Source organism: Thermanaeromonas sp. C210 (assembly GCF_013167955.1).
GTDB lineage: Bacteria > Bacillota > DSM-521 > Neomoorellales > Neomoorellaceae > UBA12545.
The window spans coordinates 115343-230685 of record NZ_BLWF01000003.1 but is presented as its reverse complement, the minus strand read 5'-3'; the positions used below and the strand labels follow the sequence as shown (position 1 = coordinate 230685).

Genomic DNA, 115343 nt, shown 5'->3' with positions numbered 1-115343 from the left:
CCAACCGAATTTTTCTAATAGCCTTTTGCGCCCCACTCCGGCCCGCGGCGTATGCCCGACAGGATTTGGCGTACCAGGGCTACATTCTTCTGAATATCCGGATCGTTACTGCCGTAGTTTTGCGCCAGTTCCACGGGATCCGGATAGTCTGGTTTCACGAAAAAAGAATGCCTTGCATACCAGCTTACCTCCCGCAGCTTTAGCCGTACCGTGCCGTAATAAGCCGGTTTGCCGTAGCCCAGGCTCAGACGCATCGCTCCGTCTAGCCCAAGAGCAAAACAGAGCAAAGCTAATTCATCCCTGTCCAGGTTCTGAAAAGTTATCTCGCCCTGAAAGCAACTACCGGGCATCACCATTTCGCACGGCTGGTTTCCCGTGCGCGGCACTCCCTGGAGGTAGAACTTGCGTCCACGAAAGGATGGCGGCGGCAGCCGTCCTTTAAGACGCTTTTTCCAATTGAGCCACTCCTCCTTGGTACAGTCTGGACAGTGGAGGGGACCATTGCAGGGAACCTCCAAGTAAAACCGGCAGTAGTACAGGCGCTCGTTGCCGCCCCCCTTGTTCTCCTCTCGGGGATAATCTTTAAAGGGTTGTTCCAGCGCCGGCAGTCTTGCTACGGTCAGCTCAACTTCTCCTGCGGGCCTAAATTCACCAAACATTACCCTCCCACGGTAACCCTTGTCGTTTCCTGTAAAACCAAAAAGCCGGCAGGTAATGCAGGCAGCCTCTTCGGTACACTGAGTTCGCACTCCCGGAGGGAAGGCATTATCCAGCCTGGCAACGCTTCTGGCCGGCGACTGTGCCAGGCAACTACGCGCAACCGCCTCGGCAAGACTTCGCACCGCTCCTTTTAAAGAGGACCCAGGAATCACGGGGGTTTCGCCCCGCCGCAAAAAAGTTTGAACCGGTTGCCCGCCTATGAGGCGGAGGGAACCGCTACCGATGTGCAAAGGAGTTACAACCTCCAGCTCCAGCACCAGCTTCCCCGTCCAGCGGCGGCCATCCAGGCGATTGTGGGGCACGATCTCCCGCCGGTCTTCCGGCCGGACCGGCAACAGGGGGACGAAGGTATAGGGTTTATCGCGCAACAAAGTTCCCCTAGCCACCACTACTCACCTTCTCCCGCTTCCGCCGCGCGTCATTCTGTTTGCGCTGCAACTTTTCCAGTTCCTGGGCCAAATCGACATCGAGGTTAACAAGCCACGCAAGACCTTCGGCGTAAGACTCCCAGCAGTACTCCTTCCTACCAAACCGGCAATGGGTTACCTCTACGGCATCATCCTCCTCGTAACCGCGTATGGTCTTTCCGGGAGGAGTGCGGCGATAGTCCCGCACTACCGCCCGGACGTTTTCCACCCCCACTCTACCGTAACCCCTGGTGGTGCTGCCGCCGAGCAATATGTATCCCTCGTCCAGGTCCTGGAGCAACAGTCCGAGGAGTTTCAGCTGCCATAGGGCGAAATTGGTGAGGGTTATTTCTGCTCCGAAAGTGCCTTCCTCTACCGCTTCCGGGGTAAACAAAGCCTTTCCCTGGGTAGCTCCGGTAATGCGGTTGATGGCAACGTGGGTGCGCACATTAAGCTTAATAGGTTCACCCTCCACCGGAAAGGCGTCAGAACAGAACAGCCTGCCCGCCAGATAGGTCTGGCCGAAAAGCTGGGTAAGGGGGTCTGAAGCGTAATATATCTCCGAGCCCGACCTGTTCTTCATTTGCTTCTCCAGCTCCTGTTGCCCCTCGAACAGATCGGGGATATCCATACCCTCCGGCGCCAGGGCTCGCACAATCTGCTCCGCCCGGCTGCGCAGGACTCCTTTCAGGCTCGACCCGGGGATATAGGGAACCTCTTCCCCGTTGCGCCAGGCACGGATAAAGCGCATATCCGGTAAAAGCGGGTCCAAACCCGGCTCGTCCGGACCCTTTATTAGAAGGGGCCCCTTTGTGCGGAGCCAGAAGGAAATCCGCGCTTCGTTGCGCAAATTCTTAAACACCGCTTTCACCCCCCGCAGGGATACCTGATTCCCGGCAAGCTTCTTCCAGGTCCTTTGCAGGTATCCCCTCCCAGCCTCGAGACAAAAAGTCGCCTAAATTGGCCCGGGTGACCGTGGCCACCGTGACCTCCTTCAGGCACACCCTGCCCAGGCCGCGCCCCGTACCGCCTCCGAGGGGAAGCTCCCCTCGCGTAAACGGAAGCAGCGTGAGGAGTATATCCCGCCATTCCTTTTCAGCTGCATTTTCCACAACAGCTTCGAAGTGGAAGGCGGTTCCTGCCGGCACGGCCTCCACCTCGTACTTACGGGATGAGTAAGCCGTGCGTGTATCCCGGTTAATGGCCACCCCAGGCCGGACTTCGCAGAAGCCCGGCCAGCTGGCCTCGACCAAAAGGAGATCCCGGACCCTTAACCGGCCGGCAAAATGGGGACTGCCGAAAATGCGGCAGGCCGGGCACAGCCCCTTGTAGATGGCTTCAGCCAAAGCCCGGCGATTATCTCTGTATTTCCGCTTGAGCTCCTTTATTGGTTCTCCAGACAGGCAGGGGTCAGCCAGGGGATCGCAGCAACCCCTGTCGCCGTTATCCAGCTGGTCTAAAACCTGCTCGGCAAAAGCACGCCATACTCCTTTGAAGGAGGAACCCGGGATAAAGGGGCGCCCAAAAGAGTCCCGTATAACGGGATTGTCGATGGCCGTGGGATCGGGGGCCTCTCCCCCGCTGCCGATGCGCAGGGGGGTCAGTACCACCAGGCGTCCGGTGATCCGGCGACGGTTGTAAAAAATATCGTAAAGAGGACCGGCTCCTACCGCCAACGCGCTCACCTCCGTCCTTCCCCGGATTGAGCTCTTAAATATTCCAGGTACTTAACCCTCCAGGCCAGGTAGCCGAAAAACTGAGCCAGGCAAAGAAGAGAGAATCTCTTATCTTCCGGACGCTTCTGTCGTGCCATATCTACTATTTCTTTTAGCTCCCGCTTCAGCCTTTCACCAAAAGGCTCACCCTCAATCCTTTTGCTCCAGGACACTTCTTTATTGTCACGCCCCATCTGGTAATCGATAAAGGCCTCGATCTCCAGGGGAGTGGCCGCCATTTGGGCCAGCGCCACCAGGTTGCGGATCTGTTTGTCTCCCATTTCACTAGGCTTGGACTTGCTGCCCTCCAGAAAGTTCACAGCCCTTTGGGCCAGTTGTTCTTTGAGCTCGTTTAACGCCTTTCTCCTTTCCCGGTCAATACTTATATCCTCCACCAAGAGTTCATTTGCCTTCACCGGTAACCCCTCCTGTACTCAAGTGGAATTCGTCGCAGATGCTCACCGCCCCGTAGCCGTCTTCCGTTCTCTGCCCCAGACCCTGCTCCTCCAGGAGCTTGAGGGACTGAAGCAATTCACCCTCAAGAAATCCCTTTATGCGACACAGAAAAACGCTTCCCGCCGATACATATAGCGAAGCATTGCGGCGTCCGTAGAGGCGTTCTGCCGTACAGTAACCGCCGTAAACCTCGAAATCCGCGACAACCCTGATCACCGCGCCTATACGCCCTGCCAGGGGAGTTCCGTCAGGCAGCAGGGATTGTAGCAGCTCCCGCTGCAAAGTTTCCGTAGGAACCCGTTCCCCGGCCGCCCTCAGTTTTCGTGCTGGCAGGGTATCGGCCAGCAGAGTAAGGGATAGGTAAAAGGATTCCCCGGCCTCCTTATCCTCTGGAAGACCCGGCAGCCCGCGGGCCTTCTCCTGAAACCGCCTAATGCGCTCCTGCAGAGCGCCCGTATTGGAGACAACCGCCTCCTCAATGCGGACTTGAACCCGGCCCAACCCGACGCTGGTTTTCGCTCCCAGACGAAGGGTAAACTCCGAGGGTACACCAACCGCCGGACCAGGCACGGCAAGAGAGCCGCGAAAAGTCTGCCCTGCACTTAGAACGCGCAAAGCATAAAGCTGTTTCTCCTGGGCCACCTGACGGAAAGGATCTACTTCCAGGCGCGTGAGCAGGCGACGGTTTACCCCCACCAGACCATTCTGGCTATCAAGATAACCTGCTGCGCGTTCAGCAGGGCTCCCACATTCAGGGCAACGAGGCATTCCGGTCTTGAACAGGGTATCGAAGACAGGGTGCCGTTCGTCGAATTTACACCGGTAGGATGTTAGAGGCGCTACCTTTGCCCCCTCTTTGTACAGGTGGCTGAAACGGAGATCTCCGAAACAGGAACACAGACCGCGCCACGAACAGCCAGCGCATAGGGGGCCGTCTGTAAACTCTACCCAGTTCGACAGCACGCTGCCCGTCTCATAGGGACAGTCTTCCCTTATAGCCCGGGCCAGAGCGGCCCGTAGCACTCCACCTGGAATAAAATCACGGGAGGGGAGAAAGTAAGCCGAGGGTTCGCGCCTGTCGCCAACCAGTGTCGCGCTGTCCAGGGTCAGGGTTACTAAATACCGCATCTTTTCTCTGCCTCCACTACCTCCGCCTGGAACCACCCGAGACCCCGGCTCTTTCCCCAACCGAGGGCGTAATTATAGGCAAAGGCGTCCCTTATCACCGCCACCACTCGCTCCATATCCTTCTCCGGCACCACCCCGCTGATCCGGCCGTGATATACCGTTCCCTTCGCGCCAGCCGTCTCCAGCGTATAGAGGGCGCCCTCACGGGCCACCCTGCGGTAGCGGTCCATTCCAATCCCGGAGCGCAAGCTGATCCAGGGTCCGCCATCCTCTGGCTCGGGCCAGGCATCGTCGAAATAAAGGCTTCCCCTTCTATTTCCCGGACGACCGAAGATCAAGCAGACAGGACAGGTACACTCCAGAATTTCCCGGCAGACTCCTTCTGCCCCGTATATCCCAGCCCCCGCCAAAGCCCTCGCCGCCGCCCGCAGCCTTCCCTTAATGGTGGAGCCGGGGATAACGGGAACCCCGCCTTCCCGGTAGAGGTAGCTGTCCAGAAACCCCGCTCCTCCGGTACCATTCCCCACGTGCACTGGAGTCAAGAGTCTCAGACGGTAGCAAATACAAAGGGCCGTTTTCTTCAACGGCTTTCACCTCCCGCCCCAACGTAATTCCAGAGTTCCACTACATCCAGCCAGGGGCAATAATAACGGCCTTCGCGCTCAAAAAACATGGCGGGATCACTGTCCAGGCCCGTTAAAGGATACCAGCAATCTCGCAGTGTTTCGCGCTGCTCCTCGCTAAGGCGAGAGAACTGGTAGTTAAAGTAGAGTTCCGCCACCTGCTGACCATAATGTTCCACTACCAGTCGCAACCCGTAAAACCAGCTCCTACCGGGTGCCTGTCGCGCCGCCCGGAGCCGGCGTACCGCCTCCATGAAACTCAGGGCTTCAGTAAAAGTATAGGGCCGCAAGGTGAGATTCACATTGCCTTGGCGAAAAGTTTTCGAACGGTAAGTGGCGATGTTATCCTCATAGCCACCATGAGAGGTGAGGACGGCTACGTCTAAGGTGCCTTCCCTCAATTCCCTTTTCCCCTTATATGCGTCTTCATAAACCCGCTTTTTTGCTTCTTTTAAGAGCGCCTTCGCCAGCTCGAAAAGATAGCGCACCGGCGTTTTGGCACCGGCAATAACCACACCGAGGGAGAGGGTGGGTGCGGGTTTATCTTCCGACAAGTTTTTAAACAGCCTGTCGAAACTCTTGCCAAGGGCGGTAGCCACGGGCAACGCAGCCTGCGCCGGGACAAGGGTCAAGATATCGTCTCCCCCCAGGGCTATTATTTCTACCGCCCGGTTATTCAGAAGCTCCTGATATTCTTTTAGTACCGTAAAAGTCGCCGTATAGGCGGCATTTTCGGTGAACTGGCTGAGACAGCGAAGCTGGCCCAGGGAATCGCACTGGCTAAACAGGCTTCCGAAGCTATTGCCATCCGCGTAGATCACCGCGATCTCATTATTGAAGTCAGCAATATCATCAATTTCCTGAGCTGAAGGAAGGCTTGCTTCCTCGCCGCGCGCCCGCCAGAAACGGTGGTAATCTTCGGCGAAGACCGTCTTTCCGGCTTTTTGCCCGGCGATTTGCTTACGCAGGCACGAAGCGCAGAGAGGCCGTTCCTCGTCCTGATACGGCCAAACCCTTAAGGCGGGACGAAGACCGCACGATGCGCACCATTCCCCGGCCCCGGCCTTCGGTAAGGTCAGAGGCGCAATGGTCGGAAATTCCTCGCTATACAGATTTAAATCTCCCTCGGTTGTGTCCCACGCGGGGACCAGCGCGTTCCGGCGGACGGTAATCTCATCGCTCAGACGCTGACGCAACTGGCGGAAGCAGGCGAGGTCAGCTACATGCGCTCTACAGGATACGCCGACTGCGCGGGCGGTAAGGCATACCTCTCGGTGCAACCGCTCGATTTCCCCTGCAACCGTCTCCCCTCTACCGGCCGGCACCACTGCCATGACGTGGCCGCCGCCGGCATAGACCAGGGATTCTGCAGTCAAGCCGGGGAGGATACTAAACATCCGGTAGTAACGCTTACGGTTTATGTCGTCCAGGAGCACGCTGGCACCGCGTATCTCGCCGATGCGATTCGTTTCCAAGTAGTAGTCCTTAACCTTAAAGGCACCGCCTTCAACTATTTCCAGGGGCGGTAATTCCCCCAAAAGGGCGCCTGCTTTCCCTGAAGATAACTCCTGGGGGCAGCCTGCTAGCAGGGAGGACGCCTCGTAGGCCTTTAGCAGTTCCTCGGGTATCGGCACCAAAAACGGTGGGCCTTCTTGCGTCCCGTAAACGTTGCTGCCGTCGAGAAGAGAAGTGAGGCGGAGCTTGGGCCATTCTTCCGGCAGTAACCGGTCACCTACGAGGGCATAAAATAGGCCTGTACGCAGGATAAGGAAATCAGCCAACCGTATACAAGGTTTGTTTCCCCTGCTCAGCCAGTCAACCGGAGGCCCTGTTTCAGACGCCCGGCAACCGCCGGGCCCCGGATAGGGCAACTCGGGCCACAGAGCCGCTAATGGAATCTTCAAACCAGTTACATCTTGAACAGTATCCTCTTTTTTATCGAAGTGAAAGCCTTCATCTTCCAGATATTGTTTACGACAGAAAACATCCCGTTGAGAGAGAAAAAAAGACAGTTGTTCGGCGGCGAAAGCCGGGCCCTTCCCTCTCACCAAACTCTCCACCCAGGCCAACCCGGACCGCGTAATTTCAGCGGCCTTCTCCCTCTCGAGGTAATAGCGGCTACCGGTCACCGGATGAACCCAGCAAAAGGCGTTTAAGGGCGGTCTTTCCGTTTTCGCCGGTTCTCCCAGAGGGTCACAGACTTCCTTCAGCCAGTCGATGAACATCAAGTTTTTATCACCTCCCCATATTTCCACGTTAAAAATATTTGCTCATTTATTTGCTAGTGGGCATACGCTGGCGCTTTGCCCGAGCGTTTTCCCGCACCGCCTGCAGGTTAAGGATCTCGGCCACCTCGAAGCGGGGCGGTACGCTGTTGGCCACCGGGCGCAGACGTACCACCGCCGGAAAATAGCCGCACCTTCCGTGTAACTCGGCCAGGAGCGCCACCGCGCTGAAGTTCAGAGATGGCGGGTTAATAAGAATGGGCAACGTCTGCCACTCCTCCGGTGTGAGACCGGCCCGGTCGGCCATGGCCGCTACCTGAGGAACTAAGGGCTGCTGGGGATCGATCTGGGCGTCGATTTCGATGACCCGGTCCATCCTTTTTTGGGTAAGGTCCTCCAGTTGCTGCAACTGCTCCGCGGTAAAGGGATGGGAAAAGTTGAGAAGAACCAAGTTTTTTAGCCTCCCAGTTCTCTTGTCACCGTCTGTATCAGCTTTTCCATGTCTTCTTCCGACAACTCTCCTTTTTGCGCCGAGGGAAGTTCGATTACCGTGATCCCATGCGCCCTGGCCAGCTCGAGGTTGTTGGACCCATATTCACGGTCCAAAATGAGAAACTTTTTGGTATAGGTTCCCAGGAAACGCGGCTCGGCGGCAGTGTTTAGCTGGTCAATGCCTTCCTTACTTAGAGCCTTGTTCCCGCTTTTCACTTCGGCGATGCCCACACGATTACCGCAGCGCAGCACGAGATCAATTTCAAGTGCGTTCGTGGGCTTCACGGAGGTCTTTATTTAGTCAACCTTTTGCTGTAACACCCCGGCCACCCTTTTTTCAAAATCATTCTTGAATTCACCTTCTGTATATTCTCCAAGGTGTACTCTCAAGTAAAGGTCAATGTTAAGCACCGGCGGTACCTCGTCCACCCTTTCGAGCACCGGAGCGCCATCAAAAAAGCGGTAATGGTATACTACGCTTTTCTTCCCCTCGCTCTGTACGTAAAGAAAAGGGCTAGAAAACTGCTCCGCCAGGCGGTAAGCCGCCAAGGCCATGGGCTTAGTGCCACCTGTAAGGTTGAAAACAATTTTATCCGGAGGCCAGTTTTTCTCCTTGATAACCCTCTTGAGCTTGCTCTCGACATCTGCCATATCGTAGGGGGCAACGTATACAGGCTCATCCTCAACCGAAATACCGCTTTCTTGGCTACGCTTTTTGAGGACCGAGCGCAATCGTTCACTAACACCTTTAGTGCGCTCTGTACAAACCAAAACTACATGCTCGGGCCTTGCGTGCAGCACTGCCAGCAGGTTCGGCACCGGCTGTTCACCGACAAGAGAAATCATCACTGTTCCGCGCACGGCATCTCTTCCTCCCTGCATTTTCTCTCCTTGTCCATCTCCGCCTGCGAAATTGCCAAAGTTTAAACTCCCACCTCACCCTTCCAATTCCGTCAGAGCGAAATAGGGCGCGAATTCGGCGATCAGCACGTTGCGGTCCACGTTGCCCTCCGGGTAGTCAAGCCATTCCCTGAGCTTTTCATAAACGCTACAGAGCTGGTTGGCTACGGTCTGTTCCCTTTTGCCCAGGGCTTTGGCGATACTGGCGTTATCAAGGCCTCGACAGGCCAACCGGACCACTTCCCGCTCCGCCGCCGTGAGCCAGTGACGGATAAACTCCCGCTGTCGCCTGCGCCGGGCGCTCCGATTTATCCTTTCGTACCACGCTACCACCTCCTCGGGGTCGTCCAATTCTGCTACCGCGCGCATCAAGGTACCTGTCTCAGCCCAACGCACCACGGGCACCGGGACAAGCCAAACCCTCTCGCCGGATGACAGGTGCAACCTGGGTTCTGCGCCCGGATGCCAACCCTCAGTGACCAGGTGCCAGGCGCAATCTTCGGGGCCGAAGAGTAGTTGGGCCACCACCATGGCCATAATACCCATCACCTTACGGCCGCCGGAAAGGCACAGGTGGATAACCCGCTCCTCCTGTCTGGCACGGCGTACGACCTCGTAAAGGGTCCGCAAAAGAGAGCGCAAGTCGTCCGGGCCGTAGAAATCCTCCATCCGGCCTCCGGGCGAGGTTACAGGAACGGTAAGGAGTCCGATGCCCGGGTAAACGTCAGCAGCAAACTCGCGGGCTATAATATCTAGGGCCCGGCGTACACCGGGATTCTCGGTATAAACTACTACAACTTCGTCAACCCGCCTGCCCTTAGACAACAGGTAATCCAGGGTGATGGTCACCACCTGGGGCTCCAAACCCAGGGTGGCAATGAGACTCTCGCCGCTTCGTTTCTGTTTTACGGGTAATGCTTGTATTTTCATTTTTCTTTCATCGTGCACCGTCAAATTGCACTATACAAGAAATCCCTCTACTACATAACTACGGTAATGAATTACTAAATTCCTCGGAGAGAATAAATTCGACACGGATCTACCTAATTCCTCCTTGGGAGGCAAAATTTTTCAAATTGTACGGGTGGCCCGGTGCAAGAGTAAAGCCCCGGAATTTCCGGGGCTTTACTTAAATATCGCCGCCGTGGTCGGCATATACGATCTTTACGTTGGCCTTGAACTCCGTCAGCTTACCGTTCTTAACGTTGGCCGTAAGGTTGCATATTTCTACACCTGAAATGTTCGGTATCTCCTTGGCAGCTTCCGCCACCGCCGCCTGGACAGCATCTTTCCAGTTGGACGGCGATTCTCCTACCAGTTCTGCTACCTTTACGGGCATGGCTTTCCCCCTCTCTTCTGGCTTCCTTCCTCTTTATTATTTCCTTACCCTGTCGTAAGTATGTTTTAGCCAGCTTGGGCGAGGGCAAAAGTATTTCCTATTTAAATATAAAAGAGGTAGACTGCAGCTGCCAGGAGTCCAGCGATATACACCAGGATATAGAGCAACATCCAGTTGCTAGGTGTCGACAGGCTGCCACAAGGTCCCAGGAAATCCTGCAAGTTGGTGATGCCCATACTCATATCAGCAGGGGCCATCCGGCCTACCAGGGTATGCACCAGCCGGCGGTAAACGACATCCGCCGGCAAAAGGAGGCTGCTGATCACGCCGATATAGATAGATGGAAGTGGTACTTTCCAGCATGACCCAATTTGCTCGATCATGCCCCCTACCATGGATACGACATAGAGGGCGAAGACCAGGATGCCGTTTCCCAGGGTGGGCAGCCATACTGTACCCAGCACGGTTACCGCCAGCAGGACCAGGGGCTCCAGGATAAAAAGGGCCAGGGCCATCCCCAGGCCAGGGACCACCCCGAGCTGCCAGTATACCAGCCCTGCCAGGGCGAGGAAAAACAGAGCCGCGTAAATCATCAACATGGCCGCCTGGCCGGCAAACTTGCCCAAAAGCAAGGCTGGCCGGGACAGGGGCCGTACGGCCAGGGTATAAAGGGTGCCTTCCAGGCCCGCCCGCAAAAAGACGCCCCCATGTTTTCTTAAATAACTATTGAGCTGTTCGACATTGGAGGTGATGGCGATCTGAAGGCCTTCTTCCAACCAGATGCCCCCCCTCTCCCGCCCGGCCAGGGAGGGCGGCAATTTCAATTTAAGGCCCGTCAGGCTTTCTATCTGGTCATCTGGTCCTGGTCGGGGTTGACCTTAACCACCTGCCTGGGCTTCTGGACTGCCACCCGGCCAAAATTCTTAATGTCTACCTCTCCCGCTTCACCGTTTAACAGCTTCAGTTTTACTATACATCAGCCTGCTAACTTAATCAGAAGGTGCAGTAATCAACAGATCCGTGGTAAAGGACTCCCAGCTAGAAGATCTAAAAGCTTAGCACCTCCAAGGGATGTAGAGAGATAGACGTTACCATTACCAGGCTTCACCTCACCTATAATACAAGCATTTCTTCCCAGTTCATGCCCTTGCATTACCGCTACAGCTTTTCCTGCTTCCTCCGGGCTGATAATACTCATAAATTTCCCCTCGTTTGCAAGATAAAGGGGATCCAGCCCCAACATCTCGGCTACCCCCTTTACCCTGGCATCTATTGGGATACAATTTTCATCCAGCCAAATATCTAACCCGCAGGCTGAGGCAATTTCTTTAGCTGCTGTTGCGAGGCCGCCCCGGGTAAGATCCCGCATCATCTTAATTCCCCGAACTTCCTTTAAAAGCAAGTTAATTATACCATTCAGCGGGGCACAATCGCTCATGACCTGCTCTGCAGAATCGAAACCATACCGCTTACCAAGTACTGCTATACCGTGTTGGCCAAGACTGCCATTGATCAAAACTTTATCACCGGGTTTAATCCGGTGGTACCCCAAATCTATTCCTTGGGGGATAAAACCTACTCCGGTAGTATTAATAAAAATTTTATCCAGGTGCCCCTTTTCAACTACCTTCGTATCCCCAGCGATAATTTCCACGCCAGCCAAATTACAGGCCGCCGCCATAGAGCGCACAATACGTTCCAAATCAATGAGCGACAAACCTTCTTCTAAAATAAAAGAAGCCGTAAGATACTGGGGCTGTGCACCGCTAACGGCCAGATCATTGACCGTACCATAAACTGCCAGTTTTCCCACATCACCCCCCGGGAAGAAAAGGGGGTCAACCACAAAGGAATCAGTAGTAACAGCCAATTTCCCTTCACTTACTGAAAAAACTGCCGCATCGCTGAGGTTTTTTAATATGCTGCCTCCGAAATAGCGAAGAAAAAGGGTATTAATGAGTTCGTGGGTGAGGGCACCCCCGTCACCGTGAGCCAGTAAAATAATATCCTTGCCGTCCCCTTCCACCTTAGTTGCCACCCCCAATAGGCAAGGATCGTTCAAATCGGTAGTAAGCCGCACAAGCCCCTTCACTGGAAACCATGCAAGGGCCTACAGGGTGAACCGGCGTGCAGGCCTTGCCAAAGAACCGGCAATCCGGAGGTAAAAGTTTCCCTCGCAAAACTTCTCCACAAGCACAATCTAACGAGTGGCGTGGCGGAAGCAGTTCTATATTTAGTTTAAATCGGGCATCAAAATCGCGAAAGGTTTCCCGCAGAAAAAGCCCGCTTTTAGGAATAACTCCCAGACCCCGCCAGGAAACATCGACCACCTCAAAACACTCCGCTATCCGCTCTCGGGCGTACGGGTTGCCCTTTTCCCGTACCACCCTCGTATACTTGTTCACAACCTGTGCCTCGCCACGTAGCAGTTGAGACAAAAGCTCGTGCAGGGCAATCATGATATCCAGGGGCTCAAAACCACTAATTACCGCTGGTAAGCCATACTCTTGAGCGATAAAATCAAAAGCCCCCCTGCCAGTAACGGCACCAACATGTCCTGGTAAAATGAATCCGTCAAGTTTTAGTTCAGGGTCACTAAGAACCGCCCGGACAGCAGGGGGAATAAGTTTATGGGCTGAGAAAATACTAAAGTTTTTAACCCCCCTGGTCCGGGCTTGGGCAAGGCTGAAAGCGACTACAGGGATGGTTGTTTCGAAACCAATTCCTAAAAATACCACCTCTTTTTGCGGGTTAGCCTCAGCAAAGGCTACCGCATCCAGCGGCGAGTAAAATACCCGCACATCGGCACCGCCAGCGCGTTCCCTCTCCAGGGAGGATTGGCTGCCGGGCACGCGCATCAGATCCCCAAAGGTCCCCACCGTAACCTCAGGTAAGCGTGCAAGATTTAGCATCATATCGATTTCCTCATAATCTGTTACACAAACAGGACATCCCGGACCACTTCTCAGTTCCAGACGGCCCGCCAACAGGCTACGCAATCCCATCCTGGAGATAGATACTGTGTGCGTTCCGCATACTTCCATAAAAACTGCGGGGCGCCCAAGACGTTCAGCCACCTGGTCTGCCAGCCCCAAGACCTTACGGGCGAGTTTTCTGCTCAACTCCCCCTCACGGAATCTATCCACGGCTAGCATCATTTAATTGTTCCTCCCACATTTTCACCGTCTCTTCAGCTTCTTTTAAATCAATCTTTTCTATGGCAAATCCCGCATGCACCAGAACATAATCGCCCACATTTACCTGACCCAGTAAAGCTACAGATATCTCCCTGCGGACACCGTGAATATCAATTATCGCCGTATTATGCGTCTCATTTAACTTAATTACTTTCCCCACAATAGCTAAGCACATTGTTGCCACCTCCGGCAGGCGATCACTGCCTGACCCAGGGATAGACCTCCATCATTCGCCGGCACGTGCCGGTGGACCAACAGATGATAACCCTCGCTAGGCAAGATCTCCTTAGCAAGGCTAAAAAGGTACCTGTTTTGCCAGACTCCGCCGCTTAGAGCTACAGTCCTCATACCTGTTCTTTTAGCAACCGCGCGAACAGCCTCACATACCATGGCCAGGACTGTATTATGAAAACGGGTGGCTATAATTTCCTTTGCCACCCCATTCTCTAAATCGGCCACCACACCAGCAATAACACCACCGGGATGGATAACTTTTCCCTCAATAGAAAATGAATAGGGTGCTAATTTTTTCCCTTTTTCTGGCTCCAGGACTATCTCACCTAGTTCAATAGCAGCCTGTCCCTCATAACTATTATAATAACAAAGGCCAAGAAGGGCTGATACCGCGTCAAAAAGACGACCGCAACTCGAGCTTAGCGGTGAATTAAAACCTGTTAAGATAAGGCGTTTGACAACTTGGAGTTCTTGTCCTCTGTCTTGAAAAAGGCGTGCAACAATGGATTCACCTCTTGAAGAAAGGTACTTCATTAAATAAGCTACTGCTGTTCGCCAAGGGTAACGGATCGCCTGCTCGCCCCCAGGTAACGGTACATACGCCAGGTGATACTCCCTGGTAAAATCAGCGTAGTCTCCAGTGAGTATCTCAAAACCCCAAAGGTGTCCGTCCGTTCCGTAACCTGTTCCATCAAGGATTACACCTATAACCTTCTCTTCCACTCCGTTATCAGCCAGGCAAGAAATCATGTGGGCATGGTGATGTTGAACGGCAAAACGCGCCTTTGCAGGTATTTGTGCTGCTAGACGGGAGGAACGGTATCCAGGATGCAGGTCATAACCAATTACTTCTGGCTCGGAACCAAGAAGGCTTTTTAAGTTCTTTAAGCTTAAAAAAAAGTGTTCCTCGGTTTCCTTACTACTCAATTCACCTATGTGCTGGCTAACAAAGGCCAGGTTGCCTTTTAAAAGGCAAAAAGTATTCTTCATATCCCCACCCATACCCAACACAACAGGGCTGGAACTGACGGGAACCATAATCGGTGAGGGGACATACCCCCGCGAGCGACGCCAGATTTGTACCACGCCGTTAATCACCGCCGCTACGGAATCATCGCAGCGGTTGACAATCTCGCGATTGTGCCAGAGAAAATAGTCGGCAAGGCCCTTAAGCTCCTCCAGGGCCCTCCCGTTGTCTTTGGCCAGGGGTAAACCGTTACAGTTGCCGCTGGTCATCACTAAAATCTCCAAGGGGCCGTTTATAAGCATCAAATGCAGTGGTGTATAGGGTAACATTATACCCAAGGTTTTCATCCGCGGAGCCAATTCTTCTGGTAAGCTACAGCTCGGACGTTTGGTAAGAATAACAATGGGGGCTTGAGGAGAGGTCAGCAGTTTTTCTTCCTCCGGACCAACAAAGCAATATTTCTTGGCCGTCTCCAGACAGCACATTACTGCCAGGGGTTTGGCTTCACGGCCTTTGCGTTGGCGGAGGGTGTTTAGTGCTACCCTACTCTTTGCATCGCAAACCAAGTGAAAGCCTCCCAGCCCTTTGACAGCTAAAATTTTGCCTTCTTGCAACAATTTCCAACAAAGTTCCAACCAGTGGCCATTTATCTTGCGACCGTACCTGTCTACCAATTCCACTTGGGGTCCGCAGGAAGGACAGGCTGCCGGCTGGGCATGGAATCTCCTGTTACCCGGGTCGTGGTATTCCTGGGCACAGTCCGGACACATGGGAAATGAGGCCATAGAAGTATTCGCCCGGTCATAAGGGACACCCCGTACAATGGTAAATCGCGGTCCACAATTGGTACAGTTGGTAAAAGGATAGCCATAATGCCTATCTTGGGGATCTAATACTTCCCGGGCACAATCAGAACAGAGGGCTACATCCGGAGGAATCAGCGCTTCTTTCCTTGCCCCTTCTCTACTCGGCAGAATAGCAAAGGAACTATACCCGCATGGCTCCAATACCTCCCATTCCAAGGCACTTAACCTCGACAAAGGAGGCTGATTTTCCTTTAAATAGGCCAGGAAAGCGCGTACCGCCTCCTGCTGCCCTTCGGCCTCTATGGTTACTCCCCCGGCGGTATTTGAGACAGCGCCTTTAAGACCATGCAGGCGGGCCGCTTGATAAACAAAGGGGCGAAACCCTACCCCCTGAACAATCCCTTTAACGATTATCCGGTAGCGGACAAGCTTTTTTTCTTCTGCACAGCATCTTTCAGCCATAAACACCAGGCCTCCAGACCCTCACCGGTTTGGGCTGAGGTTACAAAAATCTTCACAGCAGGATTGGCTTCCTTAATCTCTTCTTCGACAGCCTGCAAATCAAAGTTAGTGTGCGGTAAGAGATCTGCCTTTGTAACTACTACTGCCTGGGCTTCACGAAATACCAAGGGATACTTGGCCGGCTTATCGCTGCCTTCAGTGACGCTCAACAGCGCCACCTTGTAATCCTCACCCAAGTCAAATTCGGCCGGACATACCAGGTTGCCTACATTTTCGATAAATATAAGGTCCAGGGCTGACAGGTCAATCTCTTGCAACGCTCTGTAGACCATACTGGCATCCAGGTGACACGCCCCTTCAGTATTGATCTGGACAACTTGTACGCCCTGCCCGGCAATACGCTCGGCATCGAGGGTGGTGTAGATATCACCTTCAATCACCCCGACGCTAAATTCCCTTTTTAATGAGGCTATGGTCCTTTCTAAGAGTGCGGTTTTACCCGCACCAGGAGAACCTATCAGATTGACGGTTAGTATTGGGGATAGACGCTTGCGGTTTTGCCCGGCTATATCTTGATTGGCCTGGAGAATTTTTTGAGCCATTATTACCCTCACTAACATTCCCCCTTTCCTTTCTTAAGGGAAGCTCACGGAAGCATTTAGGGTCAGAGTTCATTCGCCCTCATAAAAATCAATATAAAGCTCCCTTCCTTGGTCTATAGAAACCCTCCTCGACCCGCAGGAAGGGCACATAATACACCAATTATCCAGAACTACTTCCGCCAGGCAATCTTGGCAATGTCCCCGCCCAGGCCTTTCCTCTATCTCCAATTGGGCTCCCTCAAACAACGGTCCTTCTTTAAGCGCGTAAAAAGAAAACTCCAGGGCAGACGGTAAAACCGAGGTCATGGCCCCTATCACCAGCTTAACTTTCCGTATGCGCTTTATACCTTTCTGTTGGGCATCGTGTTCCAATAGCTTTAATAACTCAGTTGTAAGGGACAGTTCATGCATCCTATCCCTCTCCTTAATCACCCGAGGTACGCAAAATCAAGTTTTCTCCGTCTAGAACCTCACGGCCACGCGGCAGGCCTTGGCCCCGCGCAACATGCAGGCCTCTTCGCGCCAGGACAGCGGCCTACCGTTATATCGCAGCCCTATGCCCTCGATCAGACCCTTTAGCAGCGGGCAGAGCCTCCTCTCGCTACGGTAGACGACCACCACCTCGCTGTTCCGGTCCTCGTAATCGAACCGCGGGGGTGTGGCTCCTGGCAGGGTTTTGGTGGTCTGGACGTGGACGGAGTCCATCTTCATGAGGAAATCTTTGGCATCCTTGGCATTCCTAAAATGCGCCGCATAGGTCTTCTGCACTAAGGGTGATTCCGCCACGAAGTAGCGGCCGAAATCGGCCAGCACCTCCTCCGGCTTCTTGCCGGAAAGCTCGGCCAGCGCCCCCACGGCCGCCGCCACTTTCTCATCGGGATAGTCTGAAGTGGCGAGCGGCGTTATCAGCCCGGTCGCCCTCCTAAAGGCTTCCCTTCCCTCGTCGCCGTGCCGGTTCCCGGCGTACTCCTGGAGCACAGAAAAGATAATACCTTTCATTTTCGCAAACCTCCTTCCTGAAGTTTTGCCAAAATTTTTTGGGGCTACGCCCTGGCGGCCTTGTGCTTTGCCTCTACAGGGCGTTGTCCACCAAGGTAGGGAAAATCGAGCTTTCCGGCTTGTAACTTTTGATACACGATCTCTACTGCTCGCCTTACTTCAGGAGACACCGGCCAACCAAAGGCAACTACTGCAGGCTGGATACCAATAAAATAGACTTCCGACACCAGTTCCTTCAAAGCTGAGATGAAGAATGACAAAGGTAACCTATGCGTGGACAAAATAAACTCGCAGGCAATGTCACTTTCAGAAAGGAGGCGTATGCTCCCGGGCGGCAGGTTCATCTCACAGGCATCAACCAGTACTACCACCTGCGGTTTTAACTCCCGTACCTGGTGCAGGTAATTCTCGGGCGCCGACCCGCCGTCAGTAACCTGCCACCCTGGTATACGCTTTTGTTCTAAAAGCCGGGCCAAAAGCGGCCCGGCTCCGTCATCGCCCATCAGCTCGTTGCCCACTGTAATCACTAGCCCCTTCACTTAGCCTCACCACCAGATATATAGCTGGTTCTTTTTTTATGGATTGGAGAAGCTGTAGCAGGCAGTCGGCCCATTTCTTCTCCTCCGGAAGGAAGCTGGTAGAAGCTTGGGCCAGTGCCGCTACTAATGGGGAAACATGGTCTCTATTTATCTCTAGTTCTCCCCACTTGGCCAGGCCTTCCAGCTTGCTCCTGGCTTTCCCCTGGGGCAGTTTACTGATCCATTTAAAATAGTCTTCCTCTTCCATAACCATAACGGGCGACAAACAATCGACCACTCCTATATGGTGACCGATGGCCAGGGCATAATACTCTAGCTGCTTAACCTCGGGCGGGGCGTCTTTTTCATCCACAAACCTCTTGCACAGCTTAAAGAATTTTACCTTACCCGGCATTATGGCCTACCCTCTCCATATAAATCTTGTGCAAGCTCAAAAAAATTTCGGCCAGTCGCGGATCTTTTTCTTGCTTTACCAGCTCTTTAATTTTCCGGTCTACCGCCAGCGGGTCTTTTTCCCTCACGAACTCGAGATATTGCGCGGCTATGCGCCGGCCATGCAGGTAACCGCTCAAACGGCGGGCCTCCCGCTCGATGTCTTTAGCCAGGTCGGGGCAAACCCCTTCATATTTCGGAGTAACCCGGGTGACCTCCGTTTCTACCAACTGCTCTCCTTTAATCTTTTGCTGGAGCAAATCCAGGGCCATAGCCAGGCCGTACAAGGTCGCTGCCGGAGTGGGAGGACAGCCGGGAATATATACATCTACCGGGAAAAGGCTATCAGCCCCTCCCCACACACAGTAACAGTCGTGAAAGATACCACCGCTACAGCCACACGCGCCGTAAGCTACCACGATTTTGGGGTCGGGTGCCGCTTTATACGCCCGTATAGCCGGAAGCCGCATAGCCCTGGTCATGGGTCCGGTGAAGAGAAGAACATCGGCATGCCGTGGGGAGGCTACCACTTTGATCCCGAACCTTTCCGGGTCATAAACAGGTGAGATAGCGGCGAAAATTTCAATCTCACACCCGTTGCACCCACCACAGTCTACCCGGTACACATAGACGGAGCGTTTTATAACGTTTTTAAGCTTGGCCTTTAGCTCTGCCAGTTTTACTTCCTGGTCCATATTTTACTTGCTCCCTCCTAGAACCTTGCCCTCGCCCCAAGGGCTTTAGCTCCACTCCCCGCGATCTTCCGACGCCGGCACTTCGGGCATACTTTAAGGAGTTGCTCCCAGCCTTCATGGCCGCTCTCCAGCAATCTTGCCTGTTTCAGGATGGCCAGAACGTATTCCAGCTCGCGAGAGGGTCCAAAGTATTCCCCACAGGAGATGCACTTACAGAGCTGGACCTCAGCCCGGCAGTAAAGATCCTCCTTTCTGGCGGCGGCCAATTCAAATTCTGCCGAAAGGGCGATGGCGCCCGTAGGGCATACTTCCTCACAGCGGCCGCAGAAAATGCAGCGGCCGTAGTTTATATTCCAGGACTTAATCCCCCGCTCTAAATCGCAGTCCATGGTAATGGCATTGGGCGGGCAAGCAGTAGCACAGGCCCCGCACGCTATACACCGGCTAAAGTTATAAACCGGTTTTCCGCGAAAGCCAGGTGCCACCTCTACTGGTTTAAAGGGATACTCAACAGTAGCTTGCCCGACCTGCAGCGTTTTTTTAAGCAATTTTAGCACCCAGAGATCCCCCTTCCTTTTGTTTCGCTTATAGCCGGGCTAAACTTTTAGCGGCGAGTATTTTCTTTCCCGGCAGTATCTTTCCAGTTCCTTGTATTCAATAGTCTTCGCCTTCTTTTTACGCACATCGACCACCGTAACCCTTTCCGCACAGGAGTAGCAGGGGTCGATGCTGGCCACAATTAGCGGCGCGTCAGACACCGTATTGCCGCGAAACATATACCGCAGGGCTGGCCAGTTATTATAGGTAGAAGCTCGCGGCCTCCACCGATACACCTTCTGGTCGTTTCCTGTCATTACCCAGTGGACATTTTCTCCCCTGGGAGCTTCCACATATCCCAGGGCGTAGGTTCCCGGTTTATAGGTAAACCCCTCCACGAGGACCGGGCCGGGAGGCATTTCTATCAAACACCACTCAATAATTTTTAAGGACTCATATAGCTCTTCTGCCCGTACCAGTTCCCTGGAAAGAACGTCGCACCCATCTTTGGAAATGACGTCCCAGGATACCCGGTCGTAGGCCCCATAAGGGTGGTCCGCCCGCGTATCCCGGACATATCCGGAACCTCGCATATTAGGGCCCACCGGGCTAAAGTCCCGGGCTACTTTGGGGTCCAGGCGGCCTACTCCTTGGGTTCGCGAGATAAAGTTGGGAGTATTTAGCAGCATATCGATGAGTTCATCCAGTTCAGACCGGATCTGGGAAATTAATCGCAAGACCCGGTCTTTCTCCTCTTTTAAAATATCCCGCCGCACTCCTCCAATAAGGTTAATGCCGTAGGTTTTCCGGCCTCCGGTGAGAATTTCGGCCATTTGCATAGCCTTCTCCCGTACCCGGAAGAAATGCATGAACCCCGAATCGAAACCCACCAGGTGGGCCGCCAGCCCTAGATTTAAGAGGTGGCTGTGCACCCTCTCCACCTCGAGCAGGATGGTGCGGGTATATTGGGCCCGCGGCGGTACCTCAATCCCGTTGGCCGTTTCCACCGCCGCAGCATACGCCACACTATGGGCGTAACCGCAGATGCCACAGATCCGCTCGGCCAAGAAAGTAACCTGGTCGTAGTCCATGCGGTTTTCAGCCAGTTTCTCCAGGCCCCGGTGCACGTAGAAAAGGCGGTAGTCAGCGTCCACTATATACTCGCCATCCACAAAGAGGCGGAAGTGCCCGGGCTCGTCGGAAGTAATATGCAGTGGACCTAGGGGTACCTCGACAATACCCTCTCCTTCTACTTCGATAAACTCATAGTTTTCTTCTTCTGCTACCGGGTCAGGGCGTAACCGGTAATCCATATCCTTCCGCAGGGGATACAGGTTTTCCGGCCAGTCATCGGGCAATACCAGTCTCCGCGCATCCGGGAGGCCCACCGGCTCCAGCCCCAGCATATCCCGCACCTCCCGTTCGTACCATACAGCCGCCGGTACCCGCGGGGTTACCGAGGGGAATTGGGGTTTATGGGAAGGAACCAGGGCCTTCACCGTCAGCCAGAAGTTTTTATGGGGATCCCTTTCTTCCTCGATAGATAAAACGTAGTATACCGCAAAGTGTCCGTTCAAGCTGCGCTCATCATTTCCGACCACATTAGAGAGCCACCCACCCTGCCCATAATACACTTCTTCCACCACTTCTGGGAGGGAGTTAAGTTCCACCGTCAGGGTTACTTGATCCGGCGTTTGCCAGCTTTCTTCCAGGATAACCGCTCCAAACTTAGAGCGCAGGGCCTTCACATATTTTTTCCTGTCCTGTTCGGATTTCGTTTCCTTTGGCATACTTATGTCGACCTCCCTTTGTTTCTAGCTTAACAAGATCAAAGCGAGGTACTGGGAAATCAGCGTCATGATCATAAGAAGGACGAGAACAAATTTGATGGCCCCGGGCGGTTCAGCAGCACGGGCCACTACCTCCGAAGGTGTGCCCAAGACGTTGGCTCCCATCCACTTAAGGAACCAGATGAAACTTCCTACAGACTCTATAAGCGTAACGATAATTAGGATAAGGATCAGCGGATGGTGCTTACCAATTTCGAAACCGCCAGTTATGATCATAAATTTGCTGAAAAAACCATTGAAAGGAGGAACGCCTGTAATGGCCATGGCAGCCGCAATATAACCCAATCCAACTACCGGAACTTTATTTAGAATCCCCTTGAGCATCGAGAGCTGGCGTGTAGCGGTTGTATAGGACAGCGCACCGGCAACCAAGAAGAACAGGCCCTTAGCAAAAGCGTGGTTAAAGATGTGGGCCACCGCACCATTTAAGGCCATCTTGGAACCGTAGATATAAAGGGAGAGGGCCAGGAAAATGTAAGAGAGTTGGGTGATCGTAGAGTAGGCTAGCAGTCGCTTCATATCATCCTGCGGGAAATACATGATAAAACCGTATATCATGGTGACTGTGGCCATGATCGCCCCGATCTCGCCGATCACCTGGGGAACCGACCCCGCTGCCAGGACGGTTCGGGCAAAGATGTATACGCCAACCTTAACCATGGAAGCGGCATGCAAATAGGCGCTTACCGGGGTCGGCGCCACCATCGCCCGGGGCAGCCAAGGATGAAAAGGAAGCTGGGCGGACTTGCCCCAGCAGGCGATTAAGATCCCGATAAAGGCCAGGGTTTTCCCGGCGTCCGTTAATTTGTTAAGGGCGGTCACCGAGAAGCTGCCGGTGTTTACATAGAGATAGGCCGTAGCCACATAGAGTCCCAGCGCGGCGGTGTGAGTGAGGGCAATCGCCCACAGTGCGGACCTGCGGGATTTTTGATCGCCATAAAATCCGATCAAACCCCACGAGCAGAGACCGGTCATTTCAAAGAAGAACAGAAGCCCCAGCAGCGTGGAAGAAAAGACCACGCCTGCCATAGAGCCGATAAAAAGCAGCATGAGGGCATAAAACCTGGGAATCCCTTCTTTGATTGGATGCTCTCTGTTGTCAGGGCTCATATACCCGGCCGAGTAGGTGCAGATGAGCCAGCCGATGAAAACTACCAAGAAGTTAACTAAAACGCTTAGGGTATCTATAGTTATACCATAATAGGTGATACCGCCTACAGTCACCAGTTCCCGGGTAAAACTTGTGCGGTCGGCAGCAAAAGCGAGCAGCAGAAGCAAACCGCTGACAAAAGCCAGGAAGGAGAAAAACTGAGCCACCTTTTTCACGTGTCGCTCCGGTAAAAATGGCACAAGGGAACTTCCCCATACTGGCAGCAAAATGCTTCCCAGCGCATACCAAACCATCTATATCGCCCCTCCCAGGACAACGCTCACTGCGCTCTGCAGCAATCCATTTAACGGAGCAGGTAGATATATCCCCAGCCCGGCCATGAGCAGAAACAGGATCCCCAGAGGCAACAAGGTCAGCCAGCTGAGATCACCCCGGGGTAGATCTTCCGGAGGGGAACCGAGGACCGTTTCACTTATCAGGATAAAAAAGGCGACAAAGACGATGACCAGCAAGATAAGAAAGAGTATCATCGGCCAGAAATATCCAGCTTGCAGGCCCGCCGTCAGGGTCATAAACTCGCTTATGAAGACGCTAAAAGGCGGTGAACCGACCACAGCCAGAAGCCCGGTTGCAAAAATAAAGGCAGTAGCGGGGGCTACCTTGAACATACCTCTAATCTTCTGGGAGTCCCTGGTACCATACTTGAGAGTCACATTGCCCACCGTGCAAAACAGAAGGGATTTAGTAATACTATGGTTTACGGCGTGAAAGAGCGCGGCAAGTATTCCCAGCGGCCCTCCTGCGCCCAGGCCGGTGGCGATGATGCCTACATGCTCAACACTACTGTAAGCCAGCTTCCTTTGGATATCGTTCTGCACCAGGATGAAGAAAGCCGAGACACCCACAGACAAAAGGCCAAAAATGAGGAGCAGGGTCTGCGTGAACTCCTGGCCGACGGCCTGCAAGGCAATGGTATAATATTTTACTATCGCAAATAGCGCACACTTCATCAGTACACCCGACAGCAAGGCACTAACCGGGCTTGGAGATTCGCTATAAGTATCAGGTAGCCATGTGTGCATAGGAACCAGGCCCACCTTGGTCCCGAAACCGATCAAAATGAACACAAAGGCCAGTTTCATCACCTGCGGGTCGAGACCCCGGGCCATCCTTACTAACTCGGTCCATAGCATCGCCCTGTGAGCATCCTGTACCACGGCAAAGGCGTTGGAGTAGGTCAGGATGGTCCCGTACAGGGCAAAGGCCAGGCCAACGCTGCAGATCAGGACGTACTTCCAGGCAGCTTCCGCCGAAGTCTTATATTTATAGAACCCGACCAGGAAGGCTGAACCTAACGTGGTTGCCTCCACTGCCACCCACATAAGGGCAATATTATTGGATAGGGCAGAGAGAACCATGGTGAACAAAAGTATATGGTAAAAACCGTAATAAGAGCAGACGCCCCTCTCATCTACTTCACCACGTTCTAGATCGTATCGCATATATCCTATAGAGTAAAAGCCGTTCAGAAACCCCAGTACCCCGATAATAAGAATAAGGACCGCCGTCAGGCTATCGGCGTAGAGCATTTCTCCAAGGGCGAATAACCTTTGTCCGTTAAGTACGTACTGCACCAGCAGCAGGGAGAGAAAAGCCACTATACCGATCCCGGCAAAGTGCACGACCTCTACTACACGCCGGGACCTTATCCCGAAGGCCAAAAGGGCCGTCCCCAGCGGTACCGCAGGCAAGTAGAATAAAATATTCTCCCCCACTCCTATCACCTAACCCTTTAGTAGTGTGAGCTTATCGGTGTCCAGGGTGCCGAAATCTTGGAAGAGGCGCCTGGCAATAATTGTCATGATCAGGACGGCAAAAATAGCGTCAGTCAGGATACCGATTTCCACGGTTTCAGGGGCATTGTAGGCCATGATGGCCAGGGTCAAATGCGACCCGTTCTCCATGAGGCAATAGCCCAATATCTGCTTGAGCGCATTTTTTCTAGCCAGTATACAGAGCAAGCCCAGTAGAAAATGAGCTATAGAAACAGCGAGTGCAACCTTCAACTTCAGTAAGGCTTGCATATGAAAAGGTTCTACTACCGCGAAGGATAAAGCCACCAGGCACACAGCTAGAAAAACAGACGAACTTGTCTCCGGTGCCCGCCCTTCCTCCTGGATACCTACCTTTTTGAGGGTCCTTATGATGAGATAGGGCACCAGGAAGGTCTTAGTGACGAGGGCAGTAAGGGACCAGATGTACAGCGGTTCTGCTTCCATAAATACGGCCAGGGATAGAAAAATCGCCACCAGGACCAGGGACTGGAGGCTGTACATGTACGCCGCCGTCCGGAGCTTCCGGGTTTCTACCACCAGCATGGAGGTCAGGATGAGCAGCACAGCCAGGGCGTTGACTATACTAGTGCCGGACACTATTCTTACCCCTCCCATATCTATTAAACATTGGCCAGATAGAAAACGAAGGACAGCAAGGCTATTCCGAAGGCCACCCAGGTTACTGCGGGGGTCTTAAAAAGGAGCAATCTGGCCATACCGTTTTCCAGTAGCGCCGCGACCACGTAAAAGCCGGCCACCTTCAGCAAGAAAGTAGCCACGGATACCAGAAGGGAGGAAGCGCTAACCACCGCCGCGCTCCCAAAGGGGAAGAAGACGGCCAAGAATAAGGCGATGGCCACAACTTGTTTCATATACAAGCTCCACTTGAGGATGGCCAGGGAGCGCCCCGAATATTCCGTAAGGGGTCCCTCCTGAATCTCCTGTTCGGCTTCCGCTAGATCAAAGGGGAGCTTACCGGTTTCAACAAAGGTGGCGATAGCAAAGGCGGCCATGCCCAACCAGACCGCCGGGCTATAATAGGATATCTCACCGGCCGCTACCTTCTGGCTGATGGTTCCTAGATCGGTCGACCCGGCGAGAAGGGCCACCACGAACAGCACCAGGATAATAGTAGGCTCCACTAGAACGGCCAGGGCCATCTCCCGGCTGGCCCCTATCCCGGCGAACCCGCTCCCCGAATCCAGACCGGCAAGGGCAAAGAAGAAACGGAACACAGCGAACAGGTAGACGACAGCTATGAGATCAGCAGCCATCCCCAGGGGTGACTGCAGGATTAAAATCGGGATTATCATAGCCATGAGCAGGGTAGTGGCCATCACTATATAAGGGGTAAACCGGAAGACCCAGCTAGCCTGGGCAGGTACCACCTCTTGCCTCTTTATGAGTTTAAAGATGTCCCGGTAGTTCTGTAAAATGCCGGGGCCTTTCCTGGAATGTAGCTTCGCCCTTAAAGTGCGGGAAAAGCCCGTAAAAAAAGGCGCTACTACCAGGACTAACAAAGCCTGCACCAGGCCGATGAGGAGTAACTTATTACCGGCCATCTTTTTCTCCTCCTATCTGACCGTGGCTATCAGCAAAGCTACAAGGGTTACAATGATATAAACGCAGTACAGCCGGACATTGCCCATCTGGAGGGCCTGTACCCGTTTGCCGAGATGGACCGTACCACGGGCCAGGGGACCGTAGATGTAATCTTCCCACATGGACTCCATGCGGGCCACGTAGGCCATTGCTCCCTTGCCATACGACGCAATGGCGTAGCCCGGCCCCTCCATGGCAGTCCTAAGCCAATAGGCAGAGCGGAAAAGCACGCGCAACGGCTGGGCAAAGGCAGAAGAGGCGTACACCATCCGGGGCGAATACTTATACCCGCATGCCCACGGCTCAGAGTCCATACGCCGCCCGGCCTGCATCCCGCCTTGAAGCGCAACAATTAACAGGGGTAGGGTTACCAGCCCCACGAGGAGAAGGGCCAGGAGAGGTGGGGAAAGTATGGCCTGCGAGCCGCTGGCCGGAAATACCAGCAGGCCGTCACTTACCCGTACTGGAGAGGCGCCCAGCAACGCCGAGCTCACATTCGCAATATAGGGAGCAACGACCGGTGCGCCCAGCCCGAGGATAATACAGCCAGCCGCCAGAATGGCCATCCCGGCAAGCATCGGCACCGGCACTTCCCTGGCCTCTTGGGCGCGAACGCTGCGCGAAGTACCGGCAAAGGTAACCCCATAGGCTTTTACAAAGCACATCGCCGCTAGCGCCCCCGTCAGGGCCAGCATGACCGCAAAAAGGGGTGACAGCACTTTGACCGCCAGGATGCCGCCGGTGCCCGCCATAAACAGTGATTGGTAGATAAACCATTCACTGACAAAGCCGTTGAGAGGAGGGATAGCTGAGATGCCTAAAGCACCGGCCAGAAAAGTGAATCCCGTCCACGGCATTTGCCTGGCTAACCCGCCCATCTCCTCCATGTTTTTCGTGTGGAGGCGATAGATTACTGAACCTGCGCCGAGGAACAGAAGGCCCTTGAAAACGGCATGGTTTATGAGGTGATAGAGCCCCGCCAGTAGGCCGAGCACTCCTAGAACGGGCTGCCCACTGGCAACACCCATCATGCCCACACCGGCACCCATCAGGATGATTCCCACGTTCTCGATACTGGAATAAGCCAACAGCCGCTTGAGATCATTTTCACTTATAGCGTAAAGGACACCTAGAACAGCCGAAATTGCCCCGAAGGCCAGGACCGTAAGCCCCCACCACCAGACGGAAGAACCCAGGAAATCCACACCAACCCTGAGGATGCCGTAGATAGCGGTTTTAATCATCACACCCGACAGGAGGGCGGAAACGTTGGAAGGAGCCGCAGGGTGAGCCCGTGGTAACCAGATGTGGAGGGGAATAATACCGGCCTTGGCCCCGAAGCCGAAGAAGGCCAGTAGAAAGGCCAAATTCTTGGTCACCGGCGAAAGGTTCGCGCTACGGAAGGAGGCGAAATCAAAGCTACCCGTGTAAAGAAAGAATATAAAAAATGAAAGCATAATCATGGCTGTCCCCGCGTGGGCCACCAGGAAATAGAGAAAACCCGCCTGGACAGCCTCTTGGTTTTCTTGTTCAAAACTAACCAAAAAATAAGAAGCCAGGGTCATTAGCTCCCAAAAAATAAGAAAATAGAAGGCGTTGCCGCTGGTAACTACCAGGACCATGGAGGCAAGGAAAAGGTTATTCAAAAAGCCCAGTACTCCGGCACCCCTCCCGATATACTCTTCCTGGTAAGAAAGGGAGTAAATAGCTGTAGCGGCCGCCAGCAGCGAAATGACCAGCACCATAAAGGCGGAAAAGATATCGGCCTGGAAAATCAAGCGCGCAAAAGGTATGACCCCCACCGCTTCCATGGTGAAGCCTGTTCCACGAGCGAAGACCGGGATGGCCGAAGCCATCCCGGCGATTGCTGCCGCAAAGGCGCTTATTCCTGAAGCATAGTTGGCCATTTTACCGGCTCTATTCAGCGCCAGGGAGGCAACTGCTCCGGCGATATATAGGAGAATGGAGAGCAGAAATAGCTGCTGAACGATCATTTAGCCTTACCTCCCGCCCCTCAAAATAGACCTACATCAGTAGCAAGAGCCTTTCTTTTGGGCTTTTTTCAACTTGGAGCCGGTAGGGCGGAAGGGGTTCTTCCCCACCCGCCCTTACCCGAAAACCGCTATTTCAGTGAAGCGATGGCCTCCAGGCGCCGTTCGGCCTCAAACTCCTCCACAGTCTTAAAGACCAGGGCCCCGGTGGGGCAGGCTCGAACGCAGGCCGGTACGCCCTCTTCATCCAGGCACTCTCGATCGCATTTTATGGCCTTGCCTTCGCCCCGGCCCACTGCACCGAAGGGGCAGGCCATGGCACACATCCAGCAACCGATGCACTGGGGCAAGTCAACCACGTTAACGCCGTCCTCCCGGCTGTGCATGGCACCTGTCATACAGACAGCCACGCAAGGGGCATCTTCACATTGCCGGCAAACGGCCGGGGCTTTCACCCGGCCTACCTGATCCACGTAGAGGCGCTTCTGCGGCCTTTCGCCCCCCAAAACAGCTCCAAACAGATCGCGGGCCGCGGTGTGGCTCACGGCGCAGGCCAGCTCACAGGAATGGCAGCCCATACACCGTTCATAACGGATAAAAATCTCCTTCCGCATCATCGCCGCCCACCTCCGGGAACGCTGAGCCCCAGACCAGCCCGGCGCTCATCGATGGCCGCCAGGAGCTTTTGGGCTGCGGACTCGGGATCGGGATCCACGATGAAGTAACCACCGGTCAAATCCTTTACTTTCTCCGTCAGCACCTTGGTGACCAGGGAGCTGCCTACGACAGGCAACATGACCCCGACGTGGGTGGGCAAACCTATGGCCACAGCGTAAGTACCGATGGAGATAGCCTTCTCCGCCACCGCCTCAGCAGCCGAAGCCACCACCGGGAGCTGATCCGTGTCTACGCCCAGCCGGTCGGCCACCGCCACGGCCAAGGCCACCGCCCGCGAGTTGTCTACGCAGGCGCCCACATGCAGCACCGCCGGCAGAGGCCCACCCAGGCCGTTGGCCTCGCCGATGGCTGTCAGGACCGTCTTCAAGCCTTCTCCGCAGAGATCGCCCACGTTGGCCGGATCCATGAACCCGTGGCGCATGAGCGCACCCGCCCCGCATCCGGTAGCCAGGACCAGCACGTTCTCTTTAAGAAGCCTACGAGCTATGGCGGTGAAGTTCTGATCCTGCGGGACCTTGACGTTATTGCACCCTGCGAAGAGGCAGACTCCTCGTATATTGCCGGAGGCGATATGGTCGATCAGGGGCTTTAAAGGATCCTGGGCGTTTAGCTTGGCCAGGGCTTTCACGATGGCTTCCACGGAGAAGCCTGCCACTACCTTGGTCTTATATTGCGGTATGTCTACCGGCTTGCCCCGGCGACGGGAGAAGGTCTCGATGGCCAGGCGGATGATCTCCCTGGCGTTCTCCCCGGCTGTCTCCTCCGAGAAATCAATATGGATGGCACCGGGGATCTTGGTGATCTCCATGGTAGTGATGAGCTTAGTGCCCATGCATTCCGCCACCGTAGCTATGGAGGGCATGATGCACTGGTAATCCACCACCACGGCATCCAGCGCGCCGGTTACCAGGGCCATCTCCTGGCTCACCGAATGGGTGCAGGCCGGAATGCCGTGCCGCATCATTACTTCATTGCCGGTACAGCAGATACCCACCACATTAATACCGGAAGCACCGGCTGCCTTGGCCTCGGACTCCATCTCCTTGGCCACTGCCACGATCACATCGGAAAGGACCGGGTTGTGGCCGTGGACCGCCACGTTGACAGCATCGGCCTTCAACACACCCATATTGGCCTCGGTCACCACTGGCTGGGGAGTGCCGAAGAGGATGTCGGACAGGTCAGTGCCCATATAGCAGCCGGCCAGGTCCGCCAAGCCGCAGCGCAGACCGCCCACAAGAAGGTTCATGGGGTCCGCGTCCGCGCCGTAATGGGTACGGTGCATGATATCGGATATCTCGTAGTCTATGCCCTTGGGGAGCAAACCTCGTTCCGAAAAGAGTTTGGCACGCTTCTTAGTCACCGTGGTGGCTACCCACATGACCGGCGTCTCTTTCTCGTGGAAATCAGCCAGGGCTGCCTCCGCTACGTCCAAAGCGATCTCGGCGATACTCCTCCCCTCGGTGGGGATGCCGAGGCGCGCAGCCACAGAGCGCAGCTTGGCTTTGTCTTTAATGGTGTAGTCCCGCGCCTTGCCCTTGGCCGCCATCTTCAGGGTGTGGGCTAAGTGTCTGGCGTGGCCGGAGTGGGACGCCGCCCCGGACGCTATGGCCCGATCGAGGCCCCGGGCTACCAGCACGTCAGCGGTGGCCCCGCAGATACCGGTCTTAGGCTCGCCGCCGAAGGGATCAATGCGGCAGGGGCCCTGCAGGCAGTGCCGGCAGCACAGCCCGGTTTCACCAAAACCGCACTGGGGAAGCATAGCTTGGTAGCGGTCCCAGACCGTCTCCACCTTCAGGCGCCTGGCCTTTTCTAGCATCTCGCAAACAGCCTGATCTAAAGAAGCCATACAAGACTTAGCCATCAGCATCGACCTCCTTGAAAGATATGCGGCAACGCCGCAAGCTTTTAAACATTAGTGCTGGTTTCAAGTTAAAGCCAGACATCCTATCTGGCCTTCCCACTCGCTTATGTCGTATAAAGCCTTACCCCTAACATCCATCTTTCCGAGTTCTAGGTTAATTTTCGCCTCTGTCCGCCCAAGAAGCGGAGGGTTTTTGTTATTACATATCATTAGTTAACCCGACCTCCTTGCCAAGCCTTTAGATATGCTGTACCCTGGTATGAAAGCCAGGATATTTAAAGTTGGCTTAGCAACCTAGTAGCCAGCTCGGCGATACCTGCTACCGTAAAAGACTGCTCACTGCTCAAACCGGCAGCCTGGTCTAAAATTTCCGTTTGGAAGGGGATCAGACCAATAACATCGCCTGGGGGCAGATGGCTAAGGATAAATTCTTCATTCCTGGGTTGACGCAATTTATTGCCCACAAATTTTATTCGTGCAATACCAAGTTCTGCGGCCAGTTTTTGGACGACCCGGGCAGTTTGGATACTCACCAGGGTGGGTTCGGTAACAATAAGCATAAGATCTACCCCCCGGGCCGTACCCCGGGTAAGGTGTTCAATGCCGGCACCCATATCTAAAACCACCATTTCCCGGCGTTTTAAGACGAGGGAATTAACCATAGCATTTAAGACGGCATTTTCCCGGCAATAGCACGTAGAACCCCCCGGTTTGATGGCCCCCATTTTCAAAAAAAGGATATTACCGCTTCTGATGGTGTAATCCTCCAGCAGGCTATCTACTTCCGGGTTTAAAGAAAAGAAGGCGCCGCTACCGCCGGTGCGTTCGACAATCAACTCTCGCATATCAACAATAGGTTTCAGGGTACCAAGCCTTTCCTCGGGAAGCCCCAGGACCATCCCCAGGCTGGTATCAGGGTCGGCATCGACGGCATATACCTGGTAACCCCGCTGGGCAAAGCACCTGATTAAACCTGCGGCGATGGTTGTTTTGCCGACGCCACCCTTCCCGGAAATAGCTAGCTTCACTGGCATGCCTCCTCTGTTCAACTTCTCTTAGTTATCGTTTATCTTCATTAGCAAAAAGCGTGCCAAAAGAAAAAGGCCGCTAGAGCCAAGCGGCCTAAAGATCCGCTATATCAATTTAGGTTTACACGTTAAAAAGAGTTGACATTATTTTTTAAGCAGACCATAACGGGACATTTTAGCATAAAGGGCTTGACGGGAGAGGCCTAAGGCCTTGGCGGCCCGCGTTTTCTCTCCTCCAAAAGATTCCAAGGCCTGGATAATGGCCTCTTTTTCCGCTTCTCTTCGTACTTTATCAAGGGGGGAAAGCTCCCTTACCCCTTTCTTTTTTCCTAGACCACCTATGGCAAGGTGATGGGGATGGATTTCCTGGGTTTCAGCCAAGATGGCAGCCCTCTCCAGGGCATTTTCCAATTCCCGGACATTACCTGGCCAAGAATAGCTTAAGAGGCATTCCACAGCAGCGGAAGTAAGCCGTAATTTTTTCCCATATTCTTTGTTTAGCCTTCGCAAAATGCACTCTACTAGGAGAGGTATATCTTCCGGCCGCTCTCGAAGAGGCGGGAGTACTAGCTTAACCACATTTAAGCGGTAAAAGAGATCTTCCCGGAAACGCCCTTCCTGTACCATTTTTTCTAAATCCCTGTTGGTAGCGGCTATCACCCGCACATCTATTTTTCTGGTCTGGGTGCTCCCCAGCCGTTCAATCTCTTTATCTTGCAATACCCTTAGAAGTTTGGCTTGCATATTAAGGGGCATATCCCCGATTTCGTCCAGAAAGATGGTCCCGCCTTCAGCTAATTCAAGCTTGCCAGGTTTGCCTCCCTTTTTAGCTCCGGTAAAGGCGCCTTCCTCATAGCCGAAGAGTTCGGATTCTAAAAGTTCCGGGGGGATGGCTGCGCAATCTACCTTTATGAAAGGGGCGTTACGGCGGGGGCTTTCCTCGTGGATAGCCTGGGCGAGGAGCCCTTTTCCGGTGCCGCTTTCGCCCAGGATGAGTATAGTGGCATTGCTCCAGGCCGCTTTCTGGGCAAGGGTTAAAACGTTTCTAAACTGGTGATTTAAAGTCTGGATGTGGTGGAAATGGAAGACCAAGGGCCATTCTGGTTTTAAGTTTTCAGGTTTATAGGTAGCCTTGGCTTCTTGTTTTTTAAGCTGTTCCAGGAGAAGGCGTACAAGCTCGCTTTCAGAGGAGAAGACCTGGCACAGTACACCCCTTATTTGGGCCTGGACCACTAGAGGAGTTCCTATAACGATGATAGTGTCCCCATTTGTTTTCTGGAATTCCCATACCTGGGGTTTACCTGACTTAAGTATTTCGAAGTACCTGGCTGATGGTAATATCTCTTCTAGCAGGCGACCTTGCACCCTTTGGCCTGCGATACCTAACATTTGGGTGCCGGCCTTATTTATCTTTACCACTCTCCCCTGGTTATCGGTAATTACCAGGCCCAGGGGTATTATATAGAAGATGGCTTCCCCCATGCTTAAAGGGAGCCTTTCCACCTCATTGGTAGACCCCCAGGTGGCCTGGTAGTAGCTTCTAGTTAGCCGCAGAGCTTGAAAGGTAAGAGCTATGAGCAATTTGTTGTTTTCTTCGGGGAGAAAGAAGGGATAAGGCTCGTCAAGACCAGAAACAGGGGATATGGTAGCTTCCATCTGGCAATACTTTTCCCCTGTCCCCCAGCATTTGGTTTCTTCTACCTCTATTCTTTTTCTGAGGAGTTTGTTAAGGGCCCCGGCTAGCAGGCCTCCTTCCAAATAGCATAACGGCTGGCCTACAGGCGGGAGCTGAGAACAGGTGAAACATTCATGCCATTTGATGGTTATTTTGTCGCCTCTTACACTTTGCAACTTAAGGTTTCCTACTCCTAGGGCGCTTATTTTATCCGGTATTTCTTCCAGGTCGTTTATGGGAAGCTGCCTGCCAATAGAATAGCCTGCCTGGTAATAAACTGTACTCTCTGGGGCACTGATTAGCATGCCTTTTCTCCCCCCAGCGTCCATTTTTGCTTCCGCCCGATTCCATTTTAGAGGGTAAGATATAAAAAGTAAAGAAGCGGCCAGCAGGCGAGGGTAGTAGAGTAGGCTTTCAACGTGCCCCTGATAAGGCAAGTGTATTCCTCCCCGGCTTGATGTCACGGAAAAAACAAGTTGTGCCGCCGGCGCGGCGTATACTTTGGGGTTTTTATTTTCAGTGTATTTCTCCCGCGTCAAGGAAATGAAGATTATAGGTTCGTGCCTCAGATGCTAAATCGCCAGACATAAATAGGGAGGTTTAATTACGGGGGATGCAGGAGTTCCCGCAAGCGTGCCAGGGCCTGACGCTCGATGCGGGAAATCTGCACCTGGGATAAACCCAGCCTCTCGGCTACTTCGGTTTGAGTCTTATCGTGGAAAAAACGCATCACAATGACCTTGCGGTGCTTTTCGGGTAATTTCATCAGCACCTCCTTGAGGGCTATTTTATCCAACCACACCGGCTCCTGTTCGTTCTCATCGCTGAGCTGATCCAATACGTAAATGGGGTCCCCGTCGTCCTGGTAAACCGTATCGTGGATGGAACCCGGGGACTGGATGGCCTCCAGGGCGGCTACGATCTCTTCCCGGGAAAGATTTAAGGCCTGGGCGATTTCATTTATCCCCGGCTCCCGTCCCAGCTTCTTGGCCAGTTCATCCCGTGTGCGGTTCACCTTGAAGGCCGTTTCTTTCAGGGACCGGCTGACCTTCACCGAGCTGTCGTCCCTTAGAAACCGTTTTATCTCCCCCAAGATCATGGGCACCGCATAGGTGGAAAACTTGACCTTGTAGCTGAGATCGAATTTGTCAATGGCTTTAATTAGTCCGATGGTACCGATTTGAAATAGGTCCTCCAGTTCGTATCCCCTGTTTTCGAAGCGCTGGACAATGTTAAAGACCAGCTTCAGGTTGCAGTTGATCAACCGTTCCCGGGCCGCCTTGTCGCCCGCCTTGGCCCGCTGCAGTAGCTCCAGGGTTTCTTCTTCTGATAACAGGGGAAAGCGAGGTAAGTTCATTTCCGAAAGGCGCAATTCCCCCGCCCCCCGCCCCTCAAGATGCCGTACTGGACGAACTGAGTTTCCGGCGCATAATTACCTTTGTGCCCCGGCCTTCTTCGGAAATAACTTCTACCTCATCCATAAAAGACTGCATGAAGGCAAAGCCCAGGCCCATCCTTTCGGGATCGCTGGAATAAGCCGGCTGCATGGCCAGGGCCACATCGGCTATGCCCTTACCGTCGTCCTCTACGATTATCTCCAGGCCTTCCCGCGTCCGGTTCACCTTCACCCGTACCCAGCCCTGAGGTCCTCCGCCGTAACCGTGGATCACCGCGTTGGCCACGGCCTCCGAAACGGCCACTTTAATCTCTTCCAGTTCGTTCAGGGTTAAGTCCGTCTGGGCTACAAAAGCCGCCACGGCCACCCGGGCCAATCCGACGTTCTCCGGGAGGCTTAGGAACTCCAGGCACATGCTGTTGGCCACTTCACCGTTACCTGGGGCCACCGGTTAAAGCACCTCCCTACCAGGAGATCTGTCGGGGTCCTCCGATACTATCTCCATCAGCTTATTGATCCCGGAAAGCTCCAAGAGCCGCCGCACCTGGGGCTGGGGTCGGCATATGACGACCTTGCCGCCCTGACGCGCCAGGCGGCGGTAACGGCCCAAAATAACTCCCAGGCCGGAGCTGTCCATGAAGGAAACCCCTTCCAGATCTAGGTACAAGATGCGGGGACGGGCGTGGTCTATACTGGCCTCCAGTTCCTGCCGCAATCGGTCGGCCGTGCCTAAATCTAACTCCCCTTTAATACGGGCCACGAGGGCCGGGCCTTCTTGACTGAAGAACACCTGCAAAAGAAAAAACCCCCCTGATCTTTTTTGTATTTCAGAAGGGTTATTTTCGCTAAAGGAGGGCCATTTTCCTGCAAAAATATGGTAAATTATTGTCGAACAGTAAAGACCGCCCGGATGGCGCGCTGGATAACCTGTCTTAGACTTGCCCGGGGTATACTTTTCTCAGCCACCAGATCGGTCCGGCCAATCTCCCGCCCCTCTTCCAGGATGATAATTTCTCCTACCTTCTGGCCCTGGACAACGGGAGCATTGATAACCCTTGGAAGCACCAGGCGGGTGGTGATAAGGCCGTCCTGTTTCACCTTGCTCCGGGGCACCACGGCTCCGACCTTGCCGGCCGCAACGACCCTTAGCTTCTCTTCTTGTCCCTTATTGGTCGCTACCTCCGCCACTACCTCGCCCGGGCCGTAGATTTTTTTCCAGGCCCACTGGCGAAAAGCCCAGTTATAAAGTTTCATGGATTCTGTAAAATGGCCCTGGGGAGTTTCTACCCCCATGACTACGGCGATGAGGCGAAGGCCGTCCCTCTCCACCGTAGAAACCAGGTTAAGCCCGGCAGCTTCAGTATAGCCTGTCTTGAAGCCATCGGTTCCCGGGTACCAGTAAAGCATTTTATTAGTAGTATCCAGTATGGTTAAGGGGTCCTGGCGAAAGGTGTAGCGCTTGATAGAAGTCCACTCGAGAATCTTGGGATATTTAAGGGCATAGCGGGCGACAAGGGCCATATCATAAGGGGTGGTATAGTGGTTCGGGTCGTGCAGGCCGTGACAATTGGTAAAATGAGTATTCTTTAGTCCCAATTCCTGGACCTTAGCATTCATGAGCTCTACAAAGGCTTCCTCCGTTCCCGCAATATGCTCGGCCACGGCGACGCTGGCATCGTTAGCGGAAGCCACGGCAAGGGCGATAAGCATTTTTTCCAGGGGAACCGTTTCCCCCTGCTCCAGGAACACCTCGGCCCCTCCGAAGCTTTCGGCCCTCTCACTGGTTTCCACCGGGTCGTCCAGGCTGGCCTCGCCCCTGGCCACGGCGTCCATGGTAACCACCATGGTCATCAATTTAGTCATGCTGGCGGGATATCCCCTGTAATGGGCATTCTGTTCCCATAAAATTTTCCCCGACTGGGGGTCCATCAGGACGGCGCCCTTAACGTTTAGCTTAAGCCCGGCCGTCCTCGTGCTGGCCGCCGTGTTCTTTTCCGTCTCCTCTTCGGCGGGGGCTGCCCCTAAAAAGGCAGGCTGCCAGCCAAGTAGAAAGACCGCAAGTAAAATCCACGCCACAGCTTTACGCACAATATCCCCCCTTATACCGGCCTGTCTCCCTTAAATTAGATATTCAGGCCCGGGGGTGAGTATGATTGTAGATTTCTCTAATTTTTTTCTGCGTGAGGTGGGTATAAATCTGGGTCGTACTGATGTCCGCGTGCCCCAAGAGTTCTTGCACCGAACGCAAGTCAGCCCCGTTTTCCAGTAAATGGGTAGCAAAAGAATGGCGTAGAGTATGAGGTGTAATGTTGCGCGGGAGCCCGGCCGCCCGGGCATAGGCTTTGATAATCTTCCAGCAACCCTGGCGGGACAACCTTTTACCCTGTTGATTGATAAATAGAGCAGTCTCCTTTCTACCCTTCAGCAGTCGGCCCCGCCCATGTTCCAGGTACGCTTTAAGGTAAAAGCAGGCCACCGGTCCAATGGGCACTACCCGCTCCCGTGCGCCCTTACCTACACACCGGACGTAGGCTTCCTGCAAGTTCACCTGGTCCACATTCAAGGACACCAGTTCTGAAACCCTCAGGCCGCTCGCATAAAGCAATTCAAGCATTGCCTTATCCCGCAGCCCGGCCGGAGTCTTGGTCCGGGGCTGGTTAAGAAGCAGTTCCACTTCTTCGACGGTCAACACCCGGGGCAACTTCCGGGCCTGGCGGGGAGATTCCATGGTAGCCGTAGGGTCGCTGGCCAAAACCCCCTCGCGAACCAAAAACTGGTAAAATGACCGTAGGGCAGCCAGGTGCCGACAGATGGTGGCCGGAGAACGACCTTGCTGCTGCAGGCGGACCAAGTAAGCAACGATTAGGCCGCGGCCGGCATCCTCCAGGGAAGTTACCTTGGCCTCGGCCAGATAGTTAAAGTATTGCTCCAAATCGCTGTGATATGAAGCCAGGGTATTCTCGGCCAACCCCCGCTCCACGGCCAGATAATAAAGAAAATCGTCCAATAGTTGCTGCAAGGCCATCACCCGCCTCCATGGCTTTTCCCATTTAATTTCCACATTTCCTGGCAAACTCCTCCATCCCGTATTAATAAAAAGGCGGGTGGTGACCTGCGAAGGTTTACTGTCCTTGGTAATACTGCCGCAGCTTGGTCAGCATCCTCTCCATAAAACCCGGTTCCAGGGTCTCGTTTTGTTCCCCGACCACTTCTTGTTGTACATCGCCGCTTGCGGGTAAACTTTGGCCGGTATGGTCCAAGGATGATTGCCCTAGCAATAAAGCCGTCCCTACTAACAACGCCGCCAGCAACCACACCAGCTTTTTGCGCCAGTTAGTGATGGTTAAGACCACCATTTTTGTGACCTCCCCTCGTTTAAAAGTACTGCAAGGCGATCCGGGCCAGCGGAGGCACTAAGTACGCCTCAATCCACCCGCTTCCCATTACTACCAGAGCCAGGAAAGCCATCGCTAATGAATACGCCACGAGCTGCCCCAGGAAACTGCCGGCCTTAAGGCCCAGGTTTCCCTTGACGAGGCTCCAGGAAAAGGAAAGGGCCAAAACCGCACCTGCGAGGATAGCAGGAAGGCGGATTATATTGCCAGGCATTACGGATAACAGGGACAGGACTATACCCTCTAAAGCCTTTTCCTGCACCAGGAAGGCCACGGTAAACCCCAGAACAAAGCCTTTGACCAGAACGGAGGCCACAATTAAAGGAGACCCTATGACCGTTAAACCTAAAATCCAGAAAAACCCTATTTCCTTGATCCCCTTTAAGGCTGCCCGGGCGGTAACGGCCCCGGCCACAGGCTCGGCCACAACAATCTGCCGGAAAAGGTTATCCAGGTGAGCGGCCAGCTCCACCTCTTGCCCTTTCCCTAAAAGCAGGACCACCGCGGCACCCAGCAAAATGCCTACCACAAAAGCGCAACCCACCAGGAAGTAAAGGGGAAGGTTCTGATGCACATGCCGGGCCAGGGCCTGGGCCATTAATACCGTCTCCTCGAAGATACCCTATTTACTGCTTTTCCTTACTAAAATGAATATGCTTGGCCGGTTACTTTATACCTCAGGGCCAGTAACCCGATTATGGTTTTGGCATCCTTAATTTCTCCTGTCCAGATCTTATTCACGGCCTCTTGCAGAGGCAGAGAAATAATCTCCAAAAATTCATCTTCATCCGGCTGGGCCTTCTCCCTTGAAAGATCCCGGGCCAAAAAAAGGTACATAATTTCATCGGAAAAACCGGGGGTGCTGTAGAAAGTTAGGAGGTGCTCCCAGCTTTGGGCTACAAGGCCCACTTCTTCCCTGAGCTCGCGCCGGGCGCAGGCCTCCGGGCTCTCCCCGGGATCGAGCTTCCCCGCCGGAATTTCCAGGGTGACCCGGCCGATGGGATACCGGTACTGTCTTACCAAGTAAACTCTTCCCTTTTCATCCAGCGCCACCACGGCTACAGCTCCGGCGTGCTCGACGACTTCCCGGCTGGCCTCCCGGCCGTCGGGCAGGGCTACCCAATCCCTGCGGAGGTTAAGGATTTTGCCTGTGTAGATTCTTTCGGATTTTAAACATCTCTCTCTGAATCTTTTCGCCTCTACCACTGCTTAAAAACCTCCCCAAAAATTTAAGAACACCCTGCAAGGGTGCTCCTTGTTGTTAGTTAATTTTCGCTCCAATACGGAGCTTGTCGGCAACCATGGCGATGAACTCCGAGTTGGTAGGCTTGCCTCGTTCCATATTAATAGTGTAGCCAAAGAATTTAGTCATCATATCCACGTTTCCCCGGTCCCAGGCCAGCTCGATGGCATGACGAATGGCCCGCTCCACACGGCTGGGAGTGGTCATGTACTTGCGGGCAATCATGGGATAGAGCTCCTTGGTAACGGCTCCCAAAAGGTTTACGTCTTCGATGACCAGTAGGATGGCTTCCCGTAAATACTGATAGCCCTTGATATGGGCCGGAACCCCCATTTGGTGAATGATTTTAGTAACTTCGACGTCCATATTGCGGTTGCGGGCCACGGGCGCCGAAGGCGGAAGGGGCTGCCCGTTGGCAAGCTGCCGCAGGCGATTACCCAGGACCTCCAGATCGAAGGGCTTGAGTATGTAGTAGTCGGCTCCCAACTCCAGAGTACGGATGGTCATGGCCTCCTGCCCCAGGGCCGTTAAGACTACTACCTTAGGCCGGGGATCGTATTCCGCGAGCTTCTCCAGCACGCCAATACCGTCCAAATGGGGCATTATAATATCCAAGACTACAATATCTGGTTCGCATTCGCGGATCAATTGCAGCGTTTCATGTCCGTTATGGGCGATTCCCGTTAAAAGGAGATCCGGTTGCTCGTTGAAATACTCCTCCAGCACCTCACAAAATTCTTTGTTATCGTCGGCCACCAGCACTTTTATGGGTTGGGTCATCTATCCATCCCGCCTCCTATATTTTCCTGCTGTTTTTCGGGCAATAATTTCGACGCCGGGGAGGGATAATCCTTCCAGTCGCAAAACTTTTGGTTGTCCGCCACCAGAATCGTTTTTCAGCTTCGTAAAAAACAAACTACCGGGAAGTTCGACAAGGACCCTCCCGGTAGTGTTTCTTGTGCCGCATTGTCTTCCCAAAGCCCGCTCTCCCTTAGCATCCATTCGGCCAGCACTCCGTAGCCCCGGGTGGGGTCGTTTACAAATACATGGGTAACGGCCCCCACCAGTTTCCCGTCCTGTAGAATAGGGCTGCCGCTCATACCCTGGATAATGCCCCCCGTCAAACTGAGGAGCCTGGTATCGGTAATGCGGATGACCAAACCCTTACCGTTAGAGTACTGCTGGGGCAAGACTCGTTCAATATATGCCTCGAAAACTTCTACCTGTTCACCGGATACTACCGTCAGGATTTCCGCCCTTCCGGGGCGCACCTGGCCGTTCAAAGCTACCGGCACCGGGCTACCGTAAGGGCCGGGTAAGGGCGTCCCGGATAGTATCCCGAAAATACCAAAAGTTGTGTTTTTTTGGATACTACCGCTAAAACTGGGGTTAGCCGAAAATAGGCCTATCTTTTCGCCCGGTTGTCCCTTCCTGGCCTGCTGGATTCCTCGGACGGCAGCTGCTATGATCCTCCCTCCTGTTATTTCTAAAGCAGAGGAACCGTATTCCGGCATCACCTTATGTCCCAGGGCACCATAAATCCCCCGGGTGGGGTGATAAAAAGTAAGGGTTCCTACTCCTGCCGTGCTGTCCCGTACATAAAGCCCTATACGGTAGCGTCCCGTTTCCCGGCAATACTCCGGCTGGACATGGACCGTGAATTTCCGTTCCCCCCTCCGCACCACTAGTTCCACCCTTCTTCCGGCTTTGCCAGCCCGGTGAATCATATCGGCCAGGTCTTCCTCACTTTTTACCTCCTGACCATTGACGGCCAGGATCACATCCCCAACTTCCAACCCGGCCCGCCGGCCCGGGTATTTTTTTTCTCCCTGGGGAGTCTCCACCCCCGCTTCCCCTACCACCAGCACCCCTTGGGTGTGCAAAAGGATGCCGATGGAATGACCGCCAGGGACTACGGCAACGGGCTTTACTACTTGAATATTGATATTTTTTAAGGGAATAATACCAAAGAGCTTCAACTGCAGGTGCAGGTCACCTGCCTCGGTGGCGCTAAAACCACCGCTTGCCCAGGCTACTTTACTTCCACCCTGAGCATCATAAACAATCCAAGCTATTTGTTTTGCCAGAGAAGGTGGTAGACGCCAGTCCAGTTGGATTTTGTCGCCCAGAACCACCTGCTGTTCTGCAGGCAGTTCAAAGAAACTGCGGACCGGCGGGGTAAAAGCACCCACCAAGACCATCAGGGCTAAGGTTATTCCAAGAATTTTCTTTTTCCAGTTTTTCAATGCTTCACCTCGCTTTTTCATAACCTCGTTTCTAAAAATAAATTAACCCCGCCCGGCCCCTTTTATGCTGTAAAAACCGGCCTATTAGCGAGGCTTGAGCTGGCAGAAGGTGAAATATCGTGCTAAAATGCTTTAATTGCGTTTAGTTGCTTTTGCCTGGTCTAGAAGCTCGCCAGCATGCTTTAGAGCTGCGGGGCTTACCTCGCCGGAAAGGAGCCGGGCCAGCTCTTCCAGGCGGTCCCGGCCCTTTAGTTCTTTTACCCGGGTAAAGGTTCTCCCTCCATGGACTACCTTACTTACATTAAAATGGCAGTCGGCTAGGCTGGCCAGCTGGGCCGAGTGGGTCACACAAAGAACCTGATGGCGCTTGCCGATGTGGGCCAGGTGCAGAGCGACGGCCCGCGCAGCCTGGCCGCCCACGCCGGCATCAACTTCGTCAAAAATGAGGGTGGGAATTTCATCAACACCCGCCAGGATGCTTTTTAGGGCCAGCATAACCCTGGCCATTTCTCCTCCCGAAGCTATCTGAGCCAGGGGGTAGCTCCCTTCTCCCGGATTGGGCTGGAAAAAGAATTCCACCGCGTCCCACCCCTGGGGACCGGGCACCTCCTTCTTCCTACAGACAATCTTTACCCTGGCCGCCGGCAGGGCCAGATCCTGGAGGGCTTTCTGTATTTCCCCTTCCAACTGCCCGGCCGCCTCCAGGCGCAATTTTCGGAGCTCCTCTGCCCTCTCCCGGTAAAGGCCCTCCAGGCGGACCACTTCTTCCTCCAAGTATTTGGCATTATCTTCTTGTTTTTCCAATTTCTCTAGGGTTGAAGCCGCCTCCTCGCGGAACCGCAGGATTTCTTCCACCGTCTCCCCGTATTTGCGCCGTAAACGCCGCAGGGTTTCCAGGCGTTCTTCGATTTGACGGATGCGGGTGGGATCCAAATCCAGCCCTTCGCCGTAGCTGCGCACGGATCTGGCCACTTCCTCTACCCGGACCCTGGCTTCGGCGAGGAAGTCCAGCCATTTGCCGAGTTCCGGGTCGATGGCCGCCATGGCCTTGAGGCTTTCTTCGGCCTGGGCGAGGAGATCGTAGACGGCCTCCCTTCCCCCTTCCGGCCCTCCAAAGAGGAGGCTGTATATCGCCTGTGCCTCCCTGCTTAACTCTTCGGCATTATTTAAGACCTGGAGTTCTTGCCGCAGTTCTTCTTCTTCTCCCATCCTTAGGCCGGCCCTGTCGATTTCTTCTACCTGAAAGCGCAACAAATCCTTCTGTCTTTCCCTCTCGCCGGGGTTGCCATAAAGCTCCGCCAGTTCTTTCTGGGCGGACCGCCACTGGCCATAGATATCCCCTACTTCCCGGCGCAAGGCTTCGAGGCCGGCAAAACTATCCAGCAATTGTAACTGGTAGCTGGGCTTGAGGAGGGACTGGTAAGCATGCTGCCCGTGGAGGTCTACCAGTTGCTGACCTACCCGCTGGTACATGGAGAGGGTGACGCTGCGCCCGTTGATGCGGCAGGTGTGACGACCGGTGCTGCTGAGCTCCCGGCTCAAGAGGAGGCTTCCATCTTCTTCCATGGGAATACCCAGCTCTTCCAGGACCCCTTCCACGCCGGTTATTCCCCGGCAATTAAAAAGCCCGCTCACCCGCGCCCTCCGGCTGCCTTCCCTCAAGTAATCCCCGGAGGCCCTCGCCCCTACCAGTAATCCGATGGCATCGATAATAATGGACTTGCCGGCGCCCGTTTCCCCGGTTAGCACGTTTAAACCGGGCCCCAGTTCGAGGTCCAGTTTTTCAATCAAGGCAAAATTCTCTATTTGCAGGAGCTGAAGCATAGGCTCCCTCCTACGAAAGCATCGTTATAAAGCGCTGAAAAATGGCGGGCACGGCGTCCTTGGGCTTGATAATAACCAGAATGGTATCGTCCCCGGCCACGGTACCGATAATTTCCGGCCATTCAATTTGATCGATACATGACGCCACGGCATGGGCGGTGCCAGGCAGCGTCCGGATAAGGATGAGGTTTTCACTGAAATCTACCTTAGCCACCGAATCCTGGAACAACCGCTGCAAACGCAAATAGGGATTGGGCCGCCGCTCTTCCGGCGGAGGAGCGTAGCGGTAGCTATTCTGCCCGGCCGGTACTTTAATCAAGCCCAATTCCTTGATGTCCCGGGATACGGTAGCCTGGGTTACTTCTAATCCCCGGGCCCGTAGTTCCTGGAGGAGCTGGCCCTGGGTCTCAATGGGTTTCTCGCCAATAATAGATAATATCAGCTGTTGCCGCTCGGCTTTTTTCATTCCCCGTCGCCAGGCTCTTCAAGGCTATGGCGGTTGCCTCCTTCCCGCAGTTTTTCCCGTACCAGGCTGTAAAAGGAACGCCCCTGCAGGCGTATGAGACGGGCGGGCACCCCCGCCCTAGAGGTGATCACTTCCTCGCCGTGGTCCAAGGGGACCCCTTGCTGGCCGTCAACGGTTAGCATTACTTCGGCTCCCGGGGCATGGACCCTAACGCGAATTTCCCGGTCTCCCCGTACTACCAGGGGACGGGCGTAGAGGGTGTGGGGACAGATGGGGGTTATAATCATTACCTGAAGCTCCGGTGACACCAAAGGCCCCCCCGCCGACAGGGAGTAGGCAGTAGAGCCGGTAGGGGAAGACACGATCAGCCCGTCCGCCGGATAGGTATCGAGATAGGCCTCGCCTACATATACTTCCAGTCTCAGCATGCGGGAAAAGGCACCTTTGGTAATAACCACATCGTTGAGGGCTGTAAAAGAAGTCCTTCTGCCGTCTCGCTCCAGCCAGGCGGACAGCATCATACGCTCCTCGATGCGGAAATCGCCTTTGATGAGCCTCTCCAGGGAGGGAAAGAGATCATTCAATTCGATTTCCGTCAAAAACCCCAGATGACCCAGATTGATCCCTAAAATGGGAATACCCATTTTGGCTACCAGCCTGGCGGCCTGTAAAAGGGTGCCGTCTCCCCCCAGGGATAGTACGCAGTCCGCCTTTGCCAACTCCTCGGCCCCAATACCCCGCTCGGGACATCCGAGCCTTTCGGCCGTGCCGGACAGCACCAGGGGCTCAACGCCCCGCTTTTCCAGCCAGTCCATCAGGTCGAGGGTTACACCGTATACCTGCGGCTTGCTATGATTGGCTATTAAAGCTATTCTCTGCAAAGGCGTCCCTCATTTCCCCCATCCACTGGCCAAGCCCAACCAGGTGATTAAGGCCCCCAGGGATCCCGCCAGGGCGTATCTCCATATCTCCGGGAGCCCCTGTAATTTATTATACCAATTGCCACCGAGGCGGAAAGATATAAGGTGCATTTTACGTCCCTGCATGTCTAATAACAGCAATCCGTGGGGCCGGTACACCAGGAAATATTCCAGGAGTTGCCTTCGGATTTCGGCTTTGCCCGGGTCTTCGCCCTGGCGCCCGCTCTTAACTTCCACAATATAGGTCTTGCGGCCTTTACGGGCGACAATGTCGGCCCGCACCGCGCCCTTATATTCCCGGCCGTCTATCACCATGACCACCGGTTCCCGGCGCTGCACGTCGACGACCCGGTAGCCTTTTTCCGTTAAAAAGCGTATGGCGTCCTTCTCCGCCCTCCGGGCCCGCCGGAGACGGGCGGCCAGCCTTTGGGCCTGGCGCCGCTTGATCCACCACGCGGCTACCAGAGCGCCGATTAAGAGCCCTAGAAGAAACAAGTCGCCGGCAACCAAAGCTTTACTCCCTTCTCCTTTTTACTTCTTCATGGGCCCGGGACACTACCTCCGGCACCAGGGCTTCCACCTCCGGCCAGGTGAGGCCGGAAACATCCACGGCCAGCCACAAGAAAAACTCCCTGTTTCCCTCGGGGCCTAAAAGGGGAGAATAGGTGATCCCTAAAAGGGAAAAGCCCTGGGCCCGGGCTCCCGAACAAACTTCCAGCAGGACCTGGCGGTGAACCCCAGGGTCGCGGACAACACCCTTCTTCCCCACCCTTTCCGGCCCTGCTTCAAACTGGGGCTTAACCAGGGCTATTACCTCGCCCCGCGGCAGAAGGCACTGCCGGACGGCCGGCCACACCTTACTTAGGGAAATAAAAGAAAGATCTAGCGTGGCTAGATCTACTCTTTCGCCCAGAATCTCCGGGGTTAAGTACCTCAGGTTTACCCTTTCGTGAACTACAACCCGCGGGTCCTGGCGCAGCCGCCAGTCGAGCTGGCCGTACCCCACATCCACCGCATGTACCCTCCGGGCGCCGTGCTTAAGGAGGCAGTCGGTGAATCCTCCGGTGGAAGCCCCGGCGTCCAGGGCTACCCTCCCCGAGGGATCTATGGCAAACTCATGTAAGGCCCCCTCCAGCTTCAAACCACCGCGGCTGACGTAGGGGGGCGAGGAAGCTAACACCTTGATCTCCGCTTCCTCCCCCACCTGGCTGCCGGGCTTAAAGAGGGCCTGTCCGTTAACTAGCACTTCTCCCGCCATAATGGCCTTACGGGCCTGCTCGCGGGTGGGGAACAGCCCCCTCTCTACCAGGAGAACATCCAATCTTTTTCTGGCTTTAGCCATGGAAGAGCTCCTTTGTTTCCTTTCCACCTGCGGCAGGGGAACCCCTTAACATTTTCTCCACCTCGTCGGCTATGGCCGAGGGTACCAGCCCTAAATATTCCCGCAACAAGCCGGGACGGCCGTGGGGCACAAATACGTCCCCGACGCCCAGACAGCGGACCTTTACTCCCCCGCATCCTGCCGCCGCCAACCCTTCCAAAACAGCGCTGCCGAATCCCCCGGCCACTACATGTTCTTCTAAGGTAACCACATGGCCCGTACGCCGCGCCCAGGCGATAATTAAGTCCATATCCAGGGGCTTCACGAACCGGGCGTTGATGACCGCCGCTTCTATACCGCGCCCGGCCAACTCCCCGGCCGCCTCCAGGGCAGCATGGGCCAGGGGGCCCAGGGCTACAAGGGCCACGTGGTTTCCCTCCCGCAGTACCTCGCCCCTGCCCAGGGGGAGCGGCCGGGCGTGCCCTTCTAGGGGTACTCCCACGCCTTGTCCCCGGGGATACCGGATAACCGCCGGACCTTCAACCCGGATGGCCGTAGCCAGCATATGACGTAGCTCCTGCTCGTCCTTGGGAGCCATAAACACAAGGCCCGGTATGCACCGCAGCAGGGCAATGTCGAAAAGGCCGTGGTGGGTTTCCCCGTCTTCACCCACGAGGCCTGCCCGGTCTAACACCAGGGTTACCGGCAATCCCATCAGGGCTACGTCATGGATTATCTGATCCACTGCCCGCTGGATGAAGGTCGAATAAATAGCCACCACGGGCTTCAAACCCATGGCCGCCAGGCCGGCGGCCAAAGTCACCGCGTGCTGTTCGGCAATGCCCACATCGAAAAATCGCCGGGGGAACCGCCGGGCAAAGGGTATGAGGCCGGTGCCGTCCGGCATGGCAGCCGTAATGGCTACAATGCGCTCATCTTCCTCGGCCTGGCGCACCAGCTCGGCGCCGAAAACAGATGTAAAGGTCGGAGGGCCCGTCCGCTCTATAATCTCCCCCTTTTGGGGATCGAAAGGACCGACTCCGTGGAAAACTTCGGGCCGGGCCTCGGCCGGAGGATAGCCCTTCCCTTTACGGGTGAGGACATGGACCAGTACAGGCCCCCGAGTGCGCCGGGCCTGTTGCAATATTTCCCTTAGCTGCACTATATTATGCCCGTCCACCGGTCCCAGATAAGTAAAACCCAGTTCCTCAAAAAGCATACCTGGTATTACCAGGTACTTGAGGCTGTCCTTCAGGCGCTCCATTAAGTTCAGAAATTTGGGGCCGACACGGGGGAGGCGCTTTAATATCTTCTCCAGTTCTTCCTTGCTCTGGGAATAGCGGGGATCGGTACGCAGGCGGGATAGGTAAGACGCCATGGCGCCTACCGGCCCGGCAATGGACATCTCGTTATCGTTTAAAACAACAATCAGGTCGGTGCCCAGATGCCCGGCGTGGTTCATGGCCTCAAAGGCCATGCCCCCCGTAAGGGCCCCGTCGCCGATTACTGCTATTACGTGAAATTTCTCCCCTGCCAGATCGCGGGCCAGGGCCATGCCCAGGGCAGCTGAGATAGAAGTGCTGCTGTGGCCGGTGTTGAAGGGGTCATGGGGGCTTTCGCTTCTTTTGGGGAAGCCGCTCAATCCACCGAATTGGCGCAAGGTGGCAAACCGGGAACGGCGGCCGGTCAGGATTTTGTGCACATAACACTGGTGCCCCACGTCCCAAATGATCTTATCCCGGGGGGAATCGAAGGTGGTATGGAGGGCCAGAGTCAGCTCTACGACCCCGAGGTTGGGGGCCAGGTGGCCCCCGTTCCGGGCCACCACTCTAACCAGCTCCTCGCGTATTTCGCCGGCCAGGGCTTCCAGTTGGGATAAAGTTAAAGATTTTAGATCTTCCGGTGAAGTAATCCGGTCCAGCAGTTTCATTTCAGCTTACCCTTCTGCAACCTTTCCTTTACTAGGGGCCTTCCGGTGATCCCCTCCATGGCCGCTATGGCGCGGCCCACCCAGAACACTATCTCTTCGGCCTCACTCAAGGCCATCCTTTTACCCACAGCCTTCCCGCCCACGGTAAGGGCGGCTATGACGGCCGTCATAGCGGTACCCAGCAGCGCGTCCTCGGCCTCAGCACCTGCCAGCCGAAACAGGATGCCGGCGCCGATGGCCCCGCTTAAGGTTCCACATATATCGCCCACCACGTCGTTGGCAAAACTTGCCACTCTATCTGCGTTGCGTAACAGCCAGATGGCTTCTTTCGCACCGGGGATCTTGCGGGCCGCTTTGGCGTGGAAGGGGGGTTCAACGGCAGCTGCCACGGCAGTACCCAGAATATCAAAGAGAATACCGGTGAGAATTATGACTATTAAAAGGGAAAAAGAAACGATGAGGGACCCCATGCGGCCGATAAAGGTTTGGGAGACGTAGCCTATTATCAATGTTAAAAAAAAAGTAGTCGCGCCTACGCTCAGGGCATTGCGCCAGGGGCGTCGCCCCTTATTACTTCCCAAGTTTTTTGCCCTTTCCCCCTATGTACCCTTTATAGTATGTACCCTTGATAGATAGGTGGGTGGCAACCTGCCAGGTAAAGGCTGTGGCTTAGGTCCAGTAGGATTTCCCGGCAACCTACCGCACGTCGCCGTGGCGGCGGTTTCCCTTTAAAGGTTGCCCTGTAACGTCGCCGTATACAGGACTGGATTACCACTTAGCACACACTTCAATCCCTGGCAGGCCTTACCAAAGCGTAAGCAGCCTAGGAGTTTTCCTCGACAGTACCGTCCGTTCCCTAGCCTCTTTTGCAGCTGTGGTTTCAACTGGACTGCCCGGGCTCCGGGCGGCGGAGCCGGGCAGCAGCCCGTAAATTTACCGGGCCGGTTTCCACCACAACCGCTCAAGGCAGGCTACGCTGCAGCCAGCACCCTTCTGTACCGACTGCAGGTTTCTACCCCAAGCCATAGTACTCGTCCCCGCCGGGACTTTCCCACGCACTTGGGTCTCCGCGAAAGGAGGGTCCACGCCTACATGCCATTGTAGATCGCCCTCCTTCCTTAACTCCCAGCACCAACCCCCGACTGGGCGTCGGCAGCCAGCACCAGGAACTTCATCGGTGTGCCCTTGACGGATTTTTAGGCCCGTCTTCAGGAACGGCGGCACTGACTAGGATACTGCGCCACCCACCGACCCTATAGATCGCCTTGCCCGGGGGACCCGCTCCGTTCCCCCTCGCAGGGTCCAATGTACATTATACGCCATAATCACCGCCCGCAGCAAGGCGCGAAAGCGCGGGGCAATCCACCCCTAGGGCCGAGTCGGGGGGTTCCCGCATGGGAACCCCCGCTCACACCATGTACTTGACCCAAGCGTCCCCTCGCGCCGCCTGGCTAGCTCTGGCGATCCACCACATAGTGCGCCAAGGCGGCCAGGGGCCACGCCCTCTCCCCGAGTTCTTCGGCCGTCCTCCTCGCCCGTTCGGCCAGTTCCCACGCCCGACGCCGGGACTCTTCCAGACCGAAACAGGCCGGGTACGTAACCTTTTTCTTTTTTAAGTCACTGCCAACGGGCTTCCCCGTTTGCGCCGTGTCCCCCAGGATGTCCAGGAGATCGTCCACGATTTGAAAGGCCAGTCCTACGTCTTCGCCGTATCTGGTCAGCTTTTCCAATTGTTCGTCAGTGGCCCCGCCCAGGATGCCCCCCAGCCGGAGGCAGGCCCGGATGAGGCTGCCGGTCTTGTGGCGGTGGATGTAATCCACCAGCCGGGGATCGGGCTCCTCCTCCTCGGCCAGCAAGTCTACCACCTGGCCGCCCACCAGGCCCCGGCTACCCGCCGCGAGGGCTAACTCCTTAACGGCCGCCACCGTCGCTTCCGGGGTGCTGCCGGCTTCCACCTGCCTGGCCAGCAGCCCAAAGGCTTCCGTCAAAAGGGCGTCTCCGGCCAGAATGGCTATGGCTTCCCCGTATACTTTATGGCAGGTCAACCGCCCGCGCCGGTAGTCATCGTTATCCATGGAGGGCAGATCGTCGTGGATGAGGGAATAGGTATGGAGGAATTCCACTGCGCAGGCCGCCGGCAGCAGTCCCTCGGCGGGATAGCCCACCGCCTCTCCAGCCGCCAGCACAAGAATGGGCCGCAGCCTCTTCCCTCCCGCCAGCAGGCTATAGTGCATGGCCTGGTGAATCAGAGGGGGATAAGATTGGGGGCCGGGCAAATTGGCCTTAAGGGCTTCCTCGATAAGCCGTCGGCGCTGGGATAAATACGCTTCCAGGTTCATCTTTCCGCCGCTCCCGGCAGCTCCAGCTCCCGGGCCTCGAGCTCACCATCCTCTTCGGCCACCAGTACCTGGAGCTTGTTTTCAAAGCGATTGAGCTCCTGGCGGCAAAAGCGCACCAACCGGATACCTTCCTGGTAGTACTCTAGCGCCTGTTCCAGTTTTAAGTCCCCACCTTCCAGGGACTGGACCACAGCTTCCAGGCGGGCCAGAGCCTCTTCGAAGGTCAGTTTGCCTTCTTCTGCCAACTCAATTCCCCCTCCACTTCTTCTACTACACACTGCAGGGCGCCCCTGTGCAGGATTACCTCCACCTTCTCCCCGGCCTGCACTTCCCGGCCGGAGCGTATTACCGTCCCGCCGGAAGCGCGCCGGCACACGGCGTAGCCCCTTGCCAGGACGGTTAAGGGGCTGGCCGCTTCCAGGCGCGTTATCAGCAGTTCCATGTGCCGCACCTTTTCCTGCCAGTTGCCCTGCCATGCTTGTACAAGGCGTTGCTCCAGGCCGTCCACATACTGCTGGCGCCAGTAAATTTCATGCTGCGGCCGGGCCAGGCCGCGGCTTCTGGCCAGGTGCTCTACCTTTTCTTTTAGGTAGCCCACCCGCTGGAACATGCTCCGCCGGAGGCGGCCGTAGAGGTTCAGGATTTCCCGTTCCAGCTCCGTCCGCACCGGCACGGCCATTTCGGCGGCAGCCGAAGGGGTCGGAGCTCTCCGGTCCGCCACCAGGTCCGCGATGGTATAATCTGTTTCGTGTCCGACGGCGGCAATAACCGGGATGCGGGAGGCGTAAATGGCCCGGGCCACGGCCTCGGTGTTAAAGGCCGACAGGTCTTCCGCCGAACCGCCTCCCCGCCCGACTATAATAACATCCACCTGTCCCCAGCGATTTAACTTTTCCAGGGCGGCCACAATTTCCGCCGCCGCCGTTTCACCCTGTACCGAGGCCGGGGCCAGGACGATGCCCATCCCGGGATAACGGCGCCGGATTACTGTTACGATATCCCGCCAGGCCGCACCGTTTAGGGAGGTTACCACCCCTACCCGGCGGGGAAGCCGGGGAAGGGGGCGCTTGCGCCTTTCGTCAAAGAGCCCCTCCCTTTCCAGGCGTTTCTTCAGCTCCTGGAGGGCCATCTCCAGGACTCCTATCCCTGCCGGGAAGAGGTCCTGGACGTAGAGCTGGTACAGGCCGTCGCGCTCGTAAACGGACACATAGCCCCGCGCCACGGCCTGGCCACCGTTTTCCGGCCTGAACCTCAAAGCACGGCAACGGCTCTGGAACATGACGCACCGGAGGGTCGCCGCCCTGTCCTTGAGGCTGAAGTAGAGATGGCCGGATGAGTGCCACTTCAAGTTCGAGATCTCGCCCTTGACCCACACGTTGGCCAGGGAGCCGTCACCGTCCAGGAGGCCCTTTATATGGGAGGTAAGCTCGCTGACGCTTAAGACGCGCTGCCGTACTATCACGCCCGCCTGGCGGCCTCCACCGTATTCTTGAGGAGCATGGCAATGGTCATGGGGCCTACACCCCCGGGAACGGGGGTAATCCAGGAGGCTTTCTGACTGGCGCTCTCAAAGTGCACGTCGCCCACCAGTTTTCCATCCGGCATGCGGTTAATGCCCACGTCGATAACCACGGCGCCCTCCTTAATCATGTCGCCCGTTATGAGCTCGGGCTTGCCCACGGCGGCCACCAGTATGTCGGCCTGCCGGCACTCCGCAGCCAGATCCCTGGTGCGGGAGTGGCAGACGGTGACCGTGGCGTGACGGGCCAGAAGCATCATGGCCATGGGTTTGCCTACAATGTTGCTGCGGCCCACCACCACCGCCTTCTTACCGCGGGGATCCACTCCGATTTTATCCAGGAGAACCATGCAGCCATGGGGAGTACACGGGTAAAAGCACTCATCGCCGATGACCAGATTGCCCACATTGGCCGGGCTAAAGCCGTCCACGTCTTTGTTGAGGGCAATGGCGTCGATGACCTTTTTCTCGTCTATGTGGTCCGGCAAGGGCAACTGAACCAGAATACCGTGGATCTTCGGATTGTTGTTCAGCTGGGCTATGAGCTTGAGGAGCGCGTCCTGGCTGGTCTCGGCCGCCAGCCGATGAACCTCCGAATAAATCCCCACTTCTTCGCATGCCCGGTGCTTGTTGCGCACGTATACCTGGGAGGCCGGGTCGTCGCCCACCAGAATCACGGCCAGCCCGGGAGTGACTCCCCTGGCCTTTAGCTCGGCCACCTCACGTTTAACCTCTTCCCGCACCTCCGCGGCTATTTTTTTGCCGTCGATGATATTAGCCATTCCTTTTCTCCCCCTTTTGTCGCAGATAAGCATCAATAGCCCGGGCCGCCTTCTTGCCGGCCCCCATGGCCAGGATAACCGTTGCCGCTCCGGTCACAATATCGCCACCCGCAAAAACGCCCTCCCGGGAGGTGGCACCTGTCTCTTCGTCCGCCGCAATGGTCCCTTTCTTGGTGAGTTCCAGACCGGGCGTCGTCTGTAAAACGAGGGGATTGGGGCCCTGTCCGATGGCTATCACCACGGTGTCCACTTCCATATGGTATTCGGATCCGGGGATGGCCACCGGGCGCCTCCGTCCGCTGGCATCGGGCTCTCCCAGCTCGTAGCGGATGCAGGTCATGCCCGTAACCCAGCCTGCATCGTCGCCGTGAATCTCCACCGGGCTCGTTAATAGGTGGAACTCCACCCCTTCTTCCTTCGCATGCTCCACTTCTTCCTTCCTGGCGGGCATTTCCTCGGCCGAACGGCGGTAAACTATCATGGATTTTTCGGCTCCCAGGCGCAGGGCCGTGCGCGCCGCGTCCATGGCCACGTTGCCTGCGCCGATGACCGCCACCCTACGGCCCACTTTAATGGGAGTCAAGTGTTCCGGGAAGAGGTAGGCCTTCATCAGGTTGGTCCGGGTGAGAAACTCGTTGGCCGAATATACCCCCAGGAAATTCTCGCCCGGGATCCCCATGAAGTGGGGCAATCCGGCGCCGGTTCCGATGAAGACGGCATCATACCCGTTCTCCAGCAGTTCATCCACAGTCACCATCTTGCCCACTACTGCATTAGTCCTGATGTCTACCCCCAGGCGCCGGATATAGTCGATCTCCCTTTGGACAATCCTTTTAGGCAGGCGGAACTCCGGAATACCGTACATGAGCACTCCGCCCGGTACGTGGAGGGCCTCAAAAACCGTAACCTGATGGCCCATCCTGGCCAGATCGGCGGCCGCCGTCAGCCCGGCCGGCCCCGAACCGATGATTGCTACCTTAAAGCCGGTGGGAGCCGCGGGAGCCGGCGGTGCTAGCTCGCCCTGGCTGAGCTGGTAATCCGCCACAAAGCGTTCCAGCCGGCCGATACCAACCGGATCGCCCTTTTTGGCCAGGGTGCAGTACTTCTCGCACTGGTTTTCCTGGGGACACACGCGGCCGCAAATGGCCGGGAGGTTGTTCTTTTCTTTGATCTTCTCAATGGCCCCGGCAAAATCTCCCTCCTTGATGCGGCCGATAAAGGCGGGAATATCGATTTCTACCGGGCATCCCTGGCGGCAGGGAGCTTTCTTACATTGTAGACACCGTTCTGCTTCCTGTATAGCCATTTCCTTCGTGTAGCCCAAAGCAACTTCCGCAAAATTGCGGATGCGTTCCCCGGGGGGCTGGGAAGGCATGGGAGTCTTGTGGGTGCTTACCGGCATTGACAACCACCCCTTTTCTCCTGGTGAAAGGCTAGGGCCCTGGCTTCCTCATCCCTGTACATGCGGAGCCGCCGCAGGGCCAGGTCCCAATCCACCTGGTGCCCGTCAAACTCGGGCCCGTCTACACAGCCGAACTTGGTTTCTCCGCCAACGCTCACCCGGCAGGCGCCGCACATGCCGGTACCGTCCACCATAATGGGATTCATGCTTACAATAGTAGGCACCTTAAAGGGCCGCGTCGCCTCCGAGACGGCCTTCATCATAACCACCGGTCCGATCCCCCAAACCCGGTCCACCTTCTTCTCCTGGAGGACCTTGACCAGAAGGTCGGTCACAAAACCCTTGTGGCCGTAGGAACCGTCGTCCGTGGATACCAGGAGTTCATCCGATACACTTCTCATTTCTTGCTCTAGAATCAAGAGTTCTCGGGAACGGGCGCCTATTATGGAGATGACCTCGTTGCCCGCCTCCTTAAGGGCCCGGGCTATGGGATAGATGGGCGCTACGCCCACCCCGCCTCCTACGCATACTACTCGCCCGTAATTCTCGATCTCCGTGGGACGTCCCAGGGGACCCACAAAGTCGAGGAGGGTATCCCCTTCCTCCAGCCGGCCCAGCTGCTGGGTCGTGTAGCCCACTTCCTGGAAGATGGTGGTAACGGTGCCTTCGTCTCGATTGAAATCGGCAATGGTCAAGGGAATGCGCTCGCCCGGCTCATCAATGCGTAAGATAATGAACTGGCCTGCCTGAGCCTTGCGCGCCACGTCCGGAGCCTTGACCTCTAACAGCTTAATGCCCGGAGCCAGTATCCTTTTCTTAACTATAGGGTACATGTCTTCTCCCTTCCCTCCCACAATTAAGTAAGACTTTTTCTGGCTCACTTTTTTATAATTCTGCTTAAAACGCCATATTCCTGCTGCGGGCTTCCCCCCAGTTCCCTTGACCTGCCTAGAGATAAGATCTATCATAGGTGAAGATTGGAGGTCGGCTCCATGAAAAAAAATAAGAGATTCCTCTATCTCCTTAGCCTAGGCCATCTGATGACCGATGTCAACCAAGGTTTATTGCCCATTTTCCTCCCTATCTACAAAGAGGTCCTGGGCCTGTCCTTTACGGCAGCCGGACTGGTTTCCCTAATGTCCTTTATCAGCTCGTCGGTCATCCAGCCCCTTTTCGGGTTCTGGTCCGACCGGAGGGCCAGCCGCTGGCTCATCCCCGCCGGGTGCCTGGTAGCCGCCCTGGGAATGGCCCTGGCCGGGTGGGCTCCTAATTATGTGGCCCTGGTTGCCTCCGTATTTCTGAGCGGCCTGGGGGTGGCTGCCTATCACCCGGAGGCCTCCAAAACAGCCCACTATTTGAGCGACCAGCACCGGGCCACCTCCATGGCCGTTTTTTCAGTGGGTGGAAACCTGGGGTTCGCCCTGGGACCGGTGGTGGCCGCCTGGCTTCTGGCCCACGGAGGGCTCAAGGCCTCTCCCTTGCTGGTGATACCCGCGGGCCTCCTTTCCCTGCTGCTGTGGAGCCAGCTCCCCTCCTTGGGCCGGGCCGTAGCCGGCCCTTACTCCGGAGAGGAGGAAGCGGCGTTATCCGGAGAGCCCTCCGAAGCAAAGGATTCCAACTTTAAGGCCCTGCTCTTATTACTGGTGATAGTAGTTATACGTTCCTGGCTGCAAGCCGGCCTGACCAACTACATTCCCTTTTATTATATAAATTACCTGCAGGGTGACCCCTCCTACTCTAGCATGCTCTTAACCGTGTTCCTCCTGGCAGGCGCCCTCGGCACCCTGGTGGGCGGCAGGATCGCCGACCGATGGGGGTGCAAAAATATGATTCTCGTTTCCCTGGCCCTCATGGTACCCATTGTTCTTCTCTTCCCCCATACCGGAGGCCCGTGGCTGTTCGTCCTCCTAGCTCTGGGAGGTTTCACTCTGGTCTCTACCTTTGCTCCCACCATCGTCCTGGCCCAAAACCTCATGCCGGGCCACGTCGGCATGGCTTCGGGCTTAATAATGGGCTTCGCCATCGGAACCGGCGGCATAGGCCTGGTCATCATAGGGGCCGTAGCGGACGCTCTGGGAGTCCCTGCTGCCCTTGCCTCTATGGCGTTGATACCCGCCCTGGGCTTCGCCCTCACCCTGTTCCTGCCGGACGATGCCCGGGAAAGGAGATTAAGCCAAGCCCTCTAGACCTAAAAGGGCCACTCCCACGGCATTATCCGCGCTGTATTCGGCGGCGGCAAAGTGCAGGACGGCCCCCACGGCCCTGTGTTCCAGGCGGCGGCGCAGGCGCTCCCGCAAAAACTTGTTGGCCGCCACGCCGCCGACAATTAGAATATCCCGGTAGCTGGTTTCTTCTACCAGGGGCCGCAGCACCTTCTCGAGGGTATTGGCAATGCACCTTTCCACCGCCCGGGCCACGGCCGCCGGAGGCGCTCCATGCCGGATGAGGCGTTCCGCATGGGAAGCAGGACCGGAAAAGCTGAAATCATACCCCCTTACCGCCGAAGGCAGGTTGACAGGCTCATCATCAGGCCCCACCATCCGGGCCAGGCGTTCCAGATGTGGGCCGGCCGGGAAGGGCAAACCCAACTTCAAGCCTACCCGGTCCACCAGCTGACCGGCATGCAGGTCGGTGGTACCCCCCACCCTCTCAATGGTAAAGGAACCCGTTCGAGGGGTCACCACTAATACTTCTGAGGTGCCGCCGGACAGGTGGACGGCAATGAAGGCCCCCTGGGGCTGCCAACCCGCAGACCAGAGGCCCGCCTTCAGATGCCCTTCCTGGTGGGTGGTCGGCCAGAAGGGCACTCCCAGGGACGCGGCCAGCACCCGGCCGTGGCCGGAAGCGACTACGAACACCGGCATGTAGGACCCGGTCACCGGTCGCGGTTTAACGGCGGCCGCCACTCCTCTGATGCGGCCGGGCGGTACAGCCTTAAGGGCCCCTTCTATGATGGCCGGCAGGTTATTTATATGCTGAAACACCGCCATGGACTGTTGCAGTCCGCCTTCCCCTTCGGGGACCCGCAACAGCTGGCGGTGTTCGAAGAGCACTTGTTTCTTTTCATCCACCAGAGCCACAGAAGTGGTATAGCAGCTCGTGTCTATCCCCAATACGACCATCAAAGCTATCCCCCAGTGGCCTTGTCCTCTGCCTTCCCGGCGTCCAGATCCCTGCGGATGCTGTCCAGCACCCCGTTAATAAAGGGGCCTGCCTCTTCATCGCTGAAGGCTTTGGCCAGCTCGATGGCCTCGTTAATGGACACGGAAGCCGGGATCTCCTCGCGCAAGTAAAGAAGCTCATACAGCCCTAGGCGAAGAATATTCCGGTCCACTGCAGGCATGCGCTCGACTTCCCACCCAATGGCGTATTTCGCCAGGAGTTCGTCCAGCCGTTGCCGGTTCTGCAGCACTCCGGAAACCAGGGCCCGGGTGAAGGCTGCATCCGAAGGCGGCAATTCATTCTCTTCCACCACGTGGCTCAGGGCCACTTCCTCCGGAATACGGCCTACATCAAGGGCAAACAGCGCCTGTAAAGCCGCCGTCCTCGCCTTTCTCCTGCTCACTCGGGGCCTCCTCCCCACCTAGCCGCGCCTGCCAAAGAAGCGCTCCCACCACTCGGCCGGATCTTCGCCTTTATCGATCCGGCGGCCGATAGAATAACCGAGGGCTATGCATAAAGCGATGAAGACGGTCCTGGCTAAGCCCATTAGCGCCACACCCAGCCCGAAGAGCAGGCCCAGCCCTACGCCCCATACCTTGCCGCGGTGTTGGCGGTACATTTCAAGCAACCACTCCCTATCCACTCCGGCTCCACCCCGCTACTCCACCCGTCTAATGGGCTCCTGCCAGACTCCGTTAATCAGGACGCGGACTTCCGGGCTTTCCAGGCCGGTTACCTCGGTTACATAGTTCCGCACCCTTTCCTGGAGGTTCTGGGCCATGCCGGGCAGGTTCTGGTCAGGGAGGACCTGCACTTCCAGCGTCACCATAACACCTTCCGGTAAAATTTTAAGGCGCGGCTTTACTTCCCGGATACCCTTTACCTGACGTGCCGCGCGTACTACTAAATTTTCCAGGGCAGCCAGGGAAATGGTTACATCCCCGGCCTCACCCCGGCAAATCAGAGCCTGTTCTACTCTCGGAGCCTTCCTCTGCAGGCTGACCACCAAAAAGCGTAATGAAAGTCCCAGCATGACCGCCGCGGCAAACCCGCCGGCCACGCGGTACTCGAGGTTAGTAAGACTGAATTCATACCAATAAAGGGGCGCCCTCCAACCCGCAGTTATGCCCAAGAGGATGAGGGTAAGTGCAGCGGTTATCAGGGAGTAAAGGGCGAGAAGCGCCCGTTCGTGCAACGGCACCAGCCCCAAGCCTCCTTAGCGCACCCGGGCCGGCTCTTCTTCCGCCGCTTTCTCCTGCTGGAAGGCGACTCCCTGGACGTGCACGTTTACTTCTACTACCTTTAACCCCGTCATGCTTTCGATGGCCCGCTTAACCTTGTCCTGGATTTCCACCGCGACCTCCGGGATGCGCACCCCGTACTCTACGATTACGAAAATATCTACCGCCGCTTCCTTTTCTCCTACTTCTACCTTGACGCCCTTGGAGAGGTTCTTACGGCCCAGCATTTCGGCGATTCCGCCGGCTATACCGCCGCTCATGCCGGCTACGCCCTCTACCTCGGTCGCCGCCAGCCCGGCGATGATGGCCACCACTTCATCGGCAATCCTGATGGAACCCAGTTCCGTCGCTACCTCGGGAGCTGTGAGGGCCTTTCCTTCCATAATTACACTACACCTCGCCTTTGGCTGTTTTCTATATTATACCAGAGGGACCTGGCCTCCACAACGATTTTCGACCCCGCCTTGCCCCGCCCCCTTAGCCTGGGGCGCAGCCGTTCCTCCCTTCATGACCCTTGCACACCCATAAGGGGCCAGTTTAGGACTCCAGCGCGGTTCCCGGCTCCTTAAGCCTTTCACCCTCCCCGGGCCAGCCGCCAGCCTACCGGTTCCTTATTTAACCCCCGACAAGACGGCGCTGAATGAAGTTGGTATAAACTTCCCCGCGCCGGAAGAAAGCGTTATCCATAATTCTCAGGTGGAAGGGAATGGTAGTGGTAACCCCTTCGACGACCATCTCCTGCAGAGCGCCGCGCATCCTCGCAATGGCTTCATCCCGGCTGGGTGCCCAGGCAATTACCTTGGCTATGAGGGAATCATAATAGGGCGGTATCTCGTAGCCGGGGTACAGGGCGGTGTCCACCCTTACCCCGAAGCCTCCCGGCGGGTGAAACTGCTGGACGCGGCCAGGGGTTGGCCGGAAATTGCGGGCCGGGTCCTCGGCATTAATACGGCACTCCAGGGCGTGGCCCTGTATTTGAACATCCTCCTGCCGGTATGACAGTTTTTCCCCTGCAGCAATGAGGATCTGTTCCTTGACCAGGTCTATTCCCGTAACCTCCTCCGTAACGGGGTGTTCCACCTGAATGCGGGTATTCATTTCGATGAAATAGTAGTTGCCGTATTTGTCCAGGAGGAATTCCACCGTACCGGCACTAAAGTATTCTACAGCAGCCGCGGCCCTGACGGCTACTTCCCCCATTGTCCGGCGCAACTCGGCGGTGAGGGCCGTCGAGGGCGCTTCCTCCAGGACCTTCTGGTGCCGGCGTTGCAGGGAGCAATCCCTTTCCCCCAGGTGGATAATATTCCCGTGGGTGTCGCCCAGAATCTGAAACTCTACGTGCCGAGGTTCTTCGATATACTTTTCCAGGTAAATCTGGGCATTGCCGAAGGCGGCCTCCGCTTCCTGGCGGGCCATCTGGACGGCCTGGCGGAGCTCTGCCGGGTTCTGGGCCACCCGCATGCCCCGACCGCCGCCTCCTGCAGCCGCCTTCACCAGAACGGGATAACCGATCTCCCGGGCTATAGCCAGGGCTTCCTCCACATTCCCTACCACCCCTTCGGACCCCGGCACTACGGGCACTCCGGCCGCGAGCATGGTGCTCCTGGCTTTGGCCTTGTCACCCATAAGCTGGATAGCCCGGGGCGACGGGCCTATAAAGGTTAAACCCGAAGTCGCGCACATCTCGGCAAAGTAGGCGTTCTCCGCCAGGAAACCGTAACCGGGGTGGACGGCATCCGCCCCTGTCACCTGGGCGGCGGCAATGATGTTGGGGATATTGAGGTAGCTCCGGCCCGCCGGCGCGGGCCCGATGCAAACGGCCTCATCGGCCAGCTTAACGTGCAGGGCATCTCTATCGGCTTCAGAAAAGACGGCGACCGTTTCTATTTCCAGCTCCCGGCAGGCGCGGATGATCCGGACGGCGATTTCCCCCCGGTTGGCAATCAAAACCTTCTTAAACACCGCCCACTACTCCTTTGCTAGCCGGAAAAGTATTTGCCCGTATTCCACCGGCTGCCCGTTTTCCACCAGGATTTCTATAACCCGGCCCGGCGCATCCGCCGTAATTTCATTCATCAGCTTCATGGCCTCGATGATGCATAGAGTCTGCCCCGGCTTTACTCGGGTCCCTATTTCCACAAAGGGCGGTGCATCCGGGGCCGGTGCCCGGTAAAAGGTGCCAACCATGGGCGCCCGCACCTCGATGACGTCAACCGCCGCCCCTTTATCTTCTTTCGGCGGTGCGGCAGCAGGCTCCTGCGCCGGGGAGGAGACAGCCTCCGCTACCGGCTGACAGCCCACCATCCCCCTCTTTATGCTGACCTTAACTCCTTCGCTTTCCAGGTTGAGCTCGGTTACGCCGGTTTCCTCCAGGGCCTTGATGAGCTGGGTAATCTCCTTTAAGTCCATGCCGGCCTTCACCTCCTTGTTAACCTTAACCCCTTGCTGTAGTACAGGACGCCGTCCGGGGTTAAGCTTCCCTGCCCTCCTGTTCTCCAGGAACTTGCGGGCCACCTGGGGAAACAGGGCATATGAAACTACATCTTCTTCACTCTCGGCCAGATCCCCGATTTCCCGCCGCGCCTCTTCCATGCGCGGTTCCAGGTAATCGGCCGGCCGGCCCTCTACCGGCTCCTCATCGCCGATGACCCGGCGCTTTATTTCCTCGCTGATGGGCGCGGGCGGGCGGCCATAGAGACCCCTTACATAATTCTTAACCTCTTCAGGTACCACTTTATACCTCTCGCCCAGGAGTACGTTAAGAACGGCCTGGATGCCCACTATCTGGCTGGTGGGGGTGACCAGAGGAGGATATCCCAGTTCGGCCCGGACCCGGGGTATCTCCTCCAGTACCTCGTTAATCCGGTGGGCGGCCTTCTGTTCTTTAAGCTGGTTCACCAGGTTGGATATCATGCCGCCAGGTACCTGGTGTTGAAACACCCACATATCGGTTATGCGGGTTACTCCTCGCTCGTAGCCCAGCTCCCGGCGAAGGTCATCAAAGTACTTGGCTATCTCAAAAAGCAGGTGGAGGTCGAGTCCGGTGTCATAGGGCGTTCCCGCCAGGGCCCGCACGATGGTCTCCACCGGCGGCTGTGAGGCGCCGAAGGCCAGGGGCACCGAGGCCGTATCCACCACATCCACCCCGGCCCGCGCGGCCTCCAAATAGGCACCCAGGGCCAAACCCCCTATATAGTGGCTGTGGAGCTGTACGGGTACCTTCAGATTTTCCTTGAATAACTTTACCAACTCATAGGCCGCAAAGGGCGTAAGCAGCCCCGCCATATCCTTTATGCATATGGAGTCTACCCCCATGCCCTCCAGCTCCCGGGCCACCTGCAAGTAGTGTTCCGTGGTATGAACGGGGCTAATGGTATACACTACAGTACCCTGGACGTGGGCACCTTCCTTTTTGGCCACCCGAATAGGTACTTCCATGTTGCGCAGGTCGTTCAGGGCGTCGAAAATGCGGATGATATCTATGCCATTGGCCACCGACCTACCGATAAAGGCGGCCACTACATCATCCGGGTAATGCTGGTAGCCTACTAGCGATTGACCGCGGAGGAGCATCTGAAGGGGGGTACGCTTGACGTATCTTTTTATAGTACGCAGGCGCTCCCATGGATCTTCATCTAAATAACGCAGGCATACATCGAAGGTGGCGCCGCCCCACACCTCCAGGGAGTGGTAGCCTACGCTATCCAGCTTTTCCAGGATGGGCAACATATCCTGGAGGGACATGCGCGTAGCCCATAAGCTCTGGTGCCCGTCGCGAAGGGTAGTATCGGTAATCCTTACTCCGGCCAACCCGGTTACCCCCTCCTTTTTTAAAGTCTTTCTTAAACCCCCGCCCCAAGGCCCGCCGATCGGCGTGTACACTATGCCTTATTATATAGAAACGCCCTTTCCCCAAGCAAGATATGCTGTATATGTATACATTATATTTGGCCCCTAGACCTAGCGGGCATCCAAAGGGAATTTCCCCTTCACCCTTCCCTTCGTCCCTCCCCTTACCCACCGCAAAAGAGCCCCCGAAAGGCGGGGGCTCTTTTGCGGTCGCTCCTTTAACGGAACTGGAGCCGTCCGGGGGTCCTCCCGGTCATGGCCGCTCGTCAAAGGTTTACGTTTCTCACGGTTTCGCAGAAAGCCTTCTGCGGAGCTCTAAGACCCGGGGAAGGTTGTTCACCCATTGTCTATTGCCGGGGTATAATGCTGATCTGCTCCCGGGGCCGCCCCGTGGAACGGGAAACCAGATCGCCTATTTTGTAGGCGTCCTCCGCGGTGAACTGGTCGGCCATGACGATAACATTGACTGCATTGGGTTGAATAAAGACGGCTGCTTCCTGGTATCCCTTGGCTACGATTAGTTTTTCCAACTGGAGCTCCAGGTCCATCTGCTGGGTTAGGTCCACCAGGCGTTTTTGGGCTTCCTGTTTCCCTTCTCCGGTGGCGTTGGGATTATCTACAATCTGCTTCAAGAGCTCGATCTGTTGGCTGCGGCGGCGGTCCCGTTCCAGGCGATACTCTACAAAGAAGGCCGCGTCGCCCTTTCCGGCCTTGTTGGCGGCATCTTCCAGAATTTCTTCCGCCTTTATGTTCCAATCCTCGGAAGTAGACGAGGAACCGGCACTTGCGGCGGCGCCTGCGGCAGACTCCTCGGCCGCCTGTTGCGCCGGCCCCTCGGAAGGCAGCCCCGTCCCCCCGGGTTTGGCCATCTCCTGTTCACCCTGCACCAGGTAAGCCAGAACTCCGAAGGTTAATACCAAGGCGATCAGGACCCGCATTTTATCGTTTATTTTGATCTTCCGCATCTTTCCCTTTATCCTCCCCCAAGGTTTAATACTTGGTCTCTAATTCTGCATGGGTAAAACCTCGACCTGGTGGGGAGCCAGAGCCCACAGCGTCCTGACGGCCTCCATCAGCCGTAGCCGCACATAAGGGTCGCTCCCCCCCTCGGCCACCACTACTACACCCTGGATCTCCGGCCTGGATTCCCGCACTACCACGGGTTCTTCCCCCTGTAACGTGCTGGTACGGGCCAAGACGAGCTGGCCGTCCTCATCGGTTTCGGTAGTCACCCTGGTGCCCCCCGACTGGTCCTTTTCCTCCGTGCTCCGCTGAACTTCCCTGGTATTGGTGGCATATTCTTTGACCGGGGTGGCCGCCAGAGACACGCTTACTTTGACCCGGCCCGCCCCTTCCACCTTTTCCAGGATCCCTTCCAGCTCAGCCTCCAGGGCCCGGGCCGTGGTAAAGAGCTCGCCGCCGCGGGCACCTTCCTGTCCGGCCGTCTCCGGACTGGAAGGGGGCGCCGTCCCCTTGAGGTCGCCCGGATTGGACACATCGCTGATGGAGATAAAGAGGGTCCCCAAAACCAGTACCCCCACCCCGACCCATAAATACCAGGGGGGCTTGCCCGGCAGCCGCAAGCCCTTCCAGAAATCTTCCCTACCCAAAGCCTTCACCTCCCTCGTACTGTTATTACCCCGGGATCGAGCCCGTAGAAGAAGGCTAGGGTCTGTTTAATCCGGGCCACCAGTTCCTCCTCGGTGGCAGGAGCGGCGGGCAGGCCGGCCACGTGAGACCCTTCCTCGCCCGTCCCCCCGGCCGGCTTCTCCTCCTCCGGCCGTGCGCTACTTTCCCATTCTACAGTTACCTCCACGCTACTGATCTTTGCCCTCGCCAGGTCTTCAGGCGTTCCCTCCACCTCCACCTCGACCTCGGCCTCCCTTACACCGGGGATGAAAGCGATCAGAGCCCGCATCTGGCTACCCAACCTTTCCCTAAATATTGCCATGGCCGCATCCCCGGGAGCCCCTTGCCAGGAGGAAGATGGGGCGAGGGTCTCCACCTTCTCCTCTATACTGCCGGGGCGGAAATCCCAGGCCATTACTTCTAAAGCTTGCCCCCGGCCGAACTTTTCCGCCAGCGGAGAAAGTATGGCTACCAGAACAAAAAGTCCGAGGACCAGGCGAACGTATCGGTTCATGGTCTGCTGGGGAAGCATCATTTCCAGAAGGCCGGCGAGAATGGCTATGAGGGCGACCTGCCTCACTATTTCCCCAATAACCTGTAGCAAACACCTCACCTACCCCCTGAGGGCTACTACCACATTGCCCAAGAGGACCACCACTCCAATGGCCAGGTAAAACATCAGGGCGACGGCTATCAGACAGGCAAATATAAGAAGTAAGGCGCCGCCCATACCTTCTAAAGCATCGGATAACCGGTCTTCTCCGAAGGGCTGGACCAGAGCGGCGGCCACCCTGAAGATCAGGGCCAGGGATACGATCTTAATCATGGGAAAGGCGGCGAGAAAGGAGATCACTATCACCCCGCTCAAGCCCACGGCGCTCTTTAGGAGGAGGGTAGTCCCGGCCACGGTGGTTACGGCATCGGAGAGTATCTTGCCCACCACCGGAACAAAAGTAGAGGTGGCAAATTCCGCTGTCTTTAGACCCACCCCGTCCACTACCGAGCCGGCAATACCGTAGACCGAAAGCACCCCCGTGAACACGGTCAACATGAGGCTGAGAAGGGCCAGGGACAACTGCCGCAGGAGCCCGGCCAGCCGGCCGATCTGAAAGCGGTCGGAAATCTGGCCTACAACTCCCAAGACGGCCCCGCAATAAATCAGCGGGAAAATGGTATTGCGCGTCAAAGTGTTGGCTATAGTTAGGCTGTAGAGAAGCACCGGGTGGAGCAAACTCGAACTGGTCAGTCCTCCGCTGGCCGCCAGGAGGGTTACCAGCATGGGTAAGAGGGACTGGAAAAAACTCACCATACGGTCGATGGCCTGGCCGGCCGACTGGAGGGCCAGGGTAAAGGACGCCAGGGCCATTCCGGCAAGAGCCAAGAAGACGATGCCGTGGGCGAGCCTTCCTGCGCTCCCCCCCAGGGAAGCCTGCAAATTCTGCAGCACAGCGGCCGCCACGGCCAGGATTACCAGCTGACTGAGGAGTTTTACCCCCGCCCAGAGCTCGCGCAAAAAATACCTTCCCAGGCCCTCTATGAGCTCCGTCGGGTGGACCGGCAGTTCCCCCCGGCGGAGGTTTTCCCATACCTGGCTCCAGCTTAAAGAGGGCATATAGTACCCCACTTCCCGTTCGAGCTCCCGCAGGTACCGGTCAAGGCTATCTATGTTTAACGACTGCACCTGTTCTTCCAGGTACTTGTCCAGGGCCGAAGCAACCCGGTTTTCTTCTTCCTTAAGCACCGGGATTATCTCCTCGGCATCTCCGGGAAGAGGGTATATAAGAAGAAACGCTATAAAGAAGACGACGGGCAGTATCCGGGTTTTCACCGTTTCGCCTCTCCCGTCCTCAGGGCAGCAGTTTAACAATGCTCTCCAAGATGGCCACGATAATGGGTATGGCCAGGACCATGATCAGAACCTTGGCCGCCAGCTCCACCTTGCTAGCCACTGCGTTCTCTCCCGCATCCCGACAAACCTGGGCCCCGAACTCACCCACGTAGGCGATACCGATGATTTTGAGCACGGTGGTGAGGTAAAAACGGTTGATACCTGCGCGGTCGGAAAGATCGGTGAGAACCCGGATGACCGCGCCGATACGGTCCACCAGCAGGAGGAAAATGACCGCACCGACTACCAGGCTTATTAGAAGTGCGGTCTCCAGGGCGTGGGCCTGGCGGATGACTACTATGATCAAAGTGGCGGTAAGTCCCAGGCCTACAATTTGAAAGATCTCCACGGCCTCCAGCTCCCTCCGGTGGGGTGGTACCGCGGGCCGCTCCCGTTAATAAAGCTGGAATACGGCCCTTACGGCATTAAACAGTTCCATAATCACCGGTATAACCCAGAGGAGGGCAATGGCCAGGCCGGCCAGCAGGGTCATATAGGCATATTCATCCCTTCCCGCCTGTTTTAAGAAGGTGTAAAAAATGGTAATTATAATTGCCAAGGCCGCCAAGCGAAAAATTAAGCTGACGTCAACGCCTAACATGGCCTTCTCTCCCTTCAACACATTAGCAACGCTAAGGCTGCACCCAGGAGGAACCCCAGGGTACGCCACATTCTCCCCTGGCGGTTGGCATCTTCTTCCGCGGCCGCCAGCTGCCGGTGCAGGTGCTGGCGCGCCAGTTCCAGATTCTTGGCCTGGTCTTCCCGGCCGGAGGCCCCCAATCCCTGGCCGAGAACGCGTAAGATATCCAGGTCCGCAGGGGTGAGGGAGCTCTTTTCCCGTAGGGCCTCTAACCCCTGCTCCCAGGCTTCGGCGGCCGGCAGACCGCGCTCCTCCTGGAGAAGCCTGGCGGTTACCCGGAAAAGAAGGGTCACGGGCTCTTCCAGGCGTCCGCTTATCCGGGCCAGGGCCAAGGGAAGGGGAGTAGCCGTGAACACAATCTCCGTCTCCAGCATCTTCAAAGCGGCACTTAAGGTGCGCAGTTCCCGGGGGCGTGTGAAATAGGCCTGCGCAAGGCCTAAGCCCAAAAACCCGCAACTTAAGATTACCAGTCCTGCGCCGGTGAGTTTCAGCACACCTTCTTCCCCCCAACGTTGACCGACGCCGGCGTCAGCCTTAAGGGCCCCACCAAAACAGGCCTGCCGTCCTTCCCACTAAGGACGGCTTCTACGGTACCTGGGCCCAGACTGCGGCCCAGGACCACCAGGCGCTCCCAGACCCCCTGTTCCAAAAGGGGAGTCCAGCCTGGTCGCCCCTTTAATTCCTCCAAGGTGGACGCATGCACACTGGCCAGGAGGGTGACCCCGCTGTGCAGTACCTCCTGGAGGGCTTCCAGTTCGGCGGGCCGGCCCACCTCATCGGTGGCCACGACGTCCGGCCCCATGGAACGCACGAGCATCAGAAGGCCGCTTACCTTGGGGCAGCGGTCCAGTACGTCCGTCCGGGGACCCACGTCGAGCTGGGGTATTCCTTGATAACAGCCGGCTATTTCCGACCGCTCGTCCACGACCCCGACATTCAGGCCCCGCATTCCCAGCTCGGGCACTCCGATGCTAAAGGAGCGGACCAGGTCGCGGAGGAGGGTGGTTTTCCCGCAGCGGGGCGGAGACAGCAAAAGAATATGATAAGGGCGGCCGTTTTCCCTTATAAGGTAGGGCAACAGGGGACGCGAACACCCTACGACGCTGCGGGCCAGGCGAATGTTCAAGGCGCCGATGTTCTTAAGGGTGCGCACTTCCCCTTTTTCCACTACTGCCTCGCCTACCAGGCCCACGCGGTGTCCTCCCTTAACCGTCACGTACCCCGAACGCAACTCGTTTTCCCAGGCGTACAGGGAGTTGTCCGTCAGGGCTTGTACCGCATGCCGGAGGTCCTGGGGCTTTACCTGGTAGGCTTCGCCCGCCACGGCCGTGGGCTTCCCCCGGACGTCGATCCATCCTTCCCCGCCCAACCAGCGCACATGCAGGGGCCGGTTGGAACGCAGGCGTATTTCCTCCAGGCTCTCCTGCAGGGCCCGGGGCAGTTTAAAAAGGATCTCTTTCAGGTGAGGGGGTAAGATATCAAGTACTTCGGCTACCCCTGCGGGGGCAGGAGGAGTTTCAGACCATGGGGGTCGGCAAGTAGTCAAATTTTCCTACCTCCCTGCAATAATGCTTATTACCCCCATGGCAATTTTATGCAAAAAAATAACCCCGGTCCGTCGGGACCGGGGCGCCTTCGGCCTGCCTCGGCTTAAATATCTTCGGTATCGCCCTGCTCACCCTTTTCCCGGTCAGCAGGTTCTCCTTTGTCCTCCTCATTTACAAAAACAACGGCGTTACAATTAGGGCAGGTAACCTCCACTACCTCCTCATCATCGAGGACGTCGGCGTCGAAACACACGATTTCGTGGCATTGGGGACACTCAACCTCTACGTAATCGCCCTCTTCGTCTTCCTCTCCTTCGTCTTCTTCCTCCTCCAAGTCATCGGCATAGGCTTCCCTTTCCAGGTCGTAGAGGTCCTCGTCAATGTCCTCCAGGTACTCTTCCAGTTCTTCGTAGTCCTCGTGCAGGTCGTGGATAGCCTCGGTAATGTCCTCCAGCAGGGATATAATTTCCTTCAGTACACGCCCTTCCTTATTGTCCTCCAGTTGGAGCCCGGCTACCAGTCCCTGAAGGTACGCCACGCGTCTGCGCAAATCCTTCACGTTAAGGCACCCCTTCCTCTTTATTATTAATTTACCTTTCCCTAGACCCTCTCAATATATGCTCCCGTCCGCGTATCGATTCTTATGACATCGCCCACTTCCACGAAGAGGGGCACCTGAACTACGGCTCCCGTTTCCACCACCGCCGTCTTGGAGCCGCCGGAAGCGGTATCGCCCTTGATCCCGGGCTCGGTCTCCACTACCTTCAGCTCCACAAAGTTGGGCAGTTCGATGCCCAGGGTTTCACCCTGGTAGAAGAGTACGTCGATGACCATATCGTCCTTTAAATACTTGGTTGTCTCGTCCAGCTGCTCCCGGGGCAGGGAGAACTGTTCAAAGGTCTCGGTATCCATAAAGTAGTAGGTATCGCCGTCATTATACAGATACTGCATCTTGCGGCGCTCCACGTGGGCGCGGTTAACCTTTTCGCCCGCCCGGAAAGTCCGCTCGATCACGGCACCGGTCCGGCGATTCTTGAGCTTGGTACGGACAAAGGCTGCACCTTTACCCGGTTTTACGTGCATAAACTCGAGAACCGTATAAACTTCGCCATCCACTTCAATGGTCAAACCGGTACGAAAATCATTGGTGGAAATCAAGCCTGTCCAACCTCCTACAATACCAGGAATTCCTTGCTGGCGCGGGACAAGACCTGGCAGCCTTCCGGGCCCACCAGGGCCACATCCTCGATGCGTACCCCGCCCCACCCGGCTATGTAAACGCCCGGCTCTACCGTCACCACCATACTCGCCTCCAGGGGTTCCTCCGCCCGGGGACTCAAACTCGGGCCCTCGTGGACCTCAAGGCCTACTCCATGTCCCAGGCCATGGGAGAAATTCTCCTTGAATCCTTCTCCCTCCAGATAAACCCGGGCCAAGGCATCTACTTCCCGCCCCGGCACACCGGCCCTCAACCCCTCCAGGGCTAGCCTCTGGGCCGTTCTAACTTTATCGTACACCCGGCGCTGCTCGGGAGAAGCCGGGCCGAGGACCACCGTACGGGTTAAATCCGAATGGTAGCCCCCGTACACGGCGCCGAAATCAAGCACCACCAGGTCTCCCGGAGCCAGGCGGCGCTCCCCGGCCACCCCGTGGGGCAGAGCCGACCGCGGGCCGCTGGCCACAATGGTGGGAAAAGAAGCGGCACTGGCACCCTCCCGCCGCATGAAATACTCCAGTTCCAGGGCGATTTCCCTTTCCCTGACCCCGGGCCTTAGATAGGGCAGGATGTGATCAAAGGCCCGGTCGGCTATGGAGATGGCCTGCCGGAGAAGTTCTATTTCCGTCCCTTCTTTGGTGAGGCGCAACTTTTCCACCACGCCGCGGGCCCGCTTTAAAACCACCTTGCGGGGCCAAGCTCCAATCCCTTCTTTGAGGCGGCGGTAGGCGGCCACCGTGACGTACTCTTCCTCCAGATAAAGCTCATCAACGCCGGCCCGGGCCACCACTTCGCCCAGGGCCTTCCAGGGATCCTGCCCAACCCGGACGACTTCAAAGGCCGGCGCTTCCTCCTGAGCCTGCTCCACAAAACGGCCGTCGGTGAGAAGCCATCTTCCGGTCCGGGTCACCAAAAGATAACCGCTGTCGCCGGTGAAGCCGCTCAGGTAAAAGCGGTTGGCCGGGCTGCTCACCAGAAGGGCCGGTATGTTCTGTTGGTCCATGGCTAACCGCAGCCGTTCCAGGCGCCTCAAGGAGCCTTCTCCTTCTTCCTATTTCGGGCCAGTTCCAGGGCCGCTAGCAAGCCCAGGCGATAGCTCAGGGGTCCGAACCCGGTGATCTGCCCCTGAACCACTCCGGCCGTCACGGTCTGCCGCCGGAAGGCTTCCCGGCTGTAAATGTTGGACAGGTGTACTTCTACCACCGGATAATCGACGGCCGCCAGGGCGTCGCGCAGGGCTATGCTATAGTGGCCCAGGGCCCCGGGGTTTAGAACCGCAGCATCTACCACCCCCCGGGCTTCCTGCAGCCGGTCGATAATGGCCCCTTCGTGGTTGGACTGGAAAAACTCTATCTCCGCCCCGGCCGCATCCGCCGTATCCTTTAGGAGGGCGTTGATTTCGTCCAAGGTCGTATGCCCGTAGATTTGCGGCTCCCGGGTACCGAGGAGGTTCAAGTTGGGACCGTGGATAACTAAGATCTTCATGGGCAGCATTTTACCATATATTTGCCGGTTTGAGTAGGCCTAAGTACCCTGAGCCATCCCCACTTTTTGGCTAGGCGTGATTTAGCCCCCGCTCGCTCCGTGAGCCTCGCGGACCAAACTAGCACTCAATTCTCGGCCTCCGGCGGGGTTCCCGGCTCATTCGGCTTCCGTGCCTCAGGAGCCGGCCCCCGGCCGTCTATGGCCTCGGCCCCCCCTCCGTCCTCAGTTTTGCTGAGTTTGGTCTTCCGCTCGGCTCCAGTCGCTCGCTTACGAGCTAAATCACCCTCATCAAAACCGGGGATACGCCAGCTAAGTACCGCTGATGCTCATGCCGGCAACGCGGATGCTGGGGGCCCCGGTGGATCCGAAAAAGGTGAGATCGGATCCCACCGCCTCAATGGACTTGAGGAGCTCGATTATATTACCGGCTATGGCTACTCCCCTTACCGGCCCCGCAAACTCGCCGTGTTCTATCCAGAGCCCCATGATGCCTACGGAAAAGTCGCCGGAGATGGGGTTGGCCGTGTGCATTCCCAGGACGTCGGTTACGTAGAGGCCGCGGGATACCTCCCGGACCAATTCCTCCGGCGTCCGGTCCCCGGCCTCCAAGTAAATGTTGGTGGTCCCCACCTCGGGGGTAGCCTTAAAGGAACCGCGGGCCCCGTTCCCGGTAGAGCGCACCCCTTCCCTGGCCGCCGTGTAGGTATTATGGAGAAATCCCTGCAACACACCGCCCTCTACGAGGACCGTCCTCTGGGTGGGCACCCCTTCCCCGTCAAAGGGGGCCGAAGCCAGCCCCCCGGCCAGGCGCCCGTCGTCGATGATGTTGACCACGGGCGAGGCAACCCGTTCTCTAACCTTGCCCCGGAAGAGGGATTTGCCCTTCTGGACGGCATCGGCGGCCAGAGCCGGGGCGATAACCCCCAGAAAGTTCACGGTAACATAGGGATCGAAGATTACCGGGGCCCGCTGGGTGGGTATCCTTTTGCCGCCGAGGAGGCGCACGGCCCGGGCCGCACCCTCCCTACCGATCCGGGCAGGGTCGAGGTCGGCCATCTTAAGGCTGTAAGCCAGCCCAAAGCCCGTCTGGCTTTCCTCGCCCTCCACCGCCACCACAAAAATGCTGGCACCGCAGTTGGCCCCGTAATAGGTGGCACCGACGCCCCGGGAGTTGGCCACCGCCACTATATAGCGGCTGTCGCTGTAGGAGCAGCTCTCCGTGATCTTGACCCGTCCATCGGCCGCACGTGCCTGCCTCTCTATCTCCTTGGCCAGCTCGATCTTATCTTTCAAAGGCGTATCCTCTATTTGCGGGTCAAAGAGGTCGAGGTGCGGATACTCCTCCGGAGGGGGCAGGCAATTGTGCTCATCGGGAGTGGCCCTGGCGGCATTGGCCCGGGCCTGCTCCGCCGTTTCCTCCAGGGCGCTCCGGCTAAAATCCGTAGTATACGCAAAGCCTACCCGGCCGTCGATTATGACCCTCAGGCCCAAACCCCTCTCGCGGGCCGTGGTAAGGGCTTCCACTTCTTGCTCCCTTATTTCGATGTTCAAGTCCTCTCCCGCAATTATATAGGCCTCCGCTTCCGCCCCGCCCCTGGCAGCCCTTTCAACTACCTCTTGGGCCAGGGCCAGGTACTTCTTAGCACTAGCCGGATAATCCATCAGTCTTCTCCTTCCTCCTCCAGGATACCTCCCACCACCATCTCCGGGATGCGAATTGTGGGTTGCGCGTCCCCGACTGGCACACCCTGCCCGTCCTTGCCGCACGTCCCGAGGCTAAAGCCTAAGTCATTGCCTACGCGGTCCACCATCCTCAACACTTCCGGCCCGTTGCCCGTGAGGGTGGCACCCCTCACGGCCGGCCCGATCTGCCCGTTTTCGATGAGGTAGCCCTCCGCCACATCAAAGACAAAGTCTCCGTTGGTGGTGTTGACCTGGCCCCCGCCCATACGCTTGACCAGAAGCCCCTTCTGGGTTTCCCGGATGATGGCCTGGGGATCGTCACGGCCCGGGGCGATAAAGGTATTGGTCATGCGGGGAATAGGCCGGTCTTTGTAAGATTCCCGCCGGCCGTTGCCCGTAGAGCGGCGTCCCTCTTTGCGGGCCGTCAGATAATCGTACATGTAATCCTGCAATATCCCGTCCTTGATGAGCACCGTCCTCTGCCCGGGCTGGCCTTCATCGTCAAACCTGAAGGAACCGTATTTGCCCGGGATGGTGGCGTCATCTATGACGGTAATGAGGGGTGAAGCCACTTGCTGGCCCTTCTTTCCGGCATATACCGAAAGCTGCTTCTGGACGAGGTCGGCCTCCAGACCGTGGCCGCACGCCTCGTGGATCATAGTGCCCCCGGCCTCGCCGGCCATAACCACCGTCATCCTCCCGGCCGGAGCGGGCCTGGCCTCCAGCATGCGTACCGCCCTGCCTGCAGCCCTTCTCGCCAGCTCCACAGGGTCATTTTCTTCAAAAAGCTCAAAGCCCATGAGACCGCCGGCCGACTCGTAGCCGGTCTGGATGATTCTCCCATCACTGGCCACGGCGTTGACCATAAACCGGCAGCGGATGCGCTCGTCTTCCACCAGCACGCCATCGCTGTTAGCAATGGTGACTTCCTGGATTACATCGCCGTAGGCCACGCTTACCTGCACGATGCGCGTGTCTACCGCCCTGGCCGCCTCGTTGGCCCGCCGGACCAGGGCCACTTTTTCTTCTATGGGTACCTGGTCGGGACGCTTCTTTACCTGGAAATCCCAATTGGGTTGGGGCTGCTGCCACCTGATCTCCGGTTTGGTCCCCCGGCCGCCCGCCGCCTTCCCTACCTCCCGGGCCGTCTCCAGCAGGCTTTCCCTGGTGAGGTCGTTGGTGTAGCCGTATACGGTGTTGTCTCCCCGTATCACCCGGATACCGGCGCCCTGGTCGAGGCCCGAGTGGACCCGTTCTATCTTGTTGTCCTCGCAGCTTATCCCCGTAGTCCTGCGGCGCTCCAGAAAAATTTCGGCAAAATCCCCGCCCCCTTCCAGGGCGGCCTCTAAAATGGCTTTTAAATCATCCGGTGCGAATAACATGGTTACACCCCTTACTTCCCCGAAGCCTTATACAGAATTAGAGTATTCAAAAGTACTCCCTAGTATAATTCAAGAGGTGGTCAAATATTCCTCTCCGCGGCCGCGAAAACCATATCGGCCAGGGCGGCGCGCAGGCGGTCGTAGTCGCCCCGTTTTCCTTCCACCCATTCGACCTGGAGGACCAGCCGCTTAACTCCCGCCACTTCTACTTCCACATACTGCGGATACCTGCCGGGCTCCAGAGGCGAACTCACGAATAGTTCCCGCTCATCGCCCTTTATGCGGAGTACGAGGTTACCGCGGGTGTTCATGGTTTCATCCTCCACCCCTATGAAGCCCCGGAGGTTCAAGTAGCCGCCCCCCAGGTCCAGCACCGCCTCGGCCCCGTCCCCCTTCCCCTCCAGATCCACCACCAGGCCGTGCTCGAATTGTCGCCCTCCGATGGCAATCTTCCGGCCGGCGGGGTAGTAAAAGGGCCCCACATTGCGCAAAACCCTCATGCCCTCCAGCCACGGGGCTCCGGCCCGGGGGCGACCGCTGCCCCGGGAGGGGAAACGATATTCGGGACCACCGGTACCGTCTTCATCCCCCGGCCCGCCGTCCCTGGCCGCACCTGACCGGGACGGAGGCGGCGAGGGCGGGTCAGGTGCCGCCGGAGCGCGGGCGGGCAGGCTCTGCCGGCCACCGACCGAGCCATTATCCGGCTCAGCCTCCCCAGATCCCCTGCTACCGCCGACCAGGGGCATGAATATATCGACCCGGCCCGATGGCAAGAGAGCTGCCGCCCGGCCCACCGTACCTCCATCACCCAGGGGATAAAAATCCAGCATGAAGCTGGCCTCCACCAGTCCTGCGTTTCCAGCCTTGGCCGCTATCCTCAAGTCCCGTATCTCCGTTAGGGCGGGCAGGCCCTCCAACTGGTGGATGTAATCCTTTACCTTAGGGTAGGCCCCCTCAACGGCAATATGAAAGGGGTATACCATGAAACTCCCCCGTTGTTCCGGTTCCTGGGGGCGCAAGGTCACGACCCTTACCCCTTCCTGCCGCGGCTGGGCCGCCGCCAAAAACTCTTCCCTCTCTTGCAGGATAATACCCGTCTGTTCCTTCCACTCCTCCATTTCGGCTTCTGCCCGGGCCAGTTCTTCCCTTAGCAGGTCCAGCCGGCCGGCGGCCTCCTGCGCGGCCGCCAGTTTGTCCTTCTGGTCCGCCAACTGGGCCTTTAACTGCCTGTAGTAGGGCAACTGCCGGGCCCATACCACCCGGTAGGCAAACACCGTAACTACCACCACTAGAAGGAGGATGAGCAAGCGTCTCTCCCGGGCACTTAAAGTGCGGTATTGGGGCCACTGCATTTGCGCCAATTCCTCCTGTTTCCTCGTCCGGCCTTCTGGGTTTGGACTCCGGGGCCAGTCCCTCAGGACTCCGCGAAGGCGGCCCTGATGGTGAATTCCAGAAGGGTCTTGTCCTCGGGGACGGCCTGGACCGACCGGAGTTCCACCTCTTGCCAGAAGGGGAGGGACTGCACGGCCGCCAGGAATTTCCCCACGGCAGCCAGGGAAGTAGCCCGGCCGGTAAAGAGGATCTCACCGGAAGAGGCGACTTCCAGTTCGGTCATCCACACTTGGGCGGGAAGGGCGGCTCCCAGCTCTTCCAGCAACTCCGACCACTTCCGCCTCTCCCGTACTACAGCTTCCATCTCGGCCTTCTGCCGGCGCAGGGTGTTTATCCGCTCCTCAAGGGCCCGCGCTTCCTGTTCCCGGGGCAGGTAAGAGGCCAGCTCCTCCTCGACATCCCGCAAATCTTCTGCGGTGGCCCGGCCGGCCACTAAAAAAGCCGGATACAGCATTAATATTCCGCCCAATAAAAGAACGCCTGCCACTTTACCCAGCCGGCGGAAGGAGGAAGGACGGGGAGGCTGTAGTTCCGGCGGAAGCAAATTGACCATTACTGCTCGTGCGGCCATCTTATCCCCTGCTTTCCCTCAAGGCTAGGCCCAGAGACACGGCATATTCAGGCCCCAGGCCGTAGGGCCTACCCACCTCCACGGGCAGGTCCAGCTCCATATGTAAGAAATCTATAAGTCCCTCTTCATAGGCTCCTCCGCCGGTGAGGAACACCCTGGATGGGTTTACCCCCCTGCCAGTCTGGGATCCGTAAAATTCCAGGGACCGCCGGACCTCCTGGGGCAGATCCAGCAGGGTATTAAATTCCCCCGAAGTATCTGCCGGCCGGGTTGCCGGCACACCGGAGCCTATTCTCCGGCTGAAGAGGAGCCTTCCCCCCCTCACTAGGACCACCTGGCTCGAACTCGCCCCCAGGTCCAGTATAATGGCCTCTTCCTTCCCGGTCTCCGCTGCCAGGGCCCTGCACAGGGCGGCCGGTACAATGTCCAGGGCCACCAGCTCCAGGCCGGCCCTTTGGCAGAGGCGGTGGTAGGAAAGGGCCAGCTCCCGGGGTACGGCGGCCAGCAGGACTTCTATTTGCTCCCGGGGGCCGGGCTCCGGGTCAAGGACGGCGCAGTCCAGCACCATATCTCCGGTCCCTACCGGCAGATACTTATCGGCTTCATAGGGGAGGCCGGCGCGCACTTCCCTCTCCGGCATGGGCGGAAGCTGCAAATACCGCACCATCACCCGGGGCCCGTCCACGGCGCTTACCACCTGGCGGCCCTGCCAACCCGTTTCCTCCACTACCTGGGCCAGGGCGGCCGCCATCTCCTCTTCATTATCGATTCCACCAGGCGGCGCCTCTCCCACCGCCCGGTACACCCGGCCCCTACCCTGCACGGCCACGACCTTAATCTGAGCCGTTCCTATATCGATCCCCAGTAGACCTTTTTGCCTCCGCCCCACCGGCCACATCACCCCTAACCTCTCCTCCCACCAGGTTTTCCCGCGAGCTCGTTGCGAGGTCCGCCGTTATTCCGCCTTTAAAATATGGGGTGGGCTTCTTCCCAGGACAGTATCTTCAGCTCCGTCACCACTCCCATAAGGAGGTCCTGCGGGATTCCTTCATCGTTGTACCTAATAGTTACGTTACCCGTGATTTTCTCTTCATCCCCTTCGCTTTTGTCTTTCTTGCCTTTCTGCCCGAAGCTGATGCCTCTGGCCAGGACGGCTCCCTCGACCTCCGCGTTGCCCCTGAGGAACAGGGTACCCTCCGTGATTATCGTTGCATTCACCGTGTTGTTTTCCATGTCAACATCGCCGAGACAAATAACGGCCAAGGCATCCCCCTCAGAACCGGGCAGGAGATCCCCGGAAATGGTCACGTCCCCTTCGACAACTATAACGCCCCGCCCGTAATAGGTACCAGAAAGGTTGGCCTCTTCCTGCACGTAATACACTCCGTTTAGAGGGATCGTCCCGCTCCAAGAAAGATCTCCACCATAATACTGGCCCTGCTGCCGGGCCTGTCCTTCGTAATAGGTGAGATCTATGGCTGGAAACTCCGGAAGATCCTGGAGACCGGAATGGATCTGGCCTGTCACCCTGTCGCGGCCCACTACTTCCCCGGAGACATACACATCGCCTTCAATACTGGCCGAACCCGATAGATGAAGATCCCCGTTGAGGAGGAGCCGGGGCGTACTCTCTCCGGTACCTTCCAGGGAGAACTTTCCCTTTATATCAAGATCCATGGGGGACTCTGGCAGGAGGCTCAGGCCCCCCAGCAAACTTCGGGTATTCACCAGGTACAATGAAGCCCGCAGGGTCTTTTGGGCTCCGATAAACTTGCCCACGGAAGTGAGGTCCACTCTAAGGCCCATCCCCTCGGGGTTCTTCTGGAGGGTGACCTCGCTTATTTCGCCGCCGGCGTAGGGCCCCTCCACTCCCGCCATCCTCACGCTTCCGCCGGAGGGCACGCCGTCCAGCCAATCCGGTTCTTCCCTCATCCTGGCTAAGGCCCTTTCGAGGCCTGCTTCGGCTATATAGTACACCTGCACCTGCTGTTCCTGGAGCCGGACGTTCCGGCGGTGGGCACCGGCCACGGCCAGGGCCCCGGTGGCCAGGACTAAAATCAGGGAAGTCATGAGTACCACAAAAAGTAGCGCCTGGCCCTTCTGATCCCGCAGAAACATAGCCTCACCTTACCAACACGCTGGTAGTAAGGGTAAAGGTTTGGTCCTCTCCCATGCCCGCTGCCAGGGTAATCCTTATGAGGAGATCCCCAGTAGCACCCATCAGTTCACCGCTAAAACGCAGGTCCCTTACATAACTGGCCACGGGATTAACTCCCCCGTTTTTCTCGCGCATGAGCTGCTGCCGGGTTGCGTCGTGGTAATAGCGCACCCGGGATCCGTCCTCTAAGGTAAAGGTAACGGAAGTGGCCCTGACCTCATTTACCTCCTTGGCCGTCCGGAGCTCCCGCACCACCCGGTCCAGGGCGATACGGGCGTGTTCCTGGACCTCCACCCGGGCTTCAGTATCCTTGAAGACCCGGCTTTCCTGCAGATACAGGGCCAAAGCCCCGCTGAGGGCCAGGACAAAAACGGTAACGGCTACCACCACTTCTACCAGGGTGAATCCGGCCCTTTTGCCTGCCAAAGGGGCTACCTCCATCCCTTCTCCGCCGTCAAGCTCACCTGCCTGGAGCCCCAGGAGTCTTCGTAGTACACGGTTACGATTACGGTTTTGAGATAACGGCCGGATTCGTCCACGGTGAGGCGATAACGAAAAGAAGGGTTCTCCGGGAAGGCAAGAGGCGGGTCCCCGGGGTTCTCCGGCTCGTCCCGGACCTCGGACAAGGGCCTCCCCTTAATTTCCTCTATTTTGCCCTGGGCCAGGGCCAGGGCTACCAATTCTTCCTCCGAGGAGGCCGACCACCGGCTGCTGACCACCAAGTAATCCACCAGGGGTACCAGGGCCACGGCCAAAATGACGACTCCCACCACCACTTCTAAAAGGGTAAACCCGTCCTGGCTTTTAAGCATAAGGCCCCTCCCTGTACCTCCCAGCTCTCGGGCGGCGACGTGCTAATCCGCACCCTTCCCGTAATGGAGGCTACAATGACGTACACTAATCTCCCGGAAACCGTGTCCTGTAGCGTTACGGTGCCTCCCTGGGGATAGGGCGTGCCCTTGACGCTAAAAGTGACGGCATTATCCTTAAAGGTAGTGGATACGATCTTCACAGTGGGCGGCAGGTACACCCGCTTTATAACCTGGGGCAAGGTTTGTTCTTGGGCCTTCCGTACCTCGTAATGGCTGCCCCCGGCGGCAAAGAAGACGCGGTACTTGTCGCTCTCTTCGTTCAGGGCCGTCTGCTGGATCTCCCGCAGGTCCTGGGCCATCTGACTGGCCGCCACCTTAAGGCGGTAGTAGGCCAGGGGTTTACCAAGGCCGGGAAGACTCACGGCCATGATTACGCCCAGCAGGGCCACTACTACGGAAATCTCCAGGAGGGTAAAACCTCCATTCCCTCCTAAGTCCCGACCGCCCGCCGCCTTTTCCCGCTTGCGGCGCATCCCGGCTTACCCCACCCCCAACAGCCCGGCGTACCAGGCGAGAATCTGAGGGCCCCAGAAAAAGGCCACCAGGGCACCCGCACTCAAAAAGGGAGCCAGGGGCAGGGGATCCTTCCGCCCCTTAACCCGGAGGGCCAGCAGGAATGCACCGGCGGCGCCGGCGAGAAACAGGCCCCCCAGGACGGCCCCCAATCCCCAGGGCCATCCCATGAACAGCCCCACCACCGCGGCGAGCTTGATATCCCCGCCGCCCACATTACCCCTGCTGGCCAGGGCCAGTAACCACAGGAGGCCGGCCGCCGAAAGGGCCCCCAGGAAGCCGGAACCAATAGTAATTTCCCTATTCGACAGTAAAAATCCTCCTCCGACAAGCAGTCCGGCAAAAATCAGCCGGTCGGGTATTAAATAATGTTCCAGGTCGATAAAGGAGGCGGCTATGAGGAAGCAGGCCAGGAACAGGTACTTAACCAGCACCCAGCCCGGCCCCAGGCGGTAAAAGAGCGCGGCAAAAACCGCGCCCGTCGTTAACTCCACCAGGGGATATCGCGGGGAAATTCGCCCCCCGCAATACCGGCAGCGACCCCGTAGAATTATGTAGCTTACAAGGGGTATCAGGTCGTACCAGGCCAGCACCCTCCTGCACCCGGGGCAGTACGAGCGCCCGAAAACTACAGTTTCCCCCCGCGGCAGGCGGTATATCACCACGTTGAGGAAGCTGCCGATGAGTAGGCCTGCCATAGCAACAAAAAGTATTGTAAGCATGGTTCTCGGGTAATTTCTCCTGGGGTAACCATTCTTAGTTCACTGCGACAAGAATTACTGTTGAGAGGGGTCGCTTGGCACCCAGATAATGTTGTCGGAATTCCCATCTGAATCCAAGTCCAAGTCCGGCTCAGCCGACACCGGAGGAGTACTATCCGTGACCCATATATCATCAGTGGCGTTACTCTCGTCAGACCCTTTACTAAGAATAATGAAATGCTTCCCGTCCGAAGTAACCCCATAGTAATATTCGTTGTCCCACGGATCACCTATGCTCTCCCAGTCAATGCCTTCACTGCTTAACGCCTCCTTTAGTTCTTGTCCTCCACTGGGAAACTTTCCTTTACCCTCATCAGAAGCCCAGATTATAAGAACCGTCTTCATAGACTCAAGGTCTGCCTTAGCCCTACTCTCTCTAGCCCTTTCCGTTTGTTCAAGGAACCGGGGCAACGCTACTGCAGCTAAAATACCAATTATAACTACTACTACCACAAGTTCTATTAAGGTAAACCCCCGCTCACTCCGCAATATCCTTCTTAACAATTTCATAATAGCCACCCCCTCTGATCGTTCGAAGCATATTCAACTTTGTTCTCCCACCGTCTCCCGTGTCACCAGCACCAATACTTTCTCTCGCCCCTCACCTCACGCTCCCCACCACCTGGAATACGGGGAGCAGCACGGATACTACGATGACTCCCACCACGCCGCCCAGGACCAGTATCAGAAGGGGTTCGATGAGGGAGGACAGCCGGGCGGCCATCTCGCCCACTTCGCGGTCGTAGAAGGCTCCCAGCCTCGCCAGGAGGGCGTCCAAAGTACCCGTTTCCTCGCCCACGGTAACCATCTCCACTACCATGGGCGGGAAGACGCCGCTCTCCGCCAGGGGCGAGGCTATGCTCCTCCCATCCCGTACCTGCTCCTGGGCCAGGGCTATGGCCTCGGCCAGTATGCGATTGCCTACCGTTCTTTCCACCACCTCCAGGGCCTGTAGAATAGGCACCCCGCTGGACAGCATGGTGCCCAGGGTTCGACTGAACTGGGAAAGGAGAGCCTGGTGCTTAAGATGCCCGAAGACCGGAAATCGTAGTACGATTTTATCCAGGGCATACCTCACCCTCTCCTGTTGGGACCACCTCCAGGCCCCGTAACCCGCGGCGGCCAGGGCCGCGGCCATCCAGGGCCACCACTCCCTGAAAAACCGGCCCAGGCCCAGTACCGCCCGGGTGGGCCACGGTAAAGGGACCCCCATATTGGCGATTATGTTGCTGAACATGGGCAAAACAAAGGTTATTATAAAACCTATCGACAGAAGGGATACCACCAGGACTATCAGGGGATAGGTCATGGCCGACTTAATCTTTTCCTGGACCTCGTGCTCCCGTTCAAAGTGTTCGGCCAGCCTCATCAGGATCTCATCCAGGGCGCCGCTCACTTCGCCCGCCTCCACCGAATATACCATTACCGGCGGGAATACCTGCGGCGATTTGCCGAGGGCGGCGTGGAGGGGGTTCCCCTGCTCCAGATCTTCCACCACCCTGTCTATGCTGGCTTTAAACCGCGGATTGCCTTCCTGCCTGCTCAAGGTCCTCAAGGCGTTCACAATGGGCAGGCCCGCCGCCAGCATGGTTCCCAGCTGCCGGCAAAAGAGGGCGAGATCCCGGCGACCTACGCGCTTCCAAAGCAATGAGCGCAGGTAATCCGGCTGATCCTCTACCGGCCGCAGTTCGGTTATAAAAAGTCCCCGGCTACGCAGGAGGCGGCCGGCCGCCTGCTCGTTGTCCGCTTCTATGAAACCTTGGACGAGTTTCCCAGCAGCATCCCTGGCCCTGTACCTTACCCTCATAACAAAAAGCGCCGGCCTTCCAGGAATAACTGCACCTTCCCGGCAGCCCGGCGACCTTAGGCCTCCCTGCCCTTAGGCCCGTAGCTTTGCGCCCCCGGCTTTCGCCGGGTTTGCCCTGGTAACGGGTTTAGGGGTTTATATTTCGCCAAATATCTCCAGAATCCTGCCGCGCTAACTATTTTCCCCGGCGATTATTCCCCGGGCCTCTAGTTGCTTCACGGCCATTTCCATGGTCTGCATGCCGAAGCGTCCCCCCGTCTGCATATGGGAAACAATCTGGTGCGTCTTGCCCTCCCGGATGAGGTTGCGCACGGCCGGGGTGGCGATGAGTATCTCCACGGCCGCCACCCTGCCCCGGCCGTCGGCCCGCGGCAGGAGCTGCTGGGTCACCACACCCACCAGGACATCCGCCAGCTGGATGCGCACCTGGGGCTGTTGATGGGGAGGAAACACATCGATAATACGGTCTATACTTTGCACCGCCCTTCCCGTGTGCAAGGTAGCCAGGACCAAATGCCCGGTTTCGGCGGCGGTGATGGCCGTGGCTATGGTTTCCAGGTCCCGCATCTCCCCGACCAGGATCACGTCGGGATCCTGCCTTAAGGCTGCCCGCAGGGCGCTGGCGAAGGAGGGGGAGTCGAAGCCTATTTCCCGCTGGTTGACAATGCTCTTCTTGTGGTGATGAAGGTACTCAATGGGATCCTCCAGGGTGATTATATGGCAGGCCCGGCGCTCGTTGATGCGGTCGATCATGGCCGCCAGGGTAGTGCTTTTACCGCTACCCGTAGGGCCGGTGACCAAGATTAAACCGTGGGGTTGGTCTACGAGTTCTCCCACAACCGGGGGAAGGCCCAGTTCGTCCAGGGAGCGTATGGCCGCAGCCACCAAACGGATGGCCGCCCCTACGCTGCCCCTCTGATAAAAAATATTCACCCGGAACCGTCCCAGTCCCGGAACCGAGTAAGCCAGGTCGAGTTCCTTCCGTTGGACGAATTCCTCCCAGCGGGAACCCAGGATCTGCCGGACCACGGCCTCCATTACCGCGGACGTCAGGGGCGGCCAGGCCTCCTGGACTTCCAATTTCCCGTGCCGCCTGAACACCGGCGGCAGCCCCACCGTGAGGTGTACGTCGGATGCGCCAACCTCTGCTGCGGAAGCCAGAACATCGTTTATATGTATTTGCATGGCCGTATCATAAACCTCCCAAAGTCACCCGCATTACTTCCTCCACGGTTGTAAGCCCCTGGCCGGCCTTCTCCAGGCCGTCCTCCCGCAGGGTCACCATCCCCGCGGCTACGGCCGCCTTTTTTATCTCGTGGGAGGGAGCCTTTGCGGCCACCAGGGCCCGGAGGTCCTCCGTCATGACCAGGACTTCGTGGAGGGCCGTTCTCCCCTGGTAGCCCGTGTAATTGCATTGGGGGCACCCGCGGCCCCTGTAGAACACCAGTCCCTTTTTGTCCCGGGCAAAGGCGCGGGCCGGATCCTCGGGGGCGGGATGGTAGGTTTCACGACAATTACGACATATCAGGCGTACCAGGCGCTGGGCCACGACTCCTATGAGGGAAGAATTCACGAGAAAGGGCTCTACTCCCATGTCCAGCAGGCGAGTCACGGCCCCGGCGGCGTCGTTGGTGTGCAGGGTGCTCAGAACCAGGTGGCCGGTGGTGGCCGCCCGCACAGATATGTCCGCCGTTTCCCGGTCCCGGATCTCCCCGACCATTATAATATCGGGATCCTGGCGCAGGATGGCCCGGAGGCCGGAGGCAAAATCCAGGCCGGCCTTGGGGTTGACCCTCACCTGATTTATACCCGGCAGCAGATATTCCACCGGATCCTCGATGGTGATTATGTTCTTTTCCGGGGAACTCAGGGCGTTGAGGGTGGCGTAAAGGGTTGTTGTTTTACCGCTCCCCGTGGGTCCCGTAATAAGGATCATACCGTAGGCGCTCCGGATCAGGGTTTCATAGATCTGCCGGGTGGAAGGCAGGAACCCCAAGCCGTCAAGGGGCAGAAGCATGGTGCCCTTGTCCAAGATCCGCAGTACCACCTTCTCCCCGTAAACGGTGGGCATGGTGGAGACCCGCAGGTCTATGTTTCGCCCTTCCACCGTTACCTGAAAACGGCCGTCCTGGGGGAGCCGCCTTTCGGCTATGTCCATTCCCCCCATGATTTTTATCCGGGACACCAGGGTGTTCAAGATGCCCCGCGGCAGACGGGACACGTCCCGGAGCAACCCGTCCACCCTTAACCTCACCCTTATGTCTTTCTCCTGGGGTTCGATATGGATGTCGCTGGCCCTGGAGTGGACCGCCTGCAGAATTATGCGGTTGACCAGGCGTACTGCCGGGGCGTTATCCGTTGCCGCACCCCTTGCCCCGTCCAGGTCGAAGGCCCCGGGAGCATCGAGCGCGGCCGCTGCCTGGGCAATCCCTTCTCCTTCGGCCGGAACCGACGTCCCTCCTGCCCCGCCCTGCCAGAAGCGGGAGAGCATGGTCTCGATTTCCCTTTCCGCAGCGATGGCCGGCATGATCTCCAGCCCCGTTGCCACGCGGAGGTCGTCCCAGGCGGTAAGGTTTAAGGGATCGGCCATGGCCACCAGGAGCCTATTCCCGTCCCGGCGGATGGGAATGGCCAGGTGTCGCCGGGCCAGGGCCTCGGGAACCAGCCTGACCACGCCGGGATCTAAATTATAATCCTGCAACACTACTTTGGGTATGCCCAGTTGAAATTCCAGGACCTCCAGGATGTCCTTCTCGGTCACCAATCCCAGGCGGGTAAGGACCTTGCCGAGGCGTTCACCGCTTCGCCTCTGCTCCCTTAAGGCCTGTTCCAGTTGTTCGCGGGTGATCATCCCGGCTTCCACCAGGAGGTCTCCCAGCCTCCTCTTGCTCTCCATGCCCTTCAACCCCTCCCCCCTTTAGCCTCCGGCCTGCAGCCTTTGCGCTGCCTCCAGAACTTCCTCCTCTTCCACCTCGGCAATCGTTACCCGGCCCAGCTCCACGGGGAGCACCATGCGCAGCCTGCCCTCCCGCACCTTCTTATCCCGTATCAGGGCGGCGCCAAAGGCTTCCCGGTCTAGGGAGGGCATGCGTGTGGGCAGGCCGGCACGTACCAGCAGTCCTTCCAGCCTCGCCAGCTCCTCCTCCGCGAACAGGCCGCGGCCCGCGGCCACCCAGGAAGCCACCACCATGCCCACGGCCACGGCCTCCCCATGGCGATAAAGTTTGAAACCCGTGGCCCCTTCCAGTGCATGGCCCGCCGTATGGCCGAAGTTGAGGATGGCCCGGAGCCCCCTTTCTTCCTCGTCCTGGGCCACTATCTCCGCCTTGAGGCGGCAGGAATGAAGGACTATTTTCTCCAGCACCCTTGTGTTGCCGGCCAGTGCCTCCTCCAGGTGCTCTTCCAGGTAGGAAAAAAAACTGGCGTCGAAGATAACGCCGTATTTTATTACTTCGGCCATGCCGGCCCTCATTTCCCTCTCCGGCAAAGTTCTTAAGGTATCCAGGTCAGCGGCCACCAGCCGCGGCTGATAAAAGGCCCCTATGAGGTTTTTCCCCCGCGGATGATTGACGGCCACCTTGCCGCCCACACTGGAATCCACCTGGGCCAGCAGGGTGGTGGGAAGTTGGATAAAGGGGACCCCCCTTAAAAGGGTGGCCGCTACAAAACCGGCCAGGTCGCCAACGACCCCCCCTCCGAGGGCTATAACCGGGCAGCCGCGCTCCCAGCCCGCGGCCAGAGCAAGGTCGTAAATATCGGCGGCCACTTCCAGGGATTTGGCCTCTTCGCCGTCAGGCACTTCTTTAAAAAGGGGCGCGAACCCGGCCTTCTCCAGGCTCTCCCTCACCTTTGGACCGTAGAGGGAAACTACCGTCGGATTGCTGACCACCAGGCACCGCCCGCCCAAGTTTAGGTCCCTAAGAAGCTCGCCTATCTGGGCCAGGATCCCCCTCCCGCAATAAATGGTGTAACTTCTCTCGCCTAACTCCACCTGCAGCCGGCCGGCCATCCCTTCAATCCCTCCATAATTTCCTCCACTATTTCCTCCGGACCTTTAGCCGCCGTATCTATTTTTAAGTCGGCAAAGGAATAGTAGGGCTCGCGCTTTTTCAGCAGGGCGGCCACCTCTTCCCGCGAGCGCCCCCGCACCAGGGGACGGCCCGCCGAGCCCGCCACCCTACGCCAGACCGTTGCCTCATCTACTTTAAGCCAGATGACTTTATTGCCCCTGCGCAGCCGCTCCACATTTTCCGGTGCCAGCACCGCGCCACCGCCGGTGGACACCACCGCTCGCGTGCCCTCCATTAGCCTCGCGATCACTTCTTTTTCCAGTTCCCGAAAGTACGCCTCTCCCTCGCGGGCAAAGAGCTCGGCTATGGAGCAGCTGGCCTTCTTCTCGACCTCGGTGTCAGTATCGAAAAAGTTCCACCCCAGTTTGCCGGCCAGGAGCCGGCCCACGGTAGTCTTGCCGCTGGCCATGAAGCCGATTAAGACGATATTACCGGGCAAAGGTCACGGCCCTCCCAACTGGCCCCTATCTCCAATTTTTGCTGTAGCGGCCTGCTTACGCTTGAAAGCGAGCGACTAAACCTGAGCGGTAGCCAAACTTAAGGTTGGCGAAAGGCAGAGGCAGGCCCGAGGCCTGAAGAGCCTTGCGGCCGGCAGCTGAGACAGGAAGTCGAATTTGCCGGGAATCCTGCTGGAGCCTTGAGCCAAGCGCTAGTTTGGCCCGCGAAGGTTTCCGGAGCGAGCGAAAGCCAAACAGGCCACACCTTAAAGCCGGGGATATCTCAGCCCTCCTACACCTGCCGGACATATTCCCAGTACTGCCCAAGGCGCGTACGTATTTCTTCCAGGTGGTCCCCGCCGAATTTCTCCAAAAAAGCTCCCGCCAGGATCCAGGCAACCATGGCCCGTCCTACCACTGCGGCCGCGGGCACGGCGCATACGTCGGACCTTTCCACGGCGGCCAGGACTTCTTCTTTAGTATGCCAGTCCACGGTTCGCAGAGGACGGCGTAAGGTGGGAATGGGTTTCATGGCCGCCCGCACTACAAGGGTTTCCCCGTTGGTAATGCCACCTTCCAGGCCCCCGGCCCGGTTGGTATAACGGAAGAAACCCTCACCTGGGCGGTAGCCGATTTCGTCGTGGGCCTGGGAACCGGCTTTGGCTGCCAGGGCGAAACCCTCGCCTATTTCAACCCCCTTCACGGCAGGAATACTCATGAGGGCCTGGGCCAACAGGCCGTCCAGGCGGCGGTCCCAGTGGACGTGGCTCCCCAGACCCGGCGGCAGTCCCTGGGCCAGGACTTCAAAAATCCCTCCAAGGGTATCCCCCTTTTCCTCGGCCTCGCGGATGGCAGCCACCATAGCCTCGCCGGCTTCCGCATCGGCACAATAAACGGGCGATGCCGTGGCCTCCCGGGCCTCTTCAAAGGAAATAGACCTCCCCACCTCTACCGGGCCGATCCTTATCACGTGGCAGGCCAGCTCTACCCCCAGGCTCTCCAGGAGTGCTTCCGCCACTGCACCGGAGGCCACCCGCGCCGCCGTCTCCCGGGCGCTGGCCCTTTCCAGAATATTGCGCAGGTCTTCCTGGCGGTATTTTAACCCCCCGGGAAGATCGGCATGGCCCGGCCGCGGCCGCGTGACCTGCCGCTCCCGTCCGGCTCCCGGCTCCACTGCCATTATCTCCCGCCAGTTTTCCCAATCGCGATTCCTCAAGTGCAAAGCTATGGGGCTACCCAGGGTGACGCCACCCCTTACTCCGGCCAGGATTTCCACCTGATCCCTTTCAATGGCCATGCGGCCCCCGCGGCCGTAGCCGCCCTGGCGGCGGGCCAGGCGAGTATTGATGAATTCCGCGGTCAACGGAACCCCGGCGGGCATGCCTTCCACGACGGCCACCAAACCGCGCCCGTGGGATTCCCCTGCCGTAAGGAAGCGTAACATTAGCTTGTTCACCTCAAAGCAAGGTTATAGAGGACCTCTCGCATGACCTCCACCGGGGCCTCGCGGCCCGTCCACAAGGTAAAGGCCTCCGCCCCCTGGTAAAGGAGCATGCTCAATCCCGAAATCACGAGGCAACCGCGGAGCCGGGCCCCTTTGAGAAATGCCGTCTCCGGGGGATTATACACGATATCGCAAGCAACTTGACGGGGCCGGAGCAGGCCGGGATCGAGGGGAACCCTTTCGCGGTCGGGGGCCATGCCGATACTGGTGGTGTTGATAACCATGTCCACCTCCGGTATGACTCCCGCCAGCGAACCTTCTTCCCAGGGGGCAACCTCCACGGCCCGGAAGCCCGCCTCCCCCAGGCCACGGGCCAGTTCCTGTGCCCTGTCCTCCGTGCGGTTGGCCAGGGTTAGGGCCGCGCATCGTGCCTGGGCCAGGGCAAAGGCCACCGCCCGCGCAGCACCTCCGGCCCCCAGGATCAGGGCCCGCTTGCCGGCGGGGTCTACCCCGGCTTCCTCCAGGGAACGAAGGAAACCTCCGGCATCGGTGTTATATCCCAGCAGTTTGCCCTCCCGGGAAACAACCGTATTTACGGCTCCGATCAGGCGGGCCAGGGGATGGATCTCGTCCAGGTAGGCCATAATGGACTCCTTGTGGGGGATGGTAACGTTGGCCCCGGCAAAGCCCAGGGCCCTGATGCCCTCTACCGCTGCGGGGAGCCGGGAGGGCTCAACTCCGAAGGCCAGGTAAACCCAGTCCAGCCCCAGGGCGCGAAAGGCAGCATTATGTATCTGGGGCGAAAAAGAATGGGCCACGGGGTAGCCTAACAGGCCTACTAGGCGAGTTGAAGCCGTGAACAATCCCTTCCTTCCCCCTTAAAGGGGCTTTCCGAGGGCCAGCCACTTGAGGACCACCCGTTCCAGCAAGCGGATAAAGCGGGTGCCGATGAACTCTCTCTTATCCAGGGGAACCGCCAGGATGGTATACAATCCCAAACGCTTGCCGCCCAGGACATCGGTGAAAAGCTGGTCCCCGATTACCGCCGTTTCTTCCGGCCTGGTTCCCAGCACCTCCATGGCGCGGTAGAAGGCCGCCGCCCGGGGCTTGCCGGCGCTGGAGAGGGCGGGAATACCCAGGCAGTGCCCTATAATATGGACTCTCTTCTGCCGATTGTTGGAAAGCAGGCAGGCCTTTAAATTATAATTGTTCAAGCGGCAAAACCACTCCTGCACCTCCCGATCCAGGGCCAGCCTGTTCCACTCGGTAACCGTGTTGTCCAGATCGATAATCAGCCCCCGTATTCCACGGCGGGACAGCTCCTCTAAAGGGATCCGGAGCAACGACTTTACATACAGGTCGGGACGCAAATACTTGAGCATCCATACACCTCGGTTGACATTGGCTCACGGGTTATTATATCACATCAGCCTGTACCTTGAAACTGCTCCCAACCCGCGCACCACCGCAGCTTCTGCAGCAGTCCCTTTTTTGACAGCCCCATCTTTTTTATCTTCCCGGCGGAAAGTTTTAGGATTTCTCTGTCTGAAACTCTTTGAGAAGTTTTTGAATAGCCTTCTTCTCGATGTCCGCCTTGTAACATACAGGCGAAAACTTAAGGGGAGCCGGAAAATACCCTTCCACTTCCACCCGACCGTCGGCGTAGACTCTGATCTGTCGGATCAACTCCCGGAGGACGGCCTGCCTGGTGGCGAAGTCCAGGTGGGCTATGGAAGCGGCCAGGCCCTCGGCGTGTCGCCGCACGGATCCGGCCCCGCCGGAGGAGGAGGCGGTTTCGTTTTGGGAGAGCCTTTCCAGACGGGCGAGTTCCTCCTCTGCTTCCCGCCGGACCCTTTCGGCTTCCCGGCGGTAGCGCCGGTAATCTTCCTCCGCAAGGGTTTCCAAGACCAAATAGGCCCGGTCTATCCGTTCCAGGACCCCCTTAGTCCTTTCCACCCTTTGGCGCACTTCGGCCAGCCGCCGGGCAATCTGCTGTCTCGTGCTTGGCTCCGGGGTGATGTATTGTTGAATAACGTCGGGATCGGCCAAAAGGGACGCTACGGTCTGCCACACGGCTGCGTCCAACTCACCGGTGTTCCACGGAGGGAGGGCACACCCCCCTTGTCCCCGGGCACCGGCCTTGCGGGGATAGCGGCGGGGACAGGTATAGTAGCTGTACTCTCCCTTTCCGGAGGACCGGTGGGTATAAACCGCTAGGGTTCGACCGCACTCCCCGCAGATCAGCAGCCGCTGCAGGAGGAATTGCCTGCGGGTGGCCTTAGGATTGAAGCGCTTGCACCTGGCCAGGGTTTCCTGGGCCCGGGCAAAGGTGGCCGGCGAGATTATGGCTGGCACCAGCACCGGCTTCCACTCGGGCCGCTCATCCTTCCGGACCAGGCGTCCCGTGTATACCGGGTTTTTGAGGATCCGGAGAACCGTACTGTAGATCCACCCCTTACCCCTGGGACCCGGGGGATAAAGGAAGGCCAGTCTTTGGGTAACCTGCCAGGGGGTGAGGGGCATCAAGGGATCGGTAACCCAATCGAACATCTGCTTAACAATCTCCGCCTCCCGGGGATTGATCACCAGGGTGTCGTTTTCGGCATCCCAATCGTACCCGAAGGGCTTGGCATAGCACCGGATTTTGCCCCCCGCCGCCTTCTTAGCCTTACCCCGCTGGGTGCGTTCTTTAATCAGGGCATGCTCAAACTGGGCGAAGGCTCCCCGCAGCTGGAGGAAGAGTATGCCCTGGGGTGTCCTTTGCCAGTCAAAATTAACGAATTCCAGCCGCACGCCCGCAGCCTCGAACTCCCGGCAAAGGAGCAGTAAGTCCGCGAGGTCCCGGGAAAGGCGGTCCGGGTCATAGACTACTACCAGGTGTACCCGCCCCTCGGCCACCTGCCGGCGGAGGTAGTTGAGGGCCGGGCGGTCGAGCTCCGTCCCCGTGTAGGCGTCCTCCACTATTTCTATCTCCGTGGCTCCCAGTTCCCGGGCCTTTTTCTCGCCCAGTTCCTTCTGGGAGGCCAGGGAGAACCCCAGGGCCTGATCCTGGGTGCTCACCCGGGCGTAGACAATGGCTCTGGACATCCACCGGCCCCTCCTCGTCGTTTTCGGCCTCGTGTCTCTCCGAGAGCAATCCCGCCGCCGAGGCCCTTACCCTCTCCAAAACCCGGGCCAGAGCCGCATGCCGGCCGGCATCGTCTCCCACGGGGACCAGTACCACCGTAAGGCGCGGCCTGCCTTGGCGGGGCACGATCCGGCACCCTCCCCTTCCCTCATGTTAAAGGCCACCCTCGGGCCCTATTAAAAGATATGAGGCCGGGCCCGTCCGCCCGGCCTGTCTAAACCCCCGCCTTTTTACGCCAGCCGCCATTCATGGGTGTAAACCTTGAATCTCGGTCCCCGGGCCATACCGACCAGGGTTATGCCCAACAGCTCGCCCAGCTGGATGGCATAATCCGTAGGTACCGAACGGGAAACAAGGAAAGGCGTTCCCATCCTGGCCGCCTTGGTAACTATTTCGGAAGAAATCCGGCCCGTGGTAAGGAGGAGTTTGTCAGCCGTTTCCAGCTTCCGGTGCAATAGGGCGCCCGCCACCTTGTCTATGGCGTTATGACGGCCGATATCCTCCCGGAAAATAATCAGGCCCTTTGCATCGGCCAGAGCTGCCCCATGGGCGCCGCGGGTCTTTTGATAGAGCTCCGGACTCCTCTGAAGCTGCAACATCAAGTCGATCACCGTCGCCGGGGATACGGTCATGTCCGAACTGATGCGGCCTTCAAATATACAGTTCCTGGCCTTATCTCCCCTCCAGCCTATATTCCTGCCGCACCCGGAAGTCAACCAGGGAACCCCTCCTTCCGTATCGGGAAATTCCCCGGCAATTTTCACCTCGGCCTTTCCGGCCCCGATTTTAAGTTGGAGCAGCTCATCCAGGGACGTGATGAGGCCCTCATTATAGAGGAAACCCGTTACTAATTCCTCTAAATGTTCGGGAGTGCATAAGAGGTGGACCGTGGGCCGGCCGTTTACCTCGATCTCCAGAGGAAATTCTACGATAATCGCACTCCGTTCCTTATAGATCCGGTCCCGGCTGGCTGCGGTCACGGTATATTCTACTACCGGCGTTTCCCCGGACAAGATCTATTCCCCCCATGTTTCCCGCCTTACCCGGTCAAGGCAGGCAAATAAAAAGAGGGGCCCTGCCGGATAAAGGCCCCCCGCCCTCTCTGGTGGTCTGCAAATATCTTATCCCTACTAATCCCTGCCTAATCACGGATCTTTCTTTTTAATGAGCTCCCCAACACAGCTGCCGGGCGGCTTCCGACTGCAAAAAGCACCCCTAAGCGGGTACCCTCTTCACCTGCACGGCACAGGCCTTGTATTCCGGGATCTTGGCCACCGGGTCCAGGGCCGGGATGGTAAGGAGGTTGGCCGCGGCTTCCCGGAAGTGGAAGCTCATAAAGACTACCTTCCTGGGGACCCGGTGGGTAACCCAGGCCTTCACCCGTACCTTGCCCCGCCGGGATACGATCTCCACCGTATCCCCGTCCTTTACGCCCAGCCTTTCGGCGTCATGGGGGTTGATCTCCACTACCGGTTCCGAACAAATTTCCTCCAGCCCTCTGGCCTTGCGGGAGAGGACCGTGTGGTAATGATAGAGCAACCTTCCCGTGGTGAACAGGAAGGGATACTCTTCATCCGGCTCTTCTGCAGGGGGCAGGTAGTGGACGGCGCGGAACAGGCCCCGTCCCCGGGTAAATTTCTCCCTGTGCAGTATGGGCGTACCCGGGTGGTCGGCAGCTGGTACGGGCCACTGCAGTCCCTTTTCCTCCAGCCGCCCGTAGGTTACTCCGGCGTAGTTGGGGGTGACCCTGCTTATCTCCGCCATGATGTCCTCCGGCGAAGAATAGGGCGACGGGCAACCCAGCCTCTCCATGACCTCTTTCACTATCTGCCAATCCGCCCGGGCTTCTCCCGGGGGTTCGACGGCCTTGTGCACCAACTGCACCCGGCGCTCCGTGTTGGTGAAGGTTCCTTCCTTTTCGGCAAAGGACGCACCGGGCAGGACAACATCGGCCAGCCTGGCCGTCTCCGTAAGGAAAATATCCTGCACGACGAGGAAATCGAGGCCTTTCAGGGCCTTTTCCACGTGGGAGGCGTCGGGGTCCGTAAGGACGGGGTTTTCCCCCATAATATACATGCCCTTCAGCCTGCCTTCCTCCGCCGCCCGCATCATCTCCATTAGGGTTAGGCCATTGTCTTTAGGCAGTTCGGGTACGCCCCAGGCCCGGGCAAATTTCCGGCGCACCTCGGCGTCGGTCACCGGCTGGTAACCGGGAAGGACGTTGGGCAGGCCCCCCATATCGCAGGCGCCCTGGACGTTGTTTTGGCCCCTTAAGGGGTTCACCCCGCTTCCCTCTTTGCCTATATGGCCACAAGCCATGGCCAAATTGGCCAGGGCTATTACGTTGGCCGTACCCGTGATATGCTGAGTTATGCCCATGGCGTAGAGTATGCTCGACCGTGGACCTGCGGCGTAAATTCTCGCCGCCCGCACAATATCTTCCGCCGGTACGCCGGTAACCTGGGCGACCCTTTCAGGGGTATATTCCTCCACCGCCCGCTTCACTTCTTCAAACCCTTCGGTTCTGCGGGCGATGAATTCCTTATCGTAGAGTTCTTCCTTCACGATTACATGCAGAAGACCGTTGATGAGGGCCAGATCCGTGCCCGGCTTTTGCCGCAGCCATAAATAGGCCCAGTCCACCAGTTCAATATGACGGGGATCGGCTACTATGAGCTTAGCTCCCCGTCGCACCGCCTCCTTCACCTTAAGGGCAATAACAGGGTGGTTCTCGGTAGTGTTGCTGCCGATGACCAGAAGACAGTCCGCTTTAGCTATGTCGGCGATAGAATTGGTCATGGCGCCGCTGCCAAAGGTGGTTGCCAGACCGGCAACCGTGGAGGAGTGTCAGAGGCGGGCACAGTGATCGACGTTATTGGTGCCCACCACTCCCCGGGCCAGCTTCTGCAAAAGGTAGTTTTCTTCATTGGTACACTTGGCCGAGCACAAGAACCCCAGGGCATCCGGGCCATGGGATTCCTTTATTTCCTTTAGCTTCCGGGCCACCAGGTCTAAGGCCTCCTCCCAGGTGGCCTCCCGGAAGGTACCGCTGCCCCTGGCTCCTTCCCTTATCAGAGGCTTGGTCAACCGGTCGGGGCTGTGGATGTAGTCAAACCCGAAACGCCCCTTGACGCAGAGCCAACCGTTGTTCACCTCGGGGTTTTCGTATCCTTTGACTTTAACTATTTTTCCATCCTTTACGTAAAGGGTAAGGTTGCACCCTACCCCGCAGTAGGAGCAGATACTGCGCACCTTTTTAAATTCCCATTCCCGGCCTCGACCTTCCCTGACCCTCTCTGTGAGGGCCCCCACCGGGCATACCTGGAGGCAGTTGCCACAAAAGACGCAACCCGACTCCTTTAACCCGGCAGGATCTGCAGTTCCCACCTTGGTCTCTATTCCCCTGCCGGCCAATTCCAGGACGAAATTACCCTGTACCTCACGGCATACCCTTACGCACCGGCCGCACACAATGCACTTGTTGTAATCCCGGACTATGAAGGGATTATCTCTGAGGACGGGCAAAGAAGCCACATCAGCCTTCCAGGTAGTTCCTTTAACACCGGAATTGTACGCGCAGTCCTGCAGGTCGCAATCGCCGGCCTTTTCACACGCAAGGCAGTCTTCGGGGTGCTGGCTCAAGAGCATCTCTATTACGCCCCTGCGCCATTCCTCTATTTCCGGTGTGCTGGTGTGAACTACCATTCCTTCCGCTGCCGGTGTGTTGCAGGCGGTAACCGGCTTGGCGGCACCTTCTACGGCCACCAGGCAGAGTCGGCAGTACCCTAAAGGTCTGAGCAAGGGATGATAGCAAAGGGTTGGTATATGAATTCCCAGCCTTTCGGCAGCCTCCAGTATAGTAGTACCTTCGGGCACCGAAACCCGCCGACCATCTATGGTCAGGGTTACCATTAACTTCTCCTCCCTTCAAAAGACCATAAGTCCCACGCGATAACACCTTAAACACCGGGCCGTTTCGGCCACTCCGTTGTCGAAACTAAACCCCAACTCCACTTCCCTAAAGTCCTTGAGGCGCTCCTCCACCGGCGCCGCCTTCTCCTCTTTACGCGGCCAGCCGGAGGGCAAGCCTACCTCTTCTTCGCTATCGAACACGTCGAATTCCTTCAGCCAGGCATCCAGCAGGTCCTGAGGGACTGCCTCCACCTTCCCGGACGTAAGGTACTGGTCTATGGAAAGGGCCGCCCTGTTCCCCTGGGCAACGGCCTCTACCACCGTCCTCGGTCCCAGGACTATATCTCCCCCGGCAAAAACTCCCGGCACCTTGGTGGCCAGGGTCACCGGGTCCACGGCAATGGTTCCCCCTTTGGTCAATTCAATGCCTTCCGTGCCGTCGAGGAAGGAAAGGTCGGCCACCTGTCCGATGGCCGGCACTACAACTTCACAGGGAAGGAAGAATTCCGAACCGGGCACGGGGACCGGCCGCCGGCGCCCGCTGGCATCGGGTTCGCCGAGCTCCATCCTTACACACTCGACTCCCTTCACTTTGCCGTCCTCCGCCACTATTCTCACGGGATTGGCCTGGAAATAGAACTTTACCCCTTCCGCCTCGGCGTCCCTCACCTCGCACTCGTTGGCCGGCATCTCGGCCCGGGAGCGGCGGTACAGGAGATATACTTCTTCAAACCCCAGGCGCAGGGAAGAGCGGGCACAATCCATGGCGACATTACCGCCGCCGACTACGGCTATCCTTTTACCCCGGGGTACGGGCAGGCCCAGGTTAATATTTCGCAGGTATTTCACCCCGGGTATGAAGCCTTCATACCCTGCCGTCTCGCCTTCCACACCCATTTTGGCGCTATCATGCAGGCCGGTGGCAATAAAGACGGCCTCATAGCCCTGCCACAGCTCTTTAAAGCTTATCTCTTTACCCACAGGCGTATTATACTTGATCTCCACGCCCAGCTCCTTGATGGCTTCGATTTCACCCTGCAGGATGTCCCGCGGCAGTCGATAAGCGGGAATCCCTACGGCGAGCATCCCCCCGGCCACGGGCAAAGCTTCAAAAACGGTCACCTTATATCCCCGCCGGGCCAGCTGATAGGCACAGCTCAATCCGGCCGGCCCGGCACCTATCACCGCCACCCGTGGGCGCCCGTTGTCGACCTTCCCGTCTACACGGGGCCTGCGGCCGCCCTTGAGTTCGTAGTCGGCGAGGAATCTCTTGATGCCCCTTATGGCCAAGGGCTCGTCCACCAAACCCCGGCGGCAGTGTTCCTCGCAGGGATGCACGCATACTCTGCCCAGCACGCCCGCCAGGGCAGTGCTCTCCCTTATGACGGCCAGCCCTTCCCGGAACCGGGATTCCTGGGTACATTCCATATATCTAGGTATGTCCAAGTGGGCCGGACACCTTTGCATGCAGGGGGCGGCAACAATGGATTTATATTCTTGAGGTTCTCGACCACCCCCGGTATAAGCTACCATACGGTCATAATGATCTACGAAATCGAGAACCGGCCTCGCGGCCGACTGGCCCAGCTCACACTTGGAACCGTGATATACCAGGAGGGCTATTCTCTTCAATTGCTGGTGCAGGGAGGGCTCGTCCCTATCCGAAAGCTTTCGCAGAAGCTCCAAGATGAGCTTGGTACCCACCCGACAAGGAACACACCTCCCACAGGACTCCTTCTGTACCGCCTGGTAATACTCTTTAAGGGCGGCCAGGAGGTCTACACCGGTGTCGTTGACGATAATACCTCCCCAGCCGATGAAGGCCCTTAAAGGACGTCCTCCCAGGGGCGGCAGGGAGGTTTTATAAGTCTTACTGCCGCTCCTCCATGTACTGAGCACCAACTTCTCCCCCCAACTCTCTTATTTTTTATGCCGTTGCCTTTACCTTTTCCTTACCCTCCTGTTGCCGGCCGGGTAGCATTTTATTAGGTGAAAGATTTTTACCTTTAGCATAACAGAGATTAGTCCAACCCTGCAAGTGTCTCTTAACTTTTACCTCTCCTGTTTAATTTCTTCAACATCTTTCGCCATTTCCCCTGCCTGGCAGAGCGGCTTTTTGTAAGCGCTAAACCGCGGGCCGCCGGTGTACCCTAATATAGAGAGAGTAGCCTTCTAAGTCGAGATAACTGTATATAAAAGAGCGGGCTTCTCGATACGGGAAACATAAGAACGGGAAATCCCCATCTTGCGGGCTATCTCCCGCTGGGTCTTGCGCAGGCCGTGCATTAGCCCATAGCGCATCTCCAGCACCTTTTTTTCCCTCTTGCTCAGGCACTTGATCTTTTCCAGCACCCACTGCCTCTCCTGGTGGCTCTCCACCACCTCCGCGATGTCTTCGTCGGTACCCAAGACATCGATGAGGGAAATTTCGTTTCCCTCTTTATCCACCCCGATGGGATCGTAGAGAGAAATCTCTCCTCGGGTCTTCTTCAGGGCCCGCAGGTGCATTAAGATTTCAATCTTTATTACAAATCCTTGCATTAGCCCCTGGCTGTCTTAAGAATTTCGCCGCCACCTACCTCAATTCCTGCCTGTTATGCCCTGCCGCACGTCGCCGCAGCCGGTATGTAGCCGCCCGGATCAAAATATGAACTTATGTTCTTTATGGCTTTATGCTAAAAACCAAGTCGGGATGGATTTTAAGACGTGACGTAACGAAAAGATTCCCGGGAAGGACGAAAAAACCTCGGCAAGGTACCTGCGACGCCGGAAGCTAAGGCCGGCAGTTGTTGCAATACGCAAAAAAGGGAAGTAATAAGGATGCCGGAAGGTGGAAAGTCACCACCGTAGTAGACAATACCGTTACCACCAGGGGCCTAATGGGAAGGTTGTAGCCCTGAATTTCGCCTTTCAAGGGGCGACGAATACCTGCAGGACCCCCTATGGGACGAGCAGGTGCCACTGTACCGGGTCTTACGCCGGCGCCGCCCTCGACCACACTTTAAATTATTTATAATAAAACGGAACGCACCTTTAACTTTGTGTTTGAGGAGGGCCGGCAGTTGAATCCTTGGTGCGCTCCGCAGGGACTTTACGGCCGGATAACGCGGTGCGGTCCGCAAGTCACCGCAGGGGTGTTGCCTCCCCGGCCGAGGACCAGGCTGCCTCCAGCATCTTGCCCAAATTCAGATAATCCTTGTACAGGTTTTGATACGTGGCGGCCTTTTCCGGGTCGGGGGTATATGCCTGGCTAAAGCCGCGACCCATCTTTTTCTGGGCCTCCTCAACCTTCGGATATAGCCCGGCGGCCACGGCGCCGAACATGGCGGCCCCCAGGGCACAGGCCTGATCCGCGGCCGCTACCTTGATGGGCATGTCCAGGACATCCGCCAGAACCTGCATGACAAAGTCGTTTTTCCTGGCGATGCCGCCCAGGGCGATGACCTCTCTAATTTCCAGTCCTTCTTTCATAAGATGCTCGTTGATGGCCTTGGAGCCGAAGGCCGTGGCCTCCACCAGGGCCCGGAAGACCTTGGGGGCGGTGCTCCCCAGGGTCAGGCCTACAACGGCCCCCTTGAGGGTTTGATCCGCGTAGGGTGTCCGGCGCCCGTTGAGCCAGTCCAGGGCCAGCAGTCCCGTGGACCCGGCAGGAATCCAGGCCGCTTCTTCGGAAAGGCGCCGGAGGAGGTCATCTTCGAGCTCCCTGCGCAGCTTTTCTCCCGTTTCCCTGTTCACCAGGGAACTTTCCGGCAGCAGGGCCTTTAGAGGCCAGGAAAGGAGTTCCTTGAACCAGGCATAGACGTCGCCGTAAGCTGACTGGCCCGCCTCAAGACCGATAAGGCCCGGGATTACCGAACCGTCTACCTGGCCGCAGATGCCGCTGATTAATTTAGTGCCTATCTTTTCCTTGGGGACCACCATTATATCGCAGGTTGAGGTGCCCATTATTTTCACCAGGACACCGGGGGTAATTCCGCCGCCTACGGCGCCTACATGGGCATCCACGGCCCCGACGGCTACCGGAATGCCTGGGGGCAGGCCCAAGCGCTCCGCCCAGGCTGGAGTTAGCCTTCCGGCCGGCTTATCCGCCGTATACGTGGCCGTGTAGAGGCGGCCTGGGAGGCCCTGGAGGAGGGGGTCGATATGGACCAGGAATTCTTCGGGGGGTAGCCCTCCCCAATCCTCGTGCCACATGGCCTTATGACCGGCCGCGCAGCGGCTCCTCTTTATCCTCCTGGGATCTTCGGTGCCGGTCAAGAGGGCCGGGATCCAGTCGCACTGTTCCACCCAGGAAAAGGCCGCCGACCGCACATCCTCATCGTGACGCAACACGTGGAGGATCTTGGCCCAGAACCATTCCGAGGAATAGACGCCTCCTACATACTTGGTGAAATCCGTACCGCCCCAGTGGCGGGCCGCATGGTTGATCTCTCCGGCTTCCTCCACGGCGGTGTGGTCCTTCCACAGGATGAACATGGCATTGGGATTCTCGCTAAATTCAGGCAATAGGGCCAGGGGCCTCCCGTGGACGTCGACGGGAGCCGGGGTGGAACCGGTAGTGTCCACGCCGATACCCACCACCCTTGCAGCCGCCCCGGGCGGAAGTTTGGCCAGCGCCCCCCTGACCGCGGCCTCCATACCTTCAATATAGTCAAGGGGGTGCTGGCGGAACCGGTTCTCCGCCGGATCACAGTACATCCCTGCGGACCACCGCCGGTAATAGGCCACTTCACCGGCCAGTTCCTCTCCCGTGGCGGCATCGACTACCAGCGCCCGCACCGAATCGGTACCGAAGTCAAGACCCATCACCAAGCTGTGATCATGCTCGGCATTACGGCTCATTTAGCTCACCAGCCCAACAAATTTCGCGTATTTTTCGTCCCATTCCCCTTGGTCTTCGGGTTCATAGGTCTTCAGGGCAAAGGAACGGCGCACGATTTCCCGGCCTTCATCCAGGTTGCTGATTTCCCCCATGGCCATGGCCTGGACCAGGAGGTTACCGACGGCGGTAGCCTCCACCGGGCCGGCCACCACCGGCCGTCCCGTGGCGCCGGCGGTAAACCGGCAGAGGAGCTCGTTTTGTGTACCGCCGCCCACCATGTGAACGACCGCCAGTCTCTTCCCCAGGATGCCCTCCAGCCTTTCCAGTACCCAGCGGTACTTCAGGGCCAGGCTCTCCAGGGCGCATCTAACAATCTCTCCTTTGGTTTCCGGTACCGGCTGGCCCGTTTCCCGACAGTAAGCCTGAATGGCCTCCGGCATATTTTCCGGATTAAGGAAGGCAGGATGGTCCGGATCCACCACGGCCGGAATGGGTTGCGCCTCCCGGGCCATGGCCGCGAGTTCCCCGTAACTGAAATTTTCCCCCATGCGGGCCCAGGTACGGCGGCATTCCTGCACCATCCATAATCCGGTTACGTTTTTCAGGAGTCTGAAGGTACCCCCAACGCCACCCTCGTTGGTGAAGTTAAGTTTGAGGGTCTGGTCATTAATTACCGGTTCCCTTACCTCCGTCCCTACCAGCGACCAGGTACCGCAGCTGATGTACATGTAGTCCGGCCCTGTTGCCGGTACGGCGGCTACGGCGCTGGCGGTATCGTGACTTCCGGGAAGAATAACGGTTATCTCCCCCGCCCCCGTTTCCCTGGCCACTCCCGGCAGTACGGGTCCGAGGACCGTGCCCGCAGGCTTGACGTCCGGAAGCATATGCACCGGCAAATCGAACCTGGTAAGCAAATCGACAGCCCAGGTGCCGGTACGGGGGTTGTACATCTGGGTAGTGGTGGCGTTGGTGAATTCCCCGGCTTTTACCCCTGTGAAAAAGTAGTTAAAAAGGTCCGGGATCATCAACATGGTGCGGGTCTGTTTTAACAGGGCAGGCTGTTGCTGCCGCCAGGCCAGGAGTTGATAAAGGGAGTTGAAGGGCAAAAACTGGATTCCCGTCTGGGAGAAAATCTCTTCCTTGGGGACAAGCTTAAAGGCCTCCTCCATTACCCCTTCCGTACGGCGGTCACGGTAGTGGTAGGGATTGCTCAAGAGGATATCCCTTTCTCCCAGGAGGGCGAAGTCTACTCCCCAAGTGTCGACGGCCATGCCTTTTAAGTTCCTTCCGTAACGGGCTGCCGCCCGGCGCAGGCCTTCCTTCATTTCATGAAAGAGGCGTAAGACATCCCAGTGAAGGCCGTCCGGCACCCGTACAGGTTCATTGGGAAAACGATAAATTTCTTCCAACGTGAGGCGGCCGTCCTGCAGAGTGCCCACTATGGCCCTTCCGCTTTCGGCCCCCAGGTCAAAGGCAAGATAACCCATCCCCGTCCAGCTCCTTTGGCTTTTTAGTAAGTATTATCCCCCTTGCCGGGCTCCGCCGGCGTCCTTCCCGGTCAAGACCTTTACCGTTTCCCGGGCGATCATCACCTCTTCGTCGGTATGCACCACTAAGACCTTCACCCGGGACTCCGGGCTGGAGATTAGGCGGTCACCGCTCCCCTTTTCATTCCGTTCGGCATCCAGCTCAATACCCAGAAATTCCAGCCCCCTGCATATCTCCCGGCGCAGGCTACTGCTCCTCTCCCCCACACCACCGGAAAAGATCAGGACATCAATACCGCCCATGGCTGCCGCATAGGCGCCGATATATTTCTTAGCCCGGTAGGCCAAAACGTCGAGGGCTATCCGGGCCCTTTCGTGCCCCCGGCGGGCGGCTTCCTCCACCGCCCGGTAATCATTGCTGACGCCCGATATCCCCAGCCAGCCGCTCCTTTTATTGATTACCTCCTCCAGGGCCTCGGGTCCGAGGCCTTCCTGGCGCAGGAGATAAACGAGGACTCCGGGGTCCACATCGCCGCAGCGGGTTGACTGGAGTAGCCCTTCCGTCGGCGTAAAGCCCGTGGAGACGTCCACGGATTCGCCGCCAAGGCAGGCGTTGGCCGTCGTCCCGCTGCCGAGCATAAGGGAAACGATTTTTAATTCTTTGAGATCCCTTCCCAGCAGAGAAGCGGCGCGCTGGACCATGAAGGAGAAGGTTATACCGTGAAAGCCGTAACGGCGAATCCCATAGCGCTCGTAAAATTCATAGGGCAACCCGTAAAGGTATGCCCGGGGAGGCAAAGTAAGGTGAAAGGTATTGTCGCACACGGCCACCTGGGGTACTTCCGGGAGAAGCCTGGCTACGGCCTCGATGCCGGCAATATTGGCCGGGTTATGCAACGGCGCGAGGTGGCAGCAGGCTTTTAAAGTTGCCAGAACCTCATCATCAATCCGGGCCGGCCTCCGGAGGCTCGCGCCGCCGTGAACCACCCGGTGCCCTACGGCCTCTATGGGGTAAGGCCGCAGCAACTTGAGGATTTCCTCCAGGGCTTGGCCATAATCGCCCCGAGGTAAGGGTTTATGCAGTTCATCCTCCCCCGCCGTGCGGTCGAGGTGATGAAGGATAGTCTCCGGCCCCCCCACTCCTTCAACCCTGCCCTGAACCAGCACCCTCTCTTCCGGCATGGAAAAGAGTTTGTATTTTACCGAAGACCCACCGCAGTTTATGGCCAGTACTTGCATTCTTTTCCCCCTCTTATTGCCTATAACCCGCCTTGCCGGGAGATTCTTGCGGACCCGGTTTTACCGTGGGAAGCCTTTGACATCCCCCTCAACCTTATCCACAATACCTACTATGGTCATGTCCACCGGGGCATGGGGGACACCCAGCCCTAGCCTGGCGCCGCTGCCCGTAGTCACCAGGACCACTTCACCCTTGCCAGCGCCCACGGCGTCCACCGCCACGAGAGTCTGCCCCCGGCGACCCCCATCCAGGGGCCGGATGAGCAGGAGCTTAGTCCCGGTCAGGCTTTCGTGTTTGCGGGTGGCCACTACCGTACCGGTTACTTCGGCAATAAACATTTTCTCACCTTATTTCCACTTCGTCGTTACACCGGAGCCCGGCGGCATTGGCATCGTCGGTGTCGATGTGCATTACCAGTCTGAACTTAGGGCTAACCCGCACCTGGACGCCCCCGAAGATGGTAGGCCGTTCTGCATCAACGGTGCGTACCGTTACTTCGTCGTTGTCCTTCAGTCCCCACCTTGCGGCATCTACGGGGCTCATGTGGATGTGGCGGTTGGCGATAATGGCCCCTTCCGGGAGGGTAACCGACCCCTTGGGTCCCACCAGGGTAATGGGAGCGGAACCGGCCAGGTCTCCCGAACGACGCACCGGTGCCGCAATACCCAGGTAAATGGCATCGGTACGGGAGATCTCCACCTGAGTACGGTCGCGCACCGGCCCCAGAACCCTGACGTTGGTCAAGGGGCGCAGCTTCGGCCCAACCAAGGTTACCACTTCGTTGGCCGCAAATTCCCCCGGCTGATAAAGGTCGTTCCTCTTAGTAAGCTGGTAACCGGGGCCGAAAAGAATATCAATTTCCCTCTGGGCCAGGTGGACGTGGCGGGCGGATACGGCAACGGGAACGCGTTTAGCCATTGAGGCGGGGGCAGTACGGGCAAGGTTTCTGCCCCGGCGGGCTTCAAGTTCGGCCAGGACTTCTCGGGTTATCAACTCCACAAGGGCTGCATTGGACATTTGGCGATCACCCTGCTCTATGATGGTCAGAGTTCATATTTTTGTACTTTATTCCCGGGCAATGATTATTTCCGGTAGCCATCGTCCTTTACACCAGCTGTTCCCAGACCCCCGGGTGGGGACCGGGAATAACGACGGCATCTACCAGTTCTCCTTCCTCCTTTAAGGGTCGGGACGCTGCTTCTACGGCCGCCTGAACTGCAGCCACGCCGCCGCCGATGATTACCACTCCTTTCCCTCCGAGGCCGAAGGCCGGACGGATATCAAGCAGTTGAACCACGGCAGCTTTAGCAGCCGTATCTGCAGCCCTGATGGCCGCCGTAACGCTGAAGGTCTCGAGGACGCCCAGGGCACCTGCGGCTACGCCTGGCGCCGCCCCGGCCAGGGCGGTAAGGACATCCGGATGGAGGTTACCCAGGATTAAGCTGTCGACCACCGTTACCCCGCCTATCTTCACGCCATGCTCCACGGCACTGGCCACGGCACCGATTTCGCCGCTTATGACAATGAGGCTTTTACCGGGACACGTGGTACGTATCTTTACTTCTACCGGCGCCGCCTTAAGGCAACCGTCGGCGACCATTAAACCCCGGGCGATGCTTTTCACTTCGATGAGGCCGATGGCGACTCCCATCAGTCACCACCTCCCTCAATCACGATTTCACCCTCTACTGCCCTGACTATGCCTCCTATGCTGGCGTGTAAGTCGGCCCCCAGGGTGCCACCGTCGGTGCGGGCTACGAGATCGCCCCTTTGCACTCTGTCTCCCACCCCGACCAGGGGACGGGCGGCGGCGCCGGCTCCCTGTTTTAGCGCCAGGCGCACGCGGGTAACCGTAACTTCACCTTCCCGGAGGGTAGCCGGGCGGGCGGAGTATTCCTGTAACCCCAAGCGCTCGATAAGGCGCCTGGTGGGTACCTGCCGCCCTTCCCGCCAAGGCAAGGGCCCCGACCCGCCCCACCCGGTAGGCCGGAAGCCCTTCTGCCGCAATTCAGCCTTGATTCTCCTGTTCACCTGCCGCGGGGAAAGGTTAAAGGGGCACGCATAGAGGTCACAGAGGCCGCATTCACTACAAAGCAGGGCCTGGGGCAGCGTTACATCGGCCAGGCCATAGGTAACGGCGCGTATGATCCGGTGGGGTTCTAAGGGGTGCCCCAGAAGGTGGCGCGGGCAGAAGTCCGTACACTGGCGGCACTGGCAGCATACACTGAGGGCGAACTTTAAGTCGCGATTGAGATCCCTCTGGTAGACTGCGGCCAGGGGGTGATCTAGGGGAAGTACAATAATGCCTTTGGTGGTTTTGGACACCGGCGCGCTCGGGCTCGTGACCTTACCCATACACGGCCCGCCGTCCATAATTAGATACCGGTCGGCGGAAGGGCCGCCGGCCAGCTCCAGGAGATTCTCTACAGGTGTGCCCACCGGTACTTTCACGGTGGCGGGCCGGCGAACGGCGCCGGTGACGGTAACGTACTTGTGGGTTACGGGTATTCCCTTCAGGGCCTCGTGTATGTTGTACAGGGTTTCGACGTTTATAACTACTGCTCCCGCCTGTAACGGCAACCCTCCCGGCGGGATGGTTTGGCCGGTGACGCTATAGGTCAGTAAATGTTCGTCACCCATGGGGTAGACATCCGGAAGGATATGGAGCTTTAACCGCGGGTAATTCTTTATCTCTTCCTCCAGGGCGATGTGGGCTTCCCGGTATTTCTCTTTAAGGGCTACAACACCCCATTCGGCGCTGCTAGCCTCGACAATGGTTGCCAACGCGGCCAGGAGTTCCGCCGGATATCGGGTCATGAGCGCCTGGTCCACCCTGAGCAGGGGTTCGCACTCGGCCCCGTTGATTATCACGGTCCGGATGGGTCTTCCGGTCTTCAATTTAAAGGCCGTAGGGAAACCGCCTCCGCCAGCGCCGACAACCCCTGCGGCGGCTATTCGGTTGATAACAAAGTCCAAGTCAGTACCCCTTGCTTCCTTCAAGGCGGCCTTCACTCCGCTCCATTTGCTCCTTCTTAGTCTACCGTCCGCAGCGCCCCGGCAATGACTGTCCTCTGTTCCCGGGTGTAGGTACGGGGCGTACATATCCCTTCCCCGGTGGGGCTGGCAATGGTGTGGCTGAAATGCCCTTCACCGCCGATGTTTAACCCGGCCGCCGAGGACGCATTGACCACCACGATGTCGGTACGAAGCCTCCGGGCGTAGGCGGTGATCCGGCCGACATCCCGGCTGTGGATAATGGCCGTATGCTTAAAGCCGTGCTCGACCTGGGCCGCCAGTTCCAGGGCGGCATCAAAGTCCGGAACCCGCACCAGGGGCAGGACGGGCAACAGCTGTTCCTCCTGCACCAGGGGGTGCTCCGGTGGGCATTCCATTACGGCAATCCGGGTGCTTTCCGGGGCGCTGATACCGGCTCGCTTTAAAATAACCGTGGCGTCCCGACCGATGAGATCGGGGTGAAAGTGCCTGCCGTCAGGCAGGATGGTACGTAAAAGTTTTTCTTTCTGCTCTTCCTCCTCCACGAGATAGGCGCCGTGCTTCTGCAGGTGGAGGAGCAGTTTATCGGCTATTGCTTCGACGGCGATGATCACTTTCTCCGCTATGCAGAGAACCGTGTTATCAAAGGCCGCGCCTTCGACGATGCATCTGGCGGCGTAGTCCAGGTCGTCGACGGTTTCGTCCACTACCACCGGCGGATTGCCGGGGCCCGCGGCAATGGCCTTCTTGCCGCTCCGTAAGGCACGACCGACTACCTCCGGACCGCCGGTGGCCACGACCAAGTCCACGTCGGGGTGGCTCAAGACAAGATCCAGGTTCTCCAGGCTTACGCTGTCGCCAACCACTAATAAATCCTTAGGCCCGCTGGCTTCCTGGATGGCCGTATTGAAGAGGCGCACCAGGTACTGGGTGGTCCTTAAGCCCTTGGGATGGGGGAGAAAGATTATGCTGTTCCCGGCGGCGACCATGCTTATGGCGTGGTTGATGACGCAGGAGCCGGGGTGGGTGGCCGGTTCGATGGAGGCGATGAGACCAAAGGGCGCCCTTTCAATAAGGATAAGGCCGTTGTCACCGCTGATGGCTTCAGTCTTTAAGTCTTCAATGCCAGGGGTCAGCCGCGCTGCGTAAAGCTTCTTCCGGATTTTGTCTTCTACGCGGCCGTATCCGGTTTCTTCATGGGCCAGCTGGGCTATGGTTGCCACGTTGTCAATGGCCGCCCGGCGGATGGCCTCCACAATTTTCCCCCTGGCCTCCAGGCCCAACCTGACCAGTTCTCCCTGGGCCTCCTTGGCCGCGCGGATGGCTGCATTGAGATCGCTGTATACGCCCTGATCCCCGGAAGAGCGAATGGTTGGAGACCGGCCTCCTGCCGGCGCCGGCGGACCGCCCGCTGCCGCTCCCGCAGCTTCGGGCGGTTCACTGTAGGTCCCTTGCTGGAGGTTTTTTAAGACTTCGGCTACAATGGTGGCTATGGTTCTTTCGTCGACCATTTCCCTTCACCGCTTTAAGCCGGTAAAATCTTTTGCAGGTCGTTATGGGGACGCGGGATCACGTGCACGGCTACTATCTCGCCGAGTTTACCGGCAGCGGCGGCCCCGGCCTCCGTGGCGGCCTTAACGGCGCCCACGTCACCGCTGATCATCACGGTGACGAGGCCGGACCCTATCTTTTCCATGCCTATCAACTCCACACCAGCGGCCTTCAGCATGGCATCCGCCGCCCCTATAGCCGCAACCAAACCCTTAGTCTCGATGAGCCCTAAAGCTCCGCCCCCCACCCTAATCTACCCCCTTGGCCGAAGGGGACTTTTCCCCGGGCAGTATGCGCGCCACGTCGCTGTGGGGACGCGGGATGACGTGGACGGCGATGACTTCCCCCAGCCGCGCGGCAGCTGCGCCGCCAGCCTCGGTGGCAGCCTTGACCGCACCCACCTCACCGGACACCATAACGGTGACCAGGCCCGAACCGATCTTTTCCATGCCCACCAGCTCCACACCGGCGGCCTTAAGCATAGCATCGGCCGCCTCTATGGCCGCCACCAAACCCTTAGTTTCGATAAGGCCTAAAGCGCTCATAGACGGGTTTCCTCCTTGAGCCTCTTCATTATTCCCTTGGGTGTAATAGGCCGTATTCGGCCTAAAGGCCGCAATACCGTCCCAAATCGTCATGCGGCTTGGCAATGATCCGACTGGCAAAAACGGTGCTGACCTTGGCGGCCTGCTCCCTGGCAGCTTCAAGGGCCGTCTCCACGGCGCTGACCTCGCCGCTGATTGTTAGAACCACCAGCCCGCTGCCCTTGGTGGGTTCGTACCCGAGGATGGTTACGGCCGCCGTCTTCGCAGCGGTATCGGCAGCGGCCACCGCAGCCGCCAGGCCGCGAACCTCTATGATACCGAGTGCCTGATTCCGCATTTTTGCCGACTACCTTACCCTTCCTCTACTTTTGTCCTTTACTTTTGTCCTTCTCCCAAAGAGGCCAGGACCCGGCGGGTAACCGCCGCGATAATCTCCTGGAGTTCGGAGTCTTTAACCTCCAATTGCCGGTCCTGCCCCGCGGAAGCTACAGCACAGGCACCACACCCCGAACAGCCGGGATGGCGCCCGCTAACACCGAGCTTTTCCCTGATCTGGAGCAGCTTCTCGACTTCCTCACAGGGGAGTACGCGCTCCCCACCCAGCTGCCGTGCTGCCAGGCTTATCTTCGCGAAGTGCTCGATAGATTCCATTTTGTAAAAGGCGTTGTAGACGTCAGTACCCATGGTAAGGGCGCCGTGGTTTTCCAGCAGGACAGCATCGTACTTATCCAGGTACTCCCTGATCGCCTGGGGCAATTCTTCCGTCGATGGCGTGCCGTATCGGGCGATGGGAACTGCCCCCAGGGTTATGATGATTTCCGGAAGCACCGGCTTATCAAGGGGAATACCTGCCACGGCAAAGGCCGTGGCCACGGGAGGATGCGCGTGAACTACCGCCCGCACGTCGGGGCGGTGCCGGTATACCTCCAGATGCATTTTTATCTCTGAAGAGGGTTTGAGGTTGCCAGCGATTTTTCGCCCCTCCAGGTCGACCTTGACGATCATGTCGGGCGTCATAAATCCTTTGCTCACCCCCGTAGGGGTGGTCAAAACCTCATTATCTCCTATGCGTACGCTGATGTTGCCGTCGTTGGAGGCCACAAATCCTTTGGCGTAGATACGCCGGCCTACTTCACAAATATCCTGCCTGATTTGATACTCCGAAGCCACAACAAGGACTCCCCTCTTTATCCCGAACCCTTTCTAACCGGTTAAAATGTGCTGCCGGATAAAAGCCAGGGTATTTATGACATCGCCCTTGGCGATTAAGTCGTCGAGTTTGGAGACCCCCATCCGGTTCACCAGGCCGATAATACCCTGTAAGGTCGCAATGCTCTCCCGGCAAACCTTAACGGGATCCTCCCGGTAAGGAAAGACATCCAGGGAATACCAACCGTCATAGCCTACCTTTTGGAGCCAATAAACAAGCTCAATATATTCCATGAGGTGGACGGACCCGACCAGCAGGTCGTCGTCCCAGCTGCGGTAGTTGTCGTTAAAGTGGAAGTGAAACATCTTGCCGTGGGACGCAAGCAAGCACAGGGCTTCCGCCACATTTTCCCCAGCATTGAGGGAATGTCCCACGTCTATGGTGACGCCGATGTTGTCCCGTCCTACCTCCTGAACCAGTAAAAGGGCTTTAGCCGCACTGTTTATATAGGAGTGCGTCCGCGGTTCCTTGGGCTTATACTCCACACAAACCCGGACATCCCCCCGGTATCCGGCTATTTCCCCCAGGCTTTCTACCAACCATCCCCAGGCCTTTGGGTAATCCACCTGGAAGCAGTAATCAAACCCATCCTGCCCCAGCCAGATATTGATTTGACCGGCCCCCAGCCTGGCGGCAATATCCATAGCCCGCCGGGCCAGGTCGACAGCCTCCCTGCGAATGCCGTCGTCGGGTGCCGCAAGGCTGCCGTACTGCCACTTGCGCTGGCCGGTGTGGTCCACACCTATAATGGATGCCTGCAGGCCGTTCTCCTTCAGGGCTTCTTCAACTTCATCCAGGTTGCCATCCGTCACGTCGCCCGGATAGTTCAGCTCCACTCCGCTCAATCCGGGAATGCCCGCCGCCTCTTTGATCCGGTCCGCCACGGGTTTGCCGTCCCGGTAGCCCTTTAGCATGAAGCGGTCGCCGCATCCGTCAAAGGCCCACACGCCGGCGGAAAACCGAATAGGCATTTTTACCTCACCTGCTGGTTGAGATTTAAATCTGGGGAGAGGGCGGGAACGCCCCCTCCCCCGAAAGGCTAGAAGTTAAACTGGTCGACATTGTCCTTGGTGAAATCGGTCGGTGGTCCCATGATAACCGTCTTTCCATCGGGCTTAACTTCAATCTTGCCTACATTGGGCACTTCCTGGCCGTCCACCGGCTTCTTGCCTTCCAACATATCCTTAATCAGCGCAACCGTCAGGTAGCCCAGTTTGGCGGGATCCCACAAAGTAGCTACATCCAGGGAACCATCCTTTAAGTAGGCCTTAGAATCGTTGGGCAGGGCGGTTCCCACGACACTGATCTTACCCTGTAAGCCCTTCTCCTGAACTGCCTGGGCGGCACCAATAGGAGCCGGTGTGCTGATGCCGATTATACCCTTCAGGTTGGGATAGGCCTTAATTAACTCCAGAGCCTTCTGGTAGGCGACCTGCTGTTTTTCGTCGGAGGGAATTTTATCGGTGACCAGTTTCAGGTTGGGGTATTTAGTCTTGGCATACTCTAACCCGTAATTAATCCACGTATTTAGATTGGCCGCCGCAAGGCCGCCCGTTATAATGGCGTACTCGGCATCATCGGTCCCCATGCTCTGAACCAGGAGATCCCAAATATGCTCCCCGTACTCCTTATCGTCGATCTGGTGGATGGACAGGTCGACTACCGATTTGTCGGCCGGTGTATCCCAGTCCACCACTAAAATACCCTTTTCTTTAGCCTTCTTTAGAACCGGGGTTAAAGCCGCCGGGTCGTTGGGCGCCACGGCAATGGCGTCTACCCCTTGGTTGATCAAATCCTCAATCATTTTCACCTGCTCGGCCGCGTCCGCTTTGGTGGGACCGGTGTAGATCACTTCCACACCCAGGTCCTGGCCAGCCTTCTTGGCCCCTTCTTCGGAGGCGTTAAAGTAGGGGATACCCACCAGTTTGGGCATAACGACTATCCGGTATTTTCCATCTCCCGAGGCACCTTGCTGGTCCCCCTGCTGCTGGGACTGGGCACCCGAGCCGCCGCTACCGCAGCCCGCCAAAAGGGAGACTATCAACAGGGCGGATACCAGAACCATCAAAATTCGCTTCATCTCCACCAACCTCCTTTTTGCCTGGCAAAGATAATTAAGGAAACTTGAGCAAATCCCTTCCAACACTTCGTCTCTGCCACATCACCTCCTCCAAGGCGCTGGGGACTCCCCTCCATTTTTAGACGGTGGTGCTCACTTTCCCGGCGTCCTTTCTTACCCCCCTTCCCTGTTTGCTCTTGCCGATGAAGTAATTTAACAACAGTACACCGATTAACAGCGCACCCATGGTAACGTCAACTATAAATCTGTTTATCCCAATCAGGTTTAAGCCGCTCGACAGGACCTGAACGATGCCCACGGCTATTACCGTTCCGATTACCTTTCCGTAACCACCCGCAATATCCGTACCGCCTAACACTACAATGGCCACGCTCTGTAGCAAGTAGGAGGAACCGTAATCAACCTTGGCCGAATTGTAGCGGGAAATCATAATAATCGCCGCGGTGGCGGCCAGCAGGGCAGCATACAGGTAAACTAACATTACTGTTTTTCTCGTATTGACCCCCGAGAAGTAAGTGGCCACGGGGTTGCAGCCGAACATGTAAACGCTTCTGCCCCATGCCGTGCGCTCCAAAAGGATGCCCGTGAGTACGGCAAAAATGATGAATATCAAAATGGGAACCGGGATGAATCCCACATAGCCGTTGCCAATCCACTGAAATCCTTCGGGGAACCCCGATACGGCGCCGCCCTTGGTCAGCCACAGGCTCACGCCTTCAAAAAGGGTCATGGTTCCGAGGGTAACAAGGATAGGCGATACTCCTACATAAGACACTAGAAAGCCGTTTAAAGAGCCGCACAAGGCGGCCGTAACCAGGACGGCCAGGAGGGCCTTGATGATCAGAAACCCTACGGCCGCACCCTCCAATTCGCCGCCGTAGCCGGCCGACAGCACCAGGGCCCCGGCTATACCGGATAGGGCCGCCGTATAGGTAATCGAAAGATCGATTCCACCCGTTAGGATAACAACCATCATCCCGAGGGATATTAAGCCCAATTCAGGGAGCTGGGTGGCCATAGATTGGAGGTTCCCGGAGCTCAAGAACTTGTCCGGAGAAATCACCGACATTAAGGCGAAGAGGCCTACAAAGACGTATAAGAGTATCATTTCTTTACTCGTTTTGGACAAAGCTTCCACCCTCTTTAATTTTCAACATCTATCTTGGGCAAACTCTTCTCTGTTCGTTTCCTCTGAATCACGTCGAAGCTAACGGCCAGAATAATAATCAGGCCTACGATTATCTTCTGCCAGAAAGTCGGGATGTGGGTGAGAATCAAACCGTTGTTAAGGACTGCCATGAACAGCACGCCTAAGACCGTGCCGATTATAGAACCTGTACCCCCCGTCAGGCTGGCCCCACCCAGAACTACGGCGGCAATCACTTGAAGCTCAAAGCCTAAGAAGGCATTGGGGTCTACCTGGCGCATGATGGAGGTGTGGGTGATAGCCGCCACTCCGGCGAGGAAACCCATGTAAGCATACACGAATATTAAAGTGCGGCCTATATTTATGCCGACTCGCCGGGCCGAAACAGGATTGCCTCCTACGGCATACACCGCCCTGCCCATGAGGGTGTATTTCAGTAGCGCCCAGGTCAAGAGGACCATGGCCAGAAAGATGAGGATTTGAATCGGTATCCCCACCGTATTCCCGCCGGCATCGGTGAATTTAAAAAGGGTGAGCTTCCCAAAATCTATGAACCATGAGGGCAAATCGCTAATCCAGGAGCCATTGGTGTAGTAGAGCATCAGGCCGTTTATAATGCTCATAGTGCCCAAGGTGACTACAATAGGCGGTATATTAGCCAGGGCGATTAGGATACCATTGACAAGCCCCAGGAGGACACCGCTGCCAATGGCCAGGAGAAAAACCAGGGGAAGGTTTCCTCCCACGTTCACCATGAATTCCCCTATGATCACCGTGAGGACTGCCACTACCGCACCTACGGATACGTCTATGCCTCCCGTTATGATTACCAAGGTCATGCCCAGGGCCATAATCCCCAGGACAGCATTATTTTTAAGTAAATCGATTAGGTTATCAGGTCTTAGAAAGACGGTGCTCCGGGCGCTGATTAACGCCGACAAAACGATTAATATTATAAATATCCATAGCTCCTTAGATTTGGTCAATTGTCTCATCATTTCAACCCCTATCCTTCTACCAACCCTTAGGCCGTGGCCCTGCCGGGAGCCCCCATGAAGGCTCTGTTCATAATTTTCTCCTGGGTTGCTTCTTCCGCCGTGAACTCGCCCACCAGGCGTCCCCGCCGCATCACCAAAATCCGGTCGCTAACGGCCAGAATTTCCGGGAGCTCCGAGGAGATCATGATAATACCCATGCCTTCCCGGGCCAGCCCTTTAAGGAGTTTGTGAATCTCGGCCTTAGCCCCGACGTCTATGCCGTTGGTAGGTTCGTCAATGATCAGTACTTTGGGTCGAGTGGCCAGCCATTTGGCTAGCACCACCTTCTGCTGGTTGCCCCCCGAAAGCTGCATGGCCAGCATGTGGGGCAGACGCGGCCTTATGTCCAGGGCTTCCATATATTCCTCTACCACATGCCGTTCACGCTCGGTATTCAGCAGGCCAAACTTAGTACGCAGTTTCTTAAGCATAGTGAGGGATATATTCTGGGCCACCGGTTGCCTCAAAATCAAGCCCTCACGCTGCCTGCCTTCGGGTATATAAGCGATGCCCAGGCCCATTGCTTCTTCCGGAGAGCGTATATTTACTTTAACGCCCTCCAGGATAATTTCACCGCTTTCCGGTACATTGAGACCGAATAACGCCTGGGCCACCTCCGTCCGGCCGGCACCCACCAAGCCGGTAAGGCCCAGGATCTCGCCCCGGTGCAGGGTAAAGGAAATGTCTTTAAAGTGGCCCTTCTTAGTTATAGATTTAACCTCCAGCAAGACCGGCCCGCGGGAGGAGCCGGACTGCTTGACGAATTCTACCTTCCGCCCTACCATTAAAGAAATCAGCTTCTCCTCGTCTAATTCTTCCTTCGGGTACGTACCGATGTACTTCCCATCCCGTAAAACTGTAAACCGTTCGGCAATGGTGAATAACTCCTGGAGCCTGTGGCTGACGAAAAGGATGGCAATTCCCTTCTCCGTCAGGGCATGGATGATCTTAAAAAGGTTCTCGACTTCACCCCGGGATAGAGAGGAAGTCGGTTCATCCATAATTATCAGCCTAGCCTTAAAGGCAAGGGCGCGGGCAATGGCCACCAGCTGTTGTTTGGCCACCGGCAATCTTTCCAGGGGCATATGAAGATCTAACTCAATCCCTAATTCTTTCAGGGTCTTCCTGGCCGTGTCTCTGATCTCATTCCAGTTGACCAGACGTCGGCCCTGGCTAATTTCCTTGCCAAAGCTTATGTTTTCCGCTACCGTAAGGTTAGGAAAAAGACTGAAATCCTGATAAATCACAGCAATACCTTGTTGATTAGCATCAATGGGTTGGCGGATATTGACGGGATGGCCGTCGATCAAAATTTCCGCTCCCGGGTCGGGTTTTTCGACCCCGGACAAAATCTTAATTAACGTGGATTTGCCAGCTCCGTTTTCACCCACTAGGGCATGGACTTCGCCGGGCAAAATCTCGAGTTGGACCTTGTCCAATGCACGAACGCCCGGGAAGGTTTTACTTATGTTTTTCATTTGCAAAAAGGGCTTTCCACTCATATGGCCTTTCGTCCTTCCTTACCATCCGAATCCTTATGCCAAGCAGCCTCCGGGAGCCGCCTTGGCTCCCTCCGCTACCACTATTTCTATCCCGGCGCGGCGGAATTTTGCCAGCTCTTCCTCAGGCGTAGCCGCATCGGTAATCAACTTATCTACTGCCCTGACCGGCGCCACTGTCGCCAGCGCGGCCGTACCGAATTTATCGTGATCCACCAATAAAATTACCTCTTTGGCACCCTCAACCATTTGGGCCTTTACCCTGGCCTGCGCCTCAGTAGATTCGGTAATGCCTTCCTCGAGGGTAACACCCTTGCAGGAAATAAAGGCCTTGTTAATGTTGTAGCTCGCCAAGGCTTTCTCTACCAGAGGGCCCACAAAGGAAAAGGTACGGGAATGCAACGTACCTCCTGTACATATAACAGTAATATCGGGATTGCCCACCAAGGCCATGACTACCTTCAGGGCGTGGGTGATTACCACCAAATCCTTCTTGTCTTTAATAAAATTGACGAATTGAAGGGCGGTGGTGCTGGCATCAACAACGATAACATCTCCGGGCCGGACCAACTCGGCTGCCTTCCTACCGATTAACTGCTTTTCGTAACGGTTGCGCATATTGCGAATGTGGAAGGCCGTTTCTTCCTGGGTGGACGCTATCTTTATGGCGCCTCCGTGGGTGCGCTGTAAGTAGCCCTCCTTTTCCAAGCGCTCTAAATCGCGGCGGATAGTTTCTTCCGTAACTTCAAAGGCACTGCTTAGTTCGCTAACCCTGACAATTCCCTGGTCATCCAAACGCCTGATGATTTCTCTCCGCCGGTCTTCGGCCCGCACAACACCTATCCCTCCTTGCCCGCAACGTCCCTCCGTTGTAATATAATGATTCGCCAAATCAAAGCAGATTCCTTCTGGTTTAACAAAATTTCTGCCTGATTATTTGGTATTCCAAACGTTTTATCTTGGCTTTTTCCAACACCTTTTGGGAGGAACCGACAAAGTTCTCATGGCGGCAGGAGGCCTGATTTGGAGCCAAATGCGCAATTTCACAGGGGG

General features: G+C 57.2%; 118 protein-coding genes, 1 pseudogene and 1 riboswitch. Of the genes and pseudogenes, 1 reads left to right on the top strand and 118 read right to left on the bottom strand.

The genetic code is table 11. From position 1 onward, the window contains the following. Positions 1 to 14: 14 nt before the first annotated feature. The 57 genes from TAMC210_RS08590 to TAMC210_RS08315 form a co-directional block, all read right to left on the bottom strand. A complete protein-coding gene (locus tag TAMC210_RS08590; protein ID WP_217267332.1) occupies positions 15 to 1106 on the bottom strand; it encodes an RAMP superfamily CRISPR-associated protein in 1092 nt (363 codons plus the stop codon). Then, positions 1099 to 1989 (bottom strand): RAMP superfamily CRISPR-associated protein, encoded by an 891-nt coding sequence (locus tag TAMC210_RS08585; protein WP_173298399.1) that lies wholly within the window; start codon positions 1987 to 1989, stop codon positions 1099 to 1101. The genes TAMC210_RS08590 and TAMC210_RS08585 overlap by 8 nt, the downstream gene beginning before the upstream one ends. Then, a complete protein-coding gene (gene csx7, locus TAMC210_RS08580) occupies positions 1982 to 2812 on the bottom strand; it encodes a type III CRISPR-associated RAMP protein Csx7 (protein ID WP_173298398.1) in 831 nt (276 codons plus the stop codon). The genes TAMC210_RS08585 and csx7 overlap by 8 nt, the downstream gene beginning before the upstream one ends. Next, positions 2809 to 3258: a hypothetical protein gene (locus TAMC210_RS08575; protein WP_173298397.1), complete on the bottom strand. Its 450-nt coding sequence runs from the start codon at positions 3256 to 3258 to the stop codon at positions 2809 to 2811. Before TAMC210_RS08575 ends, csx7 begins: the two co-directional genes overlap by 4 nt. After that, entirely contained in the window at positions 3245 to 4426 is a 1182-nt protein-coding gene (locus TAMC210_RS08570; protein WP_173298396.1) for a hypothetical protein, read from the bottom strand. The genes TAMC210_RS08575 and TAMC210_RS08570 overlap by 14 nt, the downstream gene beginning before the upstream one ends. Continuing rightward, complete coding sequence (locus TAMC210_RS08565; protein ID WP_173298395.1) at positions 4414 to 5010, bottom strand: RAMP superfamily CRISPR-associated protein; 597 nt, start codon at positions 5008 to 5010, stop codon at positions 4414 to 4416. Before TAMC210_RS08565 ends, TAMC210_RS08570 begins: the two co-directional genes overlap by 13 nt. Then, the gene (locus tag TAMC210_RS08560; RefSeq protein WP_173298394.1) at positions 5007 to 7274 is read right to left on the bottom strand and encodes a Cas10/Cmr2 second palm domain-containing protein; all 2268 of its coding nucleotides are present in this window, start codon (positions 7272 to 7274) and stop codon (positions 5007 to 5009) included. The genes TAMC210_RS08565 and TAMC210_RS08560 overlap by 4 nt, the downstream gene beginning before the upstream one ends. Before the next feature lie 49 nt (positions 7275 to 7323). Further along, entirely contained in the window at positions 7324 to 7725 is a 402-nt protein-coding gene (gene csx15 / locus TAMC210_RS08555) for a CRISPR-associated protein Csx15 (protein ID WP_173298393.1), read from the bottom strand. A 5-nt stretch (positions 7726 to 7730) separates the two neighbouring features. After that, positions 7731 to 7997, bottom strand: coding sequence for a hypothetical protein (locus tag TAMC210_RS13350; RefSeq protein WP_217267331.1), 267 nt, complete (start codon positions 7995 to 7997; stop codon positions 7731 to 7733). A gap of 66 nt (positions 7998 to 8063) precedes the next feature. Beyond that, positions 8064 to 8627 (bottom strand): Card1-like endonuclease domain-containing protein, encoded by a 564-nt coding sequence (locus tag TAMC210_RS13345; protein ID WP_217267330.1) that lies wholly within the window; start codon positions 8625 to 8627, stop codon positions 8064 to 8066. A gap of 75 nt (positions 8628 to 8702) precedes the next feature. Further along, entirely contained in the window at positions 8703 to 9596 is an 894-nt protein-coding gene (locus TAMC210_RS08545) for a CRISPR-associated protein Csx14 (protein ID WP_173298392.1), read from the bottom strand. A 199-nt stretch (positions 9597 to 9795) separates the two neighbouring features. Next, positions 9796 to 10005, bottom strand: a complete 210-nt coding sequence (locus TAMC210_RS08540) for a dodecin family protein (RefSeq protein ID WP_173298391.1) — start codon at positions 10003 to 10005, stop codon at positions 9796 to 9798. A gap of 101 nt (positions 10006 to 10106) precedes the next feature. Next, positions 10107 to 10781, bottom strand: a complete 675-nt coding sequence (locus tag TAMC210_RS08535) for a hypothetical protein (RefSeq protein WP_173298390.1) — start codon at positions 10779 to 10781, stop codon at positions 10107 to 10109. A gap of 233 nt (positions 10782 to 11014) precedes the next feature. After that, on the bottom strand, positions 11015 to 12031 hold the full coding sequence (gene hypE, locus TAMC210_RS08530) for a hydrogenase expression/formation protein HypE (RefSeq protein WP_173298389.1): 1017 nt from the start codon (positions 12029 to 12031) through the stop codon (positions 11015 to 11017). A 1-nt stretch (position 12032) separates the two neighbouring features. Next, positions 12033 to 13100 carry a hydrogenase formation protein HypD gene (hypD, locus tag TAMC210_RS08525; RefSeq protein ID WP_254388602.1) on the bottom strand — a complete coding sequence of 356 codons (1068 nt, stop codon included), beginning with the start codon at positions 13098 to 13100 and terminating at the stop codon, positions 12033 to 12035. A 43-nt stretch (positions 13101 to 13143) separates the two neighbouring features. Continuing rightward, the gene (locus TAMC210_RS08520; RefSeq protein WP_173298388.1) at positions 13144 to 13377 is read right to left on the bottom strand and encodes a HypC/HybG/HupF family hydrogenase formation chaperone; all 234 of its coding nucleotides are present in this window, start codon (positions 13375 to 13377) and stop codon (positions 13144 to 13146) included. Then, positions 13368 to 15671 (bottom strand): carbamoyltransferase HypF, encoded by a 2304-nt coding sequence (gene hypF, locus TAMC210_RS08515; RefSeq protein WP_173298387.1) that lies wholly within the window; start codon positions 15669 to 15671, stop codon positions 13368 to 13370. Before hypF ends, TAMC210_RS08520 begins: the two co-directional genes overlap by 10 nt. Then, positions 15620 to 16285 carry a hydrogenase nickel incorporation protein HypB gene (hypB, locus tag TAMC210_RS08510; RefSeq protein ID WP_277997701.1) on the bottom strand — a complete coding sequence of 222 codons (666 nt, stop codon included), beginning with the start codon at positions 16283 to 16285 and terminating at the stop codon, positions 15620 to 15622. Before hypB ends, hypF begins: the two co-directional genes overlap by 52 nt. A gap of 57 nt (positions 16286 to 16342) precedes the next feature. After that, positions 16343 to 16684 carry a hydrogenase maturation nickel metallochaperone HypA gene (hypA, locus tag TAMC210_RS08505; RefSeq protein WP_173298386.1) on the bottom strand — a complete coding sequence of 114 codons (342 nt, stop codon included), beginning with the start codon at positions 16682 to 16684 and terminating at the stop codon, positions 16343 to 16345. A 51-nt stretch (positions 16685 to 16735) separates the two neighbouring features. Next, on the bottom strand, positions 16736 to 17272 hold the full coding sequence (locus tag TAMC210_RS08500) for a heme NO-binding domain-containing protein (RefSeq protein ID WP_173298385.1): 537 nt from the start codon (positions 17270 to 17272) through the stop codon (positions 16736 to 16738). 44 nt (positions 17273 to 17316) lie between these two features. After that, a complete protein-coding gene (hycI, locus tag TAMC210_RS08495; RefSeq protein WP_173298384.1) occupies positions 17317 to 17811 on the bottom strand; it encodes a hydrogenase maturation peptidase HycI in 495 nt (164 codons plus the stop codon). Beyond that, positions 17765 to 18205, bottom strand: coding sequence for a formate hydrogenlyase maturation HycH family protein (locus TAMC210_RS08490; RefSeq protein ID WP_173298383.1), 441 nt, complete (start codon positions 18203 to 18205; stop codon positions 17765 to 17767). The genes hycI and TAMC210_RS08490 overlap by 47 nt, the downstream gene beginning before the upstream one ends. Then, positions 18195 to 18938, bottom strand: a complete 744-nt coding sequence (locus tag TAMC210_RS08485; RefSeq protein WP_173298382.1) for an NADH-quinone oxidoreductase subunit B family protein — start codon at positions 18936 to 18938, stop codon at positions 18195 to 18197. Before TAMC210_RS08485 ends, TAMC210_RS08490 begins: the two co-directional genes overlap by 11 nt. Before the next feature lie 17 nt (positions 18939 to 18955). Next, positions 18956 to 19495, bottom strand: a complete 540-nt coding sequence (locus TAMC210_RS08480) for a formate hydrogenlyase complex iron-sulfur subunit (protein WP_173298381.1) — start codon at positions 19493 to 19495, stop codon at positions 18956 to 18958. A gap of 39 nt (positions 19496 to 19534) precedes the next feature. Then, positions 19535 to 21265 (bottom strand): NADH-quinone oxidoreductase subunit C, encoded by a 1731-nt coding sequence (locus TAMC210_RS08475; RefSeq protein ID WP_173298380.1) that lies wholly within the window; start codon positions 21263 to 21265, stop codon positions 19535 to 19537. Between the two features lie 24 nt (positions 21266 to 21289). After that, positions 21290 to 22729, bottom strand: coding sequence for a hydrogenase 4 subunit D (locus TAMC210_RS08470; protein ID WP_173298379.1), 1440 nt, complete (start codon positions 22727 to 22729; stop codon positions 21290 to 21292). Then, entirely contained in the window at positions 22730 to 24211 is a 1482-nt protein-coding gene (locus tag TAMC210_RS08465) for a hydrogenase 4 subunit F (protein ID WP_173298378.1), read from the bottom strand. 9 nt (positions 24212 to 24220) lie between these two features. Further along, positions 24221 to 24868, bottom strand: a complete 648-nt coding sequence (gene hyfE, locus TAMC210_RS08460; RefSeq protein ID WP_173298377.1) for a hydrogenase 4 membrane subunit — start codon at positions 24866 to 24868, stop codon at positions 24221 to 24223. Between the two features lie 23 nt (positions 24869 to 24891). Then, positions 24892 to 25833, bottom strand: coding sequence for a respiratory chain complex I subunit 1 family protein (locus TAMC210_RS08455; RefSeq protein ID WP_173298376.1), 942 nt, complete (start codon positions 25831 to 25833; stop codon positions 24892 to 24894). 12 nt (positions 25834 to 25845) lie between these two features. Then, positions 25846 to 27867: a hydrogenase 4 subunit B gene (gene hyfB / locus TAMC210_RS08450; RefSeq protein WP_173298375.1), complete on the bottom strand. Its 2022-nt coding sequence runs from the start codon at positions 27865 to 27867 to the stop codon at positions 25846 to 25848. Between the two features lie 128 nt (positions 27868 to 27995). Further along, the gene (locus TAMC210_RS08445) at positions 27996 to 28481 is read right to left on the bottom strand and encodes a 4Fe-4S dicluster domain-containing protein (RefSeq protein WP_173298374.1); all 486 of its coding nucleotides are present in this window, start codon (positions 28479 to 28481) and stop codon (positions 27996 to 27998) included. Further along, on the bottom strand, positions 28478 to 30406 hold the full coding sequence (gene cooS / locus TAMC210_RS08440) for an anaerobic carbon-monoxide dehydrogenase catalytic subunit (RefSeq protein ID WP_173298373.1): 1929 nt from the start codon (positions 30404 to 30406) through the stop codon (positions 28478 to 28480). The genes TAMC210_RS08445 and cooS overlap by 4 nt, the downstream gene beginning before the upstream one ends. A 275-nt stretch (positions 30407 to 30681) precedes the next feature. Then, positions 30682 to 31434, bottom strand: coding sequence for a P-loop NTPase (locus TAMC210_RS08435; protein ID WP_173298372.1), 753 nt, complete (start codon positions 31432 to 31434; stop codon positions 30682 to 30684). Between the two features lie 144 nt (positions 31435 to 31578). Continuing rightward, positions 31579 to 33414, bottom strand: a complete 1836-nt coding sequence (locus TAMC210_RS08430) for a sigma 54-interacting transcriptional regulator (RefSeq protein ID WP_173298371.1) — start codon at positions 33412 to 33414, stop codon at positions 31579 to 31581. Between the two features lie 299 nt (positions 33415 to 33713). Then, positions 33714 to 34466: an RNA polymerase sporulation sigma factor SigF gene (gene sigF / locus TAMC210_RS08425; protein ID WP_173298713.1), complete on the bottom strand. Its 753-nt coding sequence runs from the start codon at positions 34464 to 34466 to the stop codon at positions 33714 to 33716. A gap of 34 nt (positions 34467 to 34500) precedes the next feature. Then, complete coding sequence (spoIIAB, locus tag TAMC210_RS08420; RefSeq protein WP_173298712.1) at positions 34501 to 34920, bottom strand: anti-sigma F factor; 420 nt, start codon at positions 34918 to 34920, stop codon at positions 34501 to 34503. A 36-nt stretch (positions 34921 to 34956) separates the two neighbouring features. Continuing rightward, positions 34957 to 35295, bottom strand: a complete 339-nt coding sequence (locus tag TAMC210_RS08415) for an STAS domain-containing protein (protein ID WP_254388628.1) — start codon at positions 35293 to 35295, stop codon at positions 34957 to 34959. 92 nt (positions 35296 to 35387) lie between these two features. Further along, positions 35388 to 36593, bottom strand: a complete 1206-nt coding sequence (locus TAMC210_RS08410) for a D-alanyl-D-alanine carboxypeptidase family protein (protein WP_173298369.1) — start codon at positions 36591 to 36593, stop codon at positions 35388 to 35390. Between the two features lie 43 nt (positions 36594 to 36636). Next, positions 36637 to 37524, bottom strand: coding sequence for a site-specific tyrosine recombinase XerD (xerD, locus tag TAMC210_RS08405; RefSeq protein WP_254388627.1), 888 nt, complete (start codon positions 37522 to 37524; stop codon positions 36637 to 36639). Positions 37525 to 37627: 103 nt separating this feature from the next. Continuing rightward, positions 37628 to 37861, bottom strand: coding sequence for a hypothetical protein (locus TAMC210_RS08400; protein WP_173298368.1), 234 nt, complete (start codon positions 37859 to 37861; stop codon positions 37628 to 37630). Positions 37862 to 37880: 19 nt separating this feature from the next. Next, a complete protein-coding gene (spoIIM, locus tag TAMC210_RS08395) occupies positions 37881 to 38498 on the bottom strand; it encodes a stage II sporulation protein M (RefSeq protein WP_173298367.1) in 618 nt (205 codons plus the stop codon). Positions 38499 to 38542: 44 nt separating this feature from the next. Next, positions 38543 to 39106: an NUDIX domain-containing protein gene (locus TAMC210_RS08390; RefSeq protein ID WP_173298366.1), complete on the bottom strand. Its 564-nt coding sequence runs from the start codon at positions 39104 to 39106 to the stop codon at positions 38543 to 38545. A 55-nt stretch (positions 39107 to 39161) separates the two neighbouring features. Further along, positions 39162 to 39923 (bottom strand): sporulation transcription factor Spo0A, encoded by a 762-nt coding sequence (spo0A, locus tag TAMC210_RS08385; protein WP_173298365.1) that lies wholly within the window; start codon positions 39921 to 39923, stop codon positions 39162 to 39164. 116 nt (positions 39924 to 40039) lie between these two features. Further along, positions 40040 to 41389, bottom strand: coding sequence for a SpoIVB peptidase (gene spoIVB, locus TAMC210_RS08380; protein ID WP_173298364.1), 1350 nt, complete (start codon positions 41387 to 41389; stop codon positions 40040 to 40042). Between the two features lie 132 nt (positions 41390 to 41521). After that, a complete protein-coding gene (recN, locus tag TAMC210_RS08375; protein WP_173298363.1) occupies positions 41522 to 43213 on the bottom strand; it encodes a DNA repair protein RecN in 1692 nt (563 codons plus the stop codon). Between the two features lie 10 nt (positions 43214 to 43223). Next, positions 43224 to 43679: an arginine repressor gene (gene argR, locus TAMC210_RS08370; RefSeq protein WP_173298362.1), complete on the bottom strand. Its 456-nt coding sequence runs from the start codon at positions 43677 to 43679 to the stop codon at positions 43224 to 43226. Continuing rightward, positions 43676 to 44560 (bottom strand): NAD(+)/NADH kinase, encoded by an 885-nt coding sequence (locus TAMC210_RS08365; protein ID WP_173298361.1) that lies wholly within the window; start codon positions 44558 to 44560, stop codon positions 43676 to 43678. The genes argR and TAMC210_RS08365 overlap by 4 nt, the downstream gene beginning before the upstream one ends. 9 nt (positions 44561 to 44569) lie before the next feature. Beyond that, positions 44570 to 45109 (bottom strand): hypothetical protein, encoded by a 540-nt coding sequence (locus tag TAMC210_RS08360; protein ID WP_173298360.1) that lies wholly within the window; start codon positions 45107 to 45109, stop codon positions 44570 to 44572. A gap of 4 nt (positions 45110 to 45113) precedes the next feature. Then, entirely contained in the window at positions 45114 to 45941 is an 828-nt protein-coding gene (locus tag TAMC210_RS08355; protein WP_173298359.1) for a TlyA family RNA methyltransferase, read from the bottom strand. Beyond that, complete coding sequence (gene dxs, locus TAMC210_RS08350) at positions 45934 to 47850, bottom strand: 1-deoxy-D-xylulose-5-phosphate synthase (RefSeq protein WP_173298358.1); 1917 nt, start codon at positions 47848 to 47850, stop codon at positions 45934 to 45936. The genes TAMC210_RS08355 and dxs overlap by 8 nt, the downstream gene beginning before the upstream one ends. Next, positions 47847 to 48431, bottom strand: a complete 585-nt coding sequence (locus TAMC210_RS08345) for a hypothetical protein (RefSeq protein ID WP_173298357.1) — start codon at positions 48429 to 48431, stop codon at positions 47847 to 47849. Before TAMC210_RS08345 ends, dxs begins: the two co-directional genes overlap by 4 nt. A gap of 870 nt (positions 48432 to 49301) precedes the next feature. Then, positions 49302 to 50189: a polyprenyl synthetase family protein gene (locus tag TAMC210_RS08340; protein WP_173298356.1), complete on the bottom strand. Its 888-nt coding sequence runs from the start codon at positions 50187 to 50189 to the stop codon at positions 49302 to 49304. Beyond that, positions 50186 to 50434 carry an exodeoxyribonuclease VII small subunit gene (gene xseB, locus TAMC210_RS08335; protein WP_173298355.1) on the bottom strand — a complete coding sequence of 83 codons (249 nt, stop codon included), beginning with the start codon at positions 50432 to 50434 and terminating at the stop codon, positions 50186 to 50188. Before xseB ends, TAMC210_RS08340 begins: the two co-directional genes overlap by 4 nt. Next, positions 50413 to 51651 (bottom strand): exodeoxyribonuclease VII large subunit, encoded by a 1239-nt coding sequence (xseA, locus tag TAMC210_RS08330; protein ID WP_254388596.1) that lies wholly within the window; start codon positions 51649 to 51651, stop codon positions 50413 to 50415. Before xseA ends, xseB begins: the two co-directional genes overlap by 22 nt. Next, positions 51648 to 52490 carry a bifunctional methylenetetrahydrofolate dehydrogenase/methenyltetrahydrofolate cyclohydrolase FolD gene (gene folD, locus TAMC210_RS08325; RefSeq protein ID WP_173298354.1) on the bottom strand — a complete coding sequence of 281 codons (843 nt, stop codon included), beginning with the start codon at positions 52488 to 52490 and terminating at the stop codon, positions 51648 to 51650. The genes xseA and folD overlap by 4 nt, the downstream gene beginning before the upstream one ends. Further along, entirely contained in the window at positions 52483 to 53892 is a 1410-nt protein-coding gene (gene gltA / locus TAMC210_RS08320; RefSeq protein WP_173298353.1) for an NADPH-dependent glutamate synthase, read from the bottom strand. Before gltA ends, folD begins: the two co-directional genes overlap by 8 nt. Then, positions 53883 to 54725, bottom strand: a complete 843-nt coding sequence (locus tag TAMC210_RS08315) for a sulfide/dihydroorotate dehydrogenase-like FAD/NAD-binding protein (RefSeq protein WP_173298352.1) — start codon at positions 54723 to 54725, stop codon at positions 53883 to 53885. Before TAMC210_RS08315 ends, gltA begins: the two co-directional genes overlap by 10 nt. A gap of 159 nt (positions 54726 to 54884) precedes the next feature. On the opposite strand from TAMC210_RS08315, the gene TAMC210_RS08310 reads away from it, so the two are divergent. Continuing rightward, on the top strand, positions 54885 to 56078 hold the full coding sequence (locus TAMC210_RS08310; protein ID WP_173298351.1) for an MFS transporter: 1194 nt from the start codon (positions 54885 to 54887) through the stop codon (positions 56076 to 56078). Here the strand turns inward: TAMC210_RS08310 and TAMC210_RS08305 are convergent. The 61 genes and pseudogenes from TAMC210_RS08305 to TAMC210_RS08005 form a co-directional block, all read right to left on the bottom strand. Further along, positions 56061 to 57014 carry an O-sialoglycoprotein endopeptidase gene (locus TAMC210_RS08305; protein WP_173298350.1) on the bottom strand — a complete coding sequence of 318 codons (954 nt, stop codon included), beginning with the start codon at positions 57012 to 57014 and terminating at the stop codon, positions 56061 to 56063. The genes TAMC210_RS08310 and TAMC210_RS08305 overlap by 18 nt on opposite strands. Positions 57015 to 57019: 5 nt before the next feature. After that, complete coding sequence (nusB, locus tag TAMC210_RS08300) at positions 57020 to 57457, bottom strand: transcription antitermination factor NusB (protein WP_173298349.1); 438 nt, start codon at positions 57455 to 57457, stop codon at positions 57020 to 57022. Between the two features lie 18 nt (positions 57458 to 57475). After that, a complete protein-coding gene (locus TAMC210_RS08295; protein WP_173298348.1) occupies positions 57476 to 57697 on the bottom strand; it encodes a DUF2273 domain-containing protein in 222 nt (73 codons plus the stop codon). A 15-nt stretch (positions 57698 to 57712) separates the two neighbouring features. Beyond that, positions 57713 to 58255, bottom strand: a complete 543-nt coding sequence (gene amaP / locus TAMC210_RS08290) for an alkaline shock response membrane anchor protein AmaP (RefSeq protein ID WP_173298347.1) — start codon at positions 58253 to 58255, stop codon at positions 57713 to 57715. A 15-nt stretch (positions 58256 to 58270) separates the two neighbouring features. Further along, positions 58271 to 58678 (bottom strand): Asp23/Gls24 family envelope stress response protein, encoded by a 408-nt coding sequence (locus TAMC210_RS08285; RefSeq protein ID WP_173298346.1) that lies wholly within the window; start codon positions 58676 to 58678, stop codon positions 58271 to 58273. Positions 58679 to 58910: 232 nt separating this feature from the next. After that, positions 58911 to 60257, bottom strand: coding sequence for an acetyl-CoA carboxylase biotin carboxylase subunit (gene accC, locus TAMC210_RS08280; protein WP_173298345.1), 1347 nt, complete (start codon positions 60255 to 60257; stop codon positions 58911 to 58913). 6 nt (positions 60258 to 60263) lie between these two features. Then, on the bottom strand, positions 60264 to 62105 hold the full coding sequence (gene accB / locus TAMC210_RS08275) for an acetyl-CoA carboxylase biotin carboxyl carrier protein (protein WP_173298344.1): 1842 nt from the start codon (positions 62103 to 62105) through the stop codon (positions 60264 to 60266). A gap of 386 nt (positions 62106 to 62491) precedes the next feature. Beyond that, entirely contained in the window at positions 62492 to 63109 is a 618-nt protein-coding gene (locus TAMC210_RS08270; protein WP_173298343.1) for a SpoIIIAH-like family protein, read from the bottom strand. Between the two features lie 39 nt (positions 63110 to 63148). Next, positions 63149 to 63754 carry a hypothetical protein gene (locus TAMC210_RS08265; protein WP_173298342.1) on the bottom strand — a complete coding sequence of 202 codons (606 nt, stop codon included), beginning with the start codon at positions 63752 to 63754 and terminating at the stop codon, positions 63149 to 63151. Between the two features lie 5 nt (positions 63755 to 63759). Further along, the gene (locus TAMC210_RS08260) at positions 63760 to 64377 is read right to left on the bottom strand and encodes a stage III sporulation protein AF (protein ID WP_173298341.1); all 618 of its coding nucleotides are present in this window, start codon (positions 64375 to 64377) and stop codon (positions 63760 to 63762) included. Positions 64378 to 64386: 9 nt separating this feature from the next. Next, the gene (gene spoIIIAE, locus TAMC210_RS08255; RefSeq protein WP_173298340.1) at positions 64387 to 65601 is read right to left on the bottom strand and encodes a stage III sporulation protein AE; all 1215 of its coding nucleotides are present in this window, start codon (positions 65599 to 65601) and stop codon (positions 64387 to 64389) included. Positions 65602 to 65620: 19 nt separating this feature from the next. Further along, positions 65621 to 66010 carry a stage III sporulation protein AD gene (gene spoIIIAD, locus TAMC210_RS08250; protein WP_173298339.1) on the bottom strand — a complete coding sequence of 130 codons (390 nt, stop codon included), beginning with the start codon at positions 66008 to 66010 and terminating at the stop codon, positions 65621 to 65623. Between the two features lie 45 nt (positions 66011 to 66055). Next, on the bottom strand, positions 66056 to 66262 hold the full coding sequence (gene spoIIIAC, locus TAMC210_RS08245; protein ID WP_173298338.1) for a stage III sporulation protein AC: 207 nt from the start codon (positions 66260 to 66262) through the stop codon (positions 66056 to 66058). 14 nt (positions 66263 to 66276) lie between these two features. Then, positions 66277 to 66795, bottom strand: a complete 519-nt coding sequence (gene spoIIIAB, locus TAMC210_RS08240) for a stage III sporulation protein SpoIIIAB (RefSeq protein ID WP_173298337.1) — start codon at positions 66793 to 66795, stop codon at positions 66277 to 66279. After that, the gene (gene spoIIIAA / locus TAMC210_RS08235) at positions 66789 to 67847 is read right to left on the bottom strand and encodes a stage III sporulation protein AA (RefSeq protein ID WP_173298336.1); all 1059 of its coding nucleotides are present in this window, start codon (positions 67845 to 67847) and stop codon (positions 66789 to 66791) included. The genes spoIIIAB and spoIIIAA overlap by 7 nt, the downstream gene beginning before the upstream one ends. Positions 67848 to 67951: 104 nt before the next feature. Further along, positions 67952 to 68407, bottom strand: coding sequence for a CD1247 N-terminal domain-containing protein (locus TAMC210_RS08230; RefSeq protein ID WP_173298335.1), 456 nt, complete (start codon positions 68405 to 68407; stop codon positions 67952 to 67954). Positions 68408 to 68448: 41 nt separating this feature from the next. Then, positions 68449 to 69006, bottom strand: a complete 558-nt coding sequence (gene efp / locus TAMC210_RS08225; RefSeq protein WP_173298334.1) for an elongation factor P — start codon at positions 69004 to 69006, stop codon at positions 68449 to 68451. A gap of 14 nt (positions 69007 to 69020) precedes the next feature. Next, positions 69021 to 70097, bottom strand: coding sequence for a M24 family metallopeptidase (locus TAMC210_RS08220; RefSeq protein WP_173298333.1), 1077 nt, complete (start codon positions 70095 to 70097; stop codon positions 69021 to 69023). Then, positions 70094 to 70549: a type II 3-dehydroquinate dehydratase gene (gene aroQ / locus TAMC210_RS08215; protein ID WP_173298332.1), complete on the bottom strand. Its 456-nt coding sequence runs from the start codon at positions 70547 to 70549 to the stop codon at positions 70094 to 70096. Before aroQ ends, TAMC210_RS08220 begins: the two co-directional genes overlap by 4 nt. A 309-nt stretch (positions 70550 to 70858) precedes the next feature. Continuing rightward, positions 70859 to 72211, bottom strand: coding sequence for a TldD/PmbA family protein (locus tag TAMC210_RS08210; protein ID WP_173298331.1), 1353 nt, complete (start codon positions 72209 to 72211; stop codon positions 70859 to 70861). After that, positions 72211 to 73614 (bottom strand): TldD/PmbA family protein, encoded by a 1404-nt coding sequence (locus tag TAMC210_RS08205; protein ID WP_173298330.1) that lies wholly within the window; start codon positions 73612 to 73614, stop codon positions 72211 to 72213. The genes TAMC210_RS08210 and TAMC210_RS08205 overlap by 1 nt, the downstream gene beginning before the upstream one ends. Positions 73615 to 73694: 80 nt before the next feature. After that, positions 73695 to 74966, bottom strand: coding sequence for a type 4a pilus biogenesis protein PilO (pilO, locus tag TAMC210_RS08200; protein ID WP_173298329.1), 1272 nt, complete (start codon positions 74964 to 74966; stop codon positions 73695 to 73697). 62 nt (positions 74967 to 75028) lie between these two features. Continuing rightward, the gene (locus TAMC210_RS08195) at positions 75029 to 75577 is read right to left on the bottom strand and encodes a PilN domain-containing protein (protein ID WP_173298328.1); all 549 of its coding nucleotides are present in this window, start codon (positions 75575 to 75577) and stop codon (positions 75029 to 75031) included. A gap of 1 nt (position 75578) precedes the next feature. After that, positions 75579 to 76475 carry a type IV pilus biogenesis protein PilM gene (pilM, locus tag TAMC210_RS08190; RefSeq protein ID WP_254388626.1) on the bottom strand — a complete coding sequence of 299 codons (897 nt, stop codon included), beginning with the start codon at positions 76473 to 76475 and terminating at the stop codon, positions 75579 to 75581. 68 nt (positions 76476 to 76543) lie between these two features. Next, on the bottom strand, positions 76544 to 77695 hold the full coding sequence (locus TAMC210_RS08185; RefSeq protein WP_173298326.1) for a hypothetical protein: 1152 nt from the start codon (positions 77693 to 77695) through the stop codon (positions 76544 to 76546). 4 nt (positions 77696 to 77699) lie between these two features. Then, the gene (locus tag TAMC210_RS08180; protein WP_173298325.1) at positions 77700 to 78161 is read right to left on the bottom strand and encodes a prepilin-type N-terminal cleavage/methylation domain-containing protein; all 462 of its coding nucleotides are present in this window, start codon (positions 78159 to 78161) and stop codon (positions 77700 to 77702) included. A 5-nt stretch (positions 78162 to 78166) separates the two neighbouring features. Then, positions 78167 to 78547, bottom strand: a complete 381-nt coding sequence (locus tag TAMC210_RS08175) for a type IV pilus modification PilV family protein (RefSeq protein WP_173298324.1) — start codon at positions 78545 to 78547, stop codon at positions 78167 to 78169. Further along, positions 78514 to 79080 (bottom strand): type II secretion system protein, encoded by a 567-nt coding sequence (locus tag TAMC210_RS08170; protein ID WP_173298323.1) that lies wholly within the window; start codon positions 79078 to 79080, stop codon positions 78514 to 78516. Before TAMC210_RS08170 ends, TAMC210_RS08175 begins: the two co-directional genes overlap by 34 nt. A 6-nt stretch (positions 79081 to 79086) precedes the next feature. Then, a complete protein-coding gene (locus TAMC210_RS08165; RefSeq protein ID WP_173298322.1) occupies positions 79087 to 79842 on the bottom strand; it encodes a prepilin peptidase in 756 nt (251 codons plus the stop codon). 54 nt (positions 79843 to 79896) lie between these two features. Next, positions 79897 to 80391, bottom strand: coding sequence for a prepilin-type N-terminal cleavage/methylation domain-containing protein (locus TAMC210_RS08160; RefSeq protein ID WP_277997699.1), 495 nt, complete (start codon positions 80389 to 80391; stop codon positions 79897 to 79899). Positions 80392 to 80482: 91 nt separating this feature from the next. Then, positions 80483 to 81688: a type II secretion system F family protein gene (locus TAMC210_RS08155; protein ID WP_173298321.1), complete on the bottom strand. Its 1206-nt coding sequence runs from the start codon at positions 81686 to 81688 to the stop codon at positions 80483 to 80485. Positions 81689 to 81726: 38 nt separating this feature from the next. Continuing rightward, positions 81727 to 81813, bottom strand: a riboswitch (cyclic di-GMP riboswitch). Between the two features lie 46 nt (positions 81814 to 81859). After that, positions 81860 to 82873 (bottom strand): type IV pilus twitching motility protein PilT, encoded by a 1014-nt coding sequence (locus TAMC210_RS08150; protein WP_173298320.1) that lies wholly within the window; start codon positions 82871 to 82873, stop codon positions 81860 to 81862. Positions 82874 to 82880: 7 nt separating this feature from the next. Next, positions 82881 to 84584, bottom strand: coding sequence for a GspE/PulE family protein (locus TAMC210_RS08145; RefSeq protein ID WP_173298319.1), 1704 nt, complete (start codon positions 84582 to 84584; stop codon positions 82881 to 82883). A gap of 21 nt (positions 84585 to 84605) precedes the next feature. Continuing rightward, positions 84606 to 85697: a 3-dehydroquinate synthase gene (gene aroB, locus TAMC210_RS08140; RefSeq protein WP_173298318.1), complete on the bottom strand. Its 1092-nt coding sequence runs from the start codon at positions 85695 to 85697 to the stop codon at positions 84606 to 84608. Then, the gene (locus TAMC210_RS08135; RefSeq protein WP_173298317.1) at positions 85670 to 86197 is read right to left on the bottom strand and encodes a shikimate kinase; all 528 of its coding nucleotides are present in this window, start codon (positions 86195 to 86197) and stop codon (positions 85670 to 85672) included. Before TAMC210_RS08135 ends, aroB begins: the two co-directional genes overlap by 28 nt. A gap of 290 nt (positions 86198 to 86487) precedes the next feature. After that, positions 86488 to 87639, bottom strand: coding sequence for a chorismate synthase (gene aroC / locus TAMC210_RS08130; RefSeq protein ID WP_173298316.1), 1152 nt, complete (start codon positions 87637 to 87639; stop codon positions 86488 to 86490). Positions 87640 to 87647: 8 nt separating this feature from the next. Beyond that, the gene (locus tag TAMC210_RS08125) at positions 87648 to 88502 is read right to left on the bottom strand and encodes a shikimate dehydrogenase (protein ID WP_173298315.1); all 855 of its coding nucleotides are present in this window, start codon (positions 88500 to 88502) and stop codon (positions 87648 to 87650) included. A gap of 15 nt (positions 88503 to 88517) precedes the next feature. Continuing rightward, entirely contained in the window at positions 88518 to 89021 is a 504-nt protein-coding gene (locus TAMC210_RS08120) for a YqeG family HAD IIIA-type phosphatase (RefSeq protein ID WP_173298314.1), read from the bottom strand. Between the two features lie 148 nt (positions 89022 to 89169). Then, positions 89170 to 90726 carry a recombinase family protein gene (locus tag TAMC210_RS08115; RefSeq protein WP_173298313.1) on the bottom strand — a complete coding sequence of 519 codons (1557 nt, stop codon included), beginning with the start codon at positions 90724 to 90726 and terminating at the stop codon, positions 89170 to 89172. Between the two features lie 270 nt (positions 90727 to 90996). Beyond that, positions 90997 to 91779, bottom strand: coding sequence for a formate dehydrogenase accessory sulfurtransferase FdhD (gene fdhD / locus TAMC210_RS08110; protein WP_173298312.1), 783 nt, complete (start codon positions 91777 to 91779; stop codon positions 90997 to 90999). 202 nt (positions 91780 to 91981) lie between these two features. Next, positions 91982 to 94678: a formate dehydrogenase subunit alpha gene (gene fdhF / locus TAMC210_RS08105; RefSeq protein ID WP_173298311.1), complete on the bottom strand. Its 2697-nt coding sequence runs from the start codon at positions 94676 to 94678 to the stop codon at positions 91982 to 91984. 15 nt (positions 94679 to 94693) lie between these two features. Then, positions 94694 to 96577: an FAD-dependent oxidoreductase gene (locus tag TAMC210_RS08100; protein ID WP_173298310.1), complete on the bottom strand. Its 1884-nt coding sequence runs from the start codon at positions 96575 to 96577 to the stop codon at positions 94694 to 94696. A gap of 273 nt (positions 96578 to 96850) precedes the next feature. Further along, positions 96851 to 97204: pseudogene (locus TAMC210_RS08095) on the bottom strand (sigma factor-like helix-turn-helix DNA-binding protein); the annotation flags it as partial. A 597-nt stretch (positions 97205 to 97801) separates the two neighbouring features. Beyond that, positions 97802 to 99520, bottom strand: coding sequence for a ribulokinase (locus tag TAMC210_RS08090; RefSeq protein ID WP_173298308.1), 1719 nt, complete (start codon positions 99518 to 99520; stop codon positions 97802 to 97804). After that, positions 99521 to 100987, bottom strand: a complete 1467-nt coding sequence (locus TAMC210_RS08085; RefSeq protein WP_173298307.1) for a rhamnulokinase — start codon at positions 100985 to 100987, stop codon at positions 99521 to 99523. 33 nt (positions 100988 to 101020) lie between these two features. Then, positions 101021 to 102226, bottom strand: a complete 1206-nt coding sequence (locus TAMC210_RS08080; RefSeq protein WP_173298306.1) for an acetate/propionate family kinase — start codon at positions 102224 to 102226, stop codon at positions 101021 to 101023. A gap of 60 nt (positions 102227 to 102286) precedes the next feature. After that, positions 102287 to 102565: a EutN/CcmL family microcompartment protein gene (locus TAMC210_RS08075; RefSeq protein ID WP_173298305.1), complete on the bottom strand. Its 279-nt coding sequence runs from the start codon at positions 102563 to 102565 to the stop codon at positions 102287 to 102289. 4 nt (positions 102566 to 102569) lie between these two features. Continuing rightward, on the bottom strand, positions 102570 to 103244 hold the full coding sequence (gene pduL, locus TAMC210_RS08070; RefSeq protein WP_173298304.1) for a phosphate propanoyltransferase: 675 nt from the start codon (positions 103242 to 103244) through the stop codon (positions 102570 to 102572). A gap of 88 nt (positions 103245 to 103332) precedes the next feature. Beyond that, positions 103333 to 103878, bottom strand: coding sequence for a BMC domain-containing protein (locus TAMC210_RS08065; RefSeq protein WP_173298303.1), 546 nt, complete (start codon positions 103876 to 103878; stop codon positions 103333 to 103335). Next, on the bottom strand, positions 103878 to 105239 hold the full coding sequence (locus TAMC210_RS08060) for a 4Fe-4S dicluster domain-containing protein (RefSeq protein WP_254388595.1): 1362 nt from the start codon (positions 105237 to 105239) through the stop codon (positions 103878 to 103880). Before TAMC210_RS08060 ends, TAMC210_RS08065 begins: the two co-directional genes overlap by 1 nt. Positions 105240 to 105259: 20 nt before the next feature. Next, positions 105260 to 106732: an aldehyde dehydrogenase gene (locus TAMC210_RS08055; RefSeq protein WP_173298301.1), complete on the bottom strand. Its 1473-nt coding sequence runs from the start codon at positions 106730 to 106732 to the stop codon at positions 105260 to 105262. A 14-nt stretch (positions 106733 to 106746) separates the two neighbouring features. Next, on the bottom strand, positions 106747 to 107019 hold the full coding sequence (locus TAMC210_RS08050) for a BMC domain-containing protein (protein WP_173298300.1): 273 nt from the start codon (positions 107017 to 107019) through the stop codon (positions 106747 to 106749). Between the two features lies 1 nt (position 107020). Then, the gene (locus TAMC210_RS08045; protein WP_173298299.1) at positions 107021 to 107317 is read right to left on the bottom strand and encodes a BMC domain-containing protein; all 297 of its coding nucleotides are present in this window, start codon (positions 107315 to 107317) and stop codon (positions 107021 to 107023) included. Between the two features lie 61 nt (positions 107318 to 107378). After that, entirely contained in the window at positions 107379 to 107654 is a 276-nt protein-coding gene (locus tag TAMC210_RS08040; protein ID WP_173298298.1) for a BMC domain-containing protein, read from the bottom strand. 38 nt (positions 107655 to 107692) lie between these two features. Beyond that, positions 107693 to 108487, bottom strand: coding sequence for a class II aldolase/adducin family protein (locus tag TAMC210_RS08035; RefSeq protein WP_173298297.1), 795 nt, complete (start codon positions 108485 to 108487; stop codon positions 107693 to 107695). Between the two features lie 33 nt (positions 108488 to 108520). Beyond that, positions 108521 to 109498, bottom strand: a complete 978-nt coding sequence (locus TAMC210_RS08030; RefSeq protein ID WP_173298296.1) for a sugar phosphate isomerase/epimerase family protein — start codon at positions 109496 to 109498, stop codon at positions 108521 to 108523. Positions 109499 to 109566: 68 nt separating this feature from the next. Beyond that, entirely contained in the window at positions 109567 to 110607 is a 1041-nt protein-coding gene (locus TAMC210_RS08025; protein WP_173298295.1) for an autoinducer 2 ABC transporter substrate-binding protein, read from the bottom strand. Between the two features lie 118 nt (positions 110608 to 110725). Beyond that, on the bottom strand, positions 110726 to 111736 hold the full coding sequence (locus tag TAMC210_RS08020) for an ABC transporter permease (RefSeq protein ID WP_173298294.1): 1011 nt from the start codon (positions 111734 to 111736) through the stop codon (positions 110726 to 110728). 14 nt (positions 111737 to 111750) lie between these two features. After that, entirely contained in the window at positions 111751 to 112752 is a 1002-nt protein-coding gene (locus TAMC210_RS08015) for an ABC transporter permease (protein ID WP_173298293.1), read from the bottom strand. A 26-nt stretch (positions 112753 to 112778) separates the two neighbouring features. After that, a complete protein-coding gene (locus TAMC210_RS08010) occupies positions 112779 to 114230 on the bottom strand; it encodes a sugar ABC transporter ATP-binding protein (RefSeq protein WP_217267329.1) in 1452 nt (483 codons plus the stop codon). Between the two features lie 96 nt (positions 114231 to 114326). Beyond that, positions 114327 to 115124, bottom strand: a complete 798-nt coding sequence (locus tag TAMC210_RS08005; protein ID WP_173298291.1) for a DeoR/GlpR family DNA-binding transcription regulator — start codon at positions 115122 to 115124, stop codon at positions 114327 to 114329. Positions 115125 to 115343: the final 219 nt, after the last annotated feature.

What these genes read in the sequence shown, in the direction of transcription:
- TAMC210_RS08570 (WP_173298396.1), bottom strand. Translation starts at nt 4,426, where the DNA reads ATGCGGTATTTAGTAACCCTGACCCTGGACAGCGCGACACTGGTTGGC.
- TAMC210_RS08560 (WP_173298394.1), bottom strand. Translation starts at nt 7,274, where the DNA reads ATGTTCATCGACTGGCTGAAGGAAGTCTGTGACCCTCTGGGAGAACCG.
- TAMC210_RS08545 (WP_173298392.1), bottom strand. Translation starts at nt 9,596, where the DNA reads ATGAAAATACAAGCATTACCCGTAAAACAGAAACGAAGCGGCGAGAGT.
- TAMC210_RS08540 (WP_173298391.1), bottom strand. Translation starts at nt 10,005, where the DNA reads ATGCCCGTAAAGGTAGCAGAACTGGTAGGAGAATCGCCGTCCAACTGG.
- TAMC210_RS08520 (WP_173298388.1), bottom strand. Translation starts at nt 13,377, where the DNA reads ATGTGCTTAGCTATTGTGGGGAAAGTAATTAAGTTAAATGAGACGCAT.
- hypF (WP_173298387.1), bottom strand. Translation starts at nt 15,671, where the DNA reads ATGGCTGAAAGATGCTGTGCAGAAGAAAAAAAGCTTGTCCGCTACCGG.
- hypA (WP_173298386.1), bottom strand. Translation starts at nt 16,684, where the DNA reads ATGCATGAACTGTCCCTTACAACTGAGTTATTAAAGCTATTGGAACAC.
- TAMC210_RS08500 (WP_173298385.1), bottom strand. Translation starts at nt 17,272, where the DNA reads ATGAAAGGTATTATCTTTTCTGTGCTCCAGGAGTACGCCGGGAACCGG.
- TAMC210_RS08490 (WP_173298383.1), bottom strand. Translation starts at nt 18,205, where the DNA reads ATGCCGGGTAAGGTAAAATTCTTTAAGCTGTGCAAGAGGTTTGTGGAT.
- TAMC210_RS08485 (WP_173298382.1), bottom strand. Translation starts at nt 18,938, where the DNA reads ATGGACCAGGAAGTAAAACTGGCAGAGCTAAAGGCCAAGCTTAAAAAC.
- TAMC210_RS08475 (WP_173298380.1), bottom strand. Translation starts at nt 21,265, where the DNA reads ATGCCAAAGGAAACGAAATCCGAACAGGACAGGAAAAAATATGTGAAG.
- TAMC210_RS08470 (WP_173298379.1), bottom strand. Translation starts at nt 22,729, where the DNA reads ATGGTTTGGTATGCGCTGGGAAGCATTTTGCTGCCAGTATGGGGAAGT.
- TAMC210_RS08455 (WP_173298376.1), bottom strand. Translation starts at nt 25,833, where the DNA reads ATGGCCGGTAATAAGTTACTCCTCATCGGCCTGGTGCAGGCTTTGTTA.
- hyfB (WP_173298375.1), bottom strand. Translation starts at nt 27,867, where the DNA reads ATGATCGTTCAGCAGCTATTTCTGCTCTCCATTCTCCTATATATCGCC.
- TAMC210_RS08445 (WP_173298374.1), bottom strand. Translation starts at nt 28,481, where the DNA reads ATGATGCGGAAGGAGATTTTTATCCGTTATGAACGGTGTATGGGCTGC.
- cooS (WP_173298373.1), bottom strand. Translation starts at nt 30,406, where the DNA reads ATGGCTAAGTCTTGTATGGCTTCTTTAGATCAGGCTGTTTGCGAGATG.
- TAMC210_RS08430 (WP_173298371.1), bottom strand. Translation starts at nt 33,414, where the DNA reads ATGCTAATCAGTGCCCCAGAGAGTACAGTTTATTACCAGGCAGGCTAT.
- sigF (WP_173298713.1), bottom strand. Translation starts at nt 34,466, where the DNA reads ATGAACTTACCTCGCTTTCCCCTGTTATCAGAAGAAGAAACCCTGGAG.
- spoIIAB (WP_173298712.1), bottom strand. Translation starts at nt 34,920, where the DNA reads ATGTGCCTGGAGTTCCTAAGCCTCCCGGAGAACGTCGGATTGGCCCGG.
- TAMC210_RS08400 (WP_173298368.1), bottom strand. Translation starts at nt 37,861, where the DNA reads ATGGTGGTCTTAACCATCACTAACTGGCGCAAAAAGCTGGTGTGGTTG.
- spoIIM (WP_173298367.1), bottom strand. Translation starts at nt 38,498, where the DNA reads ATGGCCCAGGCCCTGGCCCGGCATGTGCATCAGAACCTTCCCCTTTAC.
- spo0A (WP_173298365.1), bottom strand. Translation starts at nt 39,923, where the DNA reads ATGACCCAACCCATAAAAGTGCTGGTGGCCGACGATAACAAAGAATTT.
- recN (WP_173298363.1), bottom strand. Translation starts at nt 43,213, where the DNA reads ATGCTTCAGCTCCTGCAAATAGAGAATTTTGCCTTGATTGAAAAACTG.
- argR (WP_173298362.1), bottom strand. Translation starts at nt 43,679, where the DNA reads ATGAAAAAAGCCGAGCGGCAACAGCTGATATTATCTATTATTGGCGAG.
- TAMC210_RS08355 (WP_173298359.1), bottom strand. Translation starts at nt 45,941, where the DNA reads ATGGCTAAAGCCAGAAAAAGATTGGATGTTCTCCTGGTAGAGAGGGGG.
- dxs (WP_173298358.1), bottom strand. Translation starts at nt 47,850, where the DNA reads ATGAAACTGCTGGACCGGATTACTTCACCGGAAGATCTAAAATCTTTA.
- TAMC210_RS08340 (WP_173298356.1), bottom strand. Translation starts at nt 50,189, where the DNA reads ATGAACCTGGAAGCGTATTTATCCCAGCGCCGACGGCTTATCGAGGAA.
- folD (WP_173298354.1), bottom strand. Translation starts at nt 52,490, where the DNA reads ATGGCTAATATCATCGACGGCAAAAAAATAGCCGCGGAGGTGCGGGAA.
- gltA (WP_173298353.1), bottom strand. Translation starts at nt 53,892, where the DNA reads ATGCCGGTAAGCACCCACAAGACTCCCATGCCTTCCCAGCCCCCCGGG.
- TAMC210_RS08315 (WP_173298352.1), bottom strand. Translation starts at nt 54,725, where the DNA reads ATGTACCCTATAGTTAAGAAAAGGATACTGGCTCCGGGCATTAAGCTG.
- TAMC210_RS08310 (WP_173298351.1), top strand. Translation starts at nt 54,885, where the DNA reads ATGAAAAAAAATAAGAGATTCCTCTATCTCCTTAGCCTAGGCCATCTG.
- TAMC210_RS08305 (WP_173298350.1), bottom strand. Translation starts at nt 57,014, where the DNA reads ATGGTCGTATTGGGGATAGACACGAGCTGCTATACCACTTCTGTGGCT.
- TAMC210_RS08285 (WP_173298346.1), bottom strand. Translation starts at nt 58,678, where the DNA reads ATGGAAGGAAAGGCCCTCACAGCTCCCGAGGTAGCGACGGAACTGGGT.
- TAMC210_RS08270 (WP_173298343.1), bottom strand. Translation starts at nt 63,109, where the DNA reads ATGCGGAAGATCAAAATAAACGATAAAATGCGGGTCCTGATCGCCTTG.
- spoIIIAC (WP_173298338.1), bottom strand. Translation starts at nt 66,262, where the DNA reads ATGTTAGGCGTTGACGTCAGCTTAATTTTTCGCTTGGCGGCCTTGGCA.
- aroQ (WP_173298332.1), bottom strand. Translation starts at nt 70,549, where the DNA reads ATGAAGATCTTAGTTATCCACGGTCCCAACTTGAACCTCCTCGGTACC.
- TAMC210_RS08210 (WP_173298331.1), bottom strand. Translation starts at nt 72,211, where the DNA reads ATGGATTATCCGGCTAGTGCTAAGAAGTACCTGGCCCTGGCCCAAGAG.
- TAMC210_RS08205 (WP_173298330.1), bottom strand. Translation starts at nt 73,614, where the DNA reads ATGTTATTCGCACCGGATGATTTAAAAGCCATTTTAGAGGCCGCCCTG.
- pilO (WP_173298329.1), bottom strand. Translation starts at nt 74,966, where the DNA reads ATGCAGTGGCCCCAATACCGCACTTTAAGTGCCCGGGAGAGACGCTTG.
- TAMC210_RS08195 (WP_173298328.1), bottom strand. Translation starts at nt 75,577, where the DNA reads ATGGCCGCACGAGCAGTAATGGTCAATTTGCTTCCGCCGGAACTACAG.
- pilM (WP_254388626.1), bottom strand. Translation starts at nt 76,475, where the DNA reads ATGTGGCCGGTGGGGCGGAGGCAAAAAGGTCTACTGGGGATCGATATA.
- TAMC210_RS08185 (WP_173298326.1), bottom strand. Translation starts at nt 77,695, where the DNA reads ATGTTTCTGCGGGATCAGAAGGGCCAGGCGCTACTTTTTGTGGTACTC.
- TAMC210_RS08175 (WP_173298324.1), bottom strand. Translation starts at nt 78,547, where the DNA reads ATGCTTAAAAGCCAGGACGGGTTTACCCTTTTAGAAGTGGTGGTGGGA.
- TAMC210_RS08170 (WP_173298323.1), bottom strand. Translation starts at nt 79,080, where the DNA reads ATGCGCCGCAAGCGGGAAAAGGCGGCGGGCGGTCGGGACTTAGGAGGG.
- TAMC210_RS08165 (WP_173298322.1), bottom strand. Translation starts at nt 79,842, where the DNA reads ATGCTTACAATACTTTTTGTTGCTATGGCAGGCCTACTCATCGGCAGC.
- TAMC210_RS08160 (WP_277997699.1), bottom strand. Translation starts at nt 80,391, where the DNA reads ATGAAATTGTTAAGAAGGATATTGCGGAGTGAGCGGGGGTTTACCTTA.
- TAMC210_RS08155 (WP_173298321.1), bottom strand. Translation starts at nt 81,688, where the DNA reads ATGAGGGTAAGGTACAGGGCCAGGGATGCTGCTGGGAAACTCGTCCAA.
- TAMC210_RS08150 (WP_173298320.1), bottom strand. Translation starts at nt 82,873, where the DNA reads ATGCAAATACATATAAACGATGTTCTGGCTTCCGCAGCAGAGGTTGGC.
- TAMC210_RS08145 (WP_173298319.1), bottom strand. Translation starts at nt 84,584, where the DNA reads ATGGAGAGCAAGAGGAGGCTGGGAGACCTCCTGGTGGAAGCCGGGATG.
- aroB (WP_173298318.1), bottom strand. Translation starts at nt 85,697, where the DNA reads ATGGCCGGCCGGCTGCAGGTGGAGTTAGGCGAGAGAAGTTACACCATT.
- aroC (WP_173298316.1), bottom strand. Translation starts at nt 87,639, where the DNA reads ATGTTACGCTTCCTTACGGCAGGGGAATCCCACGGGCGCGGTTTGGTG.
- TAMC210_RS08120 (WP_173298314.1), bottom strand. Translation starts at nt 89,021, where the DNA reads ATGCTCAAGTATTTGCGTCCCGACCTGTATGTAAAGTCGTTGCTCCGG.
- TAMC210_RS08115 (WP_173298313.1), bottom strand. Translation starts at nt 90,726, where the DNA reads ATGTCCAGAGCCATTGTCTACGCCCGGGTGAGCACCCAGGATCAGGCC.
- TAMC210_RS08090 (WP_173298308.1), bottom strand. Translation starts at nt 99,520, where the DNA reads ATGAGCCGTAATGCCGAGCATGATCACAGCTTGGTGATGGGTCTTGAC.
- TAMC210_RS08085 (WP_173298307.1), bottom strand. Translation starts at nt 100,987, where the DNA reads ATGGGTTATCTTGCCTTTGACCTGGGGGCCGAAAGCGGAAGGGCCATA.
- TAMC210_RS08080 (WP_173298306.1), bottom strand. Translation starts at nt 102,226, where the DNA reads ATGCAAGTACTGGCCATAAACTGCGGTGGGTCTTCGGTAAAATACAAA.
- TAMC210_RS08075 (WP_173298305.1), bottom strand. Translation starts at nt 102,565, where the DNA reads ATGTTTATTGCCGAAGTAACCGGTACGGTAGTGGCCACCCGCAAACAC.
- pduL (WP_173298304.1), bottom strand. Translation starts at nt 103,244, where the DNA reads ATGTCCAATGCAGCCCTTGTGGAGTTGATAACCCGAGAAGTCCTGGCC.
- TAMC210_RS08065 (WP_173298303.1), bottom strand. Translation starts at nt 103,878, where the DNA reads ATGGGAGTCGCCATCGGCCTCATCGAAGTGAAAAGCATCGCCCGGGGT.
- TAMC210_RS08055 (WP_173298301.1), bottom strand. Translation starts at nt 106,732, where the DNA reads ATGGTCGACGAAAGAACCATAGCCACCATTGTAGCCGAAGTCTTAAAA.
- TAMC210_RS08045 (WP_173298299.1), bottom strand. Translation starts at nt 107,317, where the DNA reads ATGAGCGCTTTAGGCCTTATCGAAACTAAGGGTTTGGTGGCGGCCATA.
- TAMC210_RS08040 (WP_173298298.1), bottom strand. Translation starts at nt 107,654, where the DNA reads ATGCGGAATCAGGCACTCGGTATCATAGAGGTTCGCGGCCTGGCGGCT.
- TAMC210_RS08030 (WP_173298296.1), bottom strand. Translation starts at nt 109,498, where the DNA reads ATGCCTATTCGGTTTTCCGCCGGCGTGTGGGCCTTTGACGGATGCGGC.
- TAMC210_RS08025 (WP_173298295.1), bottom strand. Translation starts at nt 110,607, where the DNA reads ATGAAGCGAATTTTGATGGTTCTGGTATCCGCCCTGTTGATAGTCTCC.
- TAMC210_RS08015 (WP_173298293.1), bottom strand. Translation starts at nt 112,752, where the DNA reads ATGATGAGACAATTGACCAAATCTAAGGAGCTATGGATATTTATAATA.